We start from the raw sequence: 115,343 nt of genomic DNA, 5'->3' as shown, positions 1-115,343 counted from the left end.
GTTTCTTGCCTTCATTGAAACGGACTGTAAGCGAGGCATACATCGTTCTGCCTGACGTTGTAGTACCCAGATGCAATCCGTGGGGCACACGATCTACATAGTCAAGAATATTGTCCATACCAGCTTCTATGCGCACGTGTTTACCAATCTGATGACTGGTTGAAATACGCCACAACTGATAACCCTTGCCATTGCCGTCTATCTGATAGTAGCGTTTGCTCGACATACGTCCGTAAAGTCCGATACCAAGCTGATAGCGTTTCGAGAAGTCGTGATTCCAAGTGGCATAGACATTTGCTTTATGATGCGCCATTCCATCGATAGTCACTTTATTCATTACATCATTTTCAGAGTCATATTGATTGGCCTTGGTATCAAGGTAGCTATATGAACCTCCAACAGTAAAATGACGTCCCTGATAACGCATGGTGAAATCAACGCCACAGGTCTGAGCATCTTCCATATTCTGATACTGACGCACACGGATGGGGTCGTATTTCATAATCAACTCACCAGGAGCCTCTTTTGTCGGAATAGTGACGAGCGTAATCATATCGTTCACTTTGTTATAATAGGGAGCAATGGTCAGTGTCAGATATCCTACAGTATATTCAGCACTCACTCCGAAGTAGTTCGACGTCTGTGCCTTCAAATCTTCATTACCCAGATAGAGATACACACCGTTCATATTCTTGATATACTGATAGTGCAGTTCTTTGGGTGTCGGCGTCTTGTAACCCTGGCTCCATGTAGTACGAAGGCGCAGGTCGCCGAGTTTCAGCATAGCGGAAACTTTGGGTGTGAGACGAGTACCAAAGCCTTCATTCCGCGTGAGTCGTAAACCAGCTGTGATATAGAGCGGGTTGAGAATCTCCAGTTCATCCTGCACGTAGACGGCTTGTGTATTATCCGTAGCCTTACCACCAGCCACTCGCATGGGGGCCTTCAACCAGTCATAACGATACTCTAATCCTGCACTCAGACGCTGTTCATAAGGCAACTCAAAAACACCTTTCAGTTGTACATTTGTCAGTCGCTGATCACTCTGCAACTCTTTGTCGCCAGGGAAATATGGGAAATAGTTTGTAAATCGGCCATTCACGTAACCATCCGTCAGCGTGGTGTCGGTATAGGCATAGTGATAGGCATGCTTCTTCCAATCTACATCAAGAGTGATATAATCTGTAGCATTCTCAGCTTGCGAGCGATTGAATATCGAGTGTAATTTCCATTTTCCTCCTACCGAAGCCGATGCGTTGTTATACTGCAAATCCCATGTCTTCACATCAACCCCTGGATGATGACCACAGGGGCGATAGATTCGCTTCCAATAAATGCTTCCATCAGCATAGAGTTCTATCTGAGGTGTCAACTGATAAGTCAGTCTCTCTGCAATCTGCCAGTTGGTGTGACGGTTCACCGTCTTGTTTCTTGAGTCGGTGATATGGTATTCAGTCTGTGAGGGAGCCTCCTCACTGGTATTCTGCCATCCGTCGGAGTGCTGAAGCTGGAAATTTGTGTAACTCGAGAGTTTCCCGAAATTCAAGGCAAAGCCATCGTGCTGACGAATATCGCCATAGTTCCCTACCCTTGTGGTATTCTCGAACATCAATCCTTTCTCTCGATGTTTACGCGTAATGATATTTATCACACCCGCGATGGCATCGCTACCATAGAGCGCACTCGATGCGCCTTTTACAATCTCAATCTTCTCAATGTTATGCGGATCAATGAGAGCAAGATCGTTCTCGCCTCCATTATCACCATAAAGTCGATGACCATCTATCAGAATCAGTACATATGAGTTTCCCAAGCCGTTCATCTGTAAGTGCGACCCCATATCGTTCTCGCTGAAATCAAACGAGGCCGTGAGGCCCGAAAGAATATCCTCTATTGAGCGACCCGCATATTGTTGAAGCTGACGATGGCTGATCACCTCTGTTTGTACGGGTGCGTCTTTTAACAGGTGCTGTGTACCAGTACCCGTCACCACCACTTCCTGTACGCTGTCCTGGCGCCAGATGTCTGTCTGAGCATACACCCCAATGGCCAATAGCCAGAAGCTAACAGCTAATATTATTCTCATCATTCTGTCTTTCCACACCCCTAACTCCTGAAAGGTGCGTATCATCAAATTTTCAGGCAGGTCTTCTGACTTTCCCCAATCTGTCTTACCTTCCCGAACTTAAGTTCAGTGGCATTATACAGACAAATCTTTCAAAGGGAGATTACAGCTGCAGGTACAGTTCCGGACTCTCACCGGATTCCCTTACATCAGGCGGCATCAGCCACCAAATTGCCTCATTTTTGGGGCAAAGGTACGAAAAAAAACGAGACTCACAAACTTTGAGTCTCATTTTTTTAATAAATATGTGTATAACTTGCTAACACGTTCTTGATTCTGAGCACTGGTGTTGACACTGGTTCACCTTTTGCATTATAAACCTGCACCACTGACTTTGGTATCTCGCCTAAGAACTGGCTATAATGGAACTCATGCCCATGATATATCTTGCCATCGAGGGTAAACTGACGATAGCCAAGCGATAATTTGCGGTCTTGCTGACGAGATGTAATCACATATGGCAACACGCCACACATAGGATAGTCGCCACTGTCTGTTAATATTTTATCACACAAATACATCATTCCACCACACTCGGCAACAATTTTACCGCCATGCTCGGCAAAATCTTTGATGGCCTCACGGGCAGCCTCATTACGTGACAACGCTTCAGCATGTTTCTCTGGATACCCTCCTGGCAGATAGAGCAAATCGATATTCTCTAATTGCGGCACTTCCGTTTCAGGATCAAACGTCGATACGCTTTCAAAGCCGTCAAGTTTTTCTTGGTAAACGAAACTAAATGATTCGTTATTTTGAGCCATCAGAACTCGTCCTCTTTTTAAGAAATCCGTATATATAGTTTCATCCTCACCAGATGAATCAGGCACAAGTTTTAAAAGTGCCTTCCAATCCACATGTTCCTCTAATAATTGTATCAAGGTGTCACTTTCTGCTTTTTCAGAGAAGTCGAGACCCAAATATCTGGAGTTCAGTTCTAATGACGACTGATTGGGCAGATAACCATAACAATATGTACCTAAATCACTACACACCTGCTTCAGCATCTCATAGTGTCGCACTGAGCCGACCTTATTAAATAATACGCCTGCAATATTGACATCTTCCTTAAAATTCATAAAACCAGATAGCAAGGCTGCTATAGAATAGGCTGCCGACTTGGCGTCGACAACCAGAACAACAGGCAGACCTATCACGCTCGCAATCTCTGCTGACGAACCTAGATCGCGATCATAGCCATCGAAGAGTCCCATCATACCCTCAACGACATTGATATCGGCATCGGCTCCGTAATGGTTATAAAGCGCCTTAACGTGGGCTTTCGAGGCCATGAAAGTGTCAAGATTGATACTCTTACGCCCGCAGGCCATGTCATGGAATTTCGTATCGATATAATCAGGACCACACTTAAAGGGCTGCACTTTGTAGCCTTTTTTTGTCAGCAAAGTCATTAGTCCTCTGGCAAAGGTCGTCTTACCTGAGCCACTACTGGTTGCCGCTATCATGAATCCAGGTTTCATTGGTTCTAAGTTTTTATTTCTGATGCAAAAATAAGCATAAAAAATGGGACTCACAAACTTTAAGTCCCATTTTTGTTATTTACCAATATTAAACCTTAATCCCACATTCAGATTAAACCCTAATGGTTTGTCTTGATAGAATGTCGGCACAACGCTGTGGTTATCAAAATGATAGGTAAGCCCCGGCTCAGCATAAATGCTCAATATGCGGTCTGCCTTATACTCCACACCTACGCCACAAGTAAGTGATACCTGAAGAGGACGGATGCTCACATCCTCAGTATGCTCTGGCTCCTTTTGGCCATTTACCACCGTTTGCGAGGTCTGACTGCCCTTCACCATCTTCTCGACGATACCACCAGCAGAGGCATAAACACCCAGACGCTTGCTACTGAGCAGCTGATAGTTCACCCCCACAGGCACACCCACATACGAGAGCTTTTGATTGATGTCGTAGCTATAACCATTGGTTTTGCGAGTGATGTCTGACGAGAGATAACTATACATCAGTCCGCTCTCTACGCTCCAGCGATTGCTGAGTTGATAGCGCACAGACACGCCAAACCTGACAGGCTGATGGTGGTCTATATGCTCGTCAATAGCCGTTTGTTGCTCCAGAAGCACCCCATAGACCTCTTCAAATTCTTTCTCATTAGTACCATATGTATTTGCAGCCCGCATCTGTGGAGTTATGGCATTAGCACTAATACTACCCGACATCGAATTAGACATATACACCTGAGCCGTCAAGCGATGTTCATACGAACGATTCGGTTGGTGAAAATCTTTCGAGAAGATACTACGCTGAGGTTCCAACTTGGGCTTCTCAACCTTTGTTGGCTCACCATTATGAGCAGAAGTCTCGTCAGCAACAGGTTCCTGCTTTTCTACCGTAGCAGGTTCCCCATACGTTTCTTGCGCCGTTATAGGCATATTTCCATCCGTTTGCGACTCTACAGCCACTGCCGCCATTCTGGTCTTTACCGAGGTTATAAGCTTTTCAACCACCGTTTTATCTGTCGTCTGTTGGTCTGTAGGATTTTGAACAGACTTCTGTATCATAGGTATCGTCGTTTCCACCTTTGCCGTCTGAGACAATTCACGGGTGGACTCCGTCTTAAACAAGTGCCATCCAAAGCCCACCATCAGCAATACGACTGCTGCCGCAGCTAGTCGCTTGGGCCACATTACAACAGCCTTTGCCTTCCTATTAGCCGCTAAGGCTTTCTCAAGTTCAGCCCACGACACCTCAGGAGCTGGCTGTCTGTAGTCGGCCAACTTCTGCTGTATTTCCTTTTTTGTTTGTTCTTTCATCGCGGTTGCTGTTTTGAGTTGTTATACGCTGTAATCTTTTTTACTAACAGGTTTTTGGCCCTGCTGAACTGAGAACACGAGGTGTTGGTGCTGATACCTAAGATCTGAGCTATTTCCTGATGACTTTTGTTCTCAAACACATAGAGGTTGAATACCGTTCTATAGCCCGTAGGCAGTTGCCTGATCATTTCCTGAAGCACCTCTGGCGGTATGTCACTGATGGGCGGGTCGTCGTTTTCTTCCTCGTCAGGCACATCCCACGAGAGTCGTGCCAACTCCTTCTGATGGCGTTCCCTCAGGTATTTGAGCGATTGGTTTACCGCTATTCTCGACACCCAGGCTTGAAGCGATCCCGCCCCACGATAGTTGAATTCTCTGATATGGGATAGTATCTGCACGAGAGCATCCTGAAACACATCCTTCAGGTCCTCCTCATCAGTTACATAACGGGCACAGACAGCAGTGAGATATTCAGCATAGAGCGAATAAAAGTCCTTCAGGGCGTCTTTTTCACCACCCTGAAGGCGCTTTGCTAAGCGTTCCTCTTTATTGCCTATGAAAAAATGCACTTATCCGTTACCTCCTTCTCCTATTCTATATATATATTCGCTGCATTAAAGCGTTCTGTTGCAATAGTGGCAGGCTGTCTGGGGCGCATTTTGAACTTAGCAGTCTTCTTGCCTGAATATGACTTCCACTCGAGTGTCAGTTCTATCTCATGATTGTTTGCAACCATATCCTCAGGCAATCTAAAAGCAACAAGTGCGTCACCGATTCTCCCATCCTTATCGCCTTTTGCATTATGATAAAGCGTAAAATAATTGGGAGTGTTTATATCCACACGCTTTACAAGGTTGATGACATGCGAGCCACCACCCCATCGAGTACGGAATCGCAGCGTCAGATAGCCATCCTCAGCCACCGTCACCCAGTCGTCCACAATCTCCAAGGCATCGTCGCCATATTTAGCTTTGTTTTCCTCCTCGTCGTAACAAGGGGCCAGCGTTTTGGTCAGTATCGAGTCTATCCAATTCACATAAACCGCATGACTATAGTGACCTGCGTCTTCATTTGAGCGATAGTAGTTCACCAGCGCCCTCACTTCCTTCTTACCGAATGGTGAAGCCTTGAGATTTGTCGGAATCAGCGTAGTGCTATCGTCGAGCTGCATATAGAACTGCGAGTTGTCGGCGTTGGGCTTTACTGTTACAAGCGCACTGGGATATGCCATGTCGTAGTCGTTATCATCGTCGAGGGAACAAGCCTGAAAAGCCATCGATGAGACCACCAGTCCCAGAACGGCCAAGAGTAGTTTTTTCTTTTTCATCTTCATTTCTGCATTTTTATTTGTTCAACTTGCCCTTATAAATCGCAAAAGTCGGAAAACTTGCACGGAAAATAGAAAAACTTTCGTTAAACTATCTTAATAGGTGGAGCCTTCAAGGATGCTTCCGCCGCTTAACAATCATTAACCTCTCGATGTGCAAGTTTTCTGCAATTCCTGATTTATAGGGGCGATGTACATCAAACATAAACAAATAATTCAAAACAAAAAGTCAAAAGAAAAATGAAAACAATGAAATTAGCATTTGCTGCACTCTGTTGTATGACAACCTTGTCATTCACAGCATGTTCCGACGATGACAGTTCTCACGCCCTCACTCAAGAAGAAAAGGCACAGTGCCTGATGGCTGTCAAAGGTAACTACACTGGCCACCTGATCTATGCTGCAAAGAACGACAAGAACGTGAAAGATGTGACTGACACCGTAGACGTAAAGTGGAGCATCGTGAGCGACAGCATCATGACCATCGAGAAATTCCCCACCAAGCTACTGGCTGAGAACGTAACCGACACCACACTGAAAGCAGCTTTGAAAACTGCAGAAGACCAGACGATTACCTGCTATATCGACTTTGTCAAGACATCGCCTGTTCAGTTCCTCGTCAACCCCAAGACGCCCGCCTACAACCTCAACTACGGTGGTAAGGACCATAAGGTTCAGGTGGCCTTCTTTGTCAACAACTACAGTTCATTCGGTTCTTACGACCTCACCAAGAAGGTGATGAGCATGCAGATTATCGAAGGCGCCATCTTCCTCGATGGCAACCAGACGGCATACCTCAAGGAGGGAGTTCCCTTTGTCTTCGTTTCTACAAAGAAAGAATAACACAATATAATAAGATATATCAAAATCCGAAGGGCGCTGTTAAAAGCGCCCTTTTCTCTGCAAATCCAGTCACTCTGACTTTCCTCGGAGCAAAGCCAGACTTTCCCCGAAGCAATCCCCCACTTTTCTCCGAACCTTTTTCTCTCTTCAATAATTGCGAATAGTATATGTATATTACAAGAGATTTATTTGGCGGTCTCATTTTTATTTCGTACCTTTGCAGAGAAATAAGAACCTAATTCGTGATGAAGTTTATTGTCGTTGGATTATCAGATGAACGAGAGCCTCAATTGGATTCTGAGGTTATCGGAATCATAAAACAAGGGAAGGTTTTCTCTGGAGGCAAACGCCATCACGAGCTCATAGCCCATCTGTTGCCAGAAAGGGCGGAATGGATAGACATCACGGCACCACTCGATGCAGTGTTCGAGCAATACGAGAAAAGAGAGACAATTCTTGCGGAGAAGGAGGTTGGAGCAACACTTTCCATCATCGTCTTCGCCAGTGGCGACCCGCTGTTTTTCGGCTTTGCCAACACTATCCAGCGAAAAATGCCCGAAGCAGAACTCGTTGTCTACCCGACTTTCAACTCGCTGCAGATGCTGGCCCATCGCCTGATAATGCCTTACCACGACATGCGTATCGTATCGCTCACAGGGCGTCCCTGGCCCGAGTTCGATAAAGCACTCATTGAGAAGGTTAAGAAAATAGGTGTGCTGACCGATCGCGAACATACGCCCGCCACCATCGCCCAGAGGATGTTGGAATATGGCTATAATAACTACAAAATGCATGTAGGCATGCATTTGGGGAATCCTGAAGGCGAGTGCGTATCAACATTGACACTCGAAGAAGCCGCACTTGCCGAGTTTGAACATCCGAATTGTCTGATATTGGTGCAGACAAGACAGACTACCCGCCATTTCGGAATCCCAGACAAGGATTTTACCTTACTCGACGGACGTGAGAAAATGATTACCAAGATGCCTATCCGATTGTTAACCCTACAGGCTTTGGAACTACCCCAGAAACGTGTATTCTGGGACATCGGATTCTGCACGGGCAGTGTGTCGATAGAAGCCAAGTTGCAGTTTCCACATCTCCAAATAGAGGCATTTGAGATTCGTCCTGAGTGCGAGGCTATCATGCAGAGAAACGTCAGGAAACTGGGCGCGCCAGGAATCAATATCCACATGGGCGACTTCCTTGAGACCGATATAACAGTCTTACCCCGCCCCGATGCCGTATTTATAGGCGGTCATGGCGGACGTCTGAAAATGATTATACAAAAGATACTCACTATGCTGACAGATGATGGTGTGATAGTAATGAACAGCGTCACTTCGCCCAAGGTAACCACAGATAGCCACCAGCTATGGGATGAAGCTTGTCAGGCATTTGGACTGAGACAAGAGCCGCCCTTACGCATACAACTCAACGACTACAACCAGATAATAATATTAAAATCAACTATTCAAAAATGAAGAAATCAATCATGATGGCGTCACTATTGATGCTGACCATCCAAGCGATGGCTCTCAATCCCTGGAAGAAAGGGGCATTTGAAACAGGCCAGTATCGTAACCTTTTCGTAGAGATGGGCTACAAACAGGCCGATGTAGACACAAAACTAAAAGAGGTATTTAACGATGTGTTCCGCGGTCCCAACAAGGTGTACTTCGAAGTTGGCGACACCATGGGCTATGTATCCGACGTAAAGAACCACGATGCCCGCACAGAGGGCATGTCGTATGGCATGATGATAGCCGTACAGTTTGGCGAAAAAGACATATTCGACCGTCTGTGGCGCTGGAGCAAGAAGTACATGCAGCATCAGGACGGCAACCGCAAGGGCTACTTTGCATGGAGCTGTAAGACCGACGGCACCCGCAATGCCGAGGGAGCAGCCTCTGATGGTGAGCTTTATTTCATCACCTCACTCATTTTTGCCTCAAACCGTTGGGGCAATGATACAGGCATCAACTACAAGGCAGAGGCCCAGCATATCCTCGACTGCATCCAGCCCAAGGAATATACGCCAGAACCACGTCAGGGTGGATTTCCCGGCTTCGGTCCTCAGCAGACAGGCCCTCAGAAGATGTACTTGATAGATCCTGAGACTCAGCTGATCACCTTTACCCCCGATGGTTTCGGACAGCGTTATACCGATCCTTCGTACCACATCCCCGCCTTCTATGAAGTTTGGGCAAAGTGGGCTGACGACGGGCGCTCGGACTACTGGAAAACGTGTGCCTCCAAGAGTCGTGAATACCTGCATAAAGCCATCAATGACAAGACTGGCCTGAACGCAGACATGAGTCAATACGACGGCAGCGAGATGCAGATGCCTCGCTTCCCTGGCATGCCTCAGCCTAAGCCAGGTGAAAAGCCTCGTCGCAATGGTAGTAATAACTTCCGCTACGACTCCTGGCGAGTTCCTATGAACATCACGCTCGATTACGAGTGGAGTTGTGCCGATGGAGAATGGCAGCGTCAGTATGGCGAAAAGATACAGAACTTTTTCTACTCACAAGGTGTTGACACCTTCTTCGACCAGTATCGTACAGACGGCACCATTCCTGAAGGCGACGAAATTCTACAAGCTGGAGGATTCCGAAAGTTGCGCCACAGTATAGGACTGGTAGCCACCACCGCCGCAGCCTCTATGATGTGCAGCCACGATAAGAGTAAGGAGTTTGTCGATGCGCTTTGGAATGCAAAGCATGTGCCATTTGAAGATGGTTATTTCGACGCTTACTACGATGGTCTGCTCCGCCTCTTTGCCTTCATGCACCTGAGCGGAAACTACAAAGTAATCACACCACAAGAAAGGTAAAAAGGTAAAAAAATAAAAGGGTAAGATGAGAATTGCTGTTATACAGATCAGTGAAGCTGGTAGGGAAATTGCCTTGACTTTACAACGGGAATTAGAAGCAAGAGCCATTCTGCGAACAGACATAGGCAAAGAATGGAATGCTTTCGACGCTTTCGTATTTATCGGGGCTATGGGCATCTGCGTCAGGACCATTGCGCCCTATGTCAACGACAAGCACACCGACCCAGCCGTGATCTGTATAGACAGCTTAGGAAAAAACGCAATCTCCGTGCTGAGCGGACACATAGGAGGAGCCAACGAACTGACACGTGAGATTGCTGCTTGTCTGGGGGCTCACGAGGTTATAACCACCCAAAGCGATAACGCAGGACTTTGGGCACTCGACACCCTTGAACGACGATTCGGTTGGTGCCTATCTAGCGATATCAACAATCTGCAGAATTGTATCTATGCTTTCATAAATCGTCAGCCCACAGCCTTATTGCTCGAGGCTCGCGATGAGGGTACAGACTATTTGGAACAGACATTACCCAGCCATGTAACTCTTATCAATGATATCAATGAAAGCGATTCCAGAAAATACAAACTGATAATCATCGTATCGCCCTATGTCAGGAATGTACCTGACGCCATGCTCGGACTACATTTCGTGCCTATGGTGGGAACAATCGGATTCGGACTCGCCCATGAACCAGAGAATTTCAAAGACATCTACGACGAGATAAACGAGGCTTTCACAGATTACGGTATGCAGCCATGCGCCCATAAGTACTGTACCATCGACGTAAAAGCCAACGAGCCATTCGTAAACATGCTAAAAAGATATAATAAAGAGGTTGTATTCTTTAGCGCAGAAGAATTAGCGACTGTTGAAGTTCCGAATCCCAGTGACACAGTCGCCAAGCACGTAGGAACGCCAAGCGTTTGTGAGGCAGCAGCCATACTTGGATCTGAGCATGGTGAACTAGTGATACCAAAGATAAAAGGCAAAAACTGGACAGCCGCCCTCGCCATCAATCGTCAGCATCTGAGGAAGAAACAGGGACATATAGAAATTGTCGGTGCCGGACCTGGCGATCCTGATCTGATAAGCGTCAGAGGAAGGAAAATGCTGGAGAAGGCTGACCTTATATTATATGCAGGCTCGTTGGTGCCCAAGGCCCTCACAAAGTGTCATAAGCCTGGAGCCGTCGTACGCTCCTCAGCAGATATGAATCTCGAAGAACAATGTGCGCTGATGAAAGAGCACTACGACAAAGGTCACTTCATCGTTCGCCTGCACACGGGCGATCCCTGTATCTTCGGAGCTATTCAGGAACAGATGGCGTTCTTCGATATTCATCGTATGTCGTACCACATCACCCCCGGCATCTCCTCGTTCCTCGCTGCAGCAGCCGAGTTACAGAGTCAGTTTACCATTCCTGAGCGCTGCCAGACCATTATCCTCACTCGTGGCGAAGGCCGTACTCCCATGCCCGAGAAAGAGCAACTGCATCTGCTGGCCCGCAGTCAGAGTACAATGTGCATCTTCCTCTCTGCTGCTATCGTCGATGACGTGCAGCGCGAACTGCTTCAGGAGTACCCTGAAGACACCCCCGTGGCAGCCTGCTACCATCTCACATGGCCCGACCAGAAAATCTATCGAGGCAAGCTCAAAGACTTAGCGAAGATAGTCCATGACAATCACCTCACCCTTACCACCATGCTCGTCGTTGGCGAGTCCATTGACAACCGCAAAGGACTCTCAGCCCTTTACGACAAACACTTCACCCACCTTTTCCGCCAAGGCTGCGATTGAGCGAGAGAAGCCGGAACTCGTTTCGACTTCCGAGCGTGAGCAGGCTCGACCAAAGGTCAAGGTGACGACGAAAAAGGCTCGTAATATCATAGGAAAGAAAACAAAGAATCGTCTTTACCTTTGACGGAGAAGTCATCTCTAAAAGTAAAACAAGTTGTTTTACTATCAAAGAGACTATCTTTTAGGAGCGTTTAGCATATCTTTTTCAAGGTAAAACAACTTGTTTTACTTTTATAGTTGGCGTTTTCCCCTTTATATAAAGGCATTCCAGCGCATCATGATAATAGTGATAGTAAACAGAAAACCATCACCCAACTAAACCTTCTGATATTCAATCATTTAACATCAAAAGTGATAGATAGTTCATTTTTATCAAAATAAAAAAGTAGAGGACAATAGCCACTTGAGCATGTGGATTCACCCTATTCGCCAAAAACCATCTATTTAATTCTTTTTTCTAATAAAAAAGATAAAGCTTCGCTTATTTCCTATATTATTAGTATATTTGCATTATCGTTTGCAAACGAAAGAAGATAAAATATAAGTATGAAGAAACCACAGTGGTATGAGAAAGACGACGACCGCTATTGCTCACATTGTGGAGAGAAGTTATAGAAAAGTATGATTTTGGTATTCGGAGGGACAACAGAGGGTCGTAAGGCTGTAGAGGTGCTGGAGGAGGGAAGCTCGCCTTATTTCTACAGTACGAAAACAGGGGAGCAGGACATCACCCTGCATCATGGGCAACGGATAGACGGGGCCCTTGATGAGGAGGCGATGCGTGCGTTCTGTCGGACGCAGAATATCCGTCTCATCGTTGATGCAGCCCATCCCTTTGCCTCTCAACTTCACCAGACGATTGCCCAGGTCTCCGAAGCACTGAACATCTCCGTTATCCGCTATGAGAGAATCTATCCGGAGCGCAATCCTCATCTGGAATGGATAGAGGATTACTCACAGATACCACAGGATATCCACACTCTTTTAGCTACGACTGGTGTTCAGAGCATTGCCAAACTGAGACCCCTCGAGGCAAAAGGCATGAAGATATTTTATCGCATCTTGCCCAGAGAGTCGTCGATGGCCTTGGCTGAGAAACTTGGGGCTAAGAAGGAACAGTTGTGCTTCTTTGAAGACGGAGCAACGATAGACGTGGAAGCAGAGGCTATTCTCTTGAAAGAGAGTGGTCTTTCGGGAGGTTTTACGGAGAAGGTGGAGGCAGCCAAGGCAAAGGGCATGCGTATTCTGGTTCTGAAACGCCCTGAAATCAACTTCAAACATAGCGTGAATGGCCCTTATGGTTTGCGACGGATGGTGGAGAAGCTGTTGCCAGAATTCTATCCTTTGCATAGCGGACTGACGACTGGCACTTGTGCCACAGCTGCAGCTGTGGCTGCTGCACAAAGACTGCTGAAGAACGAAACACCTGAAGCGGTGCCCGTATTATTGCCAGATGGCGAGACAATCTATGTACCAGTATCTTATAGCGAGGAATACGCCTCGGTATTGAAGGATGCTGGCGATGATCCGGATGTGACGAACGGATTGGAGATTAGGGCGAGTGTCAAGCCATCTGACACGTTCAGGATTCTTGGTGGTGAGGGAGTAGGAAGGTTTACACTTCCCGGTTTTGACTATCCGCCTGGCGAAGCAGCGATTAACAAGGCTCCACGAGAGATGATTCGTCAGAACTTAGAGCCTTTTGGTGTGCCTTTGCAAGTAACGATTTCCGTACCTGATGGCGCTGAGATTGCCCGCAGGACCTTTAACCCCCGTCTGGGTATCGAGGGGGGCATCTCTATCATTGGTGTCTCTGGTATCGTCAAACCTTTTTCTGAGGAGGCTTTCATCGACAGTATCCGCAAGTGTATGACAGTGGCAAAGGCCTCTGGCTCTGAGCGTGTGGTGATTAATAGTGGAGGTAAGAGCGAGCGCTTCGTGAAAGCCCTCTATCCCACCCTTCCTCAACAGGCGTTTGTGGAGTATGGTAACTATATTGGTGAGACCTTGAAGATTGCTCACGAACTCAACATCAAGAATGTGACGCTGGGCGTGATGCTGGGAAAAGCCGTAAAATTAGCTGCAGGACATCTGGATACCCACAGCCGAAAGGCTATAATGGATAAAGAGTTCATCAACGATATGCTCCATGAGGCAGGCATCAGTATCGACATTAGCAATATCACCTTAGCTCGCGAACTATGGGAAATGATTCCTCCAACGAAGATTCAGAGCTATGCAGACGTGGTGATTCGTCATTGCGAAACCCACTGCAAGCCCATTCTGCCTAATGGTGAACTGACTATCCTGCTCATCGACGATGGGGGAAATATTTACCAATAAGACTATTCCTGAACCTCATCATTGCGACGTTTAAAAAGTACAACCGCAATGACGGGAGCGCCAACAAGGGCTGTGACACTATTGACAGGCAGGGCTCCCTCGAAACCTGGCATACGAGCAATAAGGTTGCAGACCAATGCCAAAGCGGCACCACAGAGCATCGTGGCAGGCATGAGGATACGATGATCGGAAGTGCGGAAAAGGGCACGAGCCAGATGGGGAACAGCCAAGCCGATAAACATAATCGGGCCACAATAGGCTGTGACGATAGCCACCAACACACCAGAGCTGATAATGACCAGCATACGCGACCAACGGATGTTCAAGCCAAGATTGGCAGCATATCTGTCGCCCAAAAGCAACAGGTTCATTGATTTCACCAACAAGCAAGCCAAAGGCAGAAGCACGCACATCAACACCACAAAGAGTATCATCTCATCGCCTGAGACTCGCGAGAACGAGCCCAATCCCCATACAACAAAGGCTTTCACATCTTCCTCAGGTGAAAGGAACTTCAATACACCAATGATGGCATTGGCTAAATAGCCAATCATCACGCCAATAATTAATAGGGTTACATTACCTTTCACCTTCTGCGATATCCACACAATGAGAAGCATTACAGCCAAGGCACCCAAGATAGCTGCAACAGACATGGCAGCATCGCCCAAATAGCCTAAACGCGAAAGAGCCACGCCACCCAGACGTCCTGAGAGCAAAACCACAAAAGCCACACCAAGGGCAGAACCGTTGGAGATACCCAAGACGGATGGACCAGCCAAAGGATTGCGGAAAACCGTCTGCATCTGCAAACCACTCACTGCAAGACCAGCCCCTGCCATAATAGCCGTTAGAGCCTGTGGCAATCGAGACTTCCATACAATATTATTCCATATTTCATTAGAGCCACCCCCTAATAGAATACTACACACATCACCTATTGGAATTCTTACAGAACCCAAAAGCAGATTCACAACCGCCAACACTGCGATTGATATCAGTAGTATCACTATCAGAGGGAATGTTCGCTTCATTCTTTTTACCTTTTTACTTTTTTACTTTTCCAAAAGATAATAGAATGTTGGCTGATAATCAGGCTCAACAAGTTCCGGATGGAAGATGGCCACGAAATCTTTCAACAGCACATCGGGCTTTACGGGTGAGATTTCGTAATAGGGCGTCTGTTTCATATTGCAATAGATGACCTTACGCTTCTTGAAGGCCTTGAAGAGTTCGTTGCGAGGCTCTGACGCTTTTAATGCATCGTAAGAGAAATCGCCAGGATAACTGTTCAGAATACGCCAATAGTCGGCATTGGCAGCAAGGGCGTACATCTTTTCAAACTCCAGATTCTCGCCACTGGTCTCATCGTCGTTGATGACATAATTGGCGCCTGCATCGCGGAAAATCTGCGCCAGATAGTTCTTACCTCCCACAGCATGCCAGTTGCCATAGTGCATCTCACCACTCAGAACAGTTGGACGTGTCGTAGTAGCAGCGGCCTTCTCCTTCAGTTCGTTATAGCGACTCTCGATGCCTGCGAATACCTCATTGGCCTCTTTCTCCTTACCAATAAACATACCTATGAACTTAATCCACTCAGCCTGTCCTAAAGGATTGAGTTCCTGATAACCCAAATGGGGCACCAACGTGATACCAGTCTCCTTGATAGCATCATAACCTCCACGCTTTGAGGGAGAGATAAAGATGATATCCGGATTGGCAGCCAGCACCATCTCGGTATCGAAGTTGCCTTCCATACCGATCTTCACGATACGCCCGTCTTTCACACGCGCCAAGATATCCTTATTAAAAAGATTCTTCGTACCAGTGATGCCCTTCACAACATCGTGAGCATCAAGAACGGTGAAGTTAGAGAGTTGCAGGGCTGTCATACAGATAGTTCTGTTGATGGGTACCAGAGTCTTTGTATAGCCCTTAGGTACAAGCACGTCTGCGTTCTTCACCAATGCCAAGTGGTCATGAGTGCCAACATCCACCAGACGAACACCTGACGAATCACGCACACTGAATCCTGTGGCGTATTTCACAGAAATGTCTACCATTGAATCGACAGAGGCTACTGAATCGTTAGAAGATGACTTGCCGTTTTGCATTGTACAAGCGCAAAACAGAGTCATAAGCATAATGGCACAAGATATTTTCTTCACTTGGTTTTATCATTTTATTGGTTTATGGCTGCAAAAGTACAAAATAATTTCGGAGTTTCCACGAGAAATTAAAATTTTTCGTAACTTTGCAAACAAAACGGAACTATTATGCAAACAAACATAGACCAAACCCATTGGTATGACCGAATCTGGGCATCTATGATTTTTTTCACGAGGTTACCTTTCTGGCGGCTTCATGAGCCTCCCAAAGAATGTTACAAGGCTGTAGTTGAACACTGGCCTATGACAGGATGGCTGACAGGTAGTATTATGGCTGTAACCCTTTGGTTAGGCAGTTTATATCTACCCTATGCAGTGGCAGTGCTGCTGGCCATCGTAGTGCGACTGCTAATCACAGGCGCCCTGCACGAGGACGGACTGGCCGACTTTCTGGACGGTTTCGGTGGTGGCGGCGGTAACAACCGCGAACGAATCCTCAACATCATGAAGGATTCGCATATCGGCACCTATGGGGTGATCGGGCTCATCCTCTACGAACTACTCCTGGCTGTATCGCTTTTCTCAATGACACCGATTCTCGCTGCGATGGCCATCTTAGCAGCCGACCCCTTTGCCAAAATGGTAACGGCACAGTTAATTATGATGATGCCATACGCCAGGACAGAAGAAGAGGCAAAGAACAAAACCATATATCGCAAGATGAGTTGGAAGGCGAGTGTCAGTCTGGCCATACAAGGACTACTGCCCATGATGGCTTTTATCTGGCTGACAGGAGCTAAATGGACAACCATCGTATTTATCCCCTTTCTCGTGATGTATTTTCTTTATCTGCTTATCTGGCGGAAAATCCATGGTTATACAGGCGATTGCTGCGGAGCCGTATGTCTGCTGGTTGAGTTGGCAACACTACTCACCATTTGCACACAAAACCTAACGATTAATATTGTTTGGCCATGAGCAAGATTATATTGATAACAGGAGGGCAACGTTCGGGCAAAAGCCGCAAGGCAGAAGAACTGGCACTAAGTATGAGTGAGAACCCTGTGTACGTGGCAACCGCACATATCTGGGATGAAGAGTTCGCTGAACGTGTGAGAAAGCATCAGGAGCGCAGAGGTTCCCAATGGACAAACATCGAGGAAGAGTTACAACTAAGCCTACACGACCTCACGGGCAAGGTTGCGGTGATAGACTGCATAACGCTATGGCTAACCAATTTCTTTTATAAGAACAATTCGAATACCGAACTGTCACTGAAGGATGCGAAGGCTGAGTTCGATGCGTTTACAAAACACGATGCCACTTATATATTCGTAACCAACGAGATTGGCAGTGGCGGCGTCAGTGAGAACGCGATTCAACGAAAGTTCACAGATCTGCAAGGCTGGATGAACCAGTATATTGCCTCAAAGGCTGACGAAGTGATACTCATGGTGAGTGGAATTGCAGTAACCATTAAGGAGACAGGGAGACAGGGAGTTCAAGACTAATGAAAAAGTTCAATATACAACCAGTTGATTGCTTGATGCAAGCTGCGATTCAGGAAAAGATAGACAATCTGAACAAGCCCAAAGGGTCTTTAGGTCGTCTGGAAGAACTAGCTATGCAGATATGTCTGATTCAGCAGACACTAGAGCCGAGTCTCGCCCACCCTTGTCACCTGTTGCTGGGTGGCGATCATGGCATCGAGCGCGAAGGTGTGAGCGTGTCGCCACGCGAGGTCACGTGGCAACAGATGATCAACTTCACGCATGGTGGCGGAGGCGTCAACATGTTCTGTCGCCAGCATGGGTTTAAGTTGCGCATTGTGGATGTGGGTGTGGATTATGATTTATCGGGCATCGATGGCATCATCGATCGCAAGATAGCCCGTGGCACCAAGAATTTTCTCCACGAACCTGCGATGACCGAACAGGAGTTCGACCGCGCCATCCAGATAGGCTGCGACCTGGTGGACGACTGCATCGCCGAGGGCTGCCGTGTATTGAGTATCGGCGAGATGGGCATTGCCAATACCTCACCCTCCAGCATCTGGATGCACCTCTTCACCGGCACGCCATTAAAGGACTGCATCGGTGCCGGCGCCGGTCTCGACACCCCTGGTATCCGCCATAAATATGAAATATTGAATCAAGCAGTAGAGCGCTTCAAAGCAAATGGCTTTGAACCGCTCTCCTACTTCGGAGGTTTCGAGATGGTAGCAGCTATCGGTGCCATGCTAAAAGCCGCCGAAAAGCATCTGGTGATACTCATCGACGGCTTCATTATGACAGCCTGTGCACTGGCGGCTATCCAGCTCTATCCAGCAGCAAAGGACTATATGATCTTTACGCACTGTGGTGATGAGAGCGGGCACCAGCGCATGCTCCATGCCATGGGTGCCAACGCGCTGCTCCATCTGGGCTTGCGTCTGGGCGAAGGAACCGGCGCACTCTGTGCCTTCCCGGTTATCGACTCCGCCGTGCGCATGATGAACGAGATGAATAACTTCGACAAAGCAAGAATCACAAAGTATTTCTAAGAAACAATAATCCCCCGCCAAATGGACGGGGGATTACTTATATGCGAGTTACTTTACTTCTTCAATAATCTTAGCACCTTCCTTAAGGGCTTCCATATTCAGAGGAATCAATCCGTGGTGACGCTCTGGCAGAGTCTTATAGAGAGCCTTCTCCACACCCCTGTCGCTCACTACAGGAGCCACCTTGAGCAGTCCGCCCAGCACAATCATGTTGAACACCTTACCATTCTTCATCTCAGCAGCCTTATCCATGGCATTGATTTCGAAAACAGTAATGTCTTTACGAGTTGGCTTCTTGATGATACCGAAGCTATCATAGATAAGTATGCCACCAGGCTTGATCTTGGGTTCAAACTTCTCAAGTGAGGGCTGGTTGAGCACAACGGCAATATCGTACTTGCTGAGGATTGGCGAAGAAATACGCTCGTCACTAACGATAACCGTTACGTTGGCAGTACCACCACGCTGCTCAGGACCATAAGCAGGCATCCAAGTAACCTCTTTATCCTCCATCAGTCCTGAATAAGCCAGAATCTTACCCATAGAGAGCACACCCTGACCTCCGAAACCTGATATGATAATTTCTTTCTTCATAAAACTGCGTTTTATGCATCATCGGCAGCGCCTCAGCAAAGAGTAAACTCTCTGCATTCGGCTTGCACGATAATTCATTATTTATTTGTCGTATCTTTTAAATCACCTTTGGGATAGAAGGGGAACATATTCTCTTTCATCCACTCATTAGCCTTGGCAGGAGTAAGTTTCCAACCACTGTTACAGGTTGAGACAAACTCTACCAGCGATGAGCCCTTACCAGCCATAGAAGCCTCGAAAGCCTTGCGAAGCGCCTTCTTTGCCTTGTTGATAGAAGCCACCGACTCCACACTCTGACGAGTTACATAACAGGTACCTTCGAGCTGAGCTGCGATATCGGCCATCTTCAAGGGATAACCGTGAATCTCTGGATCACGACCGTAAGGACAGGTAGAGGTTTTCTGACCAATCAGTGTGGTTGGAGCCATCTGACCACCCGTCATACCATAAATGGCATTGTTAACGAAGATAATCACGATGTTCTCGCCACGGTTCAGTGCGTGGATGGTTTCGCAGGTACCGATACATGCCAAGTCGCCATCACCCTGATAGGTGAATACCAGGCGATCGGGCCAGGTGCGCTTGATACCGGTGGCCAGTGCGGGAGCACGACCATGGGCAGCTTCCTGCCAGTCGATATCAATATAATTATAGGCAAACACGGCGCAGCCTACAGGCGATACACCTACGGTCTTGTCCTCCATACCCATTTCCTCGATGACTTCGGCAATAAGCTTGTGTACTACACCATGGCTACAACCTGGGCAGTAGTGCATATTATTGTCGTTCATCAGCGTCGGCTTCTTGCAGACGATGTTCTCTGGTTGAACTATTTGATTTCTATCCATAGCCTTACATCAATTTTTCTTTCAGTGCATTAACGATTTCCTCTGGGTCGGGCACGATACCTCCGAGACGTCCGAACTGCTCTACTGGAACAGTGCCATTCACAGCAAGACGAACATCCTGAACCATCTGGCCTGCGTTGATCTCGGCTACAAGGATACCCTTCACATTTTTTGAGAGTTCTGCGATCTGCTTCTCAGGGAATGGGAACAACGTGATAGGACGGAACAGACCCACCTTGATGCCCTCCTGACGGGCCAGCTCTACGGCTTTCTCTGCGATACGAGCTGCAGAACCGAATGCAACGATAGCATATTCTGCATCGTCCATCTGCTGCTGCTCGAAACGAACCTCATTCTCCTGAATCTTGCGATATTTCTCCTGCAGAGCCAAGTTGCGCTGCTCCATCACCTCAGGCTTCAGTTCCAAAGAGGTAATAACTACGCGCTCGCGGTTCTTTGGCTTACCAGTAGAAGCCCATGGACACTGCTTAATAACTTCCTCATCAGTACGACGGGGCTTGAAAGGAGGCAGTACCACCTTCTCCATCATCTGACCAATGACGCCATCACTCAGAATCATGGCAGGATTGCGATACTTGAAAGCCAACTCAAAGGCGAGGTCAACGAAATCGGCCATCTCCTGCACAGAAGAAGGAGCCAGAACGATCACCTTATAGTCGCCATTACCACCACCACGGGTTGCCTGGAAATAGTCGCCCTGTGAAGGCTGGATGGTTCCCAAACCTGGACCGCCACGCTGAACGTTTACAAACACACCAGGCACCTCAGCACCAGCCATGTAGGTAATACCCTCCTGCATCAGTGCGATACCAGGAGATGACGATGAAGTCATCGCACGCTTACCGGCACCAGCAGCACCATATACCATGTAAATAGAGGCCAGCTCACTCTCAGCCTGCACCACCTGCATACCAGTGGTTTCCCAAGGCTTCAACTCTGCAAGGGTCTCAATTACTTCACTCTGCGGAGTAATAGGATAGCCGAAATAGCCGTCGCATCCGCAACGAATAGCAGCGTGGGCAATAGCCTCGTTACCCTTCATCAACACAACTTCTCTTTCTTCTGCCATACTTATTCCTCCACTTTTTTACGATACACGGTGATGCATCCGTCAGGGCAGACGATGCCACACGAAGCGCAGCCTACACAGGCCTCCTCGTTGACAGCCTCCACGTAGGGATAGCCGTGCAAATTAACTTTGTTGGCCAGAGCAATGACCTTCTGAGGGCAAGCAATGATGCAAAGCGAGCATCCCTTACACCTTTCAGTATTCACCTCAATGGCTCCTTTTAATTTTGCCATATTGTATTTGTTTTTTAATGCTTTAACGCCTAAATTCGAGTTGCAAAGGTACTAATTACTAATTAAATAGCAAAACAAAATGGCTATTTTCTTTCATTTTTCCCAAATACGTCAATAATCGCCCCCAATCAGAGCCGCCAATTTGATATAATCTGCATATTTATAGCAAATCATACTATTTAATATGCATTTTTATCCTTTGCAAACAGATTCTTGATAGTAAGCCAAACTATACGAAAATCCAACCAAATTGTCCAATGCTCGAGATACCAGATATCACGCCTTACGCGCTCTTCCATTTGCCAGAGTTCCTTCGTCTCTCCACGGAATCCTGTCGTCTGGGCCCAACCCGTCATACCAGGTTTTACAAAATGGCGCACCATATACTTATCTATTACCTTCGAATACATTTCCGTATGAGCAATCATGTGAGGCCTTGGTCCTACAATGCTCATCTCTCCCTTCAGCACATTCCAGGCCTGAGGCAGTTCGTCAATATTCGTTCTCCGCATAAAACTGCCAAAAGGGAACTTCCTTTTATCAGCCTTTGACGCCTGCAAATTATCAGCTTCCTGATTCACGTGCATTGAACGGAACTTATATATTACAAATGTCTTTCCATCAAGACCAGTTCTCTGTTGTTTAAAAAACAACGGTCCAGGGCTTTGTTTTTTTATAATAATGTACACGAATGGCAAAATCAACCCTGTAATAACCAACATAAATAATGCCCAAGCGATGTCAAACGTTCTCTTTAACGCTTTATTCACTGGATTCTTCAGCAAACTCTCATGGGTAGTATAAATTTCAATATCCGATAGATATTCTCTCGACATATCCAGTTGAATAAACTCTACAGAGATTGGCACATAGTAGAACTTTATCACATGTTGATCACAATATCTTGACAGATAAAGAATCGTTTCACGTTCCCTTGACGAGAGACTCACATATAGTTCATCACCAATATCTATTGGTTTTTCCTTATTTAACTCCGCCATCAAGTCGCTAATAGTACCCAGCCACTCAGGCTTCTGGCTCTGCCCCATGCCATTTGGAGTCGTTATTGGCTCTTCCTTCATCTTGGAATCTGCATAATATCCCAGGATATGATAACCCGTAGTGGCGTCGTTCACCAATCGCTGATAAACAGCATTCAGTATTGAGTCAGAACCTACGAGGGTAATGGTTCTAGTGTCCCCCCCCCTCTCTCGATATAATTTAATCGCTGTACGTTCCAATAACCTTGATATACTAATCATTATAAAACCGATAGTACCCTGTTCAACGAGCAACCATCCCACAGGTATTCTCAGATCAACCACCTTTATCAACAGATAAGACAATACCGTTTGTGTAGCAGTTAGGAACACAATCCGCCTCAGCACATCCCCACCGGATACCACTCGCTCATGGATAATGGGGTGATAATAATGTTCACTTATCAGCAGGGAAACATTACATATCATCATATAAAACCTGATCTGTGCCCAATCCCATACTTCCATCCTTGGATGCAAGAAAGCAAAGCACAACAGTACCAGATTCAACAGCACAAGGTCGCCCACGATCACGAGCCACATAATTATATTATTTGTACGATTATTCTTACTCATCACCTATAATCCACAAACTAAAGAAACATTGTTTCCTGATACACCCACAGCTACTTTGTCTGTCTTAAACAGTTTATCACTCAACCACCATGTAAATTCTGTAGATGCAATACCAATACCAGCACCAGCCACGACATCATACCAATGATGATGCTTGTTCACTGCACGTTCCACACCAATAATAGTAGCAGCGCCAAAACCTGCTACTGAAACCCATGGGCATTCTTTACCAAACTCCTTATGTAACGATGTTGCCCCTGCGAATGCCAAGGCTGCATGTCCAGAAGGAAACGACTCTTTATCCGAATGGTCAGGTCTATCCTCTTTTATCGTCTTTTTAAGAACGGTCTTTACCCCATAAGTCACAGCCAGCGAGGCAGCAGTATTTACCAGAAATCTTGACCAATTATGCTTTGATACAGTTTCTGCCCACGAAGACCTTTTATCCTTCTCATCCCGATAGAATTTATTTCTTCCCAGGTCCAGTTTTATACCAAGATCTATGTCAAAAAAGCCATTACTACCTGCCGCTACATCCATACCAGTAGAGCTTACCCCTATGCCCTCACTTGTTGTCACCTGATACCCAAAAGAGCTATATAAACTCCATTTATCATTCAAGCGATAAGTCTGCTCAATACCAGCGCCCATCAGAGGTGAACCCGAATGTTCCACGAACTGAGTGACCACTCCCATCCTTAAATAGGCTGATGTATGCCATTTCTTTTGAGCATCATATCCAACAAAGGCATTCGTCAGGTTCAGCATAGCATCAAGGCTAACTGATGCAAAGCCATATTTATCAAAATTCTCACTTGGATTATCCCTTGGTGGCAACCATTCCAATTGATGATTCTCTATCAGTCCATTATCCCATTGTACTCTGGCTCTTAATCCATATTCGGGCGAGAACCATTTACCCATTGACAGATTCACACCATACGTTTTTCCTTTAGGGAATACCCTTGAGAAATCACAACCATACGGATTAATGAGACTCATATCCATACCTGTCTGGATAAACCAATTATCCCAAAAACCATTGGTGAGCACAGAATGGGTATTCTGTTTACTCTTGCCAAGATTCATCTGCGCACCCATGCCTATCGAGAAATAGCCATTACTATTGGAGCCCACACCAGTATATGCATTTGATTCCGATCCCACAAAGCCACTACCCGATAATATATAGGCCACATCCAGATAGAGGCTCCATCGACGATCCAATCGATAGGAGTTGATGATACCGGCACCAGCTAACAATGCACCTTTGCTTACGCCAAAGTTATAGTTTACACCAATTCGTGGATAAATAGTCAGATTCCAGGCTCTATCTTCCTTGTACTCTCCAAACAAGTTATGCAGATTCACCAGTACATCCTCATAAAGAGCTATATAGCCACCTTTCCTTCTGTTCTCTCCAGGCTGATAGAACGGGGCCAGCCAGTTTGCGTGCTCATTCTCCAGTAACGGTAGTTTATTCTCCCAATTGAATTTTCCTCTGAGTCCAACCTGAGGCGTAAACCATTTACCAAGAGCCACATCCATGCCAAACGACTTTCCGTTTGGAAAAACATGTGCAAAGTTATACCCGTATGGGTTCTGCAACGACATGTCCAGATCCATTTGCAAAAACCAATCACTCCAGAACGAATTGGTCTTTACCGTCCTTGGCTCTTCTCCTTTTTCAAATTGCTGAGCATGAGCCATCAAACTACAGCACAAACACAACAGGATATAAAACAATCTTTTCATTCCTATTATACTACGTTTATGGTATCATCATGCATATAATTTCTCCATACATATGTAACATATATAAAGAATATTTCCTATCAAGTATCTTCTCCACATACGCCTTGGTTCCTTGGCCAACCTATATAACCACTCCAATGAATGCGCCTGCATCCATTGCGGAGCTCGTTTCGCTGTTCCTGCATAAAAATCAAAAACAGCGCCTATGGTTCCCACATGACAATGAATATCTAAATTCTTCCAATGCTGACAAGCCCATTTTTCTTGTTTAGGAGCTGTCATGCCTATCCAAAGCAAATCAGGATCTGCCTCATTAATAGCCTTAATAATGGCTGCATTATCTTCATCTGAGAACGCAGTCTTATATGGAGGAGAATACGTAATTATTTCCAAATTAGGATAATCAATAGCAGCTTTTTTCTTAATCTTTTCAAGGACCATATCCGATGAGCCCAAGAACATAACTTTTCCTCTTACATCATCCTTCTTACATCTTCCATCAAGCCTTTGCATCTCGAAGGCAAAAAGATCCCATCCTGCAATGCGTTCCTTAGGCTGTGACTTAGCATTTAGCCAATGGCAAGCCTTAACAATCGATGCGCCATCTGGTATCAGGTAGTCCCCATTCTGTAATGCTTCTGCAAATAATTCATCCTTCTGCGCCACATTATAGGAGTGTGCATTGATGGTATTAATCAACACCTTTCCTATGGGAATCTCCTCCAGTTCCTTTTTTGATTCTATGATATCTAATTCCGTTAACCTCATTTTTCTAATCTACTGATTGTAGGATATGCACCAATTTCTTCTCAAAAGATTGAAGAGTAAAATAGTCCCTATATCTCTGATAGGCATTCTGCCCCATTCTACGACATAGACTATTGTCCTTTAGCAATTTTTCAATAGCATTTGCCAAGTCTTCGGAATTCTTCTTATCACAATTCAATCCATTCTCCCCATCTTTTACAATGTCTGGAATTCCTCCTTCATTAGTTGTTATAATGGGCAAACAATGTTGCATTGCTTCCAGCAATACCAACGGAAAGCACTCATTATTATAAAATGTTGGGAAGACAAACATGTCTGCATCCTTTAATAATATATCCTTTTCTGCTCCATATCTTTTCCCGTGATATAGAACAACTGTTTGCAATCCTCTTCCACGAATCTCATCGTTGAGACATTTAGCATCTATCTCTGCTGTTTCTCCTCCCACCATATCGCAAATAAAAGAGAATCCTTTTTCTTTCAGTATTCTCAGCGCATCAAGCAGGACTAACGCTCCTTTCTCTATGAGCAGATTGCTCAAAAACAAAATGTGAGGGATCTTATTCTGAGATTCCCTCTTTCGTTCTGTACTCCTCTCCGGAATGCCATTGGGGCAAACGTAAACATTCTCTCTCTTAACATATTTCTGGATATCCGGATAGAGTCGTTCTGAAAGCAGAATTACCTTTAAGTTTCTGAAGAAATGCCTGTACAACAGATTATCAAGCAAATTTTCTTGCCTTGATGATACTCCCTTATTATGATAATGAGCGACCACCTTACACCCCATCCGCTTCAGCAGCATCACGACAATGAAGTCCTTATAGAATGGAGCACCCTTTGCATTGGGGGTGATATAGACAACGTCTGGCTTCAATTCCTTTATTGAATGATGTATTCGTTTTAGTAGGTTCCAGAAAGATAAAACCTTCTTTAACTTGAACTTTCCAATATCTTCAAGCCCTAATGCTGTTGCCAGATTAATATAATGGCAATCACATTCAGAGTTGATAAGCTCAGAATCATATATATACTGCCCTACCATCGCTGCTCCATGAACAGGAGGAGGCATATGCAGAATCAATAAAATGGTATACTTCATTGTTTTCATTCCTGATGAATATCCTTATAATCAAAAGTCATCTATTCCAATTTCTAATTTGAATCGAATAATACGATAGGAACTTATTATACTGTCCTTTGTGAGACGACATCTAATTTGTTTAGTGACTGCATTAGGATTTTATAAATCACTGCCAGCAGGAAAGAAACGCTTAACAGATAGCTAAGGGCGAATTGCATCATCTCCAGACCCGGATTCAAGGAGATTATCACTGTTTCATATATAAAAACAGAAAACAATCGCCATAGTAGACTCCTCATTCTTTTATCAGCATATCTATACATTTTAATAACAATACATATCATTTTAACATTCAATGTCAAGAACAAAAAGCCCCCCAGTAACCCCATACGATAAAACATATTTAATAGTGAAGAGTGATTAGCGACTAAAAAAACACCCGTTTCCATGGATTCATTATTGTTTTGAATATACATAGACGAATTATCGACCATATATATAATATCATCCGTTACATATGCAGAGCCAAACCCGACACCAGTAAAATAGGTTTGAGATAATGAATTAATTTCATTGATCCATACATAAAGTCTCCACAAACTATTAGGATCTTCTTGTACATAATACATGATAAAAGCAGATGACAGAAATAGTATTATTACAGAGAGAGAAAGGATGAGTATAATTTTCCTTGCAGTGTTTTTGTAAAGAAACGAAGAAATTCTTCTTTCAAAAAACAGAAGAAACATCATAATCATAAAACCTAATATATAAGCAGATTGCTCTGTGTTGATGAATATAGCCAAAAGCATCAATAGTTTGCTACGCCTTTTCCAGGCAATCAATGATAGCGTTATTAGCAATAATCCCATTACACATATTTCACGATTTATTAAAAACACGAAAATATAGAATAGGATCAACTTCCTATTACTAAAAAAATCATATAGTCTAAGCCTATAAATCCCATAACTCAGCAACACTGGGATTAATAATTCTGCAATGATAAAGAAATGTCGTGGCAGGAAAGATATATTAAATCCAAGACCAGCTATTCCCCACATCCTCGGCAGGTTTAATAGTGAGATTATAAAGTAAAAACCTGCAACACCCCAAAAACTTATAAAGTAGAGTCTAAACTTTTTTAAATCATAATCATAAGTGAAAAACTTATGTATAAAAGTTTTATTATGCCAGACATAATATGCTGAGACAAAGATAAAAGCCAAGAAACCTATAGTCTGTACAGACTTAGGCAAATATGTGAATATGAGTATATAAACAATATAACAAACGACGAAGGATTTCTCCATATTAAACTATATATATATACGCGTTACCCATATCATTGTTCTGAGTCTTGATAGATATCTTCGTATGCACTTTGCATAACCTCCATTGAGAATTTTTCCTTAACATATTTATAAGCTTCATCCCCTAAGGATATGCGATCAAATCCATCAATCTTACTGAATAGCTCCATATATTGTTCCAAATTATTATTATCAACTTTTAATGGCCATTCATCTGGTAATGTTTCATTTAAACTATTACAAGAATTAATAATTGCAGGCACCTTGGCTAATGAAGCTTCTATTGACATCAATCCAAGCCCCTCAAAGTTAGATGGCATAAATAGATAATCAAAAGATGATAAAAAAGAAGAAAGATTATACACCTTTTCGTAGTAATGTACATTCTGATTATTATCTTTCAACCTCTTTATTTTCCAATACAAGCTACCATTACCAATTATCCAAAAGACAAGACTCTTTTTATCCTTACATTTAGTAATTACTTCAATTAACACATCAATTCCCTTCTGGTATTCCAGTCTTCCAGCAAACAGAATATTCGTTTTTGCTTTATCAATGCCTTCAAACGGTTGTTGTTCTACCTCTTTTACGCCATTATAAATTACACGAGGCCATTCCCCATAGAAATTAAAATAATTATTCTGGACGGCTTTGCTAATAGTGATATTAGAATGTCGACGAATATAAAAACGTTCCACCATATCACCTATATTTGGCCATTCATCCCAAAGCATGATATTGTGGATTGTTCTAATATATTTAGTTTTCCGAAACATCCAACCAAACATCCTATAGAAACAGTAAACACTGAGTTCTGGTATTTCTGTATGCGAATGGATGACGGCTGGTCTGTATCTTAGGAATATGAAAACGAACCACAAAGGGAATAAGATAATCCCCAGTTTATTAAAACCAATTAACGATCGGTGATACTTAATACCACAATTCTTCATATCCTTGATAAATTCATCAGAATATGAACTCACACCTCGAACCACCTCCACAATATGATACTCGAATTCTGGATTTGGACTACTAGCAATACTAACAGCCACCTTCTCAGCGCCCCCTAAGTCGAAATGAGTAATAATATGGAAAATACGCTTCATCTATTAACCTATTTTCTTAAATGTGTATGAGTATTTTAACAAAAGATTCCTAAGAAATCGTTTTGCTCGCCTTTTAAAACTGAAAACCGTTCTCCAGCCATCATTGGGAGTATATTCTTCTCTCCAACTACCTAAAGCTAAATGCTGACAATACGACTTCGAAAGGTATTTCTGTCCACAGAAGTAATCAGAGGGATAGATAACCAACCCGTTCTTACAATATTGGGTTGATTGTATCTTAGGATGCCAATCATATCCATATTCACGTGCAATAACGGCCTGTACATAAGGCAGTATCACATAATTATATCTAAGGCTCTGTGGAAGTTTTTCGTCCTTTGACTGTATAAAATGACGTCCATCAAAATATCTCATACAGTCTCTGATATATTCTGAGTTAGGTTCTGCTCCCATACAATGAGATGAAAGATAATTAACCCATCGATCTTCTATAGGAAGCTGGTTATAAGAATCCTCTTTGCCTATGAACACTTTGTTACCCAACAAATCATCAAATGATTTATATAATAGCACATCAGTATCCAAATAGATACCACCTTCAAAATATAAGGCATATAAACGTACGTAATCAGCAGCATAAGCCCATTTTCTCGCAGCCAACGCTTCTTTTAAGAATATGGAATCAATGTCTTTAATGGCATTTATATCCCACAAACGAAATTCGTAACCTACGAGATTTCTTTTCCATGACGCCATGCAGTCTTTTATCATTTGTGGCATTTCTTCGCCACTAAACCATGTGTAATGTATTACCTTAGGTATCATTTCTAATTATCTCTTTTTTTTTGACATCATCAACGCTTTGGAATTACGCAGAAGCCGAAGCAATCTTAATCCGAAAGGAATCTTCTCTATCAAATATGTAAAACAGAGTTTCATTATAACTGTCCAACAGCCATAATCCAACGCATTTCTTAAGAATATTTTCAATAACACATCAAACTCCCGATAATATGGTCTATACAGCATATATCGATTACAGAAGCCTTCCACATAAAAGACTAATTGGTTCTTTTCGTGATTTGATGTTAGACTAGAGAGTATCTCACGATATGTAATGACAAACGAACCACCTTGAGTTTTAACATCTGTCCCATTTACAATTGAACCATGTCTCATAATATAGTAATACGTATCATCATCATAAACATATGCATGCTGCAAATGCTTTATCAGATTGAATGACCACAAATGATCTTCAAAAAGCAATTTATCTCTGAATAACAATTGATTATCGATGACAAATGATCTTTTTAGCAATTTGTTCCATACACTGACATGAATAGTTCGATACTTATAGTAATGCAGATTGGCATCATCATTAGACAATATTTGTAATGGAGGATTCTTTTTAGTATTATCCACAGGAACTGCAACTGGACAATATACATAATTACCTTGTACCATCTCTATACTTTCATCCATAAGGATTGGGGTTATCAATGTTTCAATGCAGGTGGAAATAATCTCATCATCACTATCCATAAAATAGATATAATCACCTGTTATTAATGATATTCCGACATTTCTAGTCGCTGATAGCCCTTTGTTTTCCTGATGAACAACCTGTATGCGGTGATCTTTAGTGGCATATTCATCACATATACTTCCACTTTGATCAGTACTACCGTCATCGATAAGAATAATCTCAAGATTCTTGTAGGTTTGATTTAATATCGAATCTAGGCTCTTCTCCAGATATAGTTCTACATTATATACAGGAACAATAAATGAAATCAACGGATTCACCATTTTCTTTTAGGTATTACAATTAATCAATAGGAGGATATCAAAGTCTATTTTCTACACACTCTGTGATATCAAATTTCCTTTTTACCACCATTATTGGTTTATTATTATATTAATCTACCTGAGGTACAGAATTATATGGATTGCATATTGGATGTAATAGTTTTAATTTTCTTAAACTATCTGCTATAAAATTCTTGAATTTGAGTTGGGGCGCTCGAGAATCAATCCTACAGTTTTTCCACATTGTCATTCTCTGGTATTTATAAAAAGAGCTATTGTATGGATGGGGTGATCGTACATATGACTCCCAAGGCCTAAAGTAACCAGAATAATGGACAATAACAGGATCCTTCTCTGCTTCCTTAACTTCCTGCACGATACCCTTCTCAACAAAGAAATCCTTACATAAGAAGCCACTATGCAAATTATACTTTATCGGAAGACGGATTTTCTTGTTCCAAAACATGCCATTCAATATATCCTGATCATGGAAAGTCAAATTAGAATATCGCCCCTCAATATAATTAATGAAACGCTGCGTCATGTTGTTTTCTCGCCAATATTTCAGATTAATCAGCAAGACTCCTGCATTAAAATACCCAGCATCCAGAGGATAACCTAATCGCTTATCATAATCGACATCACCATAAAAAGTATCACTTACTGCAGCTATAGCATAGTTGGTAAGGTCCGTATTCCATAATGACAATAGGGAATGTCTAACTATAATATCGCCATCTAGATATAACACTTTATCTATATCACAAGGAAGGAAATCCGCCAAGAAAAGGCGAAAGTATGTGGCATTGGACAATCCTTGTCTATTGGCAGTTGAGGGCAGTTTTGCACATATTTCTTTAACCAAATAGAAATCAATAGTTACATAATTTTCAAATCTTTTCAAATTATCTTTTAGATTATACTTATCTTTTCGAGTTACACTATCATCAATAACCACATAGAAAGCAATATCTACATCTTGATTATTGGAACATATGGAATACATCATCACACCAGTTGGCATGATAAAGCCTTTATCAAGGCATACTGTTATATTTATTTTTTCTTTCATATAAGTTCTATTCTTCTGAAGCAATAAAGGCTATCAGATGAGAGATTTGAGTCTCTAACGAGTATCGATCCAAAAAGAATGCTGCTAAACCTGTTCTCGCCTTTTCGCTTGGAGGATTCGTTAGCATATCCTTCATGTGAATAGCCAGATTATCTGAGGAATATGGATTAAACATAGGAATCATACCACATGTGACCTCTTTAAATACAGGGATATCTGAAACAATGGTTGGTGTTTTCAAGATAACAGCTTCTATAGGAGTCCAACCAAATCCTTCTTTTAGCGATGGGGAGACAAATAAGTCTGCGTGAGTATACAGATAGCGCAATTCTCCTTCCGTCCGATAAGATGAGTCAAAGATAACCCTATCTTTTATGTTAAGTTCTTCCACAAGTGTAACAAGCTTCTTACGGTCTTCTTCATTTTTCTGATCTCCTTTTAAATATAACAAATGAGGTATTTCATCTTTCAAGATGTAAAATGCTCGTATAAGTATTTCTGCATTTTTGTACCTCTGAAAGCGATTAACGTCCAATATATATTTTTTCCCAGCTATGTCCCCTATTTTTTGCTCAGCAATATCAAAATCGAATGCGATGCTGTTATAAATAACCATTGACTCTTGGCTATCACGGCGCAAAAGTTCGTCATGTGTACTTTGAGAAATTGATATAAGATGAGGAATTCTTCTTATCATTATCTTGCGATACAAACGCCATGGATAATATAAGAACCTGTCTTTTCGGATATCATATAGAAACAAATCATGTAAGACCGCAAAATACTTAATGGGCTTACCAAAGCGAAAAAAAGCATCAAAACAGTGAGGATGTAATACAATAGTTATTCCCCGTTTGTGTATCTCTTTTTTTAACATCCTAGGCAGATAACCTGAGACTCTATAAAAATGCCGTTTATAAGCCTGAGGGTATTTATTATTTAAGACAATTTTTTCAACGTTTTGTCCTACAAGATTATCGATAAAGCTCTCTGTTCCCTTCCAAATAAGAACATAAACCTGATAAGAGCTATATTTTAACAAACCTTGTAATAACCGGCCTGCATAGACTACTGTTGATTCCGATGCCGTCCATGAGCTATCAAAGAATGAACAATCTATCAATATATTCTCTTTATTCTGCATGGTAAAAATGTGTGTTATTTAGGTATTTTTTCACAAATTCCCTTATCGTCTTTCTTTCTTCAGCCTTAAGACCAAAGAAATATGAAGATACCAAGGTAAAAGTTAATATTCCCACCAGATGGACTAAATGCCACAAGGACGAGTTTGATTGAATGCGAGAGGTCAGTATCAAACAGAGTACAACAGGCAGACAAACCAAGATGACATTCCAATAGACATCCTTACAATACCGCCATACGGGGAAGTTGAGAATAGTTTTCATCATATAAAGTTGGGCTATACGCCAAATAATGTCTGCAATAAGAAATACTACCAGCAACATATAGGCAGGACTACCAATCTTCAAAATTCCATAACCAATAGGAATACATGACAATGTAATAATTGTAAAGGCCATCTTGAATCTGGATATTTTACCTGATGCTTCTGCAACGTGATTGAGTGAGCCGTCTGTAATAGCCCAGAATACCATCAGCATCATCATCCGACAGAAAACCAATGCACCTTCAGGAACCTTTATCAACCATAAATGCAAGATAAAATCAAGCTCTGCCCAAAGAGGGAAAAAAGCTAAAGCCATCATCAGCATGCAATACTTGCCAACACGACTAGCCAGGAAATAAACCCTTTCCACATCACCGCTACTATAACTCTGCGTAATCTGAGGGGCTGCAGCACTATGGAAATTACTAGCAAACGGACCGATGACACGCTCGATGGCTTTAGCAATAGCATAGGCACCATTAACCACTGTTCCAAAGAAATAGTTAATCAGCAACATACTTCCTTCCCCCCTAGTCATGCCAGCAAGACCTGAAATCAGGTTATAAGAACTAAACACTAGCATTTCTTTATATTGCTGCCATTCCTTAACGAAGTGCCACTTCACAATCTCCGGCCATTTACTATAACTATAAATATGGTAAATCAGGAATGGGGCCAGTTCTGTAAGCGTTTCAATCAACGCAAAGGCTCGGACACGATTGCCATCATAAGTTAGCAGCCAGAACAACAGACATAACTGAATAATTTTGGCTACGATGAAAACAGTTGCAGTAAACAGGAACTTCTCGCTGGCGTTGAAAAGGCTCCCAAAAGGGATATTCAGAATACCCATACAACAAGCGATTGTTGCTATTTGGAATACAAACATTGCATCTGCCTCTTTGCCTGGATCCACATTCAGATAATGATGGATATAAAATACGCCTCCAATTTCCAGTAATGCAAACAGAAGCAAGGCCATCCCAACATGTAACACATGACAAACATTGAACACGCGATTAAGATTGCCGAACTTCTTACCTCGTTCAACATTAATGAAGCGAATGGTTGTACCTGCAAGAGAAGCGGAAATAAAAGTAAATAACACCACCACGCCTCCAACAACACTGTTCAGACCATAATCCGACACGCCAAGTGCTTCTAGGGCAAGACGCGATGTATAAAGTCCTAGGAACATCCTTAGCATCAGTTGGCCATAGACCACCAGTGTATTCTTGGCAATGCGTTTATTTCCTTTACTATAATCCTGTATAATCATTTATATATTTCCAGTCTTTAGGATAACAGATTATTTATACGATTTTACTCACGTCTCGTAATTCATAAGAAGGCCCTTTGGGCTTAAGCCCAAAGGCTCTCATTTTATCTCCTATAAAATTTCTTAGTTTTATATTCGGCGATCTGAAATCATATTTTAGCCCCCTCCAGATTGTGCATTTTTGATATTTATAAAAGAGCGTGCTCAATGGAGGCTCATTCTTATTATATTTAAACCAAGGTTTATCTCCGCCAGCATAATGTATAATTACCGATTCCTGCAGTGATTCTGATATTTTTTGCTCGAACTTAGTATTATTCCATTTGGGATTCTTATATAAAAACACTGTCATTAGATTATACTTAATTGGAAGATTAAGTTTAGAAGTATGGAATAACATATTTAAAACATCTTGATCATAATATCTAAGTTTATCTCCATCGTCCAACAAATCAACAAAATCCTTTATACAATTATGCTTTCTCCAATAATCTAGATTTATAATACATACACCTGAATTAAAATAGCCATACGCCATCGGATAACCCAAACGTTCGAATTCTTCTGGTTCAGCTGCCACCATACAATCTGTTGCCGCTGCTACTGGATAATCACTGATATCCAAATTCCATAACGGCAATAGTGAATCTCTTACAATTACATCACCGTCCAGATATAAAACCTTATTAATCGTATCTGGCAGGATTTCCGTGAGAAACAATCTAAAATAGGCTGTTATAGTAATGTCTGCTCTATTTGTTATAGCAGGTATCTTCTCCACAAAGTTTTTATCAATATCATAAAACATGATTCTCTTCCCGCTAAACTGTTGAATTACTCCATTCAAATCAGCCTTATCATTATCCGATACACTATTGGAACATATCACATGGAGAACGATATCCACATCTTGATTGTTATAACACAGGGAGTACATCATTACTCCAGTAGGCATCACGAACCTATGATCAGTACATACGACTATATCCATCTTTCATTTATAATTGAGAAAAAGTAGGGGGACACCACATTATAGTTAAATGTGGAGTCTGGTTCGTTTATTATGTATTATTCTGCTCATCACATTAATCCTACTGATTCCCAGTGAGGTCAATGATTCTGCGATTATGAAAACCGCCGCAATTACAGCAGCTTATCGAAAAAGCACTGCAAAGGTACAACATTTTTCTGAGAACAGAAATAAATCATGGTACATATTTATATCGCAGAATTTCATTTTCCAAATTATTGAGCAAGAAGCATACAGATAGAGTGCACTACCCTTTGGCAGAACCTGGGCAGCGACATTCTTGATGTTCTCTATAATCTGCGATCTATCCATACTCTAAAGCAATACGAGCGATTCAAGTCGCCATAATTGTCGTCCTTCAGTTTTTTCTGTAGGGCGATGCTATACAGATAATTCTTTTCGGCCTCATCATTATCTATCTCAAGATAGATGAATTCCAATTGCTGATAGGGCCAGGGGCAACATCAGCAACAGGGTTAATAGATAAAGTTTCAGGATTCCAGACTTCATAATGATGGGGTCAGGGGTTGTACATGTCCTTGCAGTAGAAGGCCATGATGTCGTCGAGCATGTGCTTGGCCTCGACAGCTGGGCTGTCGGGGTCAAGCTCTATAGCGCGAATATAGTTGTTGATGGCTTCATGCCATTGGCCGCGTTTGCGAGCCTCATTGCCAAGTTCGTAAAACTCTTGTGCAGTCATCTTCTATTCTTTTTGGCACGGATTACACGGCTCTCTTATCGAGAAACACTGCTTTTATCAACAACCAGCCGTGTCTTTATTTATAAAGCCGTGTTAATCCGTGCCTAAACATAATACTCATGTTTGCCCGCTGCGAGGGTGTTCTTCATCAGCGAACAGATGGTCATGGGGCCTACTCCACCAGGAACAGGTGTGATATAGCTGCATTTAGGAGCTACCTCGTCGAACTTCACGTCGCCATTCAGGCGGAAGCCGCTCTTTCTTGTGGCATCGGGCACACGAGTAGTACCGACGTCTACTATCACAGCACCATCCTTCACCATATCAGCCGTTACGAAGTCGGGCTGACCAATAGCGGCGATGATGATATCAGCTGCACGGCACTCCTCCTTCAGGGTCTTTGAACGCGAATGACAAACAGTAACGGTAGCATCGCCATACTGTTTCTGCATCATGAGCTGAGCCATAGGCTTACCAACGATGTTCGAGCGTCCCAGGATGACGCACTTCTTTCCGCTAGTCTCGATACCATAGCGCTTCAGCAAAGTGATGATGCCGAGCGGTGTGGCTGAAATGAAGCAAGGCAGTCCGATGGCCATACGACCTACGTTGATGGGATGGAAACCGTCCACATCTTTACGGTAGTCGATTGCCTCGATAATCTTCTGTTCGTCGATATGCTTGGGAAGAGGCAGCTGTACGATGAATCCATCTACATCCTCGTCCTTGTTGAGCTTGTCGACGCAAGCCAGAAGCTCAGCTTCGGTAATGTCATCCTCAAAACGAATGAGTGTTGACTTGAAGCCACACGCCTCACAAGCCAACACCTTATTCTTCACATAGGTTTCAGAGCCGCCATCATGACCCACGAGCACCGCAGCCAGATGGGGCTGCTTGCCTCCTTGGGCAACAATCTCTTTCACCTCTTCAGCAATCTCAGCCTTGATAGCTGCTGCTGTTGCTTTTCCGTCAATTAACTGCATGTCTAGTGTATTATTTCTAAATATTTGATTCTTTCTAGAACTTCGGCATTCCACCCTTCATAGCTCTCATGGCGTTGGCCATCTGAGCCATCTTCGACGAGCCCATGCCCGTCACCATCTTCATCATCTTACGGGTCTGGTCGAACTGCTTCATCAAACGGTTCACGTCTTCGAGTTTCGTACCTGAGCCAGCTGCTATACGGCGGCGTCGGCTCTGGTTGATGATATCAGGGTTAGCACGCTCCTTTGGTGTCATCGAGTTGATGATGGCCTCGATGCCCTTGAAGGCGTTGTCGTCGATATCGATATCCTTGATCTGCTTGCCCACACCGGGAATCATGGCAGCCAGATCTTTCACGTTACCCATTTTCTTGATCTGCTGAATCTGTCCCATGAAGTCGTCGAAATCGAACTTGTTCTTACGGATCTTCTTCTCCAGGCGCTTAGCCTCTTCCTCGTCATACTGCTGCTGAGCGCGTTCTACGAGGCTGACGATATCACCCATGCCAAGAATACGGTCGGCCATACGTTCCGGGTGGAACACATCGATAGCCTCCATCTTCTCGCCCGTACCCACGAACTTGATGGGTTTGGTCACTACAGTGCGGATAGAGAGGGCAGCACCACCACGGGTGTCACCATCGAGTTTGGTCAGTACCACGCCGTCGAAGTCAAGACGATCGTTGAACTCCTTGGCAGTATTCACCGCATCCTGACCCGTCATCGAGTCAACCACGAAGAGTGTTTCGTTGGGATTGATGGCATTTTTCAGTGACTCAATCTCGTTCATCATCTCCTCATCTACTGCCAGTCGACCTGCAGTATCGATAATCACCACGTCATTCGCCTTGGCCTTAGCCTCCTGAATGGCATGGTTGGCAATTTCAATCACATTCTTATTGTCGGGCTCAGAATAAACGGGCACGCCTACGCTCTCTCCCACTACGTGCAACTGCTGTATGGCTGCAGGACGATAAACGTCGCAGGCCACTAGCAGCGGCTTCTTGTGATTGCGGGTCTTGAGCAGATTGGCGAGTTTTCCGCTGAATGTAGTCTTACCAGAACCCTGCAGACCTGACATCAGGATGATGGCAGGAGCACCTGGGCGACCCTCGATCTTCAGCTCAGCGGCCTTTCCACCCATAAGTTCTGCCAACTCGTCGTGAACAATCTTCACCATCAGCTGACTGGGCTTCACGGCTGTGAGCACATTCATACCCATAGCCTTCTGCTTCACGGTGTCTGTAAAGCTCTTAGCCACCTTATAGTTTACGTCGGCATCCAACAAGGCGCGACGCACGTCTTTCAGAGTCTCTGCTACATTGATTTCGGTGATTTTTCCTTCACCCTTCAGTATCTTAAATGATCTCTCAAGTCTATCTGATAAATTCTCAAACATATATACCTTATTTATTTAGGGCGCAAAATTACAAATAAAAAACGAGACTCACAAACTTTAAGCCCCGTTTTTTACCTTTTTACTTTTTTATCTTTTCGAGAATTCGCAACCGCAATACTGCTGATTGTAGAAATTGTATTCCTTCAGCAACTGGTTGCGGCGCTCGTAGAGCCCGCCTTTTCGCCAGTTCTGCGCCCAAAAGGTAGTACCCTCTACGATTTGTTCTGCCTGATGGCCAGCACGTTCTATCTGCTCCAGACTCTTCCATCGACTTGAAGCCAACGTGGTGGTAAAATAGTTGATACCCAACTCCTTAGCCTTCTTGGCGGCCACGGTGAGACGAAGTGCGAAGCACTGCTCACAGCGCCTTCCCCGTTCAGGCTCTCCCTCCAGGCCACACACATCCTGGCGCCATTGCTCATGGTTGTAGTCGCCATCAATCCACGTCAGCCCCAGACTCTCAGCATGGCGCTTGCTTTCCTGCTTTCGGATCTCATATTCCTCGAAGGGATAGATGTTAGGATTATAATAGAAGATGGTAGGACGGATATCGTGCTGCACCAGCCATTCCACGATGGCTGACGAACAGGGCGCGCAACAAGCATGCAGCAACACCTCATGCAATCCCTCCGGTACTATAATCGCTGGTTTCTTCACTCTTCAACATCTATAATCCGCGCGCTTTCCAGATACGGTCCTTGGCCGCGTTTATCTCTTGGAACTTCTTCTCAGCAGCCTTACGCACATCGTCGCCCAAAGCGGCCACCTTGTCAGGATGATGCTCAAGCGCAAGCTTGCGATAAGCTTTCTTCAGCTCATCGTCTGTCGCATCAGGACTCACACCCAGCACTTTATAAGCATCTTCAAGGGTATTGCCTTCGAGATGGAGCATCGAGTCAACCTCGACCACACGCAGTCCCATCCATTGGGCGCACTCTTTCAAAGCCGTTATCTCGCTCTGAGGCACGTTCCCGTCAGCTTTGGCCACCATCACGAGATAATTCAGCAGCTGGAGTCGCTGCGAGTAGTCCATCTGACGATTAATCTGCGCACAGCAATCGCTCACCGTCTGTTTGAACTGCGCCCATCCCTCCCGCTTCTGTTCATCGAAAAGTTTGTTCAGAATATCATTGCCCTGTTGAACGGCAGTGACACCAAAGTTCTGACGCAGCATCTGGCGCACCAGTTCCATCTCTGAGTGCATCGCCTTGCCGTCGGCCTTAATGATATAAGAAGAGAGCACCAGCAATGAAAAGAGGAAACTGTTGCGATTGCCCTGTTGCTGACGCTGGCGATAAGCTTGCTGATAGGCCTGATTAAAGTCCTGATACGAGCGCTGCTGCCACGACCCCTGGTCTCTACTTGAGCCAGAGCCCCATGTTCCGGAGTTATCTGGTGTGTTCACCCCGTCGAGCATCGAGTCGAAGAGAGAGCCAACGAGATAACCTGCCAAAGCGCCCAAAGGGCCACCAGCCATCCATCCTATGAATCCTCCTATCCACTTTCCTGCTGCCATCGTATTTTTCTTTTTTGCATGCAAAAGTACACAAAATATCCGAGACCGCAAAGCGATTAGGATTAATTCACTTTTCCTTTGACATCAAATATTCAGACAAAAAGCTTGAAATTATGAGTCATTGCCCGAAAGTCCTATCTAAACAACTCGGAAGTGACGTCTAAAGTCAGACTTTCCTCGGAGTAAACCTTAACTTTCCCCGTAGCAAACTCCCAAACAGCCTAAAAGCCTCTCTCTGTCGCTCTATTTCAAACAAACCGAGAGAAGCTTTTTTAGTAATATCTATTGACAAGCTATTTCTTTATCAGTGAGGCAATCCAAAGGATGGCAACGGCACCGATAATAGCTGTGCCAAGCTGACCAAGGACACCTCCCCATGTGATGCCAAGCTGACCGAACAACCAGCCGCCAACAAGGCCGCCAAACAGACCAAGCACCAGATTCATGATGAAACCGAAGCCGCCACCTTTCATCAACTTGCCAGCACAGAAACCAGCCAGACATCCAATGATAATCGAACCTATAATACCCATAATTTTACAGTTTATTTGGTTTTATGCTGCAAAAATAGGAAATAAAACTGAAAGCACAAAGAAAAACGCTCACTTTTTGCGCTTATCAGCCAGGTACATGCCTACAAGGATGAGCACGGTGCCAAGGATGAAATAGATGGTGATCTGCTCTGAGAGGATGGCCCAGGCAAAGAGTATCGTTGTGACGGGATTGAAGTAAATATAGTTGGTGGCTGTAACGGCTCCGAGTTTCTTCAATACCCAGTTCCAGGCCAGATAACACAGCATGGAGGCCACACAACCGAGGAACAGAAGATTCCAAAGCAGCGAGGGCTGATGAAGTACTACAGAGACATTCAACCCTGGGTAGACGATGAAATAGGGAATCATCGACACCAGTCCGTAGAAAAACACCTTGCGTGTGATGAACAGTGTGTCGTAACGCTGATTGGCGCGAATCATCATCAGCGAGTAGAAGCCCCAGCAGAGTGCTGCACAGAAAGCCAGCGAGTCGCCTAATGGTGAGAGATGGAGCACAAAATGGCCATTCAGAACGACAGCCACCACACCCAGGGCTGCCATCAGCGAGCCCACACACTGCAGACGATTCAGGCGTTGCGACTGATAGAAGAGCGAAATCAGGAAGGTGGCCACAAGCGGCGACAGACTCACGATGAGCGAAGTGTTGGTTGTCGTGGTGTAGTTCATCGAAGTGTTCTCTGCCAGAAAGTACAGCGAGCCACCCGTGATGCCCAATGCAACCATGAGAAGCTCGTCGCGCCAGTTGTCGGAGAGCCACCTAAAGGGTCTTCCTTCAGGCTGGCGTACCAGCAGCGAGTAGCCCAGTATGAGCAGATAGGCAATAGTGAAGCGCAGCGTGAAAATCTGCGCTGGTGTAAGCCCACCAAGTAGTAGCAGTTTGGTGAAGACGAACGTCGATCCCCAAATGGCTACTACGATGAAGGCTACGAGATGATATAAAAGTCTATTGTTTGATTTCAATGTCGTGCTTTACGTTGTTACGGATCTTGGTGAGATACTTCTTCATCCCAGCAGCATCCTTGTTGTCGATAATTTCCAGCAACTCCTTCAACTCCGTACGAATCTGTGCCACCTGATCGTGGGTATAGGGGTTGAAAAGTATTTCCTGAAGCAGGTAGTCGTCCTCGTTAAGCACACCCTTAGCAATCCTCATGTGGCGCTTGAAGGTGGTACCAGGCGCATCCTGATGCTTCATGACAGCAGCAAAGACGAAGGTTGAAACGAACGGGATACTCAGCGAGTAAGCCACAGTCTTATCGTGCTCCTCGAAAGAGTACTCGTAGATGTTAAGTCCCAACTTCTGATAGAGGTCCTTGAAGAAGATACGTCCCATATAGTCGCCCTCGCTGATGATAATGGCATTCTCCTCAGAGAGCTGCTGCAGATTAGCGAACGTAGGACCGAACATGGGGTGAGTAGAGACATAGCGCATGCCTGTCTGCTCGTAAAACTCCTTCATATCTGTCTTTACCGAGGCGATGTCGCTGATGATACACTCCTTGGGAAGATAAGGAATAACCTCCTTAAACACAGGGATGGTGTATTTCAGCGTAACAGCATTGATGAGCAGTTCGGGTTTAAACTCTTTAATCTCTTCAAAAGTAGTGAAGCGCTGACAATTGTAGGTAAAGCGCATACGCTTGGCGTCGCGCTCAAAGACAGCTACTTCATGTTCAAAGCTCAGCAGGTCGATGAAGAAGCTTCCCATCTTACCTGCGCCCATTATTAAAATTTTCATTGCATCTATTTATATTAGGCACGGATTAACACGGCTCTCTTTTAGAGATACGCAACTTTTTTGCAAAGCCAGCCGTGTTCTTATTTATAAAGCCGCGTTAATCCGTGCCAAAATCCTCTTACTTATTGATGATCTCAATCTGCTGACGTACTGATTCCTCGTGGATGTTCTCGAATACATGGGCTACGAATTCAGGATCCATGCCACAGAGCGAGCCCTGAGCACCACGCTTGTTAAGTATCTCATTATAACGATTAGCCTGAAGCACGGTCATGTTGTGCTCCTTCTTGTACTGACCAATCTCACGACAAACCCTCATGCGCTTAGCAAGCAGATCCATCAGTTGGTTGTCGAGCTCATCAATCTGCTTACGAAGCTGGGTGATGCCCTCGGTGGTTGTCTTCTCGTCGCGGATGACGAGAAGCGACAGAATGTAGTCGAGCACATCGGGAGTAACCTGCTGTTTGGCATCGCTCCAAGCCTTGTCAGGATCGCAATGACTCTCGATGATCAGACCGTCGAAACCAAGGTCCATAGCCTGCTGGCAAAGAGGTGCAATCAGCTCGCGACGACCTCCGATGTGAGATGGATCGCTGATGATAGGCAACTCGGGCACACGGCGGCGCAGCTCGATGGGAATCTGCCACATAGGCATGTTGCGGTATATCTTCTGTTCGTAAGAAGAGAATCCACGATGAATAGCGCCCAGACGCTTCACGCCAGCCTGATTAAGGCGCTCCAAGGCACCAATCCAAAGCTCGAGGTCGGGGTTGACAGGGTTCTTCACAAACACAGGGATATCTACCCCTTTCAAGGAATCAGCGATGGCCTGCATGGCAAAGGGATTGGCTGAGGTACGGGCACCAATCCAAAGGATGTCGACACCATGCTTCAGACACAGTTCCACATGCTCTGGGGTAGCCACCTCGGTAGATACCAGCATCTTGGTTTCCTTCTTTACCTGCTCCAACCAAACCAGCGCGGGCTCACCATGTCCTTCGAAGCCTCCTGGCTTGGTACGGGGCTTCCACACACCAGCACGGAAGTTATGGCAGCCCTTCATAGCCAGCTCGCGGGCTGTAGTCATCACCTGTTCCTCAGTCTCTGCAGAGCAAGGGCCTGCAATCACGAAGGGACGTTCATTGTCACTCGGTAAATTCAATGGTTGTAAATCCAGTTCCATAATCTATTTCTTTTTTAATTATTTCTACCAATTAAGTGCCTTAATACGCTCAAGAGCTGCCTGTAACTTCTCTTCCTTGGCACAAAGCGAGATGCGGATATATCTGGCGCCATTGGAGCCAAAGATGAAGCCTGGGGTGATGAAGACACGAGCCTCGTGGAGCACGCGCTCCGTCAGGTCTTCTACGTCAGCATACTTCTCAGGAATCTTGCCCCAGAGAAACATGCCCACCTGCTTCTTATCGAAAGTGCAACCCAGCACATCCATAATCTGCTCTGCATACTGGCGACGACGGCTATAGGTCTCGATATTAGCCTCATGGTGCCACTCTTCTGAGTTTCGAAGAGCCTCAGCAGCAGCTAACTGCACACCACGGAAGGTTCCTGAGTCTATGTTGCTCTTGATCTTCAGTATCCAGGAGATGAAAGTGGCGTTGGTGGCACACATACCAACACGCCAGCCTGGCATATTATGGCTCTTCGACATCGAGTTGAACTCGATGCAGCAGTCCTTAGCACCAGGCACCTGAAGCAGCGACATGGGTTTCTCGTTTAGAATGAAAGAGTATGGATTATCATTCACCACCACGATGCCGTGATCCTTGGCAAACTTCACCAGTCGCTCGTAAGTCTCCATGCGGGCATTGCCACCAGTAGGCATGTTAGGATAGTTGGTCCACATCAGCTTCACTTTCGAGAGATCCATTTTTTCCAGTTCCTCAAAGTCGGGCTGCCAACCGTTATCCTCACGCAGATTGTAGTTTACAATCTTTGCGCCCAGAATCTTCGACAGCGAGGTATATGTGGGATAGCCTGGATTGGGCACCAGCACCTCGTCGCCAGGATTGACGAACGCCAAGGTTACATGGAGTATACCCTCCTTAGAACCTATCAGCGGCTGGATCTCTGTCTTAGAATCGAGATCCACGTTGTACCAGCGTTTGTAGAAATCAGCCATAGCCTCACGCAACTCTGGCGTACCCATGGTGGGTTGATAGCCGTGGGCGTTAGGATCGTGGGCCACCTCACAGAGCTTCTCAACAGTCTGTGGTGATGGCGGCATGTCAGGACTGCCTATGGCCAGACTGATAATATCCAGGCCTTCAGCATTGAGTTGGGCCACTTCCTTAAGTTTGCGACTGAAGTAGTATTCGCTGACTAAACTAAGTCTTTCTGCAGGTTCAATTGGTTTGTTTGCCATCTTTATATTCTCCTAATATCTTTAAGTCTTTTGTAAGTGGAATAATCGCATCTATAGACTGGCGGTATCGCGTCAGGTCGTCGTACATCACATCAACATAGAACAGATACTCCCACTCCCGCCCGATGATAGGCAATGACTGAATCTTCGTCAGGTTGATCTTATAGAACGAGAGGATTGCCAGCACATGAGAGAGTGAACCTTCCTCATGAGGCAGTGAGAATACAATGCTCGACTTGTTGGCGTCTGTCAGAGGGCGCAGCATGTCGGCCTTGTTGGGATTCGACACCACGAGGAAACGGGTGAAGTTATGTTTGTTGTCCTCAATATGGTCCTCAAGCACCTTCAGGCCATAGAGTTTCGCTGCTTCAGCATGACAGATGGCAGCCCACCCTTTCTTCTGCCCCTCAGCTATCATCTTTGCCGATCCTGCGGTGTCCTCGGCCTCCACATTCTTCAGCTGAGAATGCTGGGCCAGGAAGTCACGACACTGCATCAGGGCTACGGGATGAGAGTGAACCTCGGTAATCGTGTCCCAGTCGTCCTCTGGCAGACAGCAGATACAATGCGAGATGTGGAGTTTATGCTCTCCAACGATGGTAGTGCCTGAATCGCGCAGCAGCTCGTAGTTATGGAGCAGCGATCCTGCAATGGTATTCTCAATAGCAAGCATGCCTATGGCAGTAGGATCCTGCTTGATCTGAGCAAATACCTGTTCGAAGGTTGAACAACAAATCAACTGTATCTGTTCTCCTTCGAAATACAGGTGCGCCGCGATATCGTGGAACGATCCAATCAGTCCTTGAATAGCAATTCTCTTCATATTTACTTCTTTTCCTTTAATAAAAATCCCGCTTTCACGTATGTGAAGCGGGACCTTGTTTTTTTATCTTCTCAGTCATAAGTTGAATTATACGCAACTTCCCGCTTCACAATTGCTTGCAAAGTAAAAGTAATAGCCGTAAAAGTAGACGTTCAACTGTGACATAATCTCTCGTTTTTATTCTTATCGGGTGCAAAAGTATCACTTTTCTGCGAAATAAACAAATAATTTGCTATAAAATTTGCCTTTCCGCTTACATTTTTCCATCCTATAGTTTAAATCTGCGCCAAATGCAGCGTGGAATCCTTCTCCAGAAGGCAGTAAGCAAGCGATATTTCCAGTCAATCACACGGATGTGCTTCTTATGCCTGATGGCATAGACAATCTCCCTAGCCACCTGTTCTGGCTTCAGCAGCATAGGATATTTGAAGTCACCAGCCAACAAGGCGGTATCCACGAATCCAGGACGGATATCTGTAAAGAGAATCCTCAGATGGCGCTGTCGGGCCTGTTGCTCCAAAGCCTGAAGATACACGTTCTGCATAGCTTTCGTAGCCGAATAACTGGGAGCAGGGCCTAAGCCTTTTGTACCAGCTATCGAGGTAATGGCAGCAATGTGTCCCTCGCCTTTCTCTGCAAAATAACGATAAGCCTCACCTATCATTCTTGTAAACCCTACCCCATTGGTCTGCAGAGTGGCCAATTCTATATTCTCTTTCAGTTCGCGATTCTGCTTGCCTATACCAGAGGCGTAGAAAAACAAATCCATGCCCCCCATATTATTAATAAGGTGTCGCAGGCGCTCTGGTGCATCTTCCTGAGTCACGTCAATCTGCTCTATGGAAAAAGCGCCAAGATCCTGAAGCCGTTCTATTCTGCGGGCAGCTACGCCGACTGTCCATCCCTCGCCAACTAACAGCTTCGCCACCTCACGTCCGATGCCCGACGAAGCACCTATCACTATTGCTCTTTTCATAATCGCTTGCAAATTTACATAATTTATTATAACTAAGTCACAAAATCGTGAACTTTTTCCGTAACTTTGCAGCCAAATATGGAAAAAAAGACTATTGCCATACTTGGAATGATGTGTGCAGGATGCTCAGCACGAGTAGAACAGAAGCTCAATTCGCTCGAAGGCATCCATACGGCTAGTGTCAATCTGCCAGCTCGCACCGCCTTGGTGGAGTATGATTCTGCCCGCATCTCATTAGAACAGATGAAGGACGAATTAGGTAAGATTGGTTACGACATGGTGATTGAAGAAGATCGCAACGTCGAAGCCATTGAACATCGCTCCTACATATCTCTAAGGAATAAGGTGATAGCCTCATGGCTCTTCGCCTTGTTGGTGATGGCCATCTCGATGGGCTGGGTTATAATTGGATCGCGCGATGCAGCCAACCAGACAATGCTCATCATCAGCCTTGCCAATCTGCTCTACTGCGGGCGTCAGTTCTATGTCACAGCATGGAGACAACTGATTCATGGTAGTGCCAACATGGACACGCTGGTGGCGCTCTCTACTGGCATCAGTTTTCTGTTCAGTGCCTTCAACACATTCTTCGGTGAGCAGGTATGGAGCGCTCGGGGCATTGAATGGCACACGTGGTTCGACGCTTCTGTGATGATTATCACCTTCGTGCTTTCAGGCCGACTGCTGGAAGAGCGCGCAAAGAACGGAACGGCCTCAGCTATCCGCGCCCTGATGGGGCTGCAACCTAAGACAGCTCATCTCGTAGACAATGGCACCATTACAGAAGCCCCTATCTCAGCCCTCCAACCTGGTGACACCATTGAAGTACACTCAGGAGAGCGCATCCCCGTAGACGGCATCGTAATCGGCGAGAGTTCTGCCGCTATCGATGAGTCGATGATTACGGGTGAACCGATAGCTGTAGAAAAGAGTGCAGGCGACAAGGTGCTGGCTGGTACCATCGTTAAGCAGGGCGCCTTTCGTTTCAAGGCTCAGGAGGTTGGACAAAAAACCATGTTGGCCCATATCATCAAAATGGTACAGGAGGCACAGGGCTCGAAAGCTCCCGTTCAGCGGACAGTCGACAAGATTGCACTCGTTTTCGTGCCCGCAGTCGTAGGCGTCAGTCTGCTCACCTTCTGCCTCTGGCTGCTGTTTGGCGGAGCTGTTATGCTGCCTCAGGCCATTCTCTCGGCTGTCAGCGTATTGGTCATCGCCTGCCCTTGTGCCATGGGACTGGCCACACCTACAGCCCTGATGGTGGGTATCGGTAAGGCAGCAGAGAAGAACATCCTTATCAAAGACGCCACAGCCCTTGAGGAAATCCGCAAGGTTAATGCCATGGTCATCGACAAGACGGGAACACTTACGATACCACATGATACTGGTGAGACTCTGAAACCCTATGCCCATGAGGCTATGGAAGCTTTGAAGGCGAGCGGCATCGAAGTATATATGTGCAGTGGCGACAAAGACGAGCGCGCTCATCGGATTGCCGACGAAGCAGGTATTCCCCACTATCGTTCTCAGGTTCTGCCTCAAGACAAGGAAGATCTGGTGCGTCAGCTGCAACAGCAGGGCCACCACGTAGCCATGGTGGGCGACGGTATCAACGACTCTCAGGCCCTCGCCGCCGCTGATGTCAGCATTGCCATGGGCAAGGGCACCGACATAGCCATGGAGGTGGCACAGGTGACTCTCATGGGTACCGACCTGCGACGCATCCCCGACGCCATCAGTCTTTCACGGCGCACTGTAGGCATGATTCGTCAGAACCTCTTCTGGGCGTTTGTCTACAACGTGGTCTGTATCCCATTGGCAGCCGGTCTGCCTTATCTCTTTGGAGTCCAGTGGCAAATCACTCCCATGTGGGCTTCGGCACTGATGGCTTTCTCAAGCGTCAGTGTGGTACTTAACAGTTTGCGACTTAAACTAACAAAATAGTATTTTATGAGAACTAAACATGTACAATATGAAACTAGCGGTACCTGCTCGAAACTCATCGACGTGACCGCTGACGAGAACAACATCATCCAGCAAGTATTCTTCCTCGGAGGCTGTAACGGCAATCTGCAGGGAGTAAGCCAATTGGTGCGCGGCCAGAACATCGACGACGTCATCAAACGACTCGACGGTATACGCTGCGGCACAAAAGGCACCTCATGCCCCGACCAGTTGTGCCGCGCCCTCGAGAAACTTAAGGAAGCTCCATTAGAAGACTAAACAATATGAACAAAACAGTTTTAATCACAGGCGCTACCAGCGGAATCGGTCTGGGATGTGCCCGCAAGTTTGCCGCCAACGGCGACAGAATCATCCTCAACGCACGCAATGTTGAGAAGTTGGAAACCATCCGCCAGGAACTCGAGGCAAAAGGTACTCAAGTGCTGGTGCTTGCCTTCGACGTCAGAGACCGCGAGGCAGCCAAAAAGGCTATCGGGAACCTGCCTGCCGAATGGCAGCAGATTGACGTGCTAGTAAACAATGCCGGTCTCGCCCTCGGACTGGAACCAGAATACGAAGGAAGTTTCGAGGACTGGGAGACGATGATCGACACCAACATCAAGGGGCTACTCACCATGACGCGCCTCATCGTGCCCCAGATGGTAGAGCGCGGCAACGGACATATTATCAATATAGGTAGTGTGGCTGGCGACGCAGCCTACGCAGGAGGTAACGTTTACTGTGCCACCAAGGCTGCCGTCAAGGCTCTGAGCGACGGACTGAGAATCGATGTGGCCAACACCGCTGTCCGTGTCACCAATCTCAAGCCCGGACTGGTAGAGACCAACTTCAGCAACATCCGTTTTCACGGCGACACCGATCGTGCAGCCAATGTCTATAAAGGCATCAAGCCCCTTACTGGCGACGACATCGCCGACGTGGCCGTGTATGCAGCCAACGCTCCTGAGCACGTTCAGATAGCCGAGGTGCTCATCCTTGCCACCCACCAGGCCAGTGGCAGTGTGATTGTACGTAAATAACAGCTAAGTCTTCGAGGCTACTTGGTCAGCAGGTTCAGCAGGCGCTCACAGCCCTCGCTTACATCTCGCCAAGTGGCCTCGAAGTTGCCTGTATACCAGGGATCGGCCACATCGCGAGGCTCATCGGTATAATCCATCAAGAGATGGATTTTCCCATCAGGGTCGCCCCCGCAAATGCGGTTCATATTACGGAAGTTCCACGAGTCCATACCTATCAGCAAGTCAAATCGCTCATAGTCGCGATGCGTCATCTGGCGAGCCGTCTTGCCTTTACACGAGATGCCGTGCTCAGCCAACTTGCGCTTGGCAGGCGGATACACCTCGTTACCGATCTCCTCTGTCGAGGTTGCGGCCGACTCAATATAGAAGTCATCTTCTACCCCGGCTTTCTTCACCAGATCCTTCATCACGAACTCTGCCATCGGGCTTCTGCAGATGTTTCCGTGGCAGACAAACAGTATTCTGTGCTTCATCTTTTCGTCGATTTTAAAGGAAGAACCGCTGAAACTCGCTCTCAAAGTTGGGAGTGAGAATGTTCTTTCCCATGGCGGTCCGAATTTCATCTATCGTCCAAAATCGACCTCCATCGAGTTCCTCTGCCGACGGCATGACAGGTCCATCATAGACGGTACGGTTCACATATACCAGTTCGCTCTCCCGGCGACTGTCAAACACATACATCCCTATCCGTTCTGGCGTGAAGCCGGTGATACCCAGTTCCTCGCGCACCTCTCTTGTCAAGGCCTGTTCCGGCGTCTCGCCGTAGTCAATGTGACCACCCACGCTGGTGTCCCACTTGCCAGGCTGGATATCTTTCCATTCTGGGCGCTTCTGCAGATATACCTCACCACGAGAGTTAAACACATGCAGATGAACCACCGGATGAAGCCATCTGGATCCGTTATGACACTCGCCCCTCGTAGCCGAGCCTATTACACGACCTTCTTCATCTACAAGAGGAAAACGCTCTTCGCTATTGTCTCTTATCATCACTTAATGAGCTTGCAAATACCTTCGAGGTATTGACGGTCGGTCTCATCGAAAGTTGCCAGCTCCTTGCTGTCGATATCAAGCACAGCAATGACTTCATTGGCCTGTGAGAAGACAGGCACGACGATTTCTGAGCGCGACAGACTGCTACAGGCTATATGGCCGGGGAACTGCTCTACATCGGGCACGACAAGCGTCTTCTTCTGTTCCCAAGCGGAACCGCAGACACCGCGTCCGAAAGGAATATGCATACAAGCGACCGGTCCCTGAAAAGGTCCAAGCACCAATTCGCCACCCATCACCCGATAGAACCCTGTCCAGAAGGATCCCATCGTCTCGTGAATAGCCGCACAGACATTGGCCATCACAGCCACGCTGTCTGTCTCGCCCTCAATAAGGGCCTTGATTTGCTCCGTCAGCAAACGGTATTTCTCATCTTTCTTCATATCGCCTGCAAAGGTACACATTATTGTACAGATATGCAAGAAAACGTTTTCTTTTGTGTCGTTAATACCAGAAATAATAAGGCTGGCGTCCTTCCCATACACTAAGATGTACGCTCAGATTCGGATTGAAGTTATAGCGCACCGAGGCACCTATCTTGTCACCGATATCATTCATCCACCACATTTGGGGTGGCATCTTAGGCTGCATCATCGATTTCTGCACGAAGACCGAGGCTTCCCAATGCTCGTCGAAGCGGTAGTTCAGCATTGCTGTAAGGCCAGCATCCTTCATCTGCCTGCTACCATAATCGAGATACGACGAGTAGCCGCCAAGCGCAAAAGAGAGTTTAGGCATCAGATTGCCTGCATACATAAAAGCGGCACTATTGGCAAAGCCGCTGCTGGCATGCTTGCCCACTCCGAAGATAGCCGATGCAGAAAGCGACGCATTCAGCCCGGGATGAAGTGACCAGTCACCGAACCCCGAATAGAGACTGCTCCAATAGGGATAGTGCGCAATCGTACCCCTATATGTCAGAGGCGACATACTAAACGTAGTATCCGGCTGCAACACACTCTCTTTCCCCTCCTGCGCCTTACTTGCCATGCCACACAGGAGCAATAGCGCTATCAACAGATATCTTCTATTCATTCTACTCAGATTAGAAAATTCGGATGCAAAGATATGAAAAGATATCTATAATCATTCATTCGTGAACATTTATTATTCTCTCTAATGCTTTTTTATGATTACAAAAGTTCATCGGAATGTCGACAACAATCCATCGGGATATCGTTTTCCACTCTTTTCTCCGTTAGAAAACGTTGTTTTCTCCTAGGGAAAACAACGTTTTCTAACGGAGGTAACAACGTTTTCCCAAGGAGAAAACACTGTTATCCATAAGGGGCAACAAATGCGTGGTGGCAAAAACGAAAAGGTATGCTCCATTTTATTTATATATCGTCAGGCGAGAAGCGGATGATGGGAGCTGGAGTGTTGTTGCCAGCAGACTCGGGAGAGGAGGAAGAGAGCCTGCTGGTAACGTAGTCGGCCAACTGGAAGAGGGCTGAAAGAAAGCGGTCAACAAATCTCGTCAGCATGATTCAAAACCTCCACATAACCACTGACCATACTGCCAAGAGCAATTGTCATTACAATCATCAGAAATAAACTTGCCATATCTTTATACTTTTATAGTTTAACATTCTCGTTATCGAATGCAAAAGTAGATATAGGGTGTACCATAAAGCGGTACACCTTTCGGTTTTTTGCACTAAAGAATGTTAATGGATTATGAACGATAGCGTTCGAGCATGGACTGAATCTTCTGCTGAAGCTTGGTACGCAGGTCTGCAGGTTCGAGCACCTCGAGGCCAGAATCATAGGAGAGTAACTGACCCATGAAGTCGGCTGTGGGGCGGATGTCGAAAGAGAAATCAGTATATTCGGATGTCGTGGCAATTTCACGCTGAGAGGTGTGGAGGGGCAGCGTGCGGAAATAGTTAGCGGTGTTGCCATAGGTGCGAATGACAACATGAGCCATCGGGGTTTCATCGGTCAACACACCAAAATATTCAGCGAAATAGGCTTGTGGAGAGAAGTCGGCAGGCATCTCAAAAGACTCATCGGCAAGCGTAACAAACATCATGCGGTCTAACGAGTAGATGGCATAGTGGCGCCCCGTAAAGGCAAGCAAGTACCAGCGCTGGTGGAAAAGTTTGAGAGCATAGGGGGCAACGGTTTTCTCATAGCCTTCGGCTCCGAAACGGCGATAGCCCATCAGTATCTGCCGACCCATGCGGATGGCACGGATAATGGTTTGCAGAAACTCTTCACCAGCAGGCACATTCTCGAGGATGATGCGATCCTTAAGTGAAGCACTATCGGAGAGCACACCACCAACAGTGAGTGTAGAGAGAGTCCATCGCTCTAAGCTATCATCATCGAGAATTTCGGGGTTGGCTATATAGTAGCGGTAATGGTCTTTCGTATCACACTCCAAAACGACGCCATACATATCAAGGATGGCGTCGCGGTGGCGATTGAAGGTGGTGCGAGAGAGAGGGTTGCCTTCGTTCACCTCTTCCCTCACCCACTGATCGTTGAGCTCTTCAAGCGTCATGCGCCGACGACGCCTGAAGGCATTGATTAGCCAGATATACTGCTGGTAGATGCGCGCTGGTTTCACAGCTGAAGGTATTACTCGTCGGGAAGGAAAAGAGGATCCTCTGGCATCACCATGACAGGCTTTGCCTCAGCTGCCTTCAGAAGACGCTCGGGTACGTATTTCTTATTAACCACGAGTCGGAACATATACTCACGGAACCAGTCGGCTGTCATAATGATACAGCCTTGCTGACCACTAGTGGCGCCCCATGAGTTCTCAACCTTCCATTTGACAGGCTTACCATCGGCATTGAGGTCAACGGCTGTCAGCGTCATAGCATGGGTTGAACCACTATCGAAGGTGCTGATACGCTGGGCCTTGTCCATACCAAAGGTAGTGCCGAAGAGTGAACCGTAGTCGAAATTGTCGAGAGAGGCATAACCGCGCTTACGATCAAGAAGTTTACCCACATCGTAAGAGCTATACATCTTGCGGCCATCTTTCAGCGAGGCTATGGCCAACTGCTCGATCTCCTCCATGGGGAGGTTCAGATAGCGCCAGTTTGTACCATCGTAGACGTGACGATCGTACTCTACCTCGTAGGTCTTGTAGTACTCGCGACGAGGGTCATTCATCACCATGATAAACGTGCCGTTGAGCGGACCGCCTACCACTTCCTTATAAAACGAAAGCGGCGTGTATTCCTTTGCAACGCCAAGCGACTTGCCATTCTTATCCTTGAATGCGTAAGTAAACTTCTGAACAGGTTCGCCCAGGGTGAGTTTCAGCATGCGGTATATCTCGCCCAGCATCTGGGTCTTAGCGGTCTGGATGGCAGAAGCACTCTGCTTCTGAGCCACCATATCACGCAATTTGAGACCGAATTCACGGAGTTTGGATGACACGAGGCTGCGAGCCTTCGAAGTATTCTCACTGGTAAAGGTCTCGGGCATGATGTCAGTGGGAACAAGTCCGTATTTGGGAGCCAAGTCGGCAAGTCCGCAGAATGTACCTCCGTCGCTGATGGGATTACTGAAGAAGAAACGCACACGTTCGTCGTCAATGGGTTTCTTGGCTGTATCGATAACGCCTTGAAGCATCAGGTTGGCCTTCTCGAGCTGATCCCAGAAAAACAAATAGGCCTGTGAGAACTCTATGCTGACAGAATCGGCATGACTCATATAGTTAGAGCGCAAAACATTAAGTCCGCTGAACATCCAGCAACGACCAGACGACTTCTGATCGGTAATAGACTGCTTGCGAGTTTCGACACTGAAATGGGTATCAATGGGGCGAGCAGCTGCCTGATAGTTCTTCGCCAGAGCATCGATGCTCATACCCGATATGGCATTGGCTATCACACGTTCCTTGCCACACTGTTTCTGTTCCTTCTGAATCTCCTGCAGCATCGACTTTGAGATGCCACCGTCTTTTGTTTGTGCCTGAATGGTAAGCATACCGCCCAAGGCGGCAATCATGATGAATGTTTTCTTCATTACTGTTTTCGTTATTTCTTCTTTGTAGTAGTTGTTTTCTTCGTGGTAGTTGTTTTGCTCGTTGTCTTTGTTGCAGTCTTTGTATTGGTTGCCACAGCCTTAGGCTTATAATACTTCAAAGCCTCTGGCATCCAGCCCTGGATCTGCTTGATGCGGGTCTCGTCAGAGGGATGATCGCTCAGGAACTCAGACTGCTTATTGCCTCCAAGGGCTGCCATGCGCTGCCAGAAACTGACGGCTACCTGAGGATCATAGCCTGCCATGGCTGCGAAAATCAGTCCCATGTGGTCGGCCTCACTCTCATGACCACGTGAATAACTGAGATTCTTGAAATTGAATCCCTGAGCAGCTATGGCCTGCAGAATAGAGGTCGTATTAGCACCCATTCCCAAGCCGCCAAGTACGGCTGCACCAATCTGCATACCATACTGCTGCTTAATCTGAGTACTCATCTGCTCTGCGGAATGGCGAGCTACGGCGTGGGCTATCTCATGACCTAAGACAATAGCCAACGAAGCCTCATTCTGAGTGACAGGAAGTATGCCCTCATAAACACAAATCAGTCCGCCAGGCATACACCAGGCATTCACCTGCTTATCCTGAACAAGATTAAAAGTCCACTTATAATACTGCAAATCATTCTGCAAGCCAGCTGATGTGAGATAGCTGGTAACAGCATTGGCAAGATTCTGCCCCACTCGCTTCACCATAGCGGTATTGGCAGCATCGGTAGACACCTTAGCTGTCTTCATAAAGTCTTGATACTGTTGGGTGGAAAGAGAAAGGATCTCACCATCGCTAACCATCAGATTCTGCTTACGACCAGTGATAGGCACTGTGTTTGAGGTTCCGCAGCTGACAAAAACAACTGCCACAACAGACAAAAGAATGATCTTAAAACTTTTCATATTTACTGATATTTTTAGTTTCTGACTGCAAAATAAATAAAAATAATCGAAACATGCAAATTTTAAGCATAAAAATAGAGGCATCCCCTTATGGAATGCCTCTTTGAAAATTACTAATGATAATCTATTACTTATTCAAACCACGATTGTTAATCGTAGCGTTGAGCAGTCTGAGGTAAACATGCATCTGTTCTTCATTAAGAACGTAACGCATCCATTTCACATCATTACTGATGGCACGATCGACAAGGGCCTTGCGATCATTCTTACCATACTCAGCAGCAAACATCAGCTCAGCGGCGAAAGTGTGGTGAATATTCTCAACAGCCTCCTTCTGGTCGTCTGCCAGCTTCAGAGCGTCAGAGAGCTTATTCATATTGATATTCATCTCATAAGCCTCAATGTTGCTTACGTTAGCTGCGGTCTCACCTTCTGCAAATGCGGTTGTCATACTCAGCATTGCTACCATTGTCAAAATCATCTTTTTCATCTTGTTATCCTTTCCTTTCTTTTTACTCGGAGCGGTGTGTCAGACCGTCCTACTTTTTTAATTATGTTATCCTTACTTTAATCTTACTTCTTGTCTTTTGACGGTGCAAAGGTACGAAGTTTTTTGATAGCTGACAAGTTTTTAAACATAATTGTGCGCGAACACAGCCTTTTTATTGATGCAGGTCAACCAAATGAAGAATTCTTGATAAATATCTATCAATTATTGACTTTAATCCTTATTTATTTGGTATTTCGCCCGTTTATTCGTACCTTTGCAGCCGTTATACATTATTATATATAGAAGAATGGACAAAGTACAGAACAAATTCATGTCGGTGGTATATCAGTTATACACCGTAACCGACGGAGAGAATACATTAGAAGAGCAGACCGGCGATGATCGTCCTTTTGAGTTTATCACTGGATTCGGAGTTGCTCTCGATGCTTTCGAGCAGCAAGTGATGAAGCAGGAAAAAGGCTCTGCCTTCGACTTTATCCTTCAGCCTGCAGAGGCTTTCGGAGAATATGATCCAGAGGGTGTGCACAAACTGAAGCGTGATGTATTCATGATTAACGGACATTTCGACCACGAAAATATCTTCGAAGGAGCCGTCATCACTCTGATGGACAATGAAGACCACCAGTTCATGGCAAAAGTGAAGAAGGTTGAAGAAGACGGCGTAACTATTGACACCAACCACCCTCTCGCTGGTAAAACCCTGAATTTCAAGGGCACAGTGATTGAGAACCGCGACGCCACTGAGGAAGAAGTCCAGCACTTGATTAAGCACCTTACTGGCGGTTGCAGCGGATGCGGACACCACCACGGCGAAGGCGAATGTGGCGGATGTGGCGAAGATGGATGTGGTGGGCATCATCATGACCACGGCGAAGGTTGCGGATGTGGCCATTGTCATTAAATAGTTTACAGCCAACGACAAAACACTATCTCAGGAGATGAATACATTCGGCAACATATTTAGATTGACGACGTTTGGTGAAAGCCATGGTGAAGCCATCGGAGGCGTCATTGACGGCATGCCTGCTGGAATTGACATTGATATTGACTTTATCCAGCAGGAACTGAACCGCCGCCGACCAGGCCAAAGTAAGATAACCACTTCGCGACAAGAGCCTGATCAGGTAGAACTGCTCAGTGGTGTCTTTGAGGGAAAATCAACAGGCTGTCCCATCGGTTTTATTGTACGCAACACCAATCAGCACTCACAGGACTATGAGAATATGCGTTGTCTGTTTCGTCCCTCACATGCTGATTTCACCTATTATAATAAATATGGTACACGAGATCATCGTGGTGGCGGACGTTCATCAGCCCGAATCACCATTAGTCGATGTGTTGGCGGAGCTATGGCAAAACTGGTACTCCGCCAGTTAGGCATCTCCATTCAAGCTTACACCTCACAAGTTGGCCCTATCTCTCTTGAACGGGATTATCATCTATATGACCTCTCTCTGACAGAGACAAACGCTGTGCGCTGTCCTGATCCAGAGAAAGCCAAACAGATGGAAGAACTGATTAGTCAGATGAAAACCGAGGGCGACACCATCGGAGGGATTATCACATGTGTCATCAAGGGTTGTCCTGTAGGCTTAGGCGAACCTGAATTCGGAAAGTTACATGCAGCTCTGGGATCTGCTATGCTCAGTATTAATGCCGTCAAGGGATTTGAATACGGCGAAGGATTCGATGGAGTAACGGCTCGCGGTTCTGAACAAAACGACATATTCTGCTCTGAGGATGGTAAGATTTCTACCAAGACCAACCATAGTGGAGGTATTCAGGGAGGCATCTCAAACGGACAAGACATCTATTTCCGGGTGGCCTTCAAACCTGTCGCCACAATTCTTACAGAACAAGAAACTGTAGACATAGAAGGAAATACCACCACTTTGACTGCTAAAGGGCGGCATGATCCTTGTGTTTTGCCAAGAGCAGTACCAATAGTCGAGTCAATGGCTGCTATGACGATTTTAGACCATTATTTACGGAAAAACGCAGCTATTTTATAGAAATAGTGTTTATTATGTAAAATAATGCAAAAAACATTTGGTACATTAAAAAAGTTATTGTACCTTTGCAACTGCATTCGCGGGATTTGTGAAAATCCTGAAATGCTTTAGTTAAGTCTAGTTTAGTTTTTGTGTTGGTTGAGGGCTGGCAATTGCCAGCCCTCAAATTTTATACGATTAACAGAAAAAAAAATCGGTGCGATTAACTGATCGCACCGATTATTTCTTGTACTGATTGGCAGCCATGCCGATCAAGCCAATCATTAATGCCGTCCCGTACTTTGATTGTGACTGCAGGATCAAGGAAATTAGCAGTTCCAATCTCTATGGCCGTAGCACCAGCCATCAAGAACTCGATGGCATCCTGAGCCGTACAAATACCTCCCAACCCTACAACAGGAATCTTCACAGCCTTAGCCACCTGCCAAACCATGCGTAAGGCAACGGGTTTAACGGCAGGGCCGCTTAGTCCTCCAGTATTAATACTAAGAAGAGTTCTGCGCTTCTCAATGTCAATTGCCATACCCATCAGTGTATTGATGAGCGAAACGCTATCAGCTCCCTCAGCTTCTACGGCACGGGCAATCTCTGCGATATCCGTCACATTGGGAGACAGTTTTACAATCAGTGTCTTATGATAGCGTTCACGAACAGCTTTTACCACACTAGAGGCGCCAGCACACGTAACACCAAAGGCCATACCACCATCCTTTACGTTCGGACAGGAAATATTTAATTCGATTGCAGGAATATTCTCCAATGCATCAATACGGGCAGCACACTCTGCATAATCTTCAGGCGACGACCCACTGACATTAACAATCATATTGGTATCGATATCCTTAATCTGAGGATAAATATGCTCACAGAAATAATCGACTCCTTTATTCTGAAGGCCCACACAATTAAGCATACCACTAGCCGTTTCAGCCATACGAGGATAGTCATTGCCGTCACGAGGCATCAACGTCGTACCCTTCACAATTATGCCACCAATACCATCAAGAGGCATGAAATCTGAAAATTCCACACCATAGCCAAAAGTGCCTGATGCTGTCATTACCGGATTCTTCAGCGAAAGATCGCCAATCTTCACATTCAGTCTTGCCATAAAAGTTTCTTTATATTAAATACTGGTCCATCCTTACAAACGCACAAATTTCCCTCTGTGGTCTTCTCAACACAACACAGGCATGCTCCAAGACCACAAGCCATCAGATTTTCAAGTGATACCTCACAGTCGATACCATTCTCACGGGCGAAACGGGCCACTGCCTTCATCATAGGCGTAGGGCCACAAGTACTGATACGATCGAAACACTCCTGCTGAAGCAAGGAATGATTGGTTACAAAGCCTTTCTCACCTTCACTTCCATCTTCAGTAGTCACGTATACGCGCCCGTACCTTCTAAATATGTCAAGCATCAGCAGATCCTTAGCAGAACGGGCACCAAGAAGAAAAGTCGGTTCTACACCCGATTCTTTCATCTTTGCTCCCATATAGAGAAGAGGAGCTACACCAACGCCACCACCTATAAGGAGCACCTTTTCTCCTTTAAAAATTGGAGAAAAGCCATTACCTAAAGGAAGTATGCAGTTTAACGTCTCACCCGCCTTCAGTTGAGCCAGCCTACGCGTACCATCACCAATAGTAGCCACTAGGAGCCAAAGTTCATTCTGTTCACGATCAACAAAATTAATGGAAATAGGACGACGAAGGAACGTTGTGGAAGAGCCTTCAATTTGAACCTCTACGAACTGTCCTGGCAACATCTCCGGTAATGGGTGCTTGTCAGTTAGCTTAATCAGCACATAGCGCTCATGAAGCTGCTCTACAGACTTAACCGTCAAGTCTAAAATAAACTTTTTCATATATAAAATATGTACCTTTGTAACAATAATGCTGCAAAGGTACAAATAAGTGAGAAAAATACCAAATATATTTGGTTCCTTATTTTTTAGCAGGGACAAAAGTTTCCCATGTCTGATCATCATAAAATACCCGAATCTCCATGACACGCCTTTGCGGTTTGTCAACTATTTTAACTTCTTCTCTTACAATTTCTGGCCGTGTAGATTTTACACCATTAAAATTTGATAGCGATTGACCATTATTTTGTGGGGTAGGAGATGCGGTATGATCGAAATCAAGCATCGGAGAATCTGGAAAAAGAGACTCAGATGCAGGTGTTGGAGAGCTAGTAACCATACCTTGAGGCTTGACAAACATCTCTCCAGAACCAAAAATCAACCAATCAGTACTGATGTCTGGAATTTTCTTTTTGAGAGCCTCCACCACATTCATGGTAGGGCGGGTGCGACCATTAAAGATACTACTAAGAGTGGCAGGGGCCAATCCAATATAGTCGGCGAACTCTTGCTGAGTCATTCTCTGAGACTCCATAATTTGTCTAATACGATCCTTCATTTTATATCTTTAGGCGTTTAAGGGGTCAAAAGACCCGTTTTTCTTTCAGTTTACAAAGGTAAAGTAAATTTTTGAAATAAACAACAATTATGAAGAAAATTTTGATTTTTAAACTATTGGTTTGCGTTTTTATATTTATAAATCTATAATACTGAAGGGTTGCTATTTTATTATTGAATTACAAATCAAAATTTAAAGAACTAAATCATTAAAAAGGAGTAATTAAGAGAATGAAACGCAAATAACTGGGTATAAATAAGGTATTTACATAATTTTATGTATTTAAGAAACAATTATGCAGATTTTTATCCTCAAAAAGCATATAATATGTGCTAAATTCCCTTATTTAATTCATAAGATGCTGAATATTAGTTATTTATTATTGTATAAGGAGAAGTGTATATTTATGAATTTAAATATTTGAATGCCGATATTTGCATTTACAAACCAAAACAATATATAAGCATACATGTTTATATAAACGTAACATTAAATTAAGAATGTGAAAAAATACATTATTTCGGTTTTAAATTACAAACGCAAATTCAGCATTGAAAACACAAAAGAATGTTAATGCCAAATTAAACGGGTGATGTAAAGTCTAATTTTGCCATTTTTCCCGTATTCAGAACAACTGGATAGAACGGTGCGAAAAACGCGAGTTTTGAAGGGGTGAAAATCGTGCAAAACCCTTGATTTATGGGCATTTACGCATAAAAAAAACGCTCACGAAAAGCGCTATTTTAGGAAATTCTAGAAGTAGAAAAGTCGATTTTTTAGTGCAGAATGTAAAAAATCAGTTCTTTCATGAGCTCTCCAGGAGGGGTATTAGGGTTATCTAAGCCCTTACTTTTGGCATCTATTTCACGTATCTTGGTAATTATCTGCATCACTTTCATTCCTGAGTAATTTTTCATCCCCTTCATGTAGTCCTTGGCAGCCCATGGTGATCTTAATTCTAACCATTCTGCTACCCCTTCCTGACTCTTATTATTTGGAGCATAATAGGAGATCATTAAATTCTGGAAGAAATTAAAGAGCATTGGGAGAAATGAATAGATACTACCAGCCTTCGGATTTTCGTCAAAATATTTTATTATCTGATTTGCCTTATAAACATCTCGGTTTACAATAGCGTCACGAAGCTCAAAACCATTAAACTCTTTACTAACTCCTATCTGATCCTCAACAACCTGTGGAGTCACTCTCCTATCCTGTTCTGGCAGAGATAGAATAACCTTATCCAACTCTCCAGTCAGTCTGCTCAAATCTGCGCCAATATTATCAGCAATCATTTGAGTCGATTTAGGATCGATGCTCACCTGACGTTTTCTCAGATAATTCTCGATAAAGACAGGAAGGTCGCGATCGCGCAGCTTTTTACTTTCAAAAAGTATACCCGTAGCTGTGATAGCCTTTACGTATTCTTTCTTTCGTCCGTCAATCGTACCATTTTTATGGCACATCACCAGAATTGTAGAAGCCATTGGAGCCTTGAAATACTTCTCCAAAGCATCTGTGTTCTTCACGTTCTGTGCCTCTTTCACAATAAGTACCTGATATTCTGACATCATGGGATAACGACGCGCAGCATCAGCTATCTGCGAAGCCGTCACATCTGAACCGAAAAGAACAGTCTGATTGAAATCGCGCTCCTCGGGTTGCAGTACATGTTCAGCTATATAATCGGCAATCTTGTCGATATAGTAAGGCTCATCGCCCATCAGATAATAGATGGGCGCGAACTTCCGCGCTTCTAAATCGCGCATGATACTATCAAAAGTGACACTTTTTGCCTCTGCCATGATGGTAATTCATTTTTTATTTGTACTTTTGCGGGTACAAAGTTACAAAAATGTTTCGATTAAACCTACCACCATACCCCATAAAAATCACGAATAAGGGGGACAAACAGATGATTTTCGACTTTTTACGTCGGAAATACGTAACACTGACCCCTGAAGAATGGGTGAGACAGCATTTTGTGCATTTTCTTATAGAACAGAAAGGCTATCCCAAAGGACTTCTGGGCAACGAGATTGAACTGCGTCTAGGTGAAAAGCGCCTTCGCTGTGACTCCATATTATATAATAAGGTGGCGATGCCTCAGATGATTATTGAGTACAAAGCCCCAACCATAAAAATTCAGCAGAAGACTTTCGACCAAATATCGGTCTACAATCTTCTGCTGAAAGTGGATTATCTGATAGTCAGTAACGGACTGCAGCACTATTGTTGCAAGATGGATTATCTCAATCAGAAATACTATTTTCTAGAGGATATTCCAGACTATCAAAACCTTTAACATTTACTCCATATCGTTTGCATCAGTTGTCTTCTTCGACGAAGCAGACTTACGAATGGCGCGCTTGCGAGTCTTCTTCTCCTCGCTTGATGTCTTGTCAATCTTTACACCCGCCAGTTCTGGGTCGATCATGATGCGACCACAGTACTCACAAACGATAACTTTCTTGTGCATCTTGATGTCGAGTTGGCGCTGGGGCGGAATCTTATTGAAGCAACCACCACAGGCATCACGCTGAACGTAAACAATACCAAGACCATTGCGTGCATTCTTACGGATGCGCTTGAAAGAAGTCAACAAACGGCTCTCGATTTTTGATTCGAGGTCCTTTACTTTCTCTTTCAGTTTCTCCTCTTCTGCACGAGTCTCAGCCATGATCTCGTCGAGTTCATTTTTCTTCACCTCAAGATCGCCCTGACGCTCCTTGATAACCTCTTCGTTAGAAGCTAACTCATTCTGCTTTTCCTGAATACGGGTGTTGGCCTCGCGAATCTTCTTATTGCAGAGTTCAATCTCCAGTGTCTGGAATTCAATTTCCTTTGACAGCGTGTCATACTCACGGTTGTTCTTCACCTCGTCCAGCTGGCTCTTATAGCGAGCCACGCTTGCCTCAGCATCAGCAATCTCGCCCTTCTTCTGAGTAATGGCAGCTTGGAACTCATTGATGTCGCTCTTAATCTTTTCAATACGAGTGGTCAGACCTTCGATTTCATCTTCCAGGTCCTGTACTTCGAGAGGCAGTTCACCTCTCAGCGCTCTTTTCTCATCAATTGCAGAGAGAGCCGACTGAAGCTGATATAGGGTCTTCAGTTTCTCTTCTACTGACAAATCTGTAGGATCTTTCTTTGCCATAATTTTACTATATTAGATATACAATATTGGATTCGTACAAGTCTCAGCGATATATGTCTTTACGTCTGGGCATTCCTTCTGTATAATCTCCTCGAACACCTCAGCCGTATACTGTTCGCTCTGATAATGGCCGATGACGCAAATCTGTATCTGCTGCTCATAGCCGAAGTACTGGTGATAGTGCATCTCGCCCGTGATAAAGGCGTCGGCTCCTGCTTTCACGGCTTCATCGAGCAAGAAATCACCTGCCCCGCCACAGATAGCAACCTTTTTGACAGGGCGACGGAGCAGTTCGTTGCACATGGCGCACTCCACTCCAAAAGTTTTCTTCACCTGAATAATGAAATCGTCAGCAGCCTGAGGTTCTGGCAATTCGCCTGTCACGCCACTCCCTGCCTCGATACCATCTACGCTTTTCTGGGCGAAGAAACCAACGTTCTTCAGTCCCAGTTTCTGAGCGATGCGGAAGTTAACACCCCCACGTGCATTGTCCATGTTGGTGTGCATCGAAACAACAGCGACGCCATTCAGTATAGCCTTCCTCACCGTGCGTTGCACATCCGTCAAGTCGCTGATTGTTTTCAGGCCGCGGAAGAGCAACGGATGATGGGATACAATGAGATTGCACCCCTTCGCGATGGCCTCGTCGACAATACGTTCGTTGACGTCCAAACACAATAATGCCCCTGAAACCTCCGTCTCTGTCAGTCCAACCTGCAAGCCAGCATTATCCCAACTTTCCTGCAAGGGCAGAGGCGCGAAACGTTCAAGGGCGCTCAGCACTTCTTTTATTTTCACGCTGCAAAGGTACAACAAAAAGCCGAGACAGCGCCTCGGCTCACCTATTTATTAAACGTTTTTAACTCTTTACCAATCACTTAGCTTAGCCTGAGCCTCTACCTTTTCCTCTATCTGATCGTCAAGGGAAGGAAAAAAGTCGATGCCCGTCAGGCGCTCTATTTCGTCGACAGAGCGCACCGCCTCAACCATTTTCTGCTTCACGCCCTCGTTGCGATAAACGAAGCCAATGGCTTTCACCCTACCCTGGCGGCAAAGCACCACCTTGAAAAAGGCCTCAGGCACACGCACCTTATTCTTTCCTATCGTCTTCCATTCACCTTTCGGGCTGTAGAGCGGTCCGCACACGATATCGATGGCACCGTATTTCCTCGCCCAATCGCGACAAAGTATCTCGAGATCGTTCCACTCATACTTGTTGAGCCCGTGATTCTGCGGACAGATGTTCGTAAACAGGAACGACTGCGCCATCGCCTGCTTGTCCCACTTATTATCGCCAGCAGGACACATATGTCCCCTGTCGTAGCGCGAGTTATAGTAGTCCATATTCGTGGCGCGACGTCCTTTGGCGATATCTTCATCCTCGGTAAACACCTCCTGTTTGCGCTGATGTGAGCCATAGGTATGTGCTTTCGTCAGATGCCATGCCACCCAGTTGGGCGTCTTCGTCTGTTCATTGTACGACGTGGTGTAGCCCACACGCTGAAGGATCCGCTCTGGGCGGTCCTTCAGTTTGGCGGGCAGCTCATATTTCACGATGCTCTGCCCCTGACAAGCCGTAAAGCTTACCATCAGAGCCAGCATCAATATTATGTTTCTTCTCTTTCGCATTGCCTGTTATCAGAAGTTCTTGCGGACGCCTTGCCATTCTGGGAACTTCAGCTTCAGATAGTCATCATCGAGGAAGAGAGCCGACTGACCAACAAGTCCCTTCAACTGCCAGTCGAGCCACTTCACGACAGCCTTGGCATAATTGCCGCCAAACTTCTCGTAGTAAGTGCCGCTGTGGCCGTCCTTCGAGTTAAGCATCACCACAGGTATGTTATCAGCTATACGCTCATAGTCTTTCTGGGCATTTGCATAAGCAATGTCGCCAGGACCACCAATCATATAGAACATGGGCTGATGCAGATTCTTCAGATTCTCCTTCGTAGAACCCATCATCTCCATATCGCCGATACCTGAGTTAAGCATCACGCAGGTCTTGATACGGGGGTCGTATGCCACGCCCAATACTTGAGCGCCACCACACGACTGGCCCATGGCAGCCACGCGCTGCAAATCGAGGCAATGATAGTACTCTGAGCCTTGAGCAGCATTCTGCTCTGTCAGCCAGTCGAGCACCTCAAGCAGCATTTTGGGATATGTGCGGAACTGTGGAACTGCGGGCTGCTGTTTCTTGGCTTTCTTGGCGGCCTTGGCAGCCAGCTCGCGCTGACGGGCCTGCTCCTCCTGACGGGCCTTCAACTCCTCAGGCGTCAGAGGCAGGATCTTCTCACCATTGGCCATCACCACCTCACCTTTTGTTTCAGGATAGGCCGACTTGAGCACGCCACGCCACTGGGCCATCACATCTTCCTCATCATAGGGACCGATAGCTGCAGCCACATAACCATAAGAGGCCACCTCGCTGAGCAACAGACGCATCTCGACGTTGTTATTGAAGCAGGCACCGTTGGCATATACAATCACAGGCAGGGCACCCTGACGGGCCACCACATCCTTCAGGTTCTGGGGACGATAAACGGTGAAGCCTGGGCATGAAGCGTCGCCTACAACCTCAGACTTAAAAGGACCTGTACCGCCCTCTTCTACCACTTGCTTCTGAACGGTCTGGGCATCCATCAGCCCCACACTCATAGCGATCATCATCGCTGATAAAAAAAGTTTCTTCATTTTCGTAATATTTTAATTCAGTTTTTTATTGGGTTTATAATTAATTCGTTTAGTTTGCAAAGTTACTAATAAGCAAACAAATATCCAAATAATATCTGTTTTTTTTGAGCAAGCTCCCACTTCGAGCGCAACTCGACATTTCCGAGCAGGATGATTCTCCGATGCGAAAACTCCAGACAAAGCAACGCTCATAACTCGCGCAAAAGTCAGAAAGCAATCAATCGGTCGCAAATACGCGAGTTTTGAGCTGTTTTGTATCTGCCTGAATACATGGTTGTTACAAAATATTGTCAGGATATCATACTAAAAAAAACCTTGAAATGCCCGATTTTTGATATATTTTCGCCCTAAAAAGCCACAGCTTTAGACCGACTAAAGTGGGACTTTACTCCGAGCAAACCCCTACTTTACTTACTTGAAACTCTTACTTAGTCGTAATACAACTCCAAAACGCCCTAAAAAGCCTCCCAGTTTCTCTAGATTAAGAAAACTGGGAGGCACTTTTTCAGACATATATTCTTTACAATCTGCTATAGGTTTTCGCTAAAAGACCACACTTTCTTATCTGTCAAGAGAATGGTAAGTCCCAAGACAAGCACGGAAGCTGAGATGCAACCTATCGTCATAAAGAGCATCATCGCGAAAGCGTTGACAGGAGTGAGACCGCCCAACAGCAGACCCACCAGCAGCAAAGGCATTGAGGCGAGAGCGAGCTGAGAGAGATTTACCATCGTGGGCTGAACAACAGCCAACAGAGCGCTACGCATAAAGGGCTGGAGAGCCTTAAAATGGGGAGTACCATTGCCACGCAGGAACTCGTAGTGCTCTTTATCTGTTTGTAGGGCAGAGAGATAGGTACTGAGTCCACGAACAAGCATCGAGACAGAGTGGCCCATCAGAAGCGACATCACGGGTACGAACCAACGGACATCAAAAGCTTTAACGGGCAGAACGACAGCTAACAGCCACATGCCTACCAGAAAAACGCCTAGGAACAAACCTAATGCCACAGCAGGCAGCATAGCCCTACCCTTCAGCTCACATCGTTTCAGCACGAGCCACGATCCTCCCAAGGCCATTGCCACAAGCCAAGCCACAGACAACCAGACGCTGTCGACCCTTATCAGCACCCACACCAGAAGGCAGAGCGCCAGCAACTGGGCTGCCATACGGCCAATAACCATCAGGAATCTGACAAGTTTCTTGGGCTCAAAAAAATAGAGCGCCCCAGCAGGAATCAGCAACAGCAGAAGGGCGAGAAAAGTATGTAATATCAATATCTTCATTATATTTATATAGGTCTTATAATCTTACAATCATATCTGCATATTCTATCATCTGAGGATGACGGCTTGCAACAAGCACCGTCTTGCCCATCGCTGCCTGCGCCTTTAGCAACTGAATCATACGCATCGTCAGCTCTGGCGTAAGAAGGGCCGTTGGCTCATCGGCTATCACAATAGGCTTATTCTCTGCGTCTCTCAGCGTCTTCTCAGCCAGCAGCATGATTTCTTCTGCGCTAAGAGGTTTTGGAGCAATAGCTTTGTCTGCTGAGGGCAAGACGGCGTTCCAAACGGCATATTCGTCTGCGGTTTGCTCTTCAACAGGCTCAGATTCCGTGATAGCATGCGCCAGAAGCTGCATCTGCTGGGGCAGATAGACCATCATCTTGCGGAAGGCATGGGCAGACAAGACTGTCAACAGCTCACCATCGACGCTCACAAAGCCCTCTTTTACTGGCTGAAAGCCCATCAGCGCACGCAGCAACGTAGTCTTGCCAGAACCCTCAGGCCCTGTGACACAGGTCAGCTCGCCATCTTTGGCAATCAGCGAAAGCCGTTCCACCAGCACTCGCTCGCCCACTTCGATTGTGGCATCCTTAAATTCCAGCATGCTTAATATTTTCTGCAAAGATACACATTTTTCACTATTCACTATCTACTATTCACCAAAAAAGTTGTACCTTTGCACCAAATTAATGATAATGGACGTAAAAGCCGATACAAAGAAGTGGCGCTTACCAGCAGAATGGGAGCCTCAGTGGGGTGTGCAGCTTACTTGGCCGCACGCAGGAACAGACTGGGCTCCGATGCTCGAAGAGATAACAGCCACCTACAAGGAGATGGCCTGCGAGATTGAAAAACGCGAAGAACTGCTAATTGTCGGTGAACCATCTAACGACACTTGGGCTAGAGATCACGGGTTCATCACCCTCGTTGATGACGAAGGCCACGCCCGTCTGCTCGACTTCTGCTTTAACGGCTGGGGCGAGAAGTTCGCCGCTGAACTAGACAACGCCATCAATCGCAGACTTTATGACGAAGGAAAACTGAAAGGCGAATATGTGGACTGTCTCGACTTCGTGCTCGAAGGTGGTTCTATTGAGAGCGACGGCAAGGGCACGGTGTTCACCACTACGGGCTGTCTGCTGGCACCTCATCGCAACCAACCTCTTAGCAAAGAACAGATAGAAGAGCGATTGAAACGTGAACTCCACGCGAAACGCATACTCTGGATAGACTACGGCAACCTGACGGGCGACGACACCGACGGGCATATCGATACATTAGTACGCATCTGTCCAGAAGACACCTTATTATATATGGGGTGTGACGATCCTGACGACGAACAGTATGAGGACCTGAGACTGATGGAGGAACAACTGAAGACCTTCCGCACGCTTGAAGGCAAGCCATATCGTCTGATGAAACTGCCAATGCCCCGCCCTATCATCTTTGATGGCGAGAGACTGCCCGCCACGTATGCCAACTTCCTTGTAGTGAACGGAGCAGTGCTCTGTCCCACCTATGCACAGCCCGACCTCGATGCAGAGGCTCTTCGGGTGATTGGCCAGGCATTCCCTGACAGAGAGATTGTGGGCATCGATTGTAGAAGTATCATTAAGCAGCATGGCTCGCTCCATTGCTGCACCATGCAATACCCCAAAATATGAAAGAACTGAAGATTGGATTTCTACAGCAGCACAACACGGCTGACACGCAGAATAACATACTGCGTCTTGCAGAAGGAGTTAGCGACCTTGCCAAGCGAGGCGCCCAGTTGATTGTATTGCAGGAGCTGCACAACTCGCTCTACTTCTGTCAGACGGAGAGTGTTGACAATTTCGACTATGCAGAGCCCATCCCAGGCCCTTCAACCAAGCTCTTTGGCGAGATAGCCAAGCAGTTTGGGGTGGTTATCGTGACCTCGCTCTTCGAGAAACGGGCATCAGGGCTCTATCATAATACGGCTGTTGTCATCGAGAAAGACGGCTCGATAGCCGGCATTTATCGGAAGATGCACATTCCCGACGATCCAGCCTACTACGAGAAGTTCTACTTCACTCCTGGCGATTTGGGATTCCATCCTATACAGACCTCAGTTGGAAAACTGGGTGTACTTGTCTGTTGGGACCAGTGGTATCCGGAGGCAGCACGTCTGATGGCCCTACAGGGCGCCGACATGCTGATTTATCCTACAGCCATCGGCTATGAGTCGAGCGACACGCCCGAGGAACAGCAACGCCAGAGAATGGCTTGGCAGACAGTTCAGAGAGGACATGCCGTTGCTAACGGCCTGCCCGTCATTACCGTCAATCGTGTAGGCCATGAGCCCGATCCTTCTAGTCAGACAAACGGTATCCAGTTCTGGGGTACATCGTTCGTAGCAGGCCCTCAGGGCGAAATCATCTACGAAGCCTCTACCGATGAGGAAGAGAGTATCATCGTGGAGCTCGACCTCGACCACTCAGAACAAGTACGTCGCTGGTGGCCATTCCTCCGCGACCGCCGCATCGACAAATACAGCGACATTACCCGCCGTTTTATAGACTGAAATATTTAAGAACTAAATCATAATTATGAGCAATCAACTAAGATTCCAAGTTGTAGAAGAAGCTTTCAAAAAGAAGGCCCTTGAGGTGGCTACACCTTCTGAGCGCCCATCAGAATACTTCGGGAAATATGTATTCAACCGCCAGAAGATGTATAAATACCTGCCTGCTGATGTGTATAACAAGCTCATCGACGTTATAGACAATGGTGCCCGTCTAGACCGCAGTATTGCCGACGCCGTAGCTTTAGGTATGAAGCAGTGGGCACAGGAAATGGGAGTCACCCACTATACTCACTGGTTCCAGCCCTTAACGGAGGGAACGGCCGAAAAGCACGATGCCTTCGTGGAGCACGACGGAAAAGGCGGTATGGTAGAGAACTTCAGCGGAAAGTTGCTTGTTCAGCAAGAGCCCGATGCCTCATCATTCCCCAACGGCGGCATTCGTAATACCTTCGAGGCTAGAGGCTACTCTGCATGGGATCCGACATCGCCCGTATTCATTATCGACGACACACTCTGTATCCCAACGATTTTCATTTCATATACAGGCGAAGCACTCGATTATAAAGCCCCGCTTCTGCGCTCTCTCCACGCTGTAGGAAAGGCAGCGACCAACACTTGCAAGTATTTCTATGACGACGTCAAGAAGGTGCAGGTGAACCTAGGTTGGGAGCAAGAGTACTTCCTTGTTGACGAAGGTCTCTACTCTGCCCGTCCTGACCTAGTAATGACAGGTCGTACGCTAATGGGACACGAAAGCGCAAAGAACCAGCAGATGGACGACCACTACTTCGGCACAATACCTGATCGCGTACAGGCCTTTATGAAGGATCTGGAAATTCAGGCCTTGGAACTCGCCATCCCTTGTAAGACCAGACATAACGAGGTGGCTCCTAACCAATTTGAGCTCGCTCCAATTTTCGAAGAGTGTAATCTGGCCGTCGACCACAACATGCTGCTTATGTCGCTCATGAAACGTGTAGCCCGCAATCATGGTTTTCGCGTCTTGCTCCACGAAAAGCCCTTCGACGGCGTCAACGGCTCGGGTAAGCACAACAACTGGAGCCTATCTGCTGATAATGGTATCCTGCTCCATGCACCAGGCAAGACACCTGAAGAGAATCTGCGTTTCGTGACCTTCATCGTAGAAACCCTAATGGGTGTATATCGCCATAACGGACTGTTGAAAGCCTCCATCATGAGTGCAACCAATGCCCATCGTTTAGGGGGTAATGAAGCACCTCCATCCATCATCAGCAGTTTCCTTGGCAAACAGCTGACGGAGTTGCTTGACCACATCGAACTCTCAGACAAGGAAGAACTCTTTGCGCTGAAAGGCAAGCAGGGCATGGAAATCGATATTCCACAGATTCCTGATCTGATTATCGATAACACCGATCGCAACCGCACATCGCCTTTTGCATTTACTGGCAATCGATTTGAGTTCCGTGCTCCAGGGTCTTCAGCCAACTGCGCCTCAGCCATGATTGCTCTGAACTCTGCAATGGCAGAGGCCCTGAACTCTTTCAATAAGCGAGTTGACAAGCGTATCGCTAAAGGCGAGAATAAATTGTCAGCCATCGTTGACGTGCTTCGCGAAGACATTAAGACATGTAAGCCCATACGTTTCGACGGCAACGGCTACAGTGATGAATGGATAAGAGAAGCTGCCCGTCGCGGACTTGATGTAGAGAAGTCATGTCCCAAAATCTTTGAGCACTATCTCGATGACTCAAGCATCAAGATGTTTGAATCGACTAAGGTGATGAACCGCAAGGAGCTTGAGGCTCGCAACGAGGTAAAATGGGAGACATACGTGAAGACTGTACAGATTGAAGCTCGCGTCATGGGTGACATGTCGATGAATCATATTATCCCTGTATCTACTCATTACCAGTCACAACTCATCAAGAACGTTCAGGGCATGAAAGACGTATTTCCTACTGATCAGGCTAATCGTCTCTCGGCACGTAACATGAAACTTATCCAGGAGATTGCCGAACGTACTGAACGCATTGAGCAACTTGTAGAGGATCTGACCGATGCTCGCCGAGTGGCTAACCATATATACAACATACACGAGCGTGCTATCTCATACCACGATACGGTATGTCCGAAAATGGATGCTATCCGCTATGAAATCGATCATCTAGAGATGATTGTAGAAGACGGACTCTGGTCACTCCCCAAATACCGTGAACTACTCTTCATCAGATAATAAGAAATCCCGCTCCAAAAGAGCGGGATTTCTTATTTTACTAGAATACTGTAGGTAATCCTATTCATATATCTTTCGATGGTTCTTATGAATGAAATAGTTAATCGTATAATCGAAAATTAACCATACACCTAAGTCAATCAGAAATATCCATGTACTTCCCAGGTGTAACCATACACCCAACATCGTCACAAGAACAATGAGCAGAGATGTCATAATGAGCACAGCCATGACCCAACGGGCACTTAATCCTGTACGAAGTAGTTTATGATGTATATGATTCTTGTCTGGCAAGAACGGATTATGGTGATTCTTCATTCTTGCAATAACCACCCTTACTATATCAAACATAGGAAGAAGCATCGTTGAAAGACCGATAATCAGAATATCACGAGGGAACGCTTTGCCCGACTCACTTGCCATTGAGATCAGAAGGAAACTAACAAGATAGCCTAAAGTCAAGCTACCTGTATCACCCATAAATATCTTATGTCCTTTTTGTATGTTACCATAGACATTATAGACCCAGAAAGGCAACAGGATTCCCAACATACCAAAAGCAAACAGGATGAAAAGACATTGACCTGTTACCGCAGCCGCCAAACCAAACGTACTAAGGGATATTGCACAGATGCCTGCAGCCAAACCATCAATACCATCAATCAAATTGATAGCGTTAGTAACATAAACAACTGCGAATACCGTTAACAAAATACCTATGCATGCTGGTATCTCATTTATCCAGAAAAGTCCTGCCAAATCGTGAATCCATACACCTGACAGAGGAAAGAGCAAAGCACATACAATCTGAACTAGGAACTTTGCTTTATACGTGACACCTATCAGATCATCAACAACACCCACAAGGAAGAGCATCATCATGCCAACAAAGAGCAAGACAAAACGAATGAATACGATATCGAGATGTACTATTTTATAAGGAATGCCTAGCATCACCCAACAACCAACTATCAAGCAGACACATATTAGGAGAATAGGCAGAAAAGTAATGCCTCCCAAACGTGGAACAGGCGTATCATGCATTTTGCGAAAGTCTGGGATATCAAATAACCGTTTACGGTGACTCAATATCAATACCCTTGGGATAAACAGCCATCCCAATACAGCCGACAGCAACAAAGGTGCTGCCACCGACAACAATGTCATCATCATATCATCCATTCCTGCTCTACCCAACTATCACGATTTTTATTCTTAAAATAACTAATCACCACTTGCAGCACAAGCCAGCAAGCTACGTTTCCTACCAACAACAAGGACAGGTTCCAGTCAAGCCATACACCTACAACATTCAACACGATAAAGAATGCCGATACCAGCAGAATGGTGATAAGGACATTAAACGGTCCCATTCCACCCATCATCAGACGATGATGAATATGATTGTTGTCACGAGAAAATACACTACGATGATTTACCGTACGCATTACAGCAACGCGTAATACATCAAACATAGGAATCAGCAAAGTGCCAAAACACACCATAATTATACCTTCAGGCAGAGTATAACCGCCTTGACGACTTAGTGCTATCACGACAAAACTCAGCATATAGCCAATGGTCAGGCCACCAGTATCACCCAAATAGATGTTACGCCAACCGATACGCCAACCCATCACGTTACGGAAAAAGAATGGGAATAGCATACCTACCATTGCTGAACAAATCATTAACAAAAATGGCATATCTGCAATCAGTGACAACGCGCCCAATACAGAAAAGGCTATCATAGCCATACCAGATGCTAGACCATCGACATCATCCAACATCGGAATTGCATTAGTAATAAACATCACCGTCATCACCGTTCCAAATAGGCCTATCCAATAGGGAAGTTCATAAATGCCCAACAAGCCATGCAAATCATCTAACCACAATCCCGATAATGGTATCAGCAATGCAGCCAAGAACTCAATAACCAACTTAGACACTAATGATACCCCTATAAGGTCATCCATCACACCCAACAGATACATAGTTGTGAGCCCTGCTATAGCAAAAGTAAACTGTACAAATGTGTCTTCATCTTCGCCAGATAACAATGTACGCCAATCGAACATCAAACACGATACAGCCGCCAAGCCAACACTAACAACCAAAATAGGGAATAGCGACACACCACCTAAACGGGGTACATTTCGATGCCCTTTATCTGTATAGCGAGGGGGGAGGTTCAAATCCTTTTTCACACTAACCACCAAAATACGCGGTATGATATACATTGCTAAACCAATAGATAGTAGCAATGGAACAAAAAGTGATAGATATAACATTTAGTTCTTGATAAATTCGTGAAGTTTATATATATAACGAAGACTCAGTAGGAAGATGTTGGAGTGAACACCATGTGCGCGCAATGCGCGCAGATGTTCTTGCATAATCTTTTTACGACTACTAATACCCGCAGTTGAGACTCCTCCCGTACGCATGGTAACAAAGTCTTTCTTGATATATTTTATTTTGATACGATGGATGAATATCAGTCTTAGCAGATTCTCAAAATCCGCAGCAATACTATATGAAGTGTCAAAACACCCATACTTCTCATAAATAGACTTACTACAATAGAAAGAAGGGTGAGCTGGCATCAATCCAAAACGCATAAGAGGGCGACGAAAGACAGATGATGAATAGTAACGAACACACTTTGTCACATCGTCGCTCTTCACATAATGGATATCAGCATAAACTGCATCCTGTTCTCCCAACAAAAAATTTCCCGCAATGGTTTGAAGTACATCTACAGAGGTATAGAAATCATCAGAATTCAGAATGCCAATAATGTCACCTGTTGCCATAGAAAAGCCTTTGTTCATCGCATCATAAATGCCACGATCCGGTTCACTGACATATTTCATTTTTCCTTCAAACCTAGGCTCATATTCTTTTATGATATCTAATGTACCATCAGTCGAGGCGCCATCAACCACAATATATTCATAACCTTGCCATGTCTGGCGAAGGATACTCTCCATTGTGTCTCTTAAAGTAGCCTCACTATTATAAGTAGCTGTTATTATTGATATTTTCATAAATAAGGTGTCTTAACTATATATGTATCAAATCGCAGATTATATGCCATCTGAAGCCCAGTTTCTGCCAAAAGGAATAAGGACTCGAGGCAGAGGCTGTAGAGGCATTATCGCCATGACGGTTATAATGCATCAATTTATCAGGGATAAAACAAACCGAATATTTGAATGCAGCCACATTACCAATCCATATATCGTGCATAGGAATATCAGCAGGAAACGGTAGAGAAGCTTCCATAACATTTCTACGAAAAGCCATACAACAGCCAAGATAACCGTTTTTAAGCAGCAGATTATACCATTTCCCAGAACGGGTACGATTTACTGTATAGAAAGAATTACAGATAACATTATCATCAGCATCTACTATCATATTATCACTAACCACGCAATCATATTTCTGCAGATAGTTCATGGTAACAGCCACCTTTTCCGGCATCCAAACATCATCTTGATCTGCTAGGAAAATATACTCACCCTTTGCCAGTTCCAAAGCTCTCTCAAAATTCCAAATTGGAGAATGACGATGAGCACCCTCAACCACCCGAAGTCGAGAATCATTTAAACGCTTCAAGATTGCCAAAGTGTTGTCTGTAGAGCCGTCATCAGCGATTACGATCTCATCCTCTGAACCTAACTGGTTCAAGATAGAAATTATTTGGCGTTCAATAAAGCGTTCACCATTATAAGTAGCAATGCATACTGATATCATTGATATTATTTTATCAAATATTTAATAAACATAAAACTCTTGGTGCGAACTGTCAAAGCCAAAGTATGTCTTAGCACCTCCACGTCCACCATTTTTTTTATATGGTGGTTCTTACGAGCAGCACGTGCACCCTCGATATAAAACTGATACCTCCTGAACAACTTGCCAGTCTCCGTCTCATCATTTGAAAAGGACTGATGAGCGACACTTCCTACCCTATAAAAGGAATCTGACACAAGCCCCAATCTGGAGAAAAAATCAAAATCTGCAAAATCAAGCCGAATGTCCGCATTATAACCTCCAACCTGTTCAAATGCCGATAACCGTATACAAGCACCACTGTTGACTGGCAGGTAGTCATCTAATTTGTAGACACCTTCCGAAAGTTTCTCCCAGCGTTTCCAACGGAATCCCCGACGAATCGGAGAAAAGGGCAGACTGCAAGCATAAAGAATCTGAGGAACAAACAGACTGATATCCGAATGGGCACTCAAAGCCATCTGTAATATGCTAATATAATCTGCTTCAAACTTCGTATCCTCATCTAACAATAACACTGCATCAATATCGCTCAAGTGTTTGGCAATCGATGCTCCATAGTTATAGGCAGCAGACACGCCTCCGTTTTGAGAATCGTGATAGTAGCAGACCACATCACTCTCATAGCACTTATTCTGAGGCATCGGAGAATTCTCGTATAGCAACACTCTCAGTTTGGGGTAATAACTTAAGAGCGTACGATATACATTCGACTCATGAAAGTCAACATTATACAGAACTACTATCGGAAAGATATTCATCTTGTGAGAGTCTACAACAAATAACTAATGCCAATATAACCACCGTCATTCCTATGGGATTATTGACATACGAGTTAAAACATGACTGGAGGTATATCATAAGTGTTGCGGTCACCCAGAAATCAACCGTTTCCTTGAATCTAGCAGGAACAGACTTAGCCAACGAAAGAATCATGACCAACAGCGATCCCCAAAAAGCCAGGCCAAGAATTCCCTGCTTATGGAATATCTCCATATAAGCCACCTCCATGTGAACAGAACGCTCGTCTACACCATGACCAAAACCGTGACCAATAAATATAGACCATGGCGTCACTTCATCCATAACCTGATGGAAGGTCACAATACGGGTCACATCTGATTCTTCACGATTCTCCTGAAACATTTCCAAGAAAGAGAATAGGTCCATAACCTCAGCCACCTCGTATAACAAGAACAAAATCAATATTCCTGCTACAATTTTAGTCATATCTATATGATGAGTCTTGAGATAATATACTAACATCCCGAATGCCAATAGTACATAGAAGCCGCGTACATAGGTTAAGACGATTGCCAGAATCGTCAACGCCATCCAGATGTATTTTTTCTCTTTATAGAAACCCACTGCTGCTATCGGAAGAAATATGAATCCTTTATAGAAAATGGCACATCCAATTCCACGAAAAGAGAAAGAGTCATTCTGCAGAGTAATATATGCCACCTCATAGCTGACGATCCCCGTCACATCTGTCAGAAACAGATAGAACAGATAGAATATCGTCATAATTTTGCCAGCCAAAAGAAGTAGTTTGAATGCCCTATTCATCATCTTCTCGGTGGATAACACATAATAATAAAACAGAATTATATAGAAATATATAAGAGGTTTGATATCATCCATAATGGCCTCGTTCTCAGAGCCCATCATTAAAGCCCAGAAAAACGAGAAGACTAATACACCCGTAAACAATAGTAAAGACCAAAGAATGGCCTTGGGGAAATCATCTGACCTAATAACGAAGAATATACTGATTGTTACAGCAATCAGATAGTTTACCATTCTCATGGTCAAAAAGCCCGCCACTGGCAACAACTGTCCACTACCCATCAGGAAGAGTTCCATCAGGACAATGTAACAAAACACACGCAGATATCTATTATCAGTTATTTGCTTTTCTTCCATTTCTCTTTATGAAACCAATAAGATAATAGCACCAACGCATATTCAGAATTGGTGACAGCATCTTGCCAATCTTATATTCTTTACTATTTAAGAGCGTCTGATACTCGTCGCTCTCTACAGGATTAAAAAAATAATTCGCATAAATATCCTTATGATTCTCCCAAATCTGCTGGCGAATACGAGCATACGCCTTGAATGAGTTGCGGTTTCTTGATTCATACTTCATTCTATAGAAGAAAAGATATTCATCAATACGGTGAACAATATCCTCCTCTTTCAAGAACGACAACCAGAAATCCCAATCCTCCAGTCCCTTAACCATCTTAGGGTTATAACCCATTGTTTTATCAAAGTCTCTTTTGCGGAATAAAGCCGTGCAAACTAAGACGTTTCGGCAAATCATACGCCGATAGTCGTACTCTGGCAATTCGTAGTTTGTGTTTTTTGCACCAAAAAGTCGGGTATTTGTACACACGACTTTTACCTCTGGATGCTGTTCTATATATCCAACCGTTTTTTCAAGATAGGTTTCCGCGATTTTATCATCTGCATCCAAAGGCAGGATATATTTACCACGACTCTGTCGGATAGCCGTATTACGAGCCACGCTTACACCTTCATTAAACTTATCAATATAATAGAATCGCGGATCATCCTCGCAGAATCCTTTCATCTTTACCAAGGAATCATCGGTAGAACCATCGTTAACTACAATACACTCAAAGTTTGAAAATGTCTGTTTACTGACACTTTCCAAAGTCTCCAGAATAAAACGTCCTTGATTAAAGCAAGGAACGATAACGGACACTAACGGTTTTTTGTTATTCTTACTTACTGGTTTACTCACAGACTAAATGACTCAGAGAAAATGAAATAATAATTTAAGATAAGGTATTGCCAAAGGCACGGGCACCAACAAGTGCAGATCACGAAGTTGCTTACGTATGTCCATACCATCCATCATAAAGCTCTGCACCCACGACGTTTTCATCATTTGACGCTGCTCTGAGTAAAAGCTATGCAACAGTTCTGGAGCCTCTTTGTGAATTGAGTCCAATGTAATTATCTGAAAATTATGAATGAGGTTATGGACATCCTTACTGTTCTGCAACTGATGAAATACGGCGAAATTGCACATCTCTTTCAGTATGACATTAATGCAATGGCATCGACGCTCATGATTACGCTTCACAGTGATACTCCCCTCACGTATCTTATAAATATATGTCTCATAACCAACTGCATACAACGACTGTGCAAGACAGGCTATCTGAAAGCTCCATAATTCGTCTTCATGGATAATACCCTCACGGAAACGAAGGTTATGATGGTTCAAGAACTCAACCCTATACAACTTGTTTACTGAAAGCATATACCATTCCATTTTGCGATAGGCATTCAACACATCATTACCATAAAGCACGGTTCTATTCTTCAACAATAGGGGAGCCTTTGGCATATCAGAACCTGTAATTTTATAATCGCCGATAATCAGGTCATATGTATTCTCCTTCAATGGATCTACAAGCATACTGATACAGTCGGGTGTTATTTCATCATCACTGTCCAGAAAATAAACATAATCACCCGTCGCAGCATCGATGCCTGTGTTACGAGCCGCCGATAGTCCACGGTTCTTATCATGACGGACAATTCTGAAACTTACAGGTCCCTGATAACCATGCAACTTGTTTTCTGCTACTTGCATGCTGTTATCAGTTCCGCAATCATCAACCAAAATACACTCAAGATTGCCTTTCCATGTCTGGTTCATGACACTGTCAATACACTCCTCGATATAAGGAGCCACATTATATATAGGAATAACTATCGATACTTTCATCGTTTAGGCCAAGGAAAATTCAACAATCCGTTATTAAACTTCGTACCCAATATGCAATAATAGAAGTAATACAACTGAAAAAGCCAATCCGAATGATGGATTTTAAAATACGACGTAGAAAAGAAGTCCCATCGCATATGCCGGTATCTCACATCAATATCAATATTACTCTCATCGACCGAATATTTGCGATCAAGTACGAAGTAGGCATATTTAAGCGCCCCCAAACGCTCCTTAGCAGGAAGATCGGTATTGATGGCTGATACTAACTCATCACGGTTCTTCATGTGATAACATGCCCCTGTCATCTCATAGAAAGAACGTCCTACAAGAATTGACGGTTTTCCCCAATAGCTGGCCTCTACTCCTGTAGAAGAACCGAAGGTTATCACTTTGTCACACGCATCCATCAGCGCATAAGAGCTTACCTTACTATCTGGTGGGATGATGGTGATATTGGGGTGCTTCGACAAATTATAGAGATCCGTATGAGCCTTGTGGGTGACTCCTTTCAGATTCGGGTGTATTCTCAAATAAAAATGTATAGATGGCTTTGCATGCTCAAGCATAAATTCGATAGCTTCATACTGAGAAGTGAACAAATTTCCTTTTTGCCACTCATCACCTAATGCCGCTATCTCATCTTGCGAAGAGTTGTAAATAGCAATATTAGTCAATGACACATCAAAGCCCTCTGGCAACAAGTCCTTCTGCTGATCCTTTGTATAGACCCGCGTGTCAAAAACAAGAATTCCATTGCGCCGTTTCTCATAGAATGTCGAGGCTTTACGGGTCTTCTCTTCTAATGATTCTGGTGAGTTTTTCCACAAGTCCTCCACCATTCTGCCATAGAGTTCAATGTTCAACGGCCATTCACCTACGAACCTTATCTTCTTGTATGGCTCAATATGTCCGCCAACACCTTCAAGAGAGACGAATTTTATACCCATAACCTTGGCAATGTCGTAGAACAGGCGATTCTCAAAGAGTCGACCATTATATATCAACACTTGATCGGGCTTTAACTCCGTTAACAGCTGATATACATAATCCACAAAATCACAGAGGTTATTAATCAAGGGAAGCGCCCACCTGATAAACCCCTCCCAGTTGGCCATATCCAGATCGCGAGTGATGTCATAATACATCGAAAGCACAGAACTACCGATTTCTACGCCTCGATATTTAAACACCCTAATAGACTCTGATTCTCCAAAATCCAGAGATCTGTCCTGATGTGCCATATCCTCATAATGAATGGGCATCATGTTCACGCCATCACCATACTTCTTCTTATATTGGTCATACATATAATGGCAGAACTTACAGATGCTGCGATGGCCACTCAAATTCATAAAGCAAGCAGACAATGCGCAATGGCAATAGCCCAGATAGACTGTATCGCCTTCTTTTTTACTCGTCAGGATATCATCAAGAATGATACCTGCATGAGGAGCCTCCAACGAACAAGAACTATAATAAAACTTCTTCATCTAAATATTTAAATCATACCAACTCGTTCAGCTTATACCGACGATAGAAATAAGAAAGCACTCCAAACATTACGATAGTCAGAACCACTTTCTGCCAAATAGTCACATACATCAGTGTATTAGCTAATACAAGATCAATAATCATCATGAACAGAACAGCAAAAATCAACCTGCGATCACCAAGCCATTCTTTCACACTTTTTTTATAACTCTTCACAAAGAAAGGAATCATCAGCTGACTCCAATATGAAATAATCGTAGAATAAATAGCTACCCGATATCCCCATACGGGAATAAATGCCGCACACAAAACCAGATTCAGGACACCAGGAATAAATACCAGCCACAGCAACTGTATCGTATTTTTCTCAATAAACACAGGTGTACTCATAAACACATAGAACGAGAACACCACGTTAGCAAAACAAAGCAAACTGGCTATATGACACGACTGGGCCAGACTGGCGTTTCTAATCAGCAACGCATATATCTCGGGCATCCATACACAAATGCAGAATGTAGTAATCAGCGCCACTACCTGACATAGGAAATACAATTTACGATATGATGCAAAGTTCGAACTGCGATAGGCTGTCTGCATCTGAGGCACTAGTGCCGTCACCAGCGCAGAAGTAATCACTACGGCATAATCGCCCATGGTACTACCATGACTAAACAGTCCTATGTCATCATACGAGATGTTATACTGGCTCATCACGATACGGGCAGAACTTGTGAGAAGCACAAAGCCCAATGTGTGTGGCACCAACGGAAGAGCAATCTTCAGCATCTCTTTCACACGTTTTTTGTTCCTGTCAAGAATCGGACGGATGTCAAAATCGACCCATACGAACTTCACGAAGACCGTAAACGTGAAGATGACCGAAACGGTTCCTGCTGCAACAAGGCCCCAATACCCCAGACGGAGATAGTAAATCATCACAAAAGAGACTAACATCCCCATCACAGATCCCAACAGATTTGTAAAGACCAATGGCTTTGGATTCTCCCTTAATGGGAACAGATGCTGCGCTAAAAGTCCATTTGCCAGCAAAAAAATAGGCATTGATCCCATCAGACATAACACCAACTTACCCAATGAGACATTCATAGGTAGAGTGAACATCAGGATGCCCATGTTTAGCAAGCCAAACAAGCATGACGACAATAGGATAAGCATCAACACCCTACCCCAAACAAAATTGTAATGGTTGGGATACTCGTAATAGCTATTTGTCAAATGCACATGCAGACCTAATGGGGCTATAGACACAAACAGGCTTGTATATGATCCCATTACGCCATTTATACCATAATCATACGTTGTCAGAAACGGAGTCGTCAATGGAAGTATGACTATGCTCAGTAACATGGTCAACTTAGGTACTACACCGTAGTATATTGCGTTTGTAACAATCTTCTTTGTCGACATTCCTATTTGACTGATAATAATTGATGTGCCATCAACTTGTCTTTAATCGGGATAAGTTCATCAATGGGTATATTGAGAATATTGCTTATTCCAATCAAATCGTTTTTACCATCAGCGTATGCAATGAAATGCTGCATAACGCGTGCAGCATCATAAGTACCCTTCTGACTCACAGTGGGATACAAACCACGTTTACCCAACTGAGGCTCACACTTACACGTCATCTGGTAGTAATAGTTGTTCTCCAAGGCATTAATAACCTTCACCATCACCTCATAAGCTCCCTGCAGTCCCTTCGGACTAATCAGGTCCATATTATCCGCAGAAGTATGGTACTCAGGATATTCATGATACTTGCTGCGACAGAATGCACAAACTGGCAAATCAACGCCAGCAGAGCCATATTGTCGCTCATCTGAAGCACGCTTCATGAATGTATAGCGGATATAGTTGGGATAGTGAAACTTCAGTACGTTCTCCAACACGCGATCGGTCAGCGTATTTTCATACTTGGTCGATACGTAAGAATAGGTGCGGTCGTCCCCCACGCAACTCAACACAAAGCCGGCCTTCACATGCCGCTGCATCATGTCCAGATTCCTACTCAAGTATGTGATTGAACCTATGGTCTCCGGAATAAACACGAAACGATAAGTATAGCGGTGCGATGGCAAACTTTGCAGATACTTGATTAGCGCTGTCTGCACACAAGGGCCCGAGAGTTCATTATTCGCCATTGAGGGATGGCAGAGGTAGGTAGAGAAGAAAATCTCATCCTCGGTCTCTCCTGACAGAATAAGTTCGCCATACGTCAGGCTCCCCTCTTTCAAGGTGCTATCGATACATACTTCGTACTCGTCATCGTTGAGTGTCTGCTTCTGACGCTCTGACATGCAGAAGCCCCACCTCTCTTTATAATATGATGTGACATAAGGAATCCAATCGGGCTGATCGGGCTGTGTATAAACATGCTCCAATAGTTCCTCGCGACTCACCATCCGATGAATGGGAACAGAGTAGCCTAACACATGCAGGTTACAATCTTTGAAGTCAACGATTGTTTCACCACGTTTATTCTTAATCCATCCACCATTGATATTCCACTCCTTGGGCACTGTCCAATCGAATACTTGTGTCCCCGAGGGCACTTCAAACACTTGTATCTCAGGCACCACTTCACGAATCATCTCCAACGACTGACGAAAGCCATTGCCTGTGATACTGCGACAGATAGGGAAAAGTTTCCCCGCCAAATCGTAAATTGCTTGTCCTACGTTTTTCACTTCCAATTAAATCGCATTTATGGCCGCATAGCAATTGCGCAGAGCCAGATGACGATGAATACTGAATCCATTCTTGTTCACACCATCCACATCGTGATATTTTCCCACATAGATACGATCACCATTATGGTCTGTGTCGCAACACCACACGAAATCATGATACCACAAATACGCTCCTGTCTGAAAATAATAGGCGAAGAAAGTGTAGGCACAGAGAATGGCCGTTGGGAATATCATATGGTTCTTCAGCAATTCCTCTGGCATGACTGCACGTGATTCTTCTACCACTTGTTTCTTCACAAGATACCAACGTGCCTCCAAAGACTGGTCGATGAAGGATTCATGCATGTACCAGTCCTGATTATAGAAACAGGGTTCTGCCTCATCAGGATTAACGCCAAAAGCATCTCTCAACGTGCGAAGGGTTATCTTTTGCTTGCCGAAAGATGGTGTACCAAGCACCAAAAGATAGTCTTTTGCACACTTATTCAATATATCAAGCGGATAGTTAAACTCTGGAACTGTCAACTCCACATCTTCTCCAAACCGTTTGATAAACGGTCTCAACTCATCGGGTCCGATAAAATTGGCTCCAAACAACTGCTTTATCTGCTCAATTGTGTCTCTTTCCATTTCTGATAGTCAATCACTTCCTCAGCTGTGGCCAAATGTCCCATAGCCGAGTACCTTTCTATACGGTCTATTTCAGCCTGAAGACGATTAAAGCGGGTTCCCCAACCTTTATCTTCAAACCATTTCAAGTTTCTAGCTGGCGCATTATAGAGTGTAATGCCGCTCTTGGTGTCAAGCACCTCTCGAAGGAATGTCAGGTAGGCACGATACTGATGTTCATGCGATGCCACCAAAATCAGCTTTTTCCATCCATATTCTTGCGCCATGCGAACAACTTCCACAGCCTGTTCACGTGTGTTTAGCGATTTGTCTTCATGGATTATATCCTGTTCTGGCATGCCTTCTTTCAGCATCAAAGGCAAAATTTCTGAGAAGGGATAACTGCCATAATCATAATCAACGATATTACCACTGAACACGATTTTAGACGCCATTCCTTGTTTATAAAGGCTCACCGCTTGGCGGAAACGGTCAAAGCCGTCGCCTTCAAGCAGGATAATGGCATCCGATGGCGTCAGACAGTCATTATCGACAATCGCTAAGATCTTTTCTCTGTCTGTTATCATCGATTAAATATCTTCCCAGAAGATGGGATCGTTGGCTGGAATATCCTTGTTTACAGCCTTGCCAATAATCGTATCTTTGAACTTGGGTGGAATACCCAATGCAGGACGAAGGACATCGATGTCTGCTTCTGTAATCACTTGTCCCTTCTTCAGCGCATTCTTAGCATACAGACAACGGCGCTGTACGAATACGGTCTCACTTTCCTCCGCCACAACTTCCTTTCGAGTGCTACCCATAGCACGTTCCACCTCACGGATTGAATCAACCATGAACTTAAACTCATTGGGTTCCATTGAGTGAGGATGATCAGGGCCCTTATCTTTCTTATTCAGAGTGAAGTGCTTCTCTATCACACGTCCACCTAGAACTACAGAAGCCAAAGCTACTACGTGGCCGGGCGAATGATCTGAATAACCTGTCAGACAATCATAGGCACTCTGATATGTTTTCAGCACATTCACATTGGCGCTGTCTATCTTCGAAGGATAGTTGGTAATACACTGCATCAGCACCAAATCCTTATTACCAGTCTTCTCAATGGTACGCACAGCCTCATCGATTTCCGACATAGTAGCATCGCCTGTAGCCAACATCACGGGCAATCCCTTACGAGCTGTATAATCAAGCATCTCAAGCCAAGTAATCTCACCAGAGCCAATCTTAATAAATGGCAGGTTCATATCTGCACATAGATCGACAGCCTCCTTAAAATAGGGCGATGTAGAGAAGTCAATGCCCACATTCTTACAATAGTCGGCAATTTCCTGATGCCACTCTACAGGGAACTCTACATCCTTGAACACTTCACTTACCGTACGTCCCCAAGAGCCGTGTACACCATGAAGCGTCATCTTTGAGAATCCGCCTTCAGAAACGATGCTCTCGGCCTTGAAGGTTTGGAACTTGGCGCAATCAGCACCCGCCTCCTTGGCTGCATCAATCAGGCGCTTAGCCTTATCTAAACTACCATCGAAGTTTCCTCCGATCTCAGCGATGAAATAGGTAGGATAATCCGGACCTATCATCCGGTTACCAATTTTGATGTTTTTGTTAAATGTCAGCATATCTTGTTACGTTTTTATCTTCTTTGAATCAAATCATTTTCTTTTTGTTCCACATCCTTGTTCAGCTGCCACACTTCGGGATGAGCATCCAGATACTGATAGACCTTCTGGTTTGGAATAGGCTGCCCGTCATATAATTCATCATATACGCGCTGTGCCAGTTCGAAATCCTTATCTGTATCTACCGTCAGGCGATAGACACCTGACAACGACAGATGATAGGGAATTCTGTTCACCCTAAACAATTCCGGATGGAGATATAAGTAAGGTGTCACGTGCTCACGCTCGCGGTCTGACGAAGCCTTCAAATAGGCCTCATACAAACCTTTTGCGTAGAAAACCTCAGCTCCTGTACCCAAAGGTGCATCTTTCGACGACACATAGTCAAAGCCGGGCAAATTCTCGATCTGAGCATCCACCTGCTGCCAATCTACAAAGGGGTTATCGCTCGTGGCTCTAACCACAATCTCAGGCTCATAGGTTTTAATACAATTATAGAAGCGCTCTAGCACATTGTCTTCACTTCCTCGGAAACAGGGTATTCCCTTTTCCACGAGGAATGACTCTAGTGCGTCATTGTTTCTGCCTACAGGGATGGCAAACACGACCTTGTCGATATTGCGACAAAGACTGAGTCTTTCGAACACATGCTCCGCTATCGTTTTGCCCATCTTGCCTAACTTCATGACCACCTTATCGGGAAGTCGTGAAGAGGTCAGGCGCGCTTGAACCACACATAGTGTCTTTACCATATTGTCCATCCTCCATCAACTTGAATGTTCTGACCTACCACATATTTCGAGGCATCTGACGCCAAAAAAAGTACGGCACCACGCAGATCATCGGGATCGCCCAGACGATGCGAGGGATTCTTCTCTCTAAGTCGGTCAGCAAACACCTTATTCTCCTGGACCTTTGGTGATGGGAACGGACCTGGCGAGATGCTGTTTACCCTAATACCACGATTGATCAGATAGGTACCGAAATAGCGGGTCATCTGAATGACGCTCGCCTTACCAGCGCAATAGTTCACTGGAATGAGTGAAGACTCACAAGGGGCCTCATATACAGCCAGATAAGGCGATACGATGCCATACATCGAGGCTATGTTTACGATAGAGCCACCTTCCTTCATATACGGCAGCACCTCACGGATGCACTTATATGTGCTACCCGCAATACCGTCAATACATTTCTCCCAGTCTTCATCTGTCAGGTCTTCCGACTTTTTGCCGATACCGGCATACTGAGCGGCATTGTTAATGAGCACGTCGATGCTTCCTGCCTCTTCAGCCACATAACGGAATGCCTCACGGATACTCACCGAGTCCATGATATTTATCTTCACGAAACGAAGCAATGTGTCCGTGCCGTATACCGACACGAACTTATCATGACTCGTACCTGCCACATAAACCAATGCTCCTGCGTCAGACAGCGCAGCCACCATAGCCTTACCAAGATGCCCGCAACCACCTGTTACAACAGCTGTCTTTCCTTTCAGAGAGAATAAGTCAAGCGTATGCATACCTGTTCTGATTATTTCTTTTCCAAACCTAACAAGGGCTTCAACTCTCCTTCCTCATACAATATCCAGGTCGTTGTACAGAGAAAAACAAGAAGGACAAAGATCATAACGATGCGGCTACGCTTCGGACCAGCCTTCACTGGGGGAACCGTTGCATTCTGCAAGATGGTGAACGCAGGAGTATCCTCCTGCACTTTTGCCTTAGCTGCCAACAGTTGAGCACACAGGGCATTGTAGTTGTTGTATAGCAACTGCATCTCGTTCTCCAATTTGTTCTGCTTCAGACGAGCACTCTCCAACACCACATTCTGGTTAGAGTCCATAAAGTCGGCATATATATCACAGATACGTTCATACTTCACTTTAGCGTCTTTATGCAACGACTCTACATAGGCCAGATCGTGACGAGCCTTCTGCGTTCGGTAGTCTGTCAAGGCGCCCTGCAACCGGACTCTTACAGAGTCAGCTATCGTGGCAGCAACCAACGGATCCTGATCGGTCACTTTAATGGTTATCACGTCCGAGCGCTTTTCAATAGTACAATCAATACTACCACCGATGGCATTCATGATCGAACGCTGAGCACCAGTAAGACGGAACGGGTCTACCTTCTCCTTCTTCTCTGGTTCATCGGCTTTTTTCGACTTGAACAATCCGAAGAAAGCCTTTTGCGCTTCAGTCCACCAAGGCGATTTCTGCTCATTGTCCAGATAATCGTAATATGTCATCACGCGATCATCGCCGTCTTTCTGAACTTTGATATCGAACAAAGAAGTCTTGAAGGCCACAGAGCTCATCAATTCTGGATACAACGATGGCGTAATGGCATCGCCCGACTTTGATGATCCGCCGATATTCACACCGAATGAGTTGGCAATCGAGGCCAGAGCTCCCATACTGCCACTCGAGGCCGTCTCAGGAGCAAGCATCACCTCTGCCCGATAATAATCAGGTAATCCCATTGTAACAAGACAGCCAACAATAAAAGCCGCAGGAAGCGTCTTATAATATAACTTCTTGCGTTTCTTCATCGCAGCCAGTATTTTCTGGGCGTTTGTCTTTTGCTCCTGCGAATCCAGGGCATTATTCTTCTGTTCTTCCATAAACATTTTGGATATAATGATAACTACTTTTTTCAGTCTTCAAGCGGAAAAAGAAAAGCCGCCGGCAAAAATGCGATGGCCACCGCCGCCACATTCTCAATCTGCACAACAACGCACTTATTCTTTTTTACGCGTTTAATCGTACCCTCTACACCAGCAAAGTCGCCTTCAACGACCTTCACCTTCTGCCCCGGCTTCCCTGCAAAATCCAGATTCTCCATATAGAACACACGGTCGTCGTTTACAGAGGCGACTTTTATAAAGTTGTCCATCTCTTTATCTGGCACTGTCAGCACATCCTTACGTAACACATTGTTCCGATTGTCAAGCACAGGCTTCATGATATAACGAAGCGATGTCAGTTCTCGACGCGTCATCTTCAATTCAGTAATATTCTGCTGACTGGAATGGACGAAAATCAGATTACTGATAGCGGGCTTTAATTCACGGTGGCGAGGATGTCTACCTTCAATATGTTTCCACTGCATAGGAATAAAACACTCTATACCAATAGAATCGAGATATTCTTTCGCTTGAAGCTCACGCGAGTATGTCACTCGCATAGGAAACCAATGTATTTCTTCCGTTTTAAGCATGCAGAAACTATTTCAGAAAAAGACAAAGAAGGGGGACACCGCTTCCTTGCATGCGGCGCACAAACGATTCATTTCCATCAAGTACAGTATCCATATAGCACTGGCATTCAGCGACTTCTGAGTACCGAGACCACCCGCTCCATGTTCGGCTTAGCCATCCTTATAGGATGAAGTGGGTAGTTTTTCGGCACAAAGGTACAAAGAATTATCGACAATCATGCGAAAAAAAAGCATAAATTCATAAATTATCCAATAATATCTTCCGCCACTGTTTTAAGCCACTCGCCAGTCGATATCAGAAATATGTTTACACCAAGAGTTTTTATAAGAAGTCAACAAAAAGACTACATAACAAAGTAGGCGTTTTTTTTCATATCGAAAACAGAGTTTTCCCCTAAGGAAAACAGAAGTTTCCTCCGTGGAAAGTCTCACTTTACTCCAAGCAAACCTTTTTATACCATGACATTCGGAAGCCGGTTTTTTCTAATCTTTAACCAACATTTTCAGTATGTGTGTAATAATATGTAATGTTTTTCTTGGAGCATTATGGTTTTTTCACTACTTTTGCAGCGTCCGGACAACTAATGAACAAATTGTTGAACCATTAAAAAGAAAAGAAAATGAAGAAAGTATTATTTATGGCGCTGACGGCCCTGTTCTGTTTCTCGACAGCGAGCGCACAGAAGACCGTAATAGCTCAAAAAGATCAGAAGGTATATGAATATGACAAGTTGGAAAAGCAGCCAGAATTTCCTGGAGGCACAAACGCCCTGTTCAGCTATCTTCAAAAGAACGTAAAATACCCTGCAGACGCTCAGAAGCAGAAAATAGAAGGCAATGTAGTCGTGAGCTTTGTAATTGAGGCTGATGGTTCTGTAGGCGAAGCGAAAGTTATAAAGGAAGCCTTCCCTTCACTTGACGCCGAAGCTCTCAGAATCGTGACGGCCATGCCTAGATGGAAGCCTGGTACGATTAACGGCCAACCTGTTAGAGTAAAATTTGCTTTCCCTGTGTCTTTCCGACTATAATGAAATATCTCATCTCTATATTCATCGCGCTATTTTTGGGGGCTTGCTCGCAAGAGCAGCCCCAAAGCGCATTTTTGCTCGAGGCTGAGCAGATGATATCTCAGCATCCGGATTCTGTACTGAGAATGCTAAAACCATATTGGAACGACTCTACAATGACAGAGGCCGATCACGCATTGTTCGGGTTGCTCTATACTGAAGCACTACACCGCACAGGCCTGTCGACGGAGAGTGACTCGCTAATACTTGCCAGCAGACGATTCTATGAGCAGAGAGGCGACAAACCGAGAATGGCAAGAGCACTTCTTCATCACGCTATCGTACTCTATCGTCAGCAACACCCACACGAAGCTGTCCTGACGATGAAACGAGCAGAATTAATATCCAAAAATACGTACAATCCGGAATTCAAATGCTATCTGTATACAGTACTTGGAGACGTTAACGACAATGTAGGAAACTACCCACAGACGATAAGATACTACAAACTGGCACTTAAGACGGCAAAGCAAAGCCAAAACAAAGAGTGGAGAGTGAGAGCACTGAACAATATCGCACAGACTTTCGACGCACTGGGTGAAACCGATAGCTTGAAATACTACACAGAACAAGCCAAGCCTTACACACAAGGGATTGATGGTGAGATATATGCAACCTATTTGACCAACAAAGGTAGCTATCTGTTGCACAAGAACAAACGCGACGAGGCCAAGAGCCTATTGTTGAGAGCCCAACAGAAAGCGCCATCAGACAGGGCTGCCAACCTATTGGCAAACATCTATCTGACAGAAAAAGACACAGTCAGCGCAGCCCTACAATGGTATCAGTTGGTAAATTCGTTCTCACCCGACGTGTGCATCAACTCGTACAGACAGCTGATAGACTATCTGACAGCCTGCGGAGAAACCAATTATGCAGCGGAGTACAGCAAACGACTGAATGAAGTATACCAAGAACTGTATCAGCGCAATGACGTTGCGAGTATCATAGCTCTGCAGACACAGTTTGACAAGCAACAGAAGGAGCGACACCAATATCAGACCACCATAGCACTTCTATCGGCCATCATACTTCTGGTGCTTATTACAGGCACGCTTTTCTGGTACAATCGTAGGCGCATAGATCATCTGAACGCCATCTATCTGGAGAGTATGAAGAAATACGACCTGACACGTAAAGAACTCACCAAAGTGCGACGTCAACGGGAACATGAGATTAAAGAGAACTCGGAACAATTGAAGCCCATTGTCTCACGACTACATACGACGGCTTTAAAAGGCAAGCATGCTACTAATGAGGATTGGGACGAGTTGTCGCAATGCATGTACACGCTAAGCCCCAACCTCCAGCTATTGCTCTCGCCCCTGAACGCTAAAGAACAACACGTATGTCTGTTGATACGCCAAAACTTTCTACCTACGGAAATAGCTATTCTAACTATGTCATCACCCCAAACAATAACAAATATGCGCGTAAGACTGCTAAAAAAACTCTTCACAGAGATTGGTGGCGCAAAAGACTTCGACACAAAACTGAGAACTTTCGAGTAATTACAATGGCAATTCGAAGATAAAGCGACAGCCCTCAGTATATTCATCATCGAGGAAGAGGTCTCCTCCAAGATTCACTGCGTGACGTTTTGTCAGCGGAAGTCCCAAACCAAGTCCCTCTGTAAGATCATCAACCTTAGTGAAGAACTCGAACATGGCATCGCGATCAGCCTTTGCGATGCCTTTTCCCGTATCTTGGATAATAAAGCGCACAGTAGTATCTGTAGGCGACACGATAATCGTAATATGTTGGCCATCAGAATATTCAGCAGCATTGAAAAGCAGCTCACGTAAAGAGCGCAACAAGTACAATTCGCTAGTCTGAATTGTGAATAGATCACCAACAAAAGTCTGGAGTTCCACACGTATATCAGGATAATGAAGATTCGTATAATAAATGGCCTTACGAGCCACTTCGTTACACGATACCATATCAGTCTGTAGGTCGTTGAGTTCTTCGGACCGACCAGTATCAGAACTGTCGATAAGCATCAGTACCATGCGTTTGAGGGCACGCGAGTTATGATTCATGGTGTCAATGATACTCTTTTGTTCCTCTGCCGACAATACTGTAGCATTGTCAGAAGTATCGCTAAGCACCTGTGAAAAGCCCATGATGATGTTGAGTGGTGTACGTATCTGATGACTAACATTCTGAATGAAGACACTTTTCTGATGATCGGCTTCCACGGCCATGTCAGTAGCACGCGAAAGTTCTTCATTGAGAAGTCGGGCCTGCTCGTTAGCATAGCGCACACTACCCATATGGACTTTGAGTGAATTGAGCATTGTGGCAAAGCTATTTTGTAGACGCCCCATGATGTCCGGGCGATGACTATGGGGAATATATACCTCCATATTACCCGATATGACTTCTTGCGTTTTTGAGAGTAGTTCATTAAGCGGATGAATAGCATGAGCGACAGTTCGGTTGCACAAAACAACAATAATGACCAATCCGATAATGAATAGAGGTATTACAATGAAATAGAAAAGACGGTGATATCCAGCCAACCCAACGCTTTCTGGACAGACAATGGCAAGACTCCAAAGAGTACCTGGAACGGGCTGATAACACACGAGTGTAGACTCTCCCTCTAAGTTAACAACCATGTGTCCCTCGCAGCCCTCAGTCATTTCATGCCCCAAGGCAATGATATCAGCATGACTACTGGGATTGGCATCTCTGAAAATTGTCTGATTGAAAAGGCGCGTTGAGTCGGGGTGAATCAGGTATCGGCCATTTTCATCGACCATCATGAAATAGGATTTGGGATAGGGTTTCAACTCATTCATAGTTCGAGCAAGACGCAGCAGTGAGAGATCAGAAGAGATAACACCTATGCAAATACTGTCAGACCTATAGAGAGGACGCCCATACGAGGCCAGGGCACCTTTGAGAACGACGTCAAGCGAGTCGACCTCATCAATATAGGCCTCCCAACTAGGAGCATTCATCACTCGTGGACTTTTATACCACACCTTAGTGAAATATTCGTAAGGTTGTTCGATAACGGTAGTTAGAGCCTCACCCTCTCTGATGGTATAGGCAGAAAAGTAGCGACCATAACGAGGAAACATGTTGGGCTCAGCACTAATAGAACAACCATCTATATGCGGATTAAGGCGCACGATACGGTTTGAGAAAGTCAATAATGAGTCGGGGTGGAACGAGCGTTCAACTAGCCAAGCATTATAATTAGTTGCAGTCTCAATGGCAAGCAGGTTTCGCCGGAGCTGCTGCATAGCAGACTTGAGCACCGCATTGGCACGTTCACCAGCTTCCTGACGGATAATGCGACGCGACTGACTGAAGAGCACCGTCAACGACACACAGAAAATTAACATGGTTAAAATAAGCACGCCGAAACTGAGTTTGGCTGAGAACGACTTACGAATACTAAACATGGTCAGCCTCCTTTCTTCTTTCCTCATCCGACATTGAGATGAAACTGTTCAGCTGTTCTGTGATGGTTTTACTATACTCATGTATCTCGTTTACCAAACGTACAATCTCTTTCTTGTCCGTTGTACTATCTGTCTCGGTCAATGCACTGACATTCCTGAATATTGCCTTGGCAGGAGCCACCATCTGGTTTGTCATGTTGTGTAGGAAGGCCATTTTCATACGTTGCGCTTTCCGAGCTTGTCTGTAGGCAATACGCAGTACTTCACTACGTCCCTGCATAGTAATCTTCAGTTTGTCGAGCTCGCTCATCTGGTTGTTCAGCGATTGCTGCATGAGTTGGAAGTTCTTCTGCAAACGTCCAATCTCGTCAAGTTTATTACTATCTGGTATAGGTGCGTTATAGTTGCCTTCGGCAATCAATTTGGCCTTTTCTGAAAGCATAATCAGAGGGTTGAGTCGATGACGGATAACGGTGCGACAGAGGAAAAACAACAATAACAGTCCAATGATAGCAATAGCATGCATGTAATAGAGCAGATTGTTGTATTCTCCCAAAATATCGGCTTCTGGATATACAATAGCCGCACTCCATCCAAGTTCTGTAGGCGGACGTCCCGTGATACTCACACGCTTGAAGGGTTTAAAGAATCCATAGAGTTCATTACCTTCAAGTCGAAACTTACGATAACCTGCTTCGCCCGAAAGCATCGTCTCAACAGCATCCGTAGCTGCTTCATCGCCCATCTTACGTGAAAGCGCAAGAGCCGTCTCACGCATGAGTTTATTACCAAAGGGGTGGACAATGAACGTACCATCACAATCGAGTAGCACGCAATAGGAATTCTTTGAAGTTTTGGTCGCTGAGATAATGCGCGACAACTGACTGAGCGATATATTAACGCCAATAACACCTATGATGGAGCGATCTTTTCCACGAAGAGGCAGACAGAATGTAAGGAGTGGTTCCATATGAGCCTTCTCCATACCCACAAGGGGATTCAGCCATTCCGACTTACCCGAGGCCATCGGAGTCGTAAACCACGATTGTTCTGTGTAAGGACGATTTCCGAATTCTTTTTCGTTAACGATGAAGGAACTAACATAGGGAACACCAGCACTATCGGCACGGTGAACATATACCATGAATTTGTCGCGTGACTGATAGTAACCCGGCTTGAATGCGATGGCACAGCCCACGACATAAGGATTTGTCTCAACAAGTTTCCGACAGTAAGTATACATGATGTCGGGATTGTCGAGATAGGGCAGCAAGCTGAAATACATATTGCCAGCAGACTGTTCGACACTCAGCAGTATATTGTCAATGTTCGACACTGTACCTTCCAATGTCTGTACGGCCTTATGGAAGGACTCTTCCCTAACAGCCTTTTTGGAATAATGAAGCATGATAGACATCGTAACCACAAGCAGAATAGCCATGGAGAAGACGACCATCAGACTGATGCGAACAGACAATGCTCTACTGATAAATTTCGGCATTCGAAGCATATTCGGACGCAAAAATACAAAAAAAAATCGATAACTGTATGAATTATTGGTTAAAAAATACATATTTTGTGTATTATTTCGTAACTTTGCAACATAAAACCAAACTTTAACATGAAAAAAATAGGTATTATCAGTATGGCTATCATGGTCACCACTATGGTGCAGGCCCAAAGCAGCATGCAGTATCCCCAAACCGAGAAAGACAACACTGTTGACGAATATTTCGGTGTAAAAGTAAGCGATCCTTATCGTTGGCTCGAGAATGATACCAGCGCACAGACGACTGCGTGGGTAGAGGCAGAAAATAAGGTAACGAGCACCTATCTTCGGAAGATTCCCTTCCGCGACAAGTTGCTCAAGCGGCTCACCGAATTGTCCAACTACGAGAAAATCGGCGCGCCCAGCAAACATCACAATAAGTGGTATTTCTCACGCAACAATGGTCTGCAGAACCAGAGTGTCATCTACGTAATGGACAAACTGGACGGCAAGCCTCGCATATTCCTCGATCCCAACACATTGAGCGCCGATGGTACAGTGGCTCTGAAGTCCATTTCGTTCTCGAACAACGGACGCTGGGCTGCCTACGCAATCTCTCGTAGCGGATCAGACTGGCAAGAATTCTACGTAATTGACGTCAACACCGGTCAACTCACCAACGACCACATTGAGTGGGCCAAGTTCTCAGATGCCACATGGCTGGGAGATGGATTCTACTATAGTGCCTACGATCGTCCCATCGAGTATAAGGAATTTTCAAATTTGAATTCAGGCCACAAGATTTATTATCACAAGATAGGAACCTCACAGAGTGACGATGTGTTATTTTATCAGAACCCTACTGAGCCCATGCGTTTCTATAATGTTGAGATCAACGAAGACGAAACGGTGATGTATCTTTATGAGAGCGGTGCAGGTGCAGGCAACATACTATACGTAAGAGATCTCCGACAAAAAGATGCCCAGTTTGTCAAAATGACCAGCGATATGAACTACCAGTATTCGCCCATCTACAGTAATGACGACAAGCTCTACATCTACACCAATTACGGTGCACCAAAGGGACGAATCATGATGGTCGACATCCACAAGCCTGGCATCAATGACTGGCAAGAACTCATTCCCGAACAACAGAATGTTCTAGGCAGTGCAACAGTCATAAATCGCCAGCTAGTGCTTACCTACTCGCAGGATGCGTCCGACCACGCATTCATCTATGGTCTCGACGGCCAAATGCGCCACGAGGTCAAACTTCCTATGGTGGGTAGCGTAAATTTCTCAGGCAACGAGAAGGAGTCTGACTGCTTTTACACCTTCACCTCATTCACACAGCCCGGCACCGTCTATCGCTACGACATCGATGCCAACCTGAGCACGATCTACGCACAACCGAGAGTAAAATTCCGTTTGCAGGACTACGAGAGTCGTCAGCTATTCTTTGAGAGTAAAGACGGCACACGCATCCCCATGTATATAACTTATAAGAAAGGTATGAAACGCAGCGGAAAGAACCCAGTCTACCTATATGGCTACGGAGGCTTCAACATCGCCCTTACCCCTAGTTTTTCGTCTACCCGCATCCCCTTCCTCGAGCAGGGCGGCATCTACGCACAGGTCAATCTGCGTGGTGGTAGCGAATACGGCGAAGAATGGCACTTAGCAGGCACGAAAATGCAGAAGCAAAATGTATTCGACGACTTTATTGCCGCAGCAGAATACCTCATCAAAGAGAAGTATACCTGCAGCGACCGACTGGCCATTGTAGGCGGTTCTAATGGCGGGCTACTCGTAGGCGCCTGCATGACTCAGCGCCCCGACCTCTACCATGTAGCCATTCCGCAGGTCGGTGTCATGGATATGCTACGCTATCACAAATTCACCATTGGATGGAACTGGGCCAGCGACTACGGCACCAGCGACGATTCGAAGGAAATGTTCGAGTATCTGCGCACCTATTCGCCCCTTCACAACTTGAAGCCAGGCATCTCCTACCCTGCCACGCTCGTCACCACAGCCGACCACGACGATCGTGTAGTGCCAGCCCACTCATTTAAATTTACAGCCACCCTGCAAGAATGCCACAAAGGTCTGAATCCAGTTCTCATCCGCATCGACACAAAAGCCGGGCATGGTGGAGGAAAGCCCTTAGCAAAGGTCCTTGAGGAGCAGGCCGACATCTACAGCTTTATCCTCTTCAACATGGGGATGAAGTTCAAATAAGACAAGTTTCTGTCTAAAAATCATACGCAGGGGTGTAAAATTATTAGACGTTTTACATCCCTGCTGTGTTAAAAGCTTGCAGAGAAAAGAATATACTCATATCTTTGCATCAGAAAAATATTTTTTAAAGAGAGATAAGATATGAAGAGTTATTTCAGATTTCTATCGCGCAACAAGCTCTACACATTAATTAATGTGGCAGGGTTAGTAATATCGCTGATGTTCATCATTCTGATAGGCGATTACACTTGGCGCCAATACAGTATCGACAGTTGGCACAAACATGCCGACCAGATCAGCCTGATAGGCTATCAGGACATCTTCTACATGTGGCCGCAAGCAGCCGAAGAGATTAAAAGTATGTGTCCAGAAATAGAAAAGACCTGCTGTGTATTGAGTCAGAACGGACGCATCAAGCACGGACAGGCGGAAGTTAAGAATGCCGAGAACGAACATGGTATCATCATGCTGACCGACTCGACCTTCTTCAGCATGTTCGACTTCGAACTGACAGAAGGCGACAGACGGACAGCCCTTGACGCTCCAGACAAATGTGTGATTACCGAACGACTCGCCAAGAGTCTGTTTGGCGACAAGAACCCCATCGGTGAATCGCTACAGATCATTGGCGATCATAATTTGATGCTGGGTAGTGAGGATCCCTACGACAGCACATTGGTCTATACGGTAAGTGCTGTGGCTAAGAATCTGGATCACACCGTTCTGCCCAACGAGACACAACTCATAGCCAGCATGCAGCGCTATCCGCAAATCATGGGTTTTCAGTTACAAAATGAATACTTCGCCTACACTGGCAATGGAACTCCCAAGGCTTTCTTCCAACTGCATCCCGGCACATCGCTCGATAGTAAGATTAAGGTTATACAAGACCATCTTTCCAAGAATTACTCAAGTTTCGTGGATCATAGTAAGGTGAGTTTCACCCCCCTTACTGATATTATGTTCGCCCCACAGAACAAAGGCATGGGACTACTGAAAGGCGACAAAATGCGACTTCGCATTCTGTTGGCAGCCGTGCTTGCCATCCTCTTCTTTGCCATCACTAATTACATAAACCTGACGGTAGCCAATACAGGCTTCCGAGCCAAGGAGATGGCTACAAGGAAACTCTTCGGCAGCAACCAACACCAAATTTCGCTGAAACTCGTCGCAGAGTCTACTCTCTTGGTAGCCATTTCCTTTGCCATCGGTCTGGTTTTGGCAGTCTGCTTCCAGGACGATGTTGCCAATTTATTTAAAGGTAAGATTGATCTGATAAACGATATCAGTTGGGGCACTCTGAGTGTCTGCCTAGGCTTCATACTGCTGCTTGGCATCATCTCTGGCGTGTTACCCTCATGCCATATCTCACGCTTCCAGCCAATCGACATCGTGAAGGGCAGTTTCCGTTTTCATTCCAAGATGGTACTCGGTAAGATTTTTATTATCCTGCAGAACGTAGTGACTGTAACCATGCTCACAGCAGCCTTAGTCATCTGGCTTCAGCTCAACCACCTCATCCATGCCCCACTCGGCTTTAATACAGAGAACATATACAGCATATACCCTCCCTTCGATAAGAGTGGAGAGGTAAGAAACATGCTTGAGAAGATGCCTTTCGTCGAGGAAATCGGCGCCCTTAACGGCACATCACTCACTTTGTACAGTAACTCTATGTCAACGATTAAACGCGATGGGAAGGATATACATATACAAAGGAGCATGATGAACAAAAAAGCCTTCGACATCTTAGGACTGAAAATAAAGAAAGACTTTGGCGCAACTAATGGCGGTGTTTATCTGAATGAAGAAGCTATCAGACAACTGGGCTATACAGAGGATACTCGCGAGATTGACTGGGGAAGAGGAGAGAAAAGTCCCATATGCGGTATCCTTTACGACTTCCATTGTGTTAACGTGTTGAAAGAAGTAGAACCTTTCGCAATCATCTATTTAGAAGAATTCAAGGAACCCTCTTATTACTACCTCATCGCAAAAACCAATGGTGATAAGAAGGCCTTAGCAGCTTTCCAGGATATGTTCAGGAAAATGGATATACCCGAGGAACAGCTCAATGGATATGCTAACAGCTTTGATTATTTTATCGCCGAGACTTTCGCTGATCAGCAGAACACGCTGAGAATCATTACCCTCTTCACGTTCGTTGCCATCATCATCTCTATCATGGGCTTCATCGGTATGTCACTTTTCTTCATCCGTCAACGCCAGAAAGAGATAGGTATTCGCAAAATCATGGGCAGCACGTCGCACGAGGTTATGATGCTGATGCTACGCACATTCTGTGCCCCATTGCTGGTTTCTTTCATCATTGCCATCCCACTGTCATGGTACATCATGCATGATTGGCTCACCAATTTCAGCTATCGCATAGAACTAAAACCGTGGATATTTATCATCACCTGTATCTTTGCCCTGCTAGTAGCCGTGCTCTCCGTTGGTCTGCAGATCATCAAGGCTGCAAGAACCAATCCCGCAGAGAGTATTAAGACTGAGTAGGCGCCTGTTTTTCTACGCACTTGGTAACCACGTACGACAGAAGCATCGCCCCCACGAGTACGCCAAAGATGATAGACAGACTTGTAAGAATGGGTATCTCAATGTGAGGCATGTTCAGCTTTAGCCCAAACCAAACAGCCAGAGCATTGACATACTCATTCATAGCCAGCAGCATCTTCACACCCACGAAAATTAGGATAATGCCCAGTCCATACTTCAGGTACTTAAAGTACTGAGCTATAGCTGCCAACGCAAAATAAAGGGCACGCAGTCCCAAAATGGCAAAGACGTTCGAAGTTAGGACGATAAACGGGTCACGGCTCACGCTGAACACAGCTGGGATGCTGTCTACCGCAAATGCCACGTCGGTTGTCTCAATTACCAGCAACGCTATAAAAAGAGGGGTAGCCAACAGGACACCTGCTTCGTTCCTGACAAAGAACTTCTCATCGTGCATCTCACCCGACACAGGAAAAAAGCGCTTAAACACCTTTACGATAAAATTGTTGGCAGGATCTGTCTGCTGCTCATCGTCATGACCGAACATTTTAAAGCCCGTGTAGAGCAGGAAGAGGCCAAACAGTCCCAGTACCCACTCGAAACGTTCCACCATAGCAGCACCAGCGAAGATGAAGATACTGCGCAGCACCAGCGCCCCAAAGATACCCCAGAACAGTACCTCGTGCTGATATTTGCGCTCTATGCCGAAAAAAGAGAAAAGCATCAGGAACACGAAGAGGTTATCCATCGACAGCGACTTTTCTATCAGATAGCCCGCTAAAAACTCCATGGCCTTGTCGTGAGCATTAACAGGATAGAACAGATAAATACCCGCACAGAACACGAGCGACACGCCTATCCATACAGCGGTCATTCTCAATGCCTCTTTCACACTAACTGCATGCTGTCCTTTTTTGCCAAACATCTTCAGGTCGGCAATGAGCATCAACAGCACAAGCACATAAAATACTACCCATGTCCACAAGGGTATACCCATTAAATTCATATCGTCATAATTTTGGGTGCAAAGATACAATTAAGAAACCGAATGACCAAACCTTTCCCGAAAATTTGGCTGATTCAGAAACTATTCTTACCTTTGTAACTTCAAACAATCAATAACAAAACAATGATAATAGATGAAACAAGAAATCAACCCAAAAGAAACAAACAGGGCTCACGCCTTTGAAATGTGGATGAAGTCGCCCATGCCCATGGTGACACTTACCAAGACCTTCGACGTGACACACCTCTACAAGGCGAGCAAGCGCAGAAATGTGAAGTTCAACACCCTCCTGTGTTGGTGCATTGGCCATGCCGCCAGCAAGATGACCGAGTTTTATCTTCTGCCTGAACAAGATACACTCTTTCAGTACGACCGTCTGGCTATCAACGTCATCGTGAACAACAAAGAGGGTGACATCAACTCGTGCGACATCCCCTACTCCGACAATTTCGACAAATTCTGCACCGACTATACCAATCTCACGCTGACCACCAGCGCTTCCTGTCAGAGCATATTCGACGAAGAGGCCGCCATCATCGGCACGTCAACCGTCATGGCTACCGAACTCGACTGCATCGTCAACCAATACAGCGGCATCTTCAACAACCCCTTCCTGGCATGGGGGAAATACCGCAAAAGTTGGTTGAGAACTACTCTTCCAATCTCGTTTCAGTTCCACCATGTACAGATGGATGGTGGCCATGCCGCCCGCTTCCTTGAGGAGTTGCAACAAACCATCAACACCATTTAATTAGGGTTTTTCCACGCAAAAGTAGGGGAAATCCTTTGGCCGTTTTCAGCAGAAGGTCTATCTTTGCAGTGTGAAACTTTAAAACATTGACGTATATGAAAAGAATAATTATCGCCTTGATGAGCCTCGCGCTCACAGCACCTGCCTTTGCACAGCACGGCAGACCTCATTATTATAACCGTACAACAAACAACTCACGCCATTATGACCATCAGATGTATTATGGTCTGCGGCTTGGTGTAGCTTTTTCAACAGTCAATTCCGACGATCAGTACCTTAACGGCAGTTCTGCCAAGTCGGGTCTTGACATCGGCGCTGTTGTAGGGCTGCAACTGGGCTACCGCTCACCTATCTTCTTCGAGACGGGGCTCTCATACATCGAGAAGGGCGGCGACGGCCGCTATCAGGGCGACAAGTTCAGCTACAGTCTCAATTACCTTGAGGTACCTATGGTGTTGAAATACAAGTACGACGTCGATCGTTCGTTCAGCATTCAGCCCTTCCTCGGCGGCTTTATGTCTGTAGGTGTGGGCGGAAAAATCAAGGATTTCGGAATGCGTCAGGCCTTCAGTTCGTTCGACGACGACGCCTTCAAGCGTTTCGACGGCGGTATCCGTGTAGGCTGCGGCATCCAGTACGATTTTCTCTACGCCGAAATGGGCTACGATTTCGGACTGGCCAACATCTCTCACGATTACTTCGACACCTCCCACACTGGAACGCTCTTCACCACCATCGGTGTAAACTTCTGACAGACAATGTTTATTGGGAAAACTCAGGCTTTCATAAGGAAAGGCTCGGATTTTTCGACAACACACGATTGCTGAGTGCCGTGAATGTTGAAAGTGAGCACGGAGCCCTCGGGGGTTACATCGAGTGAACACGGAGCACCTTCTATCATCGGCAGACTTATGTCGCTGCCAGCGGGAAAACCGCAGCAAACGGGGATGTCATACCCTTGCAGATGGGCTACCAACATCTGTTCTACGCTACCAAAACTAAGGTCGTACCTGATAGAGTTGAACGAGCCGAAGATGATACCCTTCACATTCTTGAAGTTCAACTGCAGTTGCAACATGTAGAACAAGCGGTCGATGTCATGCAGAGACTCTTCGCATTCTTCGATGAAGAGGATGATGTCCTGATTGTGCGACAACTGGAACTTGGTGCCCGCAATGGCAGCATAGCTGGCAAGGTTGCCCCCGACAAGTATGCCCTCGGCGTGACCATATCGGTTATTAGCATTGGTAGGAATCTGATATTGCGGCAGTTTTCCAAACAACAGGTCACGGATAAGAGTTGTCGACAGGTCTTGATGACTGCCGATGTGAGAAGCCATAGGGCCGTGAATACACATCACGCCCGCACCAGTAAGCGCATAAAGCAATGTGGTGATGTCACCATGACCGATCAGCCACTTAGGGTGTTGCTGGTAGAACTCAGGAGGAATACGGTTCAACAGATGGATAGAACCGTAGCCGCCACGTGTACAGATAACCGCCTTGATGCGCTCGTTCTCGAATGCCCATCGCAGGTCGGCAGCTCGCTCGTCGGCAGTACCGGCATAGGCTTCAACATTCAGACAGGTGGTATTAGGTCCGATGACAGGGCGAAGGCCCCAATTCTCGATGACAGCCGCAGCATGCAGAATGGTTTCCTCTGCCATCCAATAGGCCGGGGAAATAAGCGCCACTTCATCGCCTTCCTTTAAAAATGGAGGTTGAACATACTCAACATCATGGTATAACACCTCTTTCAGAGATCTTTCAATTGTTTCAGTCATTTCGAATAATTTGTATTTGGCGCAAAGATAGCAATTTATTTCGAGATTTGCAATCGTTTTCTTTAAAAAACGAGTAGGTCGTTAACATTTTTTATGCGCCATATAGCAACATACCATATTTATGGTATATGAAATCCCATACTCGGGGGATTGTGGGAATGAAAAGAATGTCGTACCTTTGCACCATCGAATTAAAAGAAAAGTTTTTAGATTAATAATTAATAATAAATAATAAGGTAAGGATTATGAGTAAGATTGCAAAACAGCTGACCGAGCTCGTCGGCAACACCCCACTTTTGGAGCTCAACAAGTATTCACAGGCTAAGGGACTTGAGACACCCGTGATAGCCAAAGTAGAGTTTTTCAACCCCGGCGGTAGCGTAAAGGACCGTATAGCACTGGCCATGATTGAGGATGCAGAAGAGAGAGGGCTGCTGAAGCCTGGCGCCACCATCATCGAGCCAACAAGTGGAAATACGGGTGTAGGACTGGCACTGGTATCAGCCGTCAAGGGCTACCGACTAATCCTTACCATGCCTGAGACCATGAGTGTGGAGCGTCGTAATCTGGTAAAGGCTTACGGTGCTGAAGTACGCCTCACCTCTGGAAAAGACGGTATGCCAGGTGCCATCCGTGCCGCTGAGGAGCTGCGTGACTCTATCCCTGGAGCCGTGATTCTGCAGCAGTTTGAGAATGCCGCAAACCCCGCTAAGCACTATGCAACAACAGGGCCTGAGATTTGGCGCGACACCGACGGACAGGTAGATATCTTCATCGGCGGAGTAGGTACTGGTGGCACAATCAGCGGTAGTGGTAAGTACCTGAAGGAACAGAACCCCAACGTAAAAGTGATAGCCGTAGAGCCAAAGGCCTCACCCGTACTGAACGGCGGTCAGAGCGGTCCTCACAAGATTCAGGGTATCGGTGCAGGCTTCGTGCCCAAGACTTACGATGCCGAGGTAATCGATGAGGTGTTTGACGTAGAGAACGATGACGCCATCCGTACCGGTCGTGAGATAGCTCAGCAGGAGGGTCTGCTGGTAGGTATCAGCGCTGGTGCTGCTCTCTATGCAGCCACAGAGATTGCCAAGCGTCCGGAGAACAAGGGTAAGAAAATTGTGGTGTTGCTGCCCGATACCGGCGAGCGCTACCTGTCGACGGTGCTCTACGCCTTTGAGGACTATCCCTTGTAAATATCCTCTATCACAAGGGCGCTCAGCGTAAAGCCGAAGACGGCGGTGATGTGAACCACAGAGCCGTTCACTTGAGCCTTCGTAGGACATTGTTCTGTGGTATGGCCCAGATTGGTCAGGAGCTCATCACTGTATACGCACTGGAACTTGCGCTTGGGAAACTGCTGTTTCGACTTGAACTTCTTTCTCAGCGCACGTGCCAGTGGATCGCCCTGAACTTTCCAGAATTCAGTCACTTTGATGCGGGTAGGATCCATCTTCAGCGCCGCCCCCATCGATGAGTATAGCTTTGCTTTTGTCTGACAAGCCGTCAGAATGAGCAAAGCTTTATCTTTCAATGAGTCGATGGCATCGATAATATAGTCATAGTCATCAAGGCTGAACTCTTCAACCGTCTCTTGCGTGAAGAACTTCTGCAGCGCCGTAATCTCTGCCTCGGGGTTGATGGTGAGTAGACGCTCCTTCAACACCTCAACCTTCGGCAGTCCGACAGTCTGGGTGGTAGCCATCAGCTGGCGGTTGATATTAGTGGAACACACACAGTCGCTATCTACGATGGTCAGCTGGTGGATACCGCTGCGCACAAGTCCCTCTGCACACCACGAACCGACGCCACCGACACCGAAGACAATTACGCGTTTCCGCGCAATACGCTCCATTGCGTCAGGGCCCAGAAGCAGTTCCGAGCGGCTGAAATTATCATGGTAAAGCCCCATCATTCAGTTACATTTATTAATGACAATACTAAATTACGGGTGCAAATTTAGTTAAAATCCACCGGTATTCATTCTTTTATCCGAAGGATTTAATAAGTTTTAATTAAGCCTTGTGGTTATAGTATCTGATAAGGAGAGCTACACCAAGGAAACTCAATAGGAACTCAAGGGCCACAATACCAATGTACGTCATAACAATAAAGTTTAAAGCAACACGACATCTGCCGTGCTTTGACGACAAACCGAGCGTGTTGTGGTTATCCACTAAAAGTTACTTGCGCGTCACACCCTTACATCGAGAGCATTCAGCATATAACCGAAAAAGGCTGGTCTTCAGACTTTCCTCCACTCTCAAGCGCCTTCTCACCCAAGTGGGCAATGGCACATATTGCTTAAGAGCCATAATGGAGTTCACTGCTGCGGGACAGTCGGAGATTCACACTCACATTCCCAATTAATCGCGGCTAAGCGAACCTTTACGGGCAACGCATCTCTGTATTGCGCTACAAAGATACGACTATTTTCTGAAACCCGATGTTTTTTCTGAAAAAATCACACGCGGATAACGTTTTTTATACGTCGACGGTACCCGAATACCTAGAAATGATTAATCTGTTTTTGAGCATATTAGGCGGGCGAAGTGCTTAAAACACCGCGTTTTAGGTATTGTGGAATCCAAGGATTCGCCGTACCTTTGCAGCCGGATAATTGATATAGAAAATGACAAGAGCAACAAAGACTATTCCTACAGAGATGAAGGTGCTGATGAACCACATCTACGAACTCAATAAAGGCGTGCGCCAGATGGTGCTGTTCACATGCAACAAGCGCTACGGCGAGCAAGCCGTTTCGCGACTGGAGAGCCAAGGCATTCCTTATGTGCTTCAGCCTGCCGGACAGAAGAACCTGAACGTCTATTTCGGGCGCCGCGAGTGTCTTGACGCCATCCGTCTCATCGTCACTCGTCCGCTCAACCAGCTCACGCCCGAGGAAGACTTCATTCTCGGCGCCATGCTGGGCTATGACATCTGCGCCCAGTGTGAGCGATACTGCAAGCGTAAGGGCGAATGCAAGTGTGAGGGCGACTGCATAAATAAGAATTAAGTTACACATATATATAGTATAATAGTAGAATGAATACAACAATTGTTATCTTTGGTTCCTCAACAGGAACATGTGAGGCTATCGCAGAAAAGATTGCCTCGAAACTGGGCTGCGAGGCCGTAAACGTACAGGACCTTACAGCCGACATCGTCAACAACAACCAGAACCTGATTCTCGGTACATCCACATGGGGCGCCGGAGAGTTGCAGGACGACTGGTACGACGGTCTGAAGACCCTTCAGAATGCCGACCTTAGCGGTAAGACTATCGCTTTCTTCGGCTGTGGCGACTGCTCTTCCTACAGCGACACTTTCGTAGGCGGCATGGGAGAGCTTTACAATGGCATTAAATCGAGCGGTGCCCACTTCATCGGCAGTGTCGACACCGACGGATATACCTTTGATGACTCCGAAGCCGTAATCGACGGTAAGTTCATCGGCCTGCCCCTCGACGACATCAACGAGGACGACAAGACCGACAACCGCATCGACGCCTGGCTTGCCGCCATCTCTCCCGCACTTTAGTTTAAAATGAGTTCATAAAGTATTTGTTTAGTTTGATTAGAGGGCTTGCCGTGAGGTAAGCCCTTTATGCAGGACATTTTATTTTTCTAAATTATCATAGATATGAAAACAACCAACTATCGTGGCATCATAGGATTCACCGTCCTGTATGCCGTAACATCATTCGCGTGTGCATTCACAGGTTTCATTCACCCCTGGTGCTGGATCGTGGCTTTCCCGGCCCTCGCCGCTCTGCTTGGCGCCTACTCTTACTGCGAGGTGGCCGTCAGATGGCGTAAGTTCGGCGTAGGCACGCTGCTGTCTGTCGTGCTTGGAGGCTTTCTGCTGGCTATGGGCGAGTGCGACCTTACTCAGTCAGGACTGATGGTCGTGGCGGGTATCGTTTCCGACGGCGTACGTCTGTCGCTCGGCAACGATGACATCCAGTCTCTCCGTTTCTCCTACCCCATTCTCTCTGTCGGACTTATCGCATGGATCATGAAGTTGTGGACCGATACGGAGTGGTATATCCAAGGTGCAACCGAAGAGCTCAATGCGGCCTATGCTCAGGGGCTTGAGCAGCTTTCAGGCGTATGGGGCCTGGCTCTCGCAATAGCCGCTACCGCCGTTGCAGCCTATTTAGGCGTCAGAATCCGCCTGCGCCTGGTATAGCTTTGCCACAAGGGCACCACTGATATTGTGCCACACGCTGAACACTGCGCCTGGTATCGTGGCAAGCGGATAGGCTGCGAAATGAAGCACCGCCAGCGACGATGCCAGGCCGCTGTTCTGCATACCCACCTCGACACTCAGTGCCACGCATTTGGGCCTTTGCAGATGCAATAGCCGTCCCACGAGGTAGCCGATGGAGAGCCCCAGCAGATTATGAGCCACGACGACCAGCACCACCAGCAGCCCGCCGACGAGAAGGCGCTCGGCATTGTGCGACACGATGACACCAACCACCAGTGCAATCACCACCGACGAGAAGGCAGGCAGATAGGGCGTCACGGCCTTGGTGAGCTGAGGCAGATAGCGCTGGCACAACAGACCCACGACGATAGGAGCAATCACCACATAGACAATGCTCAGAAGCATGCCCATGGTGTCAACCCCGACCATCGTTCCAGCCATCAGCCACACCAACAGAGGCGTCATGACGGGTGCCAGCAGTGTTGATACGGCCGTCATACCAACCGAGAGCGCCAAGTCGCCCTTGGCCAGATAGGTGATGACGTTCGAAGCCGTGCCACCAGGACAGCAGCCCACAAGTATCACGCCCAGTGCCAGCTCTTCCGGCAGCGAGAACAGCCATGTCAGCGCAAAGGCAAGCAGAGGCATCACCGTGAACTGCGCCAGGCATCCCGTCAGTATATCCTTCGGTCGGCTCAGCACAATCCTGAAATCGTGGGGCGAAAGCGTCAGACCCATGCCGAACATGATGACCCCCAACATGGGATTGATGGCCCACGTACTAATCCACGCAAACGACGACGGCACCAGCAACGACCAAGCAGCAACCGCCAGCACCATCAAGCCCATCCAGCGGGCTATGAAATCACACACCTTCTTCATCATAACGGCGGCAAAGATAGTCATTTTCCTGCCCATTCCCGCTATTTCTGCGAGAAAAATCCCGATTCTGCAGAAAAAAATACGGAGAGTCCCAAAGCTGAGACTCCCCGCAGGTCCTCCGAGAGAGAGAGGCATATATAAATAGCAAACAAAACCGTTCACTTATCTGTGCGGACCGTGATGGCGCGGCTCATGACGGTGGTGAGGTGCATGGCGCGGCTCATGACGGTGGTGAGGCTTCGGATGGTGGTTGTAGAAGTGGCCCCTCTTGTAGTGAGCGTAAACCGCAAACGCCCATCTGCCCGACTTCCACATTACGGGACGATAGAAGTGGTTCAGCCCCCTATACCTGTCGTACTGCCATGGTGTGAGCACACAGCGCAGTTTAGCGTCTCGGCGGTCCCACCAGCTGCCATACACGTCGCCACGGCTGTTGAGACTCATCATATAGTCGAGGTTTATATCATACACGTCGTCGTACTGTGCAGGCGTGAGGTTCAGCTCATAAGCCATCTTGTCGCTCAGAAACAGAGCCTCTTTCTTGGCAGTCTTGTAGCTCATCGCATTGGCCGTGACGGTCATCGCCATCATCATCGCCATCAACATCATTTTCTTCATAACCTTTATCTCCTATACTTTAAAAGTTCAACATTTGTTTCTTGTTTACATCGGCAAAGGTCGCAACTTTCGGTTTAGAAAACAAAGGAATATTCCTAATTCAGACGGGTGATTTCCCTATTTCGCGGTAGGGAAATCAGAATTTCGAGGTGACAGACCATGAAAAAACAGGTGTCGAAAGGCGTTTTCTGACACATTTTTCGTATATTTGCACCCAGCTTTACGATACATATAAAAAGAAACAGACAGGAATATGAAAGAAAAGATTCAAACCGGTGCCGGCAAGGCACCAGCGGCCATCGGCCCATACAGCCAGGCAATCCGAGTGGGCAGCCTCATCTACACCTCTGGTCAGATACCCATCAACCCCGCCACCGGCGCACTTGTAGAGGGCGGCATCAAGGAGCAGACCCGCCAGTCGCTGCTCAATATCAAGGCCATCCTTGAAGAGGCAGGCGTGACGCTGGACAACGTTGTGAAGACAACGGTATTCATGGCCGACATGAACGACTTTGCCGAGATGAACGCCGTCTACGCAGAATTCTTCTCAGAGCCCTACCCCGCACGCTCTGCCGTTGCCGTGAAGTCGCTGCCCAAGGGCTCGCTGGTAGAAATCGAGGTTGTATGCTCGGCTATGTGATTTCAGGAAATGGAGTACTTACCGAAAGACCCTGCCATACTGGTGTCGAGCGTCAACATGCTGCTTCGCGACGAGGAGTTCGACACGCTTGAGGCACTGTGCTATAACTTCGGCACCGAGCCCGACGATGTCAAGCGCTATCTTTTCAGCCACGGCTTCGTTTACAGCGCCGAGCAGCGCCAGTTCCGCCCGATAGGTTACGATGAATAGAATGCCCCTGTGACATTTCAGAAAGAATAGAAAAAGAGCATCCATCTCTGTGGGTGCTCTTTTGCAGTTTCAAGAATCATTCCTGTTCAGCGCTCGTCTGTCATGCAGGCGTATTCCCCATACACGATACCGTTCCGAGGGCGGTCAGAGCCGCCGTGAGGATTGATATGACGACCTGAATGACGGTCTTCCAAGTTTCTTTCTTCATGGTGTCTTAAGATTTTGTTTTTCACTTTTTCCTTCGTTTTTGCCATTCATGCAAGCATGACGGCACTCGCTTCATCGAGATGTTCATGGTGTTAGTTGCCGCCGTTCTGCGAACCGCCGCCGTTGCTCTCGGGCTCATCGGTATAGTCGGTGAAGTTCTTGGGCAGCTCGGTCACGTTGCCGGCCTTGGTCAGTTCGCTGCGGGTGAACTCCCCAGTGGCACGGGCGCGCATATAGACGCTGTCAATGTGCTTCGTGGTGGAGAAGTCGGCCGACGTGGGCGCACCGTTCTTCTTGGTCCTGATGCCTACGCTGAAGATGGCCAGCCCCTCCAGCTTCACGGCCTTGCCCTCCAGCATCAGCTCGCGGATGCAGCCGATCATGTCCGTCAGCACGCCCTTGATGGCCCCCTTCGAGTACGGCGTGTTGTGCTCCGACATGTGCTTTGCCAGCTCGTCGACGTTGATGGTCTTGCCGATGGTGACGGCACGAGCAAACCACTTGCCATAGGCCAAGCTGTTGAGATTCTTGTTTTGATACTTACGATAAAATACGCTCATAATAAATGTGTTATTTTCATAGTATTAGACTACCTGTGCAACCAGCTACATCGGGTGGCCGCCTCCCGCCTTTTTTTGTCTCCATTTGCGACGCGCGCTTCTCGCTCCTTTTGACGATGCATTTCCCTAATGCTCTGCAAAGATACAACATTTTTCGCCAGATTCCAATTTTCAGGCATCCGTAACCCGTAAAAATCTGTTAATGAAACACCACTAATCTCTTAAAATATGTAAACGTTTCGATTAACCGAGAGCAGAGCAACAACGTTTGTTTCTCTCTGCCGAGCGTGAGAAAGGTCGAGCAAAGCTCAACGATACATTTACGCCGTTCAAACGTACTATTTAGCCACTTCAAATGCACTATTTGCGATTTACAAGTGACGGCACCCGGAATTCGGTTTGTCCCTTTGCCACATTAAGGGCATTCGCCCTTGAACTTACAACAATTATGGAATTAGTATTAACACGCATAGCAAAACGCAAGACCTACACGATAGGCAAACTCTACATCGTAGAGAAAGTAGATGATGAGTATCTGGCAGGAGAAAAGCAAACCTACTTCTGCGACACACTCGAGCCCACCTGGCGCGACTACGCCCACGGAGGCCGCAAAATAAAAGGCTGTTCGGCCATCCCCGAAGGACGCTACGCCGTAGTCATCTCATGGAGCCCGAAAATGAAGGCCTGGCTTCCCATCCTCCTCGGTGTCCCAATGTTCAGCGGCATCCGCATCCATGCCGGCAACACCGCTGCCGATACCGAAGGCTGTATCCTCGTAGGCCAGAACCTGAAGAAGGGCATGGTGCTCAACTCAAACATCTGGCTCAAGCGCCTGAAAGACAGAATCGTCGAGGCCAAAGCCAAAGGCGAAGCTGTTTGGATAACCGTCAGGTAAAACCTATTCTCTCTCATTCAAGGTTCCCGATTAATTTCGGGGGCCTTTTTTTCACAACAGACATAATGCCATGGTGCGGTAATCGTCTGCTTCTTGAACAACTGGAAATCGTAGCACCTGACATCTGTCACAACAGTATCTTTGATGCAGATGCTCTGAAGTACCAGCATGAGCGAGTCGTTGCGATAGGTAAGCAACTGCTCTGGATGATGCAGGAGCATGGTGTCTTGCCTCATGATGGTACAAATCGGGTATTCGAGAACAACGGCATCGCCACACATTACGGTGACTCTGCTATTGCCAAAGCTGCAACTATACTGATCTTCGGGAAGCATGATACTGTAATCGCCCAAGTCAACGGCCTTCTTCCTTTCGTAGCAGTTACCGTTATCATACGGATTCTTGGAGTTGCTGTAATAGAAACTGTACTCTGAGTGCGACCATTCACCATATTGCTTCTCGAACTCGTCGGTTCCGATTTCGTGGCGGACATAGTCAATCACACTGGTGACATCTTGGTATTGCTCACACAACAGACTGTCCTGCTTGATGCGTCTCATGTTGACTTCATCATTCAACTTGCCCGTCTTGGCATCTGTCAGTTTCAACTCACTGATGAGTCGGGTGAGTCGCTGCTTCTGACAACTCAGTCCGATGCTCTTGGCGGAAATGCCAGGAATGTAGGTGAAGAGGATGATGGCTGCGCCGAAGATAAGTGCCATGAGCTGGTACTTACGTGTACGCTTCTTCCATAGCATCAGCACGAAGAGCGTCATCAGCCCACCTGCCACCATCAGATAGAAACGGCTCTCAGTAAAGCTATAGAGACGGATGCGGTAGATGGAGCCTATCCAGTACATGATGAGCGGTGGAATGGCTATCAGCGTGAAGCGGCTGTAGAACCAGTCGTAGTATCGTTTGCTGAGTATCGACTGAGCCGTGCGACCTACGAGTGCCACGGTAATGAATCCCATCACCATCCAAGCCACGCCTCCCTTGGGCAAGTTCCATTCGAACACAATCTTAATGAAATAGGTATAGAGGATGACCGTGCAAATGATGACGGCTGGCGAGAGGATGAAGTTGACGATAAGCCGGAGCACCTTGAAGGGTTCGCTCACCTCGTCCTCGTTCTGCCTAATCAACGTACAACATACCTGCGGAGCCAGAACGAACAAGATGAACTGAGTGATATGCTCGTAGAAATGTTGGGGCTCTTCGATACCGAAGATATAGAAGAACGAGGCCACGATGGCCATCACCGCCATATCGAGGATGCCCGTAATGAGCAGACCGAAGAACATCTGAGTGACCACATGCAGGGCATGAGCTGCAAAGGAACGGTTATCCAGCTTCCTGTTGCCCACAACCAGCAGAATGCCTGCCAGGACGTAGGTGAACGCAAAGCCGTATGTCCAAAGGAACGGCTTCAGGTCAAGCGCCATCAGAGGCAGGAAGAGGAAGAACGAGGCGAAATAGGCCCAGCGATTAACTCGTCGGAGCCAGAAGGACAGAGCCACCAGTGGCACGAAGAACCAGAGTATGTCGCTCTTGACCGCACCCTCCATCCGTGCTGCCGCCTCATTCCAGGCTGATGTTTCCGAGTCCCAAACGGCTATGATAAAGAATACTACTCCCAAGGCAAACTCAACAGGAAAGCGCCGTGGGCTTTGCAGTAGCTGCTGCAGCAATGATTTCAGTTTCGTATTCATCTTAAATCTTCAGTTGTTACTTGTCGGATTTCAGATACTCATCATCCCTTACCAGCACCTTCTCGATCTTGCCGACGTACATGGTGTGGTAGTCGCCCTGCGGATAGCTCTGGTCGATGGTTTCCTGATAGATGATGCCATCCTGCTGGATTTCGGCAGCGTAAACCTTCTTGCAGATGAACACCAGCTTGGCCTCCTCGAAATAGACGGTGTTATCGGCATAGACGGGCGTGAGTCCGGCCTTGGCTATCTTATCCTCGTCACGTCCTGACGTGCTGCCCAGATAGGCCATCTGCTTCTTGAACGACTTGTCCATGACACAGAGCGTGAAATACGGCTCTTCGTCCACAAACTCCTTAGTGTAACGCGACTTGCGGATGTAAACAACAGCCGAAGGATCGTTGTTTCCCCAGAGGCATCCCAGATGCCCCCAAGAGGCTGTCATCGTGTTACAACTGTGCTCGTCGCCAGCAGTTATCAGCATCCATTCACCACCAATGAGGTTGAACGGATTAAACTTCAAATCCTTACAATTAATCTCTTGCATAGTCAATTCTCCTATAATAATATTCTATAAATATGCTCGATGGAATTCTGTTGCTTATTAGTATATCATGCAAATTTCATTGGCAAAGGTACGTGTTATTTGGGAAATTTCGCTATCTTTGCATCCGTATTTAACAAATGTTGGTTTTATAGTATGGGACTTGTTTTTGAAATCCGTGATAAAAATGATAATGAAATTGCCAAAAGCCTGATTCGAGAGTACTCGACGATTAAAGGTGCAGAGCAATGCTTTGTATCCCTCGACAAAGAATTGGCAGATTTGGATACCTATTATTATGGTGGCGCTTTTATGATAGGTTATGAGGATGATTTTCCTGTTGCTACACTTGCTATCAGAAAGATAGATGACAATACCTGTGAGTTAAAGAGACTATACGTAAAGCCCGATTATCGTGGAAGAGGCTATTCACGACTTCTTGTAGATGCCGCCCTGGATCGGGCAAGAAACCTTGGCTTTCAGGAAGTAAGGCTCACGACCAAGCCTGCTGTGATGCCAGTAGCGTACGGGTATTATAAACGTATTGGATTTGAGGAACTAGGGAACGAGAATGGAACAGTTTCCATGAGTTTCTCATTAACAGACAGGCCCGGGATTCTGGAATTTTAACACAGAAAGATGAAACAAAAAAGACATTGCCTTTCGACGATGTCTTCTTTTATTTCTGATTGGCACTGCTCACAAAAAAAAGACATTGCCTTTCGGCGATGTCTCTTTTATTTCTGATTGGCACTGCTCACAAAAAAA

General features: G+C 45.6%; 115 protein-coding genes and 2 riboswitches (1 of these 117 running past the window's edge). Of the genes, 31 read left to right on the top strand and 84 right to left on the bottom strand.

All coding sequences use genetic code 11. From position 1 onward, the window contains the following. The 5 genes from BMX82_RS09590 to BMX82_RS09570 all read right to left on the bottom strand — a co-directional run. Positions 1 to 2,089 carry the 5' portion of a TonB-dependent receptor plug domain-containing protein gene (locus BMX82_RS09590; protein ID WP_231622191.1) on the bottom strand. The gene continues 53 nt to the left of window position 1, outside the view, so the window shows 2,089 of its 2,142 coding nt (coding positions 1-2,089); the start codon lies at positions 2,087 to 2,089; the stop codon falls past the left edge of the window. A gap of 34 nt (positions 2,090 to 2,123) precedes the next feature. Next, positions 2,124 to 2,311, bottom strand: a riboswitch (cobalamin riboswitch). A 50-nt stretch (positions 2,312 to 2,361) separates the two neighbouring features. Beyond that, positions 2,362 to 3,606, bottom strand: a complete 1,245-nt coding sequence (locus BMX82_RS09585; RefSeq protein WP_091768315.1) for a cobyrinate a,c-diamide synthase — start codon at positions 3,604 to 3,606, stop codon at positions 2,362 to 2,364. A 75-nt stretch (positions 3,607 to 3,681) separates the two neighbouring features. Then, the gene (locus BMX82_RS09580; RefSeq protein WP_091768312.1) at positions 3,682 to 4,920 is read right to left on the bottom strand and encodes a porin family protein; all 1,239 of its coding nucleotides are present in this window, start codon (positions 4,918 to 4,920) and stop codon (positions 3,682 to 3,684) included. Continuing rightward, entirely contained in the window at positions 4,917 to 5,489 is a 573-nt protein-coding gene (locus tag BMX82_RS09575) for an RNA polymerase sigma factor (protein ID WP_091768309.1), read from the bottom strand. The genes BMX82_RS09580 and BMX82_RS09575 overlap by 4 nt, the downstream gene beginning before the upstream one ends. 20 nt (positions 5,490 to 5,509) lie before the next feature. After that, the gene (locus tag BMX82_RS09570) at positions 5,510 to 6,247 is read right to left on the bottom strand and encodes a NigD1/NigD2 family lipoprotein (RefSeq protein WP_091768605.1); all 738 of its coding nucleotides are present in this window, start codon (positions 6,245 to 6,247) and stop codon (positions 5,510 to 5,512) included. A gap of 249 nt (positions 6,248 to 6,496) precedes the next feature. On the opposite strand from BMX82_RS09570, the gene BMX82_RS09565 reads away from it, so the two are divergent. From BMX82_RS09565 to cbiD, 5 genes are all read left to right on the top strand, one after another. Then, positions 6,497 to 7,090 carry a DUF4840 domain-containing protein gene (locus tag BMX82_RS09565; protein ID WP_255396587.1) on the top strand — a complete coding sequence of 198 codons (594 nt, stop codon included), beginning with the start codon at positions 6,497 to 6,499 and terminating at the stop codon, positions 7,088 to 7,090. 245 nt (positions 7,091 to 7,335) lie between these two features. Beyond that, complete coding sequence (gene cbiE / locus BMX82_RS09555) at positions 7,336 to 8,574, top strand: precorrin-6y C5,15-methyltransferase (decarboxylating) subunit CbiE (protein ID WP_091768304.1); 1,239 nt, start codon at positions 7,336 to 7,338, stop codon at positions 8,572 to 8,574. A 47-nt stretch (positions 8,575 to 8,621) separates the two neighbouring features. After that, complete coding sequence (locus BMX82_RS09550; protein ID WP_410524414.1) at positions 8,622 to 9,926, top strand: glycosyl hydrolase family 8; 1,305 nt, start codon at positions 8,622 to 8,624, stop codon at positions 9,924 to 9,926. Positions 9,927 to 9,951: 25 nt separating this feature from the next. Further along, entirely contained in the window at positions 9,952 to 11,724 is a 1,773-nt protein-coding gene (gene cobM / locus BMX82_RS09545) for a precorrin-4 C(11)-methyltransferase (RefSeq protein WP_091768298.1), read from the top strand. 621 nt (positions 11,725 to 12,345) lie between these two features. Further along, positions 12,346 to 14,067, top strand: a complete 1,722-nt coding sequence (gene cbiD, locus BMX82_RS09540) for a cobalt-precorrin-5B (C(1))-methyltransferase CbiD (protein ID WP_091768295.1) — start codon at positions 12,346 to 12,348, stop codon at positions 14,065 to 14,067. 2 nt (positions 14,068 to 14,069) lie between these two features. Here the strand turns inward: cbiD and BMX82_RS09535 are convergent, their stop codons facing one another. Both BMX82_RS09535 and BMX82_RS09530 read right to left on the bottom strand, forming a co-directional pair. After that, positions 14,070 to 15,101: an iron ABC transporter permease gene (locus BMX82_RS09535; RefSeq protein WP_091768292.1), complete on the bottom strand. Its 1,032-nt coding sequence runs from the start codon at positions 15,099 to 15,101 to the stop codon at positions 14,070 to 14,072. Positions 15,102 to 15,122: 21 nt separating this feature from the next. After that, entirely contained in the window at positions 15,123 to 16,214 is a 1,092-nt protein-coding gene (locus tag BMX82_RS09530) for an ABC transporter substrate-binding protein (RefSeq protein WP_091768289.1), read from the bottom strand. Positions 16,215 to 16,346: 132 nt separating this feature from the next. Here BMX82_RS09530 and cobS point away from each other — a divergent pair, with 132 nt between their 5' ends. Genes cobS through cobT form a run of 3 tightly spaced genes read left to right on the top strand, consistent with a single transcriptional unit; the run spans position 16,347 to position 18,720 of the window. Then, complete coding sequence (gene cobS / locus BMX82_RS09525; protein ID WP_091768286.1) at positions 16,347 to 17,156, top strand: adenosylcobinamide-GDP ribazoletransferase; 810 nt, start codon at positions 16,347 to 16,349, stop codon at positions 17,154 to 17,156. Further along, entirely contained in the window at positions 17,153 to 17,689 is a 537-nt protein-coding gene (gene cobU / locus BMX82_RS09520) for a bifunctional adenosylcobinamide kinase/adenosylcobinamide-phosphate guanylyltransferase (RefSeq protein ID WP_091768283.1), read from the top strand. Before cobS ends, cobU begins: the two co-directional genes overlap by 4 nt. Then, positions 17,689 to 18,720, top strand: coding sequence for a nicotinate-nucleotide--dimethylbenzimidazole phosphoribosyltransferase (cobT, locus tag BMX82_RS09515; RefSeq protein ID WP_091768280.1), 1,032 nt, complete (start codon positions 17,689 to 17,691; stop codon positions 18,718 to 18,720). The genes cobU and cobT overlap by 1 nt, the downstream gene beginning before the upstream one ends. 48 nt (positions 18,721 to 18,768) lie before the next feature. On the opposite strand, the gene BMX82_RS09510 is transcribed toward cobT, so the two are convergent. The 29 genes from BMX82_RS09510 to BMX82_RS09375 all read right to left on the bottom strand — a co-directional run bounded on the left by BMX82_RS09510 (position 18,769) and on the right by BMX82_RS09375 (position 46,767). Then, complete coding sequence (locus tag BMX82_RS09510) at positions 18,769 to 19,314, bottom strand: 2-oxoacid:acceptor oxidoreductase family protein (protein ID WP_091768277.1); 546 nt, start codon at positions 19,312 to 19,314, stop codon at positions 18,769 to 18,771. Positions 19,315 to 19,391: 77 nt separating this feature from the next. Further along, on the bottom strand, positions 19,392 to 20,162 hold the full coding sequence (locus BMX82_RS09505) for a thiamine pyrophosphate-dependent enzyme (protein WP_036911178.1): 771 nt from the start codon (positions 20,160 to 20,162) through the stop codon (positions 19,392 to 19,394). Between the two features lie 4 nt (positions 20,163 to 20,166). After that, complete coding sequence (locus BMX82_RS09500) at positions 20,167 to 21,252, bottom strand: 3-methyl-2-oxobutanoate dehydrogenase subunit VorB (protein ID WP_036911179.1); 1,086 nt, start codon at positions 21,250 to 21,252, stop codon at positions 20,167 to 20,169. Positions 21,253 to 21,254: 2 nt separating this feature from the next. Further along, positions 21,255 to 21,485, bottom strand: coding sequence for a 4Fe-4S dicluster domain-containing protein (locus BMX82_RS09495; protein ID WP_036911182.1), 231 nt, complete (start codon positions 21,483 to 21,485; stop codon positions 21,255 to 21,257). Between the two features lie 179 nt (positions 21,486 to 21,664). Then, a complete protein-coding gene (locus tag BMX82_RS09490) occupies positions 21,665 to 23,101 on the bottom strand; it encodes an exopolysaccharide biosynthesis polyprenyl glycosylphosphotransferase (protein ID WP_091768274.1) in 1,437 nt (478 codons plus the stop codon). Between the two features lie 3 nt (positions 23,102 to 23,104). Then, entirely contained in the window at positions 23,105 to 24,856 is a 1,752-nt protein-coding gene (locus tag BMX82_RS09485) for a phosphatase PAP2 family protein (protein WP_091768271.1), read from the bottom strand. A gap of 27 nt (positions 24,857 to 24,883) precedes the next feature. Continuing rightward, positions 24,884 to 25,624 carry a WecB/TagA/CpsF family glycosyltransferase gene (locus BMX82_RS09480; RefSeq protein WP_091768268.1) on the bottom strand — a complete coding sequence of 247 codons (741 nt, stop codon included), beginning with the start codon at positions 25,622 to 25,624 and terminating at the stop codon, positions 24,884 to 24,886. 4 nt (positions 25,625 to 25,628) lie between these two features. Further along, on the bottom strand, positions 25,629 to 26,726 hold the full coding sequence (locus tag BMX82_RS09475) for a glycosyltransferase family 4 protein (RefSeq protein ID WP_091768602.1): 1,098 nt from the start codon (positions 26,724 to 26,726) through the stop codon (positions 25,629 to 25,631). Between the two features lie 86 nt (positions 26,727 to 26,812). Then, a complete protein-coding gene (locus tag BMX82_RS13045; RefSeq protein WP_218142021.1) occupies positions 26,813 to 27,937 on the bottom strand; it encodes an O-antigen ligase family protein in 1,125 nt (374 codons plus the stop codon). A 116-nt stretch (positions 27,938 to 28,053) separates the two neighbouring features. After that, positions 28,054 to 29,133 carry a glycosyltransferase gene (locus BMX82_RS09465; protein WP_091768262.1) on the bottom strand — a complete coding sequence of 360 codons (1,080 nt, stop codon included), beginning with the start codon at positions 29,131 to 29,133 and terminating at the stop codon, positions 28,054 to 28,056. A 3-nt stretch (positions 29,134 to 29,136) separates the two neighbouring features. Beyond that, a complete protein-coding gene (locus BMX82_RS09460) occupies positions 29,137 to 29,919 on the bottom strand; it encodes a glycosyltransferase family 32 protein (RefSeq protein WP_091768258.1) in 783 nt (260 codons plus the stop codon). Between the two features lie 6 nt (positions 29,920 to 29,925). Then, positions 29,926 to 30,906 carry a glycosyltransferase family 2 protein gene (locus tag BMX82_RS09455; protein ID WP_091768255.1) on the bottom strand — a complete coding sequence of 327 codons (981 nt, stop codon included), beginning with the start codon at positions 30,904 to 30,906 and terminating at the stop codon, positions 29,926 to 29,928. Between the two features lie 109 nt (positions 30,907 to 31,015). Beyond that, a complete protein-coding gene (locus tag BMX82_RS09450) occupies positions 31,016 to 31,978 on the bottom strand; it encodes a glycosyltransferase family 8 protein (protein ID WP_091768252.1) in 963 nt (320 codons plus the stop codon). 7 nt (positions 31,979 to 31,985) lie between these two features. Further along, the gene (locus BMX82_RS09445) at positions 31,986 to 33,122 is read right to left on the bottom strand and encodes a glycosyltransferase family 4 protein (protein WP_091768249.1); all 1,137 of its coding nucleotides are present in this window, start codon (positions 33,120 to 33,122) and stop codon (positions 31,986 to 31,988) included. Then, positions 33,112 to 34,665, bottom strand: a complete 1,554-nt coding sequence (locus BMX82_RS09440; protein ID WP_091768246.1) for a lipopolysaccharide biosynthesis protein — start codon at positions 34,663 to 34,665, stop codon at positions 33,112 to 33,114. The genes BMX82_RS09445 and BMX82_RS09440 overlap by 11 nt, the downstream gene beginning before the upstream one ends. A gap of 34 nt (positions 34,666 to 34,699) precedes the next feature. Continuing rightward, positions 34,700 to 35,656 (bottom strand): glycosyltransferase family 8 protein, encoded by a 957-nt coding sequence (locus tag BMX82_RS09435; RefSeq protein WP_091768243.1) that lies wholly within the window; start codon positions 35,654 to 35,656, stop codon positions 34,700 to 34,702. 329 nt (positions 35,657 to 35,985) lie between these two features. Next, a complete protein-coding gene (locus tag BMX82_RS13040; RefSeq protein WP_177172069.1) occupies positions 35,986 to 36,135 on the bottom strand; it encodes a hypothetical protein in 150 nt (49 codons plus the stop codon). A gap of 80 nt (positions 36,136 to 36,215) precedes the next feature. Further along, positions 36,216 to 36,395 carry a tetratricopeptide repeat protein gene (locus tag BMX82_RS09430; RefSeq protein ID WP_091768240.1) on the bottom strand — a complete coding sequence of 60 codons (180 nt, stop codon included), beginning with the start codon at positions 36,393 to 36,395 and terminating at the stop codon, positions 36,216 to 36,218. A gap of 104 nt (positions 36,396 to 36,499) precedes the next feature. Next, a complete protein-coding gene (folD, locus tag BMX82_RS09425) occupies positions 36,500 to 37,378 on the bottom strand; it encodes a bifunctional methylenetetrahydrofolate dehydrogenase/methenyltetrahydrofolate cyclohydrolase FolD (RefSeq protein ID WP_091768237.1) in 879 nt (292 codons plus the stop codon). A 34-nt stretch (positions 37,379 to 37,412) separates the two neighbouring features. After that, entirely contained in the window at positions 37,413 to 38,777 is a 1,365-nt protein-coding gene (gene ffh / locus BMX82_RS09420) for a signal recognition particle protein (RefSeq protein WP_036911188.1), read from the bottom strand. An 87-nt stretch (positions 38,778 to 38,864) separates the two neighbouring features. After that, positions 38,865 to 39,434, bottom strand: a complete 570-nt coding sequence (locus BMX82_RS09415; RefSeq protein WP_091768234.1) for an epoxyqueuosine reductase QueH — start codon at positions 39,432 to 39,434, stop codon at positions 38,865 to 38,867. A gap of 10 nt (positions 39,435 to 39,444) precedes the next feature. Further along, the gene (locus tag BMX82_RS09410; RefSeq protein WP_091768231.1) at positions 39,445 to 40,293 is read right to left on the bottom strand and encodes a DnaJ domain-containing protein; all 849 of its coding nucleotides are present in this window, start codon (positions 40,291 to 40,293) and stop codon (positions 39,445 to 39,447) included. Between the two features lie 293 nt (positions 40,294 to 40,586). Next, positions 40,587 to 40,826 carry a GlsB/YeaQ/YmgE family stress response membrane protein gene (locus tag BMX82_RS09405; RefSeq protein ID WP_036911192.1) on the bottom strand — a complete coding sequence of 80 codons (240 nt, stop codon included), beginning with the start codon at positions 40,824 to 40,826 and terminating at the stop codon, positions 40,587 to 40,589. 69 nt (positions 40,827 to 40,895) lie between these two features. Beyond that, positions 40,896 to 41,807 (bottom strand): DMT family transporter, encoded by a 912-nt coding sequence (locus tag BMX82_RS09400; protein WP_091768228.1) that lies wholly within the window; start codon positions 41,805 to 41,807, stop codon positions 40,896 to 40,898. Continuing rightward, complete coding sequence (locus BMX82_RS09395) at positions 41,791 to 42,585, bottom strand: prephenate dehydrogenase (protein ID WP_036911196.1); 795 nt, start codon at positions 42,583 to 42,585, stop codon at positions 41,791 to 41,793. The genes BMX82_RS09400 and BMX82_RS09395 overlap by 17 nt, the downstream gene beginning before the upstream one ends. A 118-nt stretch (positions 42,586 to 42,703) precedes the next feature. Next, positions 42,704 to 43,768, bottom strand: a complete 1,065-nt coding sequence (locus BMX82_RS09390) for a bifunctional 3-deoxy-7-phosphoheptulonate synthase/chorismate mutase type II (RefSeq protein WP_091768225.1) — start codon at positions 43,766 to 43,768, stop codon at positions 42,704 to 42,706. 24 nt (positions 43,769 to 43,792) lie between these two features. Then, positions 43,793 to 44,968, bottom strand: coding sequence for a pyridoxal phosphate-dependent aminotransferase (locus BMX82_RS09385; RefSeq protein ID WP_374933529.1), 1,176 nt, complete (start codon positions 44,966 to 44,968; stop codon positions 43,793 to 43,795). Next, the gene (locus tag BMX82_RS09380) at positions 44,949 to 45,791 is read right to left on the bottom strand and encodes a prephenate dehydratase (protein ID WP_036911202.1); all 843 of its coding nucleotides are present in this window, start codon (positions 45,789 to 45,791) and stop codon (positions 44,949 to 44,951) included. Before BMX82_RS09380 ends, BMX82_RS09385 begins: the two co-directional genes overlap by 20 nt. A gap of 268 nt (positions 45,792 to 46,059) precedes the next feature. After that, positions 46,060 to 46,767, bottom strand: a complete 708-nt coding sequence (locus tag BMX82_RS09375; protein WP_036911204.1) for an SDR family NAD(P)-dependent oxidoreductase — start codon at positions 46,765 to 46,767, stop codon at positions 46,060 to 46,062. Positions 46,768 to 46,845: 78 nt separating this feature from the next. On the opposite strand from BMX82_RS09375, the gene BMX82_RS09370 reads away from it, so the two are divergent. From BMX82_RS09370 to BMX82_RS09360, 3 genes are read left to right on the top strand one after another with little or no spacing between them, the layout of a single operon-like run. Beyond that, entirely contained in the window at positions 46,846 to 48,711 is a 1,866-nt protein-coding gene (locus tag BMX82_RS09370; protein WP_091768219.1) for a heavy metal translocating P-type ATPase, read from the top strand. Between the two features lie 6 nt (positions 48,712 to 48,717). Beyond that, a complete protein-coding gene (locus BMX82_RS09365; protein WP_036911208.1) occupies positions 48,718 to 48,990 on the top strand; it encodes a TIGR03905 family TSCPD domain-containing protein in 273 nt (90 codons plus the stop codon). A gap of 5 nt (positions 48,991 to 48,995) precedes the next feature. Continuing rightward, positions 48,996 to 49,751 carry an SDR family oxidoreductase gene (locus BMX82_RS09360; protein WP_036911210.1) on the top strand — a complete coding sequence of 252 codons (756 nt, stop codon included), beginning with the start codon at positions 48,996 to 48,998 and terminating at the stop codon, positions 49,749 to 49,751. Positions 49,752 to 49,768: 17 nt separating this feature from the next. Here BMX82_RS09360 and BMX82_RS09355 read toward each other — a convergent pair whose 3' ends face one another. The 9 genes from BMX82_RS09355 to BMX82_RS09320 all read right to left on the bottom strand — a co-directional run bounded on the left by BMX82_RS09355 (position 49,769) and on the right by BMX82_RS09320 (position 56,189). After that, on the bottom strand, positions 49,769 to 50,224 hold the full coding sequence (locus BMX82_RS09355; RefSeq protein WP_091768216.1) for a low molecular weight protein-tyrosine-phosphatase: 456 nt from the start codon (positions 50,222 to 50,224) through the stop codon (positions 49,769 to 49,771). Positions 50,225 to 50,237: 13 nt separating this feature from the next. Beyond that, positions 50,238 to 50,741 carry an NUDIX hydrolase gene (locus BMX82_RS09350; RefSeq protein ID WP_091768213.1) on the bottom strand — a complete coding sequence of 168 codons (504 nt, stop codon included), beginning with the start codon at positions 50,739 to 50,741 and terminating at the stop codon, positions 50,238 to 50,240. Further along, positions 50,741 to 51,187 (bottom strand): GAF domain-containing protein, encoded by a 447-nt coding sequence (locus BMX82_RS09345; RefSeq protein ID WP_091768210.1) that lies wholly within the window; start codon positions 51,185 to 51,187, stop codon positions 50,741 to 50,743. The genes BMX82_RS09350 and BMX82_RS09345 overlap by 1 nt, the downstream gene beginning before the upstream one ends. 61 nt (positions 51,188 to 51,248) lie before the next feature. Next, entirely contained in the window at positions 51,249 to 51,839 is a 591-nt protein-coding gene (locus BMX82_RS09340; protein WP_091768207.1) for a hypothetical protein, read from the bottom strand. A gap of 302 nt (positions 51,840 to 52,141) precedes the next feature. Next, positions 52,142 to 52,288 carry a hypothetical protein gene (locus tag BMX82_RS13035; RefSeq protein WP_156097602.1) on the bottom strand — a complete coding sequence of 49 codons (147 nt, stop codon included), beginning with the start codon at positions 52,286 to 52,288 and terminating at the stop codon, positions 52,142 to 52,144. Between the two features lie 191 nt (positions 52,289 to 52,479). Beyond that, positions 52,480 to 53,376, bottom strand: a complete 897-nt coding sequence (locus BMX82_RS09335; protein ID WP_091768204.1) for a helix-turn-helix transcriptional regulator — start codon at positions 53,374 to 53,376, stop codon at positions 52,480 to 52,482. Between the two features lie 11 nt (positions 53,377 to 53,387). Then, the gene (locus tag BMX82_RS09330) at positions 53,388 to 54,791 is read right to left on the bottom strand and encodes a C1 family peptidase (protein ID WP_036909414.1); all 1,404 of its coding nucleotides are present in this window, start codon (positions 54,789 to 54,791) and stop codon (positions 53,388 to 53,390) included. Between the two features lie 11 nt (positions 54,792 to 54,802). Beyond that, positions 54,803 to 55,699 carry a M48 family metallopeptidase gene (locus tag BMX82_RS09325; RefSeq protein WP_036909413.1) on the bottom strand — a complete coding sequence of 299 codons (897 nt, stop codon included), beginning with the start codon at positions 55,697 to 55,699 and terminating at the stop codon, positions 54,803 to 54,805. 127 nt (positions 55,700 to 55,826) lie between these two features. Continuing rightward, positions 55,827 to 56,189 (bottom strand): hypothetical protein, encoded by a 363-nt coding sequence (locus BMX82_RS09320; protein ID WP_036909412.1) that lies wholly within the window; start codon positions 56,187 to 56,189, stop codon positions 55,827 to 55,829. Positions 56,190 to 56,496: 307 nt separating this feature from the next. Here BMX82_RS09320 and BMX82_RS09315 point away from each other — a divergent pair, with 307 nt between their 5' ends. Next, a complete protein-coding gene (locus BMX82_RS09315; RefSeq protein ID WP_091768201.1) occupies positions 56,497 to 57,111 on the top strand; it encodes an FKBP-type peptidyl-prolyl cis-trans isomerase in 615 nt (204 codons plus the stop codon). 37 nt (positions 57,112 to 57,148) lie between these two features. After that, positions 57,149 to 58,222, top strand: coding sequence for a chorismate synthase (aroC, locus tag BMX82_RS09310; RefSeq protein ID WP_036909409.1), 1,074 nt, complete (start codon positions 57,149 to 57,151; stop codon positions 58,220 to 58,222). A gap of 202 nt (positions 58,223 to 58,424) precedes the next feature. Here the strand turns inward: aroC and BMX82_RS09305 are convergent, their stop codons facing one another. The 4 genes from BMX82_RS09305 to holA all read right to left on the bottom strand — a co-directional run bounded on the left by BMX82_RS09305 (position 58,425) and on the right by holA (position 62,455). Then, on the bottom strand, positions 58,425 to 59,333 hold the full coding sequence (locus BMX82_RS09305) for a dihydroorotate dehydrogenase (protein ID WP_091768198.1): 909 nt from the start codon (positions 59,331 to 59,333) through the stop codon (positions 58,425 to 58,427). Then, positions 59,321 to 60,094, bottom strand: a complete 774-nt coding sequence (locus BMX82_RS09300; protein ID WP_091768196.1) for a dihydroorotate dehydrogenase electron transfer subunit — start codon at positions 60,092 to 60,094, stop codon at positions 59,321 to 59,323. Before BMX82_RS09300 ends, BMX82_RS09305 begins: the two co-directional genes overlap by 13 nt. A gap of 79 nt (positions 60,095 to 60,173) precedes the next feature. After that, entirely contained in the window at positions 60,174 to 60,650 is a 477-nt protein-coding gene (locus BMX82_RS09295; protein ID WP_091768193.1) for a helix-turn-helix domain-containing protein, read from the bottom strand. A gap of 776 nt (positions 60,651 to 61,426) precedes the next feature. Beyond that, positions 61,427 to 62,455 (bottom strand): DNA polymerase III subunit delta, encoded by a 1,029-nt coding sequence (gene holA / locus BMX82_RS09290; protein ID WP_091768190.1) that lies wholly within the window; start codon positions 62,453 to 62,455, stop codon positions 61,427 to 61,429. Between the two features lie 50 nt (positions 62,456 to 62,505). On the opposite strand from holA, the gene BMX82_RS09285 reads away from it, so the two are divergent. After that, a complete protein-coding gene (locus BMX82_RS09285) occupies positions 62,506 to 62,955 on the top strand; it encodes a type I restriction enzyme HsdR N-terminal domain-containing protein (RefSeq protein WP_091768187.1) in 450 nt (149 codons plus the stop codon). Positions 62,956 to 62,958: 3 nt separating this feature from the next. On the opposite strand, the gene BMX82_RS09280 is transcribed toward BMX82_RS09285, so the two are convergent. The 6 genes from BMX82_RS09280 to BMX82_RS09255 form a co-directional block, all read right to left on the bottom strand. Continuing rightward, positions 62,959 to 63,807 (bottom strand): zinc ribbon domain-containing protein, encoded by an 849-nt coding sequence (locus BMX82_RS09280; protein WP_036909396.1) that lies wholly within the window; start codon positions 63,805 to 63,807, stop codon positions 62,959 to 62,961. Positions 63,808 to 63,819: 12 nt separating this feature from the next. Continuing rightward, a complete protein-coding gene (locus BMX82_RS09275; RefSeq protein WP_091768184.1) occupies positions 63,820 to 64,605 on the bottom strand; it encodes a Nif3-like dinuclear metal center hexameric protein in 786 nt (261 codons plus the stop codon). Positions 64,606 to 64,674: 69 nt separating this feature from the next. Continuing rightward, positions 64,675 to 65,436 (bottom strand): DNA/RNA non-specific endonuclease, encoded by a 762-nt coding sequence (locus BMX82_RS09270; RefSeq protein WP_091768180.1) that lies wholly within the window; start codon positions 65,434 to 65,436, stop codon positions 64,675 to 64,677. Positions 65,437 to 65,445: 9 nt separating this feature from the next. Next, positions 65,446 to 66,501 carry an alpha/beta hydrolase gene (locus tag BMX82_RS09265; protein ID WP_143058355.1) on the bottom strand — a complete coding sequence of 352 codons (1,056 nt, stop codon included), beginning with the start codon at positions 66,499 to 66,501 and terminating at the stop codon, positions 65,446 to 65,448. A 530-nt stretch (positions 66,502 to 67,031) separates the two neighbouring features. Further along, complete coding sequence (locus tag BMX82_RS09260) at positions 67,032 to 67,787, bottom strand: ABC transporter permease (protein ID WP_091768177.1); 756 nt, start codon at positions 67,785 to 67,787, stop codon at positions 67,032 to 67,034. Between the two features lie 16 nt (positions 67,788 to 67,803). Next, complete coding sequence (locus BMX82_RS09255; protein ID WP_091768174.1) at positions 67,804 to 68,394, bottom strand: ATP-binding cassette domain-containing protein; 591 nt, start codon at positions 68,392 to 68,394, stop codon at positions 67,804 to 67,806. A gap of 85 nt (positions 68,395 to 68,479) precedes the next feature. On the opposite strand from BMX82_RS09255, the gene BMX82_RS09250 reads away from it, so the two are divergent. The 3 genes from BMX82_RS09250 to BMX82_RS09240 are packed head-to-tail and all read left to right on the top strand — an operon-like array spanning position 68,480 to position 72,553. Further along, positions 68,480 to 69,454: an agmatine deiminase family protein gene (locus tag BMX82_RS09250; RefSeq protein ID WP_410524411.1), complete on the top strand. Its 975-nt coding sequence runs from the start codon at positions 68,480 to 68,482 to the stop codon at positions 69,452 to 69,454. Then, positions 69,451 to 70,335 carry a carbon-nitrogen hydrolase gene (locus BMX82_RS09245; RefSeq protein WP_036911269.1) on the top strand — a complete coding sequence of 295 codons (885 nt, stop codon included), beginning with the start codon at positions 69,451 to 69,453 and terminating at the stop codon, positions 70,333 to 70,335. Before BMX82_RS09250 ends, BMX82_RS09245 begins: the two co-directional genes overlap by 4 nt. A 25-nt stretch (positions 70,336 to 70,360) precedes the next feature. Next, positions 70,361 to 72,553: a glutamine synthetase III family protein gene (locus tag BMX82_RS09240; protein ID WP_091768168.1), complete on the top strand. Its 2,193-nt coding sequence runs from the start codon at positions 70,361 to 70,363 to the stop codon at positions 72,551 to 72,553. A 60-nt stretch (positions 72,554 to 72,613) separates the two neighbouring features. On the opposite strand, the gene BMX82_RS09235 is transcribed toward BMX82_RS09240, so the two are convergent. From BMX82_RS09235 to BMX82_RS09150, 18 genes are read right to left on the bottom strand one after another with little or no spacing between them, the layout of a single operon-like run. Continuing rightward, complete coding sequence (locus BMX82_RS09235; RefSeq protein ID WP_036911510.1) at positions 72,614 to 73,726, bottom strand: MraY family glycosyltransferase; 1,113 nt, start codon at positions 73,724 to 73,726, stop codon at positions 72,614 to 72,616. Continuing rightward, entirely contained in the window at positions 73,723 to 74,847 is a 1,125-nt protein-coding gene (locus BMX82_RS09230; RefSeq protein WP_081911063.1) for an MraY family glycosyltransferase, read from the bottom strand. The genes BMX82_RS09235 and BMX82_RS09230 overlap by 4 nt, the downstream gene beginning before the upstream one ends. Beyond that, complete coding sequence (locus BMX82_RS09225; RefSeq protein ID WP_036911273.1) at positions 74,848 to 75,606, bottom strand: glycosyltransferase family 2 protein; 759 nt, start codon at positions 75,604 to 75,606, stop codon at positions 74,848 to 74,850. A 16-nt stretch (positions 75,607 to 75,622) separates the two neighbouring features. Continuing rightward, positions 75,623 to 76,318: a glycosyltransferase family 2 protein gene (locus BMX82_RS09220; RefSeq protein WP_091768166.1), complete on the bottom strand. Its 696-nt coding sequence runs from the start codon at positions 76,316 to 76,318 to the stop codon at positions 75,623 to 75,625. A gap of 5 nt (positions 76,319 to 76,323) precedes the next feature. After that, positions 76,324 to 77,118 (bottom strand): glycosyltransferase, encoded by a 795-nt coding sequence (locus tag BMX82_RS09215; RefSeq protein ID WP_091768163.1) that lies wholly within the window; start codon positions 77,116 to 77,118, stop codon positions 76,324 to 76,326. Then, positions 77,087 to 78,283 carry a hypothetical protein gene (locus BMX82_RS09210; protein ID WP_103915155.1) on the bottom strand — a complete coding sequence of 399 codons (1,197 nt, stop codon included), beginning with the start codon at positions 78,281 to 78,283 and terminating at the stop codon, positions 77,087 to 77,089. Before BMX82_RS09210 ends, BMX82_RS09215 begins: the two co-directional genes overlap by 32 nt. After that, complete coding sequence (locus BMX82_RS09205) at positions 78,261 to 79,091, bottom strand: glycosyltransferase family 2 protein (protein ID WP_177172068.1); 831 nt, start codon at positions 79,089 to 79,091, stop codon at positions 78,261 to 78,263. Before BMX82_RS09205 ends, BMX82_RS09210 begins: the two co-directional genes overlap by 23 nt. A gap of 51 nt (positions 79,092 to 79,142) precedes the next feature. After that, positions 79,143 to 80,126 (bottom strand): glycosyltransferase family 2 protein, encoded by a 984-nt coding sequence (locus tag BMX82_RS09200; RefSeq protein ID WP_091768160.1) that lies wholly within the window; start codon positions 80,124 to 80,126, stop codon positions 79,143 to 79,145. Beyond that, positions 80,123 to 81,619, bottom strand: a complete 1,497-nt coding sequence (locus BMX82_RS09195) for a capsular polysaccharide export protein, LipB/KpsS family (protein ID WP_091768157.1) — start codon at positions 81,617 to 81,619, stop codon at positions 80,123 to 80,125. Before BMX82_RS09195 ends, BMX82_RS09200 begins: the two co-directional genes overlap by 4 nt. 13 nt (positions 81,620 to 81,632) lie before the next feature. After that, on the bottom strand, positions 81,633 to 83,051 hold the full coding sequence (locus BMX82_RS09190) for a lipopolysaccharide biosynthesis protein (RefSeq protein ID WP_091768154.1): 1,419 nt from the start codon (positions 83,049 to 83,051) through the stop codon (positions 81,633 to 81,635). A gap of 2 nt (positions 83,052 to 83,053) precedes the next feature. Beyond that, positions 83,054 to 84,334: a DUF4910 domain-containing protein gene (locus tag BMX82_RS09185; protein WP_036911520.1), complete on the bottom strand. Its 1,281-nt coding sequence runs from the start codon at positions 84,332 to 84,334 to the stop codon at positions 83,054 to 83,056. A gap of 6 nt (positions 84,335 to 84,340) precedes the next feature. Beyond that, positions 84,341 to 84,967, bottom strand: coding sequence for a hypothetical protein (locus BMX82_RS09180; RefSeq protein ID WP_036911284.1), 627 nt, complete (start codon positions 84,965 to 84,967; stop codon positions 84,341 to 84,343). Further along, complete coding sequence (locus BMX82_RS09175; protein ID WP_036911286.1) at positions 84,940 to 85,533, bottom strand: YdcF family protein; 594 nt, start codon at positions 85,531 to 85,533, stop codon at positions 84,940 to 84,942. Before BMX82_RS09175 ends, BMX82_RS09180 begins: the two co-directional genes overlap by 28 nt. Before the next feature lie 3 nt (positions 85,534 to 85,536). Then, positions 85,537 to 86,598, bottom strand: coding sequence for an N-acetylneuraminate synthase family protein (locus BMX82_RS09170; protein WP_091768151.1), 1,062 nt, complete (start codon positions 86,596 to 86,598; stop codon positions 85,537 to 85,539). Positions 86,599 to 86,612: 14 nt separating this feature from the next. Beyond that, entirely contained in the window at positions 86,613 to 87,350 is a 738-nt protein-coding gene (locus BMX82_RS09165; protein ID WP_177172067.1) for a cytidylyltransferase domain-containing protein, read from the bottom strand. Continuing rightward, a complete protein-coding gene (locus tag BMX82_RS09160; RefSeq protein WP_036911292.1) occupies positions 87,344 to 88,126 on the bottom strand; it encodes an SDR family oxidoreductase in 783 nt (260 codons plus the stop codon). The genes BMX82_RS09165 and BMX82_RS09160 overlap by 7 nt, the downstream gene beginning before the upstream one ends. Positions 88,127 to 88,137: 11 nt before the next feature. Further along, positions 88,138 to 89,229, bottom strand: a complete 1,092-nt coding sequence (locus BMX82_RS09155; protein WP_036911294.1) for a hypothetical protein — start codon at positions 89,227 to 89,229, stop codon at positions 88,138 to 88,140. 32 nt (positions 89,230 to 89,261) lie between these two features. Next, on the bottom strand, positions 89,262 to 89,792 hold the full coding sequence (locus tag BMX82_RS09150) for a UpxY family transcription antiterminator (protein ID WP_177172066.1): 531 nt from the start codon (positions 89,790 to 89,792) through the stop codon (positions 89,262 to 89,264). A 653-nt stretch (positions 89,793 to 90,445) separates the two neighbouring features. On the opposite strand from BMX82_RS09150, the gene BMX82_RS09145 reads away from it, so the two are divergent. Together BMX82_RS09145 and BMX82_RS09140 are read left to right on the top strand one after the other, a co-directional pair. Continuing rightward, positions 90,446 to 90,853 carry an energy transducer TonB gene (locus tag BMX82_RS09145; protein WP_036911298.1) on the top strand — a complete coding sequence of 136 codons (408 nt, stop codon included), beginning with the start codon at positions 90,446 to 90,448 and terminating at the stop codon, positions 90,851 to 90,853. Then, on the top strand, positions 90,853 to 92,403 hold the full coding sequence (locus BMX82_RS09140) for a tetratricopeptide repeat protein (protein ID WP_036911300.1): 1,551 nt from the start codon (positions 90,853 to 90,855) through the stop codon (positions 92,401 to 92,403). The genes BMX82_RS09145 and BMX82_RS09140 overlap by 1 nt, the downstream gene beginning before the upstream one ends. On the opposite strand, the gene BMX82_RS09135 is transcribed toward BMX82_RS09140, so the two are convergent. After that, positions 92,404 to 94,338: an ATP-binding protein gene (locus BMX82_RS09135; RefSeq protein ID WP_255396585.1), complete on the bottom strand. Its 1,935-nt coding sequence runs from the start codon at positions 94,336 to 94,338 to the stop codon at positions 92,404 to 92,406. After that, positions 94,304 to 95,812, bottom strand: coding sequence for a HAMP domain-containing protein (locus BMX82_RS09130; protein WP_177172065.1), 1,509 nt, complete (start codon positions 95,810 to 95,812; stop codon positions 94,304 to 94,306). Before BMX82_RS09130 ends, BMX82_RS09135 begins: the two co-directional genes overlap by 35 nt. 120 nt (positions 95,813 to 95,932) lie before the next feature. Between BMX82_RS09130 and BMX82_RS09125 the strand changes: the two genes are divergently transcribed. Both BMX82_RS09125 and BMX82_RS09120 read left to right on the top strand, forming a co-directional pair. Continuing rightward, positions 95,933 to 98,041 (top strand): prolyl oligopeptidase family serine peptidase, encoded by a 2,109-nt coding sequence (locus BMX82_RS09125; RefSeq protein WP_091768138.1) that lies wholly within the window; start codon positions 95,933 to 95,935, stop codon positions 98,039 to 98,041. 141 nt (positions 98,042 to 98,182) lie between these two features. Further along, positions 98,183 to 100,558 (top strand): ABC transporter permease, encoded by a 2,376-nt coding sequence (locus BMX82_RS09120; RefSeq protein ID WP_091768135.1) that lies wholly within the window; start codon positions 98,183 to 98,185, stop codon positions 100,556 to 100,558. Here BMX82_RS09120 and BMX82_RS09115 read toward each other — a convergent pair. Next, positions 100,545 to 101,564: a TerC family protein gene (locus BMX82_RS09115; RefSeq protein WP_091768130.1), complete on the bottom strand. Its 1,020-nt coding sequence runs from the start codon at positions 101,562 to 101,564 to the stop codon at positions 100,545 to 100,547. The genes BMX82_RS09120 and BMX82_RS09115 overlap by 14 nt on opposite strands. A 133-nt stretch (positions 101,565 to 101,697) precedes the next feature. Here BMX82_RS09115 and BMX82_RS09110 point away from each other — a divergent pair, with 133 nt between their 5' ends. Continuing rightward, on the top strand, positions 101,698 to 102,315 hold the full coding sequence (locus tag BMX82_RS09110) for a CatA-like O-acetyltransferase, family 2 (RefSeq protein ID WP_091768127.1): 618 nt from the start codon (positions 101,698 to 101,700) through the stop codon (positions 102,313 to 102,315). Positions 102,316 to 102,410: 95 nt separating this feature from the next. Then, positions 102,411 to 103,067 carry a porin family protein gene (locus BMX82_RS09105; RefSeq protein ID WP_091768124.1) on the top strand — a complete coding sequence of 219 codons (657 nt, stop codon included), beginning with the start codon at positions 102,411 to 102,413 and terminating at the stop codon, positions 103,065 to 103,067. A gap of 23 nt (positions 103,068 to 103,090) precedes the next feature. On the opposite strand, the gene BMX82_RS09100 is transcribed toward BMX82_RS09105, so the two are convergent. Further along, positions 103,091 to 104,098 (bottom strand): S66 peptidase family protein, encoded by a 1,008-nt coding sequence (locus tag BMX82_RS09100; RefSeq protein ID WP_091768121.1) that lies wholly within the window; start codon positions 104,096 to 104,098, stop codon positions 103,091 to 103,093. A gap of 245 nt (positions 104,099 to 104,343) precedes the next feature. On the opposite strand from BMX82_RS09100, the gene cysK reads away from it, so the two are divergent. Beyond that, complete coding sequence (gene cysK / locus BMX82_RS09095) at positions 104,344 to 105,291, top strand: cysteine synthase A (RefSeq protein ID WP_091768117.1); 948 nt, start codon at positions 104,344 to 104,346, stop codon at positions 105,289 to 105,291. Here the strand turns inward: cysK and BMX82_RS09090 are convergent. Then, positions 105,279 to 106,007 carry a tRNA threonylcarbamoyladenosine dehydratase gene (locus BMX82_RS09090; RefSeq protein ID WP_036911525.1) on the bottom strand — a complete coding sequence of 243 codons (729 nt, stop codon included), beginning with the start codon at positions 106,005 to 106,007 and terminating at the stop codon, positions 105,279 to 105,281. The two genes, cysK and BMX82_RS09090, sit on opposite strands and share 13 nt — an antisense overlap. 306 nt (positions 106,008 to 106,313) lie before the next feature. After that, a riboswitch (cobalamin riboswitch) is annotated at positions 106,314 to 106,500 on the bottom strand. Between the two features lie 227 nt (positions 106,501 to 106,727). On the opposite strand from BMX82_RS09090, the gene BMX82_RS09085 reads away from it, so the two are divergent. The 3 genes from BMX82_RS09085 to BMX82_RS09075 all read left to right on the top strand — a co-directional run bounded on the left by BMX82_RS09085 (position 106,728) and on the right by BMX82_RS09075 (position 108,286). Further along, positions 106,728 to 107,111, top strand: coding sequence for a DUF2023 family protein (locus tag BMX82_RS09085; RefSeq protein ID WP_091768114.1), 384 nt, complete (start codon positions 106,728 to 106,730; stop codon positions 107,109 to 107,111). Positions 107,112 to 107,140: 29 nt separating this feature from the next. Continuing rightward, complete coding sequence (gene fldA, locus BMX82_RS09080; protein ID WP_036911313.1) at positions 107,141 to 107,635, top strand: flavodoxin FldA; 495 nt, start codon at positions 107,141 to 107,143, stop codon at positions 107,633 to 107,635. A 102-nt stretch (positions 107,636 to 107,737) separates the two neighbouring features. Further along, positions 107,738 to 108,286, top strand: coding sequence for an MptD family putative ECF transporter S component (locus tag BMX82_RS09075; protein WP_091768111.1), 549 nt, complete (start codon positions 107,738 to 107,740; stop codon positions 108,284 to 108,286). Here BMX82_RS09075 and BMX82_RS09070 read toward each other — a convergent pair. Both BMX82_RS09070 and BMX82_RS09065 read right to left on the bottom strand, forming a co-directional pair. Beyond that, a complete protein-coding gene (locus tag BMX82_RS09070) occupies positions 108,254 to 109,189 on the bottom strand; it encodes a bile acid:sodium symporter family protein (protein WP_091768599.1) in 936 nt (311 codons plus the stop codon). The two genes, BMX82_RS09075 and BMX82_RS09070, sit on opposite strands and share 33 nt — an antisense overlap. A 162-nt stretch (positions 109,190 to 109,351) precedes the next feature. Next, complete coding sequence (locus BMX82_RS09065) at positions 109,352 to 109,807, bottom strand: hypothetical protein (protein ID WP_091768108.1); 456 nt, start codon at positions 109,805 to 109,807, stop codon at positions 109,352 to 109,354. Between the two features lie 253 nt (positions 109,808 to 110,060). Here BMX82_RS09065 and BMX82_RS09060 point away from each other — a divergent pair, with 253 nt between their 5' ends. Together BMX82_RS09060 and BMX82_RS09055 are read left to right on the top strand one after the other, a co-directional pair. Continuing rightward, positions 110,061 to 110,447, top strand: a complete 387-nt coding sequence (locus tag BMX82_RS09060; RefSeq protein ID WP_036911531.1) for a RidA family protein — start codon at positions 110,061 to 110,063, stop codon at positions 110,445 to 110,447. A 9-nt stretch (positions 110,448 to 110,456) separates the two neighbouring features. Then, positions 110,457 to 110,657, top strand: coding sequence for a DUF4250 domain-containing protein (locus BMX82_RS09055; protein WP_091768105.1), 201 nt, complete (start codon positions 110,457 to 110,459; stop codon positions 110,655 to 110,657). A gap of 100 nt (positions 110,658 to 110,757) precedes the next feature. Here the strand turns inward: BMX82_RS09055 and BMX82_RS13030 are convergent, their stop codons facing one another. Continuing rightward, positions 110,758 to 110,865, bottom strand: coding sequence for a smalltalk protein (locus tag BMX82_RS13030; RefSeq protein WP_156097647.1), 108 nt, complete (start codon positions 110,863 to 110,865; stop codon positions 110,758 to 110,760). Positions 110,866 to 110,956: 91 nt separating this feature from the next. Continuing rightward, positions 110,957 to 111,424 carry an HU family DNA-binding protein gene (locus BMX82_RS09050; protein ID WP_091768102.1) on the bottom strand — a complete coding sequence of 156 codons (468 nt, stop codon included), beginning with the start codon at positions 111,422 to 111,424 and terminating at the stop codon, positions 110,957 to 110,959. Positions 111,425 to 111,872: 448 nt separating this feature from the next. Between BMX82_RS09050 and BMX82_RS09045 the strand changes: the two genes are divergently transcribed. Beyond that, positions 111,873 to 112,319 (top strand): DUF5675 family protein, encoded by a 447-nt coding sequence (locus BMX82_RS09045; protein WP_091768099.1) that lies wholly within the window; start codon positions 111,873 to 111,875, stop codon positions 112,317 to 112,319. 17 nt (positions 112,320 to 112,336) lie between these two features. Here BMX82_RS09045 and BMX82_RS09040 read toward each other — a convergent pair whose 3' ends face one another. Next, on the bottom strand, positions 112,337 to 114,031 hold the full coding sequence (locus BMX82_RS09040; protein WP_091768095.1) for a DUF4153 domain-containing protein: 1,695 nt from the start codon (positions 114,029 to 114,031) through the stop codon (positions 112,337 to 112,339). 16 nt (positions 114,032 to 114,047) lie between these two features. Then, a complete protein-coding gene (locus BMX82_RS09035; protein WP_091768092.1) occupies positions 114,048 to 114,578 on the bottom strand; it encodes a flavin reductase family protein in 531 nt (176 codons plus the stop codon). A gap of 153 nt (positions 114,579 to 114,731) precedes the next feature. Between BMX82_RS09035 and BMX82_RS09030 the strand changes: the two genes are divergently transcribed. Further along, complete coding sequence (locus tag BMX82_RS09030; RefSeq protein ID WP_177172064.1) at positions 114,732 to 115,205, top strand: GNAT family N-acetyltransferase; 474 nt, start codon at positions 114,732 to 114,734, stop codon at positions 115,203 to 115,205. The last annotated feature ends 138 nt before the right edge of the window (positions 115,206 to 115,343 follow it).

This window comes from Prevotella sp. khp7 (assembly GCF_900109055.1).
Taxonomy (GTDB): Bacteria; Bacteroidota; Bacteroidia; order Bacteroidales; family Bacteroidaceae; genus Prevotella.
This window is presented reverse-complemented; position numbering and strand designations above follow the sequence as displayed.

Excerpts from the sequence above, each read along its gene's own strand:
- BMX82_RS09585 (WP_091768315.1), bottom strand. The coding sequence starts at position 3,606 with ATGAAACCTGGATTCATGATAGCGGCAACCAGTAGTGGCTCAGGTAAG.
- BMX82_RS09580 (WP_091768312.1), bottom strand. The coding sequence starts at position 4,920 with ATGAAAGAACAAACAAAAAAGGAAATACAGCAGAAGTTGGCCGACTAC.
- BMX82_RS09570 (WP_091768605.1), bottom strand. The coding sequence starts at position 6,247 with ATGAAAAAGAAAAAACTACTCTTGGCCGTTCTGGGACTGGTGGTCTCA.
- BMX82_RS09565 (WP_255396587.1), top strand. The coding sequence starts at position 6,497 with ATGAAATTAGCATTTGCTGCACTCTGTTGTATGACAACCTTGTCATTC.
- cbiE (WP_091768304.1), top strand. The coding sequence starts at position 7,336 with ATGAAGTTTATTGTCGTTGGATTATCAGATGAACGAGAGCCTCAATTG.
- BMX82_RS09550 (WP_410524414.1), top strand. The coding sequence starts at position 8,622 with ATGGCTCTCAATCCCTGGAAGAAAGGGGCATTTGAAACAGGCCAGTAT.
- cobM (WP_091768298.1), top strand. The coding sequence starts at position 9,952 with ATGAGAATTGCTGTTATACAGATCAGTGAAGCTGGTAGGGAAATTGCC.
- cbiD (WP_091768295.1), top strand. The coding sequence starts at position 12,346 with ATGATTTTGGTATTCGGAGGGACAACAGAGGGTCGTAAGGCTGTAGAG.
- BMX82_RS09535 (WP_091768292.1), bottom strand. The coding sequence starts at position 15,101 with ATGAAGCGAACATTCCCTCTGATAGTGATACTACTGATATCAATCGCA.
- BMX82_RS09530 (WP_091768289.1), bottom strand. The coding sequence starts at position 16,214 with ATGCTTATGACTCTGTTTTGCGCTTGTACAATGCAAAACGGCAAGTCA.
- cobS (WP_091768286.1), top strand. The coding sequence starts at position 16,347 with ATGCAAACAAACATAGACCAAACCCATTGGTATGACCGAATCTGGGCA.
- cobU (WP_091768283.1), top strand. The coding sequence starts at position 17,153 with ATGAGCAAGATTATATTGATAACAGGAGGGCAACGTTCGGGCAAAAGC.
- cobT (WP_091768280.1), top strand. The coding sequence starts at position 17,689 with ATGAAAAAGTTCAATATACAACCAGTTGATTGCTTGATGCAAGCTGCG.
- BMX82_RS09510 (WP_091768277.1), bottom strand. The coding sequence starts at position 19,314 with ATGAAGAAAGAAATTATCATATCAGGTTTCGGAGGTCAGGGTGTGCTC.
- BMX82_RS09505 (WP_036911178.1), bottom strand. The coding sequence starts at position 20,162 with ATGGATAGAAATCAAATAGTTCAACCAGAGAACATCGTCTGCAAGAAG.
- BMX82_RS09500 (WP_036911179.1), bottom strand. The coding sequence starts at position 21,252 with ATGGCAGAAGAAAGAGAAGTTGTGTTGATGAAGGGTAACGAGGCTATT.
- BMX82_RS09495 (WP_036911182.1), bottom strand. The coding sequence starts at position 21,485 with ATGGCAAAATTAAAAGGAGCCATTGAGGTGAATACTGAAAGGTGTAAG.
- BMX82_RS09490 (WP_091768274.1), bottom strand. The coding sequence starts at position 23,101 with ATGAGTAAGAATAATCGTACAAATAATATAATTATGTGGCTCGTGATC.
- BMX82_RS09485 (WP_091768271.1), bottom strand. The coding sequence starts at position 24,856 with ATGAAAAGATTGTTTTATATCCTGTTGTGTTTGTGCTGTAGTTTGATG.
- BMX82_RS09480 (WP_091768268.1), bottom strand. The coding sequence starts at position 25,624 with ATGAGGTTAACGGAATTAGATATCATAGAATCAAAAAAGGAACTGGAG.
- BMX82_RS09475 (WP_091768602.1), bottom strand. The coding sequence starts at position 26,726 with ATGAAGTATACCATTTTATTGATTCTGCATATGCCTCCTCCTGTTCAT.
- BMX82_RS09465 (WP_091768262.1), bottom strand. The coding sequence starts at position 29,133 with ATGAAGCGTATTTTCCATATTATTACTCATTTCGACTTAGGGGGCGCT.
- BMX82_RS09460 (WP_091768258.1), bottom strand. The coding sequence starts at position 29,919 with ATGATACCTAAGGTAATACATTACACATGGTTTAGTGGCGAAGAAATG.
- BMX82_RS09455 (WP_091768255.1), bottom strand. The coding sequence starts at position 30,906 with ATGGTGAATCCGTTGATTTCATTTATTGTTCCTGTATATAATGTAGAA.
- BMX82_RS09450 (WP_091768252.1), bottom strand. The coding sequence starts at position 31,978 with ATGAAAGAAAAAATAAATATAACAGTATGCCTTGATAAAGGCTTTATC.
- BMX82_RS09445 (WP_091768249.1), bottom strand. The coding sequence starts at position 33,122 with ATGCAGAATAAAGAGAATATATTGATAGATTGTTCATTCTTTGATAGC.
- BMX82_RS09440 (WP_091768246.1), bottom strand. The coding sequence starts at position 34,665 with ATGATTATACAGGATTATAGTAAAGGAAATAAACGCATTGCCAAGAAT.
- BMX82_RS09435 (WP_091768243.1), bottom strand. The coding sequence starts at position 35,656 with ATGGATATAGTCGTATGTACTGATCATAGGTTCGTGATGCCTACTGGA.
- BMX82_RS09430 (WP_091768240.1), bottom strand. The coding sequence starts at position 36,395 with ATGACTGCACAAGAGTTTTACGAACTTGGCAATGAGGCTCGCAAACGC.
- folD (WP_091768237.1), bottom strand. The coding sequence starts at position 37,378 with ATGCAGTTAATTGACGGAAAAGCAACAGCAGCAGCTATCAAGGCTGAG.
- ffh (WP_036911188.1), bottom strand. The coding sequence starts at position 38,777 with ATGTTTGAGAATTTATCAGATAGACTTGAGAGATCATTTAAGATACTG.
- BMX82_RS09410 (WP_091768231.1), bottom strand. The coding sequence starts at position 40,293 with ATGGCAGCAGGAAAGTGGATAGGAGGATTCATAGGATGGATGGCTGGT.
- BMX82_RS09405 (WP_036911192.1), bottom strand. The coding sequence starts at position 40,826 with ATGGGTATTATAGGTTCGATTATCATTGGATGTCTGGCTGGTTTCTGT.
- BMX82_RS09395 (WP_036911196.1), bottom strand. The coding sequence starts at position 42,585 with ATGAAAATTTTAATAATGGGCGCAGGTAAGATGGGAAGCTTCTTCATC.
- BMX82_RS09390 (WP_091768225.1), bottom strand. The coding sequence starts at position 43,768 with ATGGAACTGGATTTACAACCATTGAATTTACCGAGTGACAATGAACGT.
- BMX82_RS09385 (WP_374933529.1), bottom strand. The coding sequence starts at position 44,968 with ATGGCAAACAAACCAATTGAACCTGCAGAAAGACTTAGTTTAGTCAGC.
- BMX82_RS09380 (WP_036911202.1), bottom strand. The coding sequence starts at position 45,791 with ATGAAGAGAATTGCTATTCAAGGACTGATTGGATCGTTCCACGATATC.
- BMX82_RS09375 (WP_036911204.1), bottom strand. The coding sequence starts at position 46,767 with ATGAAAAGAGCAATAGTGATAGGTGCTTCGTCGGGCATCGGACGTGAG.
- BMX82_RS09370 (WP_091768219.1), top strand. The coding sequence starts at position 46,846 with ATGGAAAAAAAGACTATTGCCATACTTGGAATGATGTGTGCAGGATGC.
- BMX82_RS09365 (WP_036911208.1), top strand. The coding sequence starts at position 48,718 with ATGAGAACTAAACATGTACAATATGAAACTAGCGGTACCTGCTCGAAA.
- BMX82_RS09360 (WP_036911210.1), top strand. The coding sequence starts at position 48,996 with ATGAACAAAACAGTTTTAATCACAGGCGCTACCAGCGGAATCGGTCTG.
- BMX82_RS09355 (WP_091768216.1), bottom strand. The coding sequence starts at position 50,224 with ATGAAGCACAGAATACTGTTTGTCTGCCACGGAAACATCTGCAGAAGC.
- BMX82_RS09350 (WP_091768213.1), bottom strand. The coding sequence starts at position 50,741 with ATGATAAGAGACAATAGCGAAGAGCGTTTTCCTCTTGTAGATGAAGAA.
- BMX82_RS09345 (WP_091768210.1), bottom strand. The coding sequence starts at position 51,187 with ATGAAGAAAGATGAGAAATACCGTTTGCTGACGGAGCAAATCAAGGCC.
- BMX82_RS09340 (WP_091768207.1), bottom strand. The coding sequence starts at position 51,839 with ATGAATAGAAGATATCTGTTGATAGCGCTATTGCTCCTGTGTGGCATG.
- BMX82_RS13035 (WP_156097602.1), bottom strand. The coding sequence starts at position 52,288 with ATGCTGACGAGATTTGTTGACCGCTTTCTTTCAGCCCTCTTCCAGTTG.
- BMX82_RS09330 (WP_036909414.1), bottom strand. The coding sequence starts at position 54,791 with ATGAAGAAAACATTCATCATGATTGCCGCCTTGGGCGGTATGCTTACC.
- BMX82_RS09325 (WP_036909413.1), bottom strand. The coding sequence starts at position 55,699 with ATGAAAAGTTTTAAGATCATTCTTTTGTCTGTTGTGGCAGTTGTTTTT.
- BMX82_RS09320 (WP_036909412.1), bottom strand. The coding sequence starts at position 56,189 with ATGAAAAAGATGATTTTGACAATGGTAGCAATGCTGAGTATGACAACC.
- BMX82_RS09315 (WP_091768201.1), top strand. The coding sequence starts at position 56,497 with ATGGACAAAGTACAGAACAAATTCATGTCGGTGGTATATCAGTTATAC.
- aroC (WP_036909409.1), top strand. The coding sequence starts at position 57,149 with ATGAATACATTCGGCAACATATTTAGATTGACGACGTTTGGTGAAAGC.
- BMX82_RS09305 (WP_091768198.1), bottom strand. The coding sequence starts at position 59,333 with ATGGCAAGACTGAATGTGAAGATTGGCGATCTTTCGCTGAAGAATCCG.
- BMX82_RS09300 (WP_091768196.1), bottom strand. The coding sequence starts at position 60,094 with ATGAAAAAGTTTATTTTAGACTTGACGGTTAAGTCTGTAGAGCAGCTT.
- BMX82_RS09295 (WP_091768193.1), bottom strand. The coding sequence starts at position 60,650 with ATGAAGGATCGTATTAGACAAATTATGGAGTCTCAGAGAATGACTCAG.
- holA (WP_091768190.1), bottom strand. The coding sequence starts at position 62,455 with ATGGCAGAGGCAAAAAGTGTCACTTTTGATAGTATCATGCGCGATTTA.
- BMX82_RS09285 (WP_091768187.1), top strand. The coding sequence starts at position 62,506 with ATGTTTCGATTAAACCTACCACCATACCCCATAAAAATCACGAATAAG.
- BMX82_RS09280 (WP_036909396.1), bottom strand. The coding sequence starts at position 63,807 with ATGGCAAAGAAAGATCCTACAGATTTGTCAGTAGAAGAGAAACTGAAG.
- BMX82_RS09270 (WP_091768180.1), bottom strand. The coding sequence starts at position 65,436 with ATGCGAAAGAGAAGAAACATAATATTGATGCTGGCTCTGATGGTAAGC.
- BMX82_RS09265 (WP_143058355.1), bottom strand. The coding sequence starts at position 66,501 with ATGAAGAAACTTTTTTTATCAGCGATGATGATCGCTATGAGTGTGGGG.
- BMX82_RS09260 (WP_091768177.1), bottom strand. The coding sequence starts at position 67,787 with ATGAAGATATTGATATTACATACTTTTCTCGCCCTTCTGCTGTTGCTG.
- BMX82_RS09255 (WP_091768174.1), bottom strand. The coding sequence starts at position 68,394 with ATGCTGGAATTTAAGGATGCCACAATCGAAGTGGGCGAGCGAGTGCTG.
- BMX82_RS09250 (WP_410524411.1), top strand. The coding sequence starts at position 68,480 with ATGATAATGGACGTAAAAGCCGATACAAAGAAGTGGCGCTTACCAGCA.
- BMX82_RS09245 (WP_036911269.1), top strand. The coding sequence starts at position 69,451 with ATGAAAGAACTGAAGATTGGATTTCTACAGCAGCACAACACGGCTGAC.
- BMX82_RS09240 (WP_091768168.1), top strand. The coding sequence starts at position 70,361 with ATGAGCAATCAACTAAGATTCCAAGTTGTAGAAGAAGCTTTCAAAAAG.
- BMX82_RS09235 (WP_036911510.1), bottom strand. The coding sequence starts at position 73,726 with ATGATGATGACATTGTTGTCGGTGGCAGCACCTTTGTTGCTGTCGGCT.
- BMX82_RS09230 (WP_081911063.1), bottom strand. The coding sequence starts at position 74,847 with ATGTTATATCTATCACTTTTTGTTCCATTGCTACTATCTATTGGTTTA.
- BMX82_RS09225 (WP_036911273.1), bottom strand. The coding sequence starts at position 75,606 with ATGAAAATATCAATAATAACAGCTACTTATAATAGTGAGGCTACTTTA.
- BMX82_RS09220 (WP_091768166.1), bottom strand. The coding sequence starts at position 76,318 with ATGATATCAGTATGCATTGCTACTTATAATGGTGAACGCTTTATTGAA.
- BMX82_RS09215 (WP_091768163.1), bottom strand. The coding sequence starts at position 77,118 with ATGAATATCTTTCCGATAGTAGTTCTGTATAATGTTGACTTTCATGAG.
- BMX82_RS09210 (WP_103915155.1), bottom strand. The coding sequence starts at position 78,283 with ATGGAAGAAAAGCAAATAACTGATAATAGATATCTGCGTGTGTTTTGT.
- BMX82_RS09200 (WP_091768160.1), bottom strand. The coding sequence starts at position 80,126 with ATGAAAGTATCGATAGTTATTCCTATATATAATGTGGCTCCTTATATC.
- BMX82_RS09195 (WP_091768157.1), bottom strand. The coding sequence starts at position 81,619 with ATGAAGAAGTTTTATTATAGTTCTTGTTCGTTGGAGGCTCCTCATGCA.
- BMX82_RS09190 (WP_091768154.1), bottom strand. The coding sequence starts at position 83,051 with ATGTCGACAAAGAAGATTGTTACAAACGCAATATACTACGGTGTAGTA.
- BMX82_RS09180 (WP_036911284.1), bottom strand. The coding sequence starts at position 84,967 with ATGGAAAGAGACACAATTGAGCAGATAAAGCAGTTGTTTGGAGCCAAT.
- BMX82_RS09175 (WP_036911286.1), bottom strand. The coding sequence starts at position 85,533 with ATGATAACAGACAGAGAAAAGATCTTAGCGATTGTCGATAATGACTGT.
- BMX82_RS09170 (WP_091768151.1), bottom strand. The coding sequence starts at position 86,598 with ATGCTGACATTTAACAAAAACATCAAAATTGGTAACCGGATGATAGGT.
- BMX82_RS09165 (WP_177172067.1), bottom strand. The coding sequence starts at position 87,350 with ATGGTAAAGACACTATGTGTGGTTCAAGCGCGCCTGACCTCTTCACGA.
- BMX82_RS09160 (WP_036911292.1), bottom strand. The coding sequence starts at position 88,126 with ATGCATACGCTTGACTTATTCTCTCTGAAAGGAAAGACAGCTGTTGTA.
- BMX82_RS09155 (WP_036911294.1), bottom strand. The coding sequence starts at position 89,229 with ATGGAAGAACAGAAGAATAATGCCCTGGATTCGCAGGAGCAAAAGACA.
- BMX82_RS09150 (WP_177172066.1), bottom strand. The coding sequence starts at position 89,792 with ATGCGAGTGACATACTCGCGTGAGCTTCAAGCGAAAGAATATCTCGAT.
- BMX82_RS09145 (WP_036911298.1), top strand. The coding sequence starts at position 90,446 with ATGAAGAAAGTATTATTTATGGCGCTGACGGCCCTGTTCTGTTTCTCG.
- BMX82_RS09140 (WP_036911300.1), top strand. The coding sequence starts at position 90,853 with ATGAAATATCTCATCTCTATATTCATCGCGCTATTTTTGGGGGCTTGC.
- BMX82_RS09135 (WP_255396585.1), bottom strand. The coding sequence starts at position 94,338 with ATGAGGAAAGAAGAAAGGAGGCTGACCATGTTTAGTATTCGTAAGTCG.
- BMX82_RS09130 (WP_177172065.1), bottom strand. The coding sequence starts at position 95,812 with ATGCCGAAATTTATCAGTAGAGCATTGTCTGTTCGCATCAGTCTGATG.
- BMX82_RS09125 (WP_091768138.1), top strand. The coding sequence starts at position 95,933 with ATGAAAAAAATAGGTATTATCAGTATGGCTATCATGGTCACCACTATG.
- BMX82_RS09120 (WP_091768135.1), top strand. The coding sequence starts at position 98,183 with ATGAAGAGTTATTTCAGATTTCTATCGCGCAACAAGCTCTACACATTA.
- BMX82_RS09115 (WP_091768130.1), bottom strand. The coding sequence starts at position 101,564 with ATGAATTTAATGGGTATACCCTTGTGGACATGGGTAGTATTTTATGTG.
- BMX82_RS09110 (WP_091768127.1), top strand. The coding sequence starts at position 101,698 with ATGAAACAAGAAATCAACCCAAAAGAAACAAACAGGGCTCACGCCTTT.
- BMX82_RS09105 (WP_091768124.1), top strand. The coding sequence starts at position 102,411 with ATGAAAAGAATAATTATCGCCTTGATGAGCCTCGCGCTCACAGCACCT.
- BMX82_RS09100 (WP_091768121.1), bottom strand. The coding sequence starts at position 104,098 with ATGACTGAAACAATTGAAAGATCTCTGAAAGAGGTGTTATACCATGAT.
- cysK (WP_091768117.1), top strand. The coding sequence starts at position 104,344 with ATGAGTAAGATTGCAAAACAGCTGACCGAGCTCGTCGGCAACACCCCA.
- BMX82_RS09090 (WP_036911525.1), bottom strand. The coding sequence starts at position 106,007 with ATGGGGCTTTACCATGATAATTTCAGCCGCTCGGAACTGCTTCTGGGC.
- BMX82_RS09085 (WP_091768114.1), top strand. The coding sequence starts at position 106,728 with ATGACAAGAGCAACAAAGACTATTCCTACAGAGATGAAGGTGCTGATG.
- fldA (WP_036911313.1), top strand. The coding sequence starts at position 107,141 with ATGAATACAACAATTGTTATCTTTGGTTCCTCAACAGGAACATGTGAG.
- BMX82_RS09075 (WP_091768111.1), top strand. The coding sequence starts at position 107,738 with ATGAAAACAACCAACTATCGTGGCATCATAGGATTCACCGTCCTGTAT.
- BMX82_RS09070 (WP_091768599.1), bottom strand. The coding sequence starts at position 109,189 with ATGAAGAAGGTGTGTGATTTCATAGCCCGCTGGATGGGCTTGATGGTG.
- BMX82_RS09065 (WP_091768108.1), bottom strand. The coding sequence starts at position 109,807 with ATGAAGAAAATGATGTTGATGGCGATGATGATGGCGATGACCGTCACG.
- BMX82_RS09060 (WP_036911531.1), top strand. The coding sequence starts at position 110,061 with ATGAAAGAAAAGATTCAAACCGGTGCCGGCAAGGCACCAGCGGCCATC.
- BMX82_RS09055 (WP_091768105.1), top strand. The coding sequence starts at position 110,457 with ATGGAGTACTTACCGAAAGACCCTGCCATACTGGTGTCGAGCGTCAAC.
- BMX82_RS13030 (WP_156097647.1), bottom strand. The coding sequence starts at position 110,865 with ATGAAGAAAGAAACTTGGAAGACCGTCATTCAGGTCGTCATATCAATC.
- BMX82_RS09050 (WP_091768102.1), bottom strand. The coding sequence starts at position 111,424 with ATGAGCGTATTTTATCGTAAGTATCAAAACAAGAATCTCAACAGCTTG.
- BMX82_RS09045 (WP_091768099.1), top strand. The coding sequence starts at position 111,873 with ATGGAATTAGTATTAACACGCATAGCAAAACGCAAGACCTACACGATA.
- BMX82_RS09040 (WP_091768095.1), bottom strand. The coding sequence starts at position 114,031 with ATGAATACGAAACTGAAATCATTGCTGCAGCAGCTACTGCAAAGCCCA.
- BMX82_RS09035 (WP_091768092.1), bottom strand. The coding sequence starts at position 114,578 with ATGCAAGAGATTAATTGTAAGGATTTGAAGTTTAATCCGTTCAACCTC.
- BMX82_RS09030 (WP_177172064.1), top strand. The coding sequence starts at position 114,732 with ATGGGACTTGTTTTTGAAATCCGTGATAAAAATGATAATGAAATTGCC.